General features: G+C 50.3%; 100 protein-coding genes, 1 tRNA gene, 3 rRNA genes and 1 pseudogene (2 of these 105 running past the window's edge). 24 read left to right on the forward strand and 81 right to left on the reverse strand.

Annotated features, from left to right (window positions below; all coding sequences use genetic code 11):
- Nucleotides 1-184, reverse strand: the start of a protein-coding gene (locus tag NST69_RS31005; protein WP_036723007.1) for a sigma-70 family RNA polymerase sigma factor. Its footprint begins 401 nt before the window's first position; the window shows 184 of its 585 coding nt (coding positions 1-184); the start codon lies at nt 182-184; its stop codon lies beyond the left edge, outside the window.
- A 31-nt stretch (nt 185-215) separates the two neighbouring features.
- On the opposite strand from NST69_RS31005, the gene NST69_RS31010 reads away from it, so the two are divergent.
- On the forward strand, nt 216-854 hold the full coding sequence (locus tag NST69_RS31010; protein WP_162174665.1) for a serine hydrolase domain-containing protein: 639 nt from the start codon (nt 216-218) through the stop codon (nt 852-854).
- Between the two features lie 391 nt (nt 855-1,245).
- Here NST69_RS31010 and NST69_RS31015 read toward each other — a convergent pair whose 3' ends face one another.
- The 7 genes from NST69_RS31015 to NST69_RS31045 all read right to left on the reverse strand — a co-directional run bounded on the left by NST69_RS31015 (nt 1,246) and on the right by NST69_RS31045 (nt 6,783).
- Nucleotides 1,246-1,554, reverse strand: coding sequence for a putative quinol monooxygenase (locus NST69_RS31015; RefSeq protein WP_036723008.1), 309 nt, complete (start codon nt 1,552-1,554; stop codon nt 1,246-1,248).
- A gap of 9 nt (nt 1,555-1,563) precedes the next feature.
- Nucleotides 1,564-2,559: a WYL domain-containing protein gene (locus NST69_RS31020; RefSeq protein WP_342548005.1), complete on the reverse strand. Its 996-nt coding sequence runs from the start codon at nt 2,557-2,559 to the stop codon at nt 1,564-1,566.
- Nucleotides 2,560-2,603: 44 nt separating this feature from the next.
- Nucleotides 2,604-3,101: a DinB family protein gene (locus NST69_RS31025; RefSeq protein WP_340957005.1), complete on the reverse strand. Its 498-nt coding sequence runs from the start codon at nt 3,099-3,101 to the stop codon at nt 2,604-2,606.
- A 216-nt stretch (nt 3,102-3,317) separates the two neighbouring features.
- On the reverse strand, nt 3,318-3,758 hold the full coding sequence (locus NST69_RS31030; RefSeq protein WP_036723012.1) for a hypothetical protein: 441 nt from the start codon (nt 3,756-3,758) through the stop codon (nt 3,318-3,320).
- A 21-nt stretch (nt 3,759-3,779) separates the two neighbouring features.
- Nucleotides 3,780-4,577 (reverse strand): APH(3') family aminoglycoside O-phosphotransferase, encoded by a 798-nt coding sequence (locus NST69_RS31035; protein WP_036723013.1) that lies wholly within the window; start codon nt 4,575-4,577, stop codon nt 3,780-3,782.
- Nucleotides 4,578-4,842: 265 nt separating this feature from the next.
- Nucleotides 4,843-5,622, reverse strand: coding sequence for a hypothetical protein (locus NST69_RS31040; protein ID WP_036723014.1), 780 nt, complete (start codon nt 5,620-5,622; stop codon nt 4,843-4,845).
- 216 nt (nt 5,623-5,838) lie between these two features.
- A complete protein-coding gene (locus tag NST69_RS31045; protein ID WP_342548006.1) occupies nt 5,839-6,783 on the reverse strand; it encodes an MBL fold metallo-hydrolase in 945 nt (314 codons plus the stop codon).
- Nucleotides 6,784-6,971: 188 nt separating this feature from the next.
- Here NST69_RS31045 and NST69_RS31050 point away from each other — a divergent pair, with 188 nt between their 5' ends.
- Nucleotides 6,972-7,385, forward strand: coding sequence for a MerR family transcriptional regulator (locus tag NST69_RS31050; protein WP_036723017.1), 414 nt, complete (start codon nt 6,972-6,974; stop codon nt 7,383-7,385).
- 138 nt (nt 7,386-7,523) lie between these two features.
- On the opposite strand, the gene NST69_RS31055 is transcribed toward NST69_RS31050, so the two are convergent.
- The 7 genes from NST69_RS31055 to NST69_RS31085 all read right to left on the reverse strand — a co-directional run bounded on the left by NST69_RS31055 (nt 7,524) and on the right by NST69_RS31085 (nt 16,505).
- Nucleotides 7,524-9,767, reverse strand: coding sequence for a U32 family peptidase (locus NST69_RS31055; RefSeq protein WP_342548007.1), 2,244 nt, complete (start codon nt 9,765-9,767; stop codon nt 7,524-7,526).
- A gap of 167 nt (nt 9,768-9,934) precedes the next feature.
- On the reverse strand, nt 9,935-10,306 hold the full coding sequence (locus NST69_RS31060) for a hypothetical protein (protein ID WP_036723020.1): 372 nt from the start codon (nt 10,304-10,306) through the stop codon (nt 9,935-9,937).
- A 171-nt stretch (nt 10,307-10,477) separates the two neighbouring features.
- Nucleotides 10,478-13,069 (reverse strand): FtsX-like permease family protein, encoded by a 2,592-nt coding sequence (locus tag NST69_RS31065; protein ID WP_342548008.1) that lies wholly within the window; start codon nt 13,067-13,069, stop codon nt 10,478-10,480.
- The gene (locus NST69_RS31070; protein ID WP_340945924.1) at nt 13,066-13,749 is read right to left on the reverse strand and encodes an ABC transporter ATP-binding protein; all 684 of its coding nucleotides are present in this window, start codon (nt 13,747-13,749) and stop codon (nt 13,066-13,068) included. Before NST69_RS31070 ends, NST69_RS31065 begins: the two co-directional genes overlap by 4 nt.
- A gap of 24 nt (nt 13,750-13,773) precedes the next feature.
- The gene (locus NST69_RS31075) at nt 13,774-14,712 is read right to left on the reverse strand and encodes a VanZ family protein (protein ID WP_342550241.1); all 939 of its coding nucleotides are present in this window, start codon (nt 14,710-14,712) and stop codon (nt 13,774-13,776) included.
- A gap of 107 nt (nt 14,713-14,819) precedes the next feature.
- Nucleotides 14,820-15,821: a HAMP domain-containing sensor histidine kinase gene (locus NST69_RS31080; protein ID WP_342548009.1), complete on the reverse strand. Its 1,002-nt coding sequence runs from the start codon at nt 15,819-15,821 to the stop codon at nt 14,820-14,822.
- Nucleotides 15,822-16,505: a response regulator transcription factor gene (locus NST69_RS31085; protein ID WP_209869142.1), complete on the reverse strand. Its 684-nt coding sequence runs from the start codon at nt 16,503-16,505 to the stop codon at nt 15,822-15,824.
- A gap of 222 nt (nt 16,506-16,727) precedes the next feature.
- Between NST69_RS31085 and NST69_RS31090 the strand changes: the two genes are divergently transcribed.
- The gene (locus tag NST69_RS31090) at nt 16,728-17,570 is read left to right on the forward strand and encodes a sialate O-acetylesterase (RefSeq protein WP_342548010.1); all 843 of its coding nucleotides are present in this window, start codon (nt 16,728-16,730) and stop codon (nt 17,568-17,570) included.
- Nucleotides 17,571-18,148: 578 nt separating this feature from the next.
- Here NST69_RS31090 and NST69_RS31095 read toward each other — a convergent pair.
- The 7 genes and pseudogenes from NST69_RS31095 to NST69_RS31125 form a co-directional block, all read right to left on the reverse strand.
- A pseudogene (locus NST69_RS31095) lies at nt 18,149-18,406 on the reverse strand (CD3324 family protein); the annotation flags it as partial.
- Nucleotides 18,407-18,417: 11 nt separating this feature from the next.
- Complete coding sequence (locus NST69_RS31100; RefSeq protein WP_342548011.1) at nt 18,418-19,122, reverse strand: hypothetical protein; 705 nt, start codon at nt 19,120-19,122, stop codon at nt 18,418-18,420.
- Between the two features lie 205 nt (nt 19,123-19,327).
- Nucleotides 19,328-19,738: a hypothetical protein gene (locus tag NST69_RS31105; RefSeq protein ID WP_342548012.1), complete on the reverse strand. Its 411-nt coding sequence runs from the start codon at nt 19,736-19,738 to the stop codon at nt 19,328-19,330.
- 345 nt (nt 19,739-20,083) lie between these two features.
- The gene (locus tag NST69_RS31110) at nt 20,084-20,950 is read right to left on the reverse strand and encodes an SDR family oxidoreductase (protein ID WP_342548013.1); all 867 of its coding nucleotides are present in this window, start codon (nt 20,948-20,950) and stop codon (nt 20,084-20,086) included.
- Nucleotides 20,947-21,456, reverse strand: coding sequence for a hypothetical protein (locus NST69_RS31115; RefSeq protein WP_342548014.1), 510 nt, complete (start codon nt 21,454-21,456; stop codon nt 20,947-20,949). Before NST69_RS31115 ends, NST69_RS31110 begins: the two co-directional genes overlap by 4 nt.
- Before the next feature lie 127 nt (nt 21,457-21,583).
- Nucleotides 21,584-22,129, reverse strand: a complete 546-nt coding sequence (locus tag NST69_RS31120; protein ID WP_342548015.1) for a MarR family transcriptional regulator — start codon at nt 22,127-22,129, stop codon at nt 21,584-21,586.
- Nucleotides 22,130-22,284: 155 nt separating this feature from the next.
- Complete coding sequence (locus NST69_RS31125) at nt 22,285-23,190, reverse strand: YafY family protein (protein WP_342548016.1); 906 nt, start codon at nt 23,188-23,190, stop codon at nt 22,285-22,287.
- Nucleotides 23,191-23,263: 73 nt separating this feature from the next.
- On the opposite strand from NST69_RS31125, the gene NST69_RS31130 reads away from it, so the two are divergent.
- Nucleotides 23,264-23,797: a dihydrofolate reductase family protein gene (locus NST69_RS31130; protein WP_342548017.1), complete on the forward strand. Its 534-nt coding sequence runs from the start codon at nt 23,264-23,266 to the stop codon at nt 23,795-23,797.
- A 126-nt stretch (nt 23,798-23,923) separates the two neighbouring features.
- On the opposite strand, the gene NST69_RS31135 is transcribed toward NST69_RS31130, so the two are convergent.
- From NST69_RS31135 to NST69_RS31185, 11 genes are all read right to left on the reverse strand, one after another.
- A complete protein-coding gene (locus NST69_RS31135; RefSeq protein ID WP_342548018.1) occupies nt 23,924-25,540 on the reverse strand; it encodes a copper amine oxidase N-terminal domain-containing protein in 1,617 nt (538 codons plus the stop codon).
- Between the two features lie 271 nt (nt 25,541-25,811).
- Entirely contained in the window at nt 25,812-27,002 is a 1,191-nt protein-coding gene (locus tag NST69_RS31140; protein ID WP_342548019.1) for a DUF262 domain-containing protein, read from the reverse strand.
- Between the two features lies 1 nt (nt 27,003).
- Entirely contained in the window at nt 27,004-27,861 is an 858-nt protein-coding gene (locus tag NST69_RS31145) for an FRG domain-containing protein (RefSeq protein ID WP_342548020.1), read from the reverse strand.
- Nucleotides 27,862-28,010: 149 nt separating this feature from the next.
- Complete coding sequence (gene rlmH / locus NST69_RS31150; protein ID WP_340956972.1) at nt 28,011-28,490, reverse strand: 23S rRNA (pseudouridine(1915)-N(3))-methyltransferase RlmH; 480 nt, start codon at nt 28,488-28,490, stop codon at nt 28,011-28,013.
- 159 nt (nt 28,491-28,649) lie between these two features.
- A complete protein-coding gene (locus NST69_RS31155) occupies nt 28,650-29,855 on the reverse strand; it encodes a DUF4179 domain-containing protein (RefSeq protein WP_342548021.1) in 1,206 nt (401 codons plus the stop codon).
- 42 nt (nt 29,856-29,897) lie between these two features.
- The gene (locus NST69_RS31160) at nt 29,898-31,985 is read right to left on the reverse strand and encodes a M56 family metallopeptidase (RefSeq protein WP_342548022.1); all 2,088 of its coding nucleotides are present in this window, start codon (nt 31,983-31,985) and stop codon (nt 29,898-29,900) included.
- A gap of 2 nt (nt 31,986-31,987) precedes the next feature.
- Nucleotides 31,988-32,395 (reverse strand): BlaI/MecI/CopY family transcriptional regulator, encoded by a 408-nt coding sequence (locus NST69_RS31165; RefSeq protein ID WP_339225569.1) that lies wholly within the window; start codon nt 32,393-32,395, stop codon nt 31,988-31,990.
- A 66-nt stretch (nt 32,396-32,461) separates the two neighbouring features.
- On the reverse strand, nt 32,462-33,664 hold the full coding sequence (locus NST69_RS31170; protein WP_342548023.1) for a DUF4179 domain-containing protein: 1,203 nt from the start codon (nt 33,662-33,664) through the stop codon (nt 32,462-32,464).
- 42 nt (nt 33,665-33,706) lie between these two features.
- The gene (locus NST69_RS31175) at nt 33,707-35,794 is read right to left on the reverse strand and encodes a M56 family metallopeptidase (RefSeq protein ID WP_342548024.1); all 2,088 of its coding nucleotides are present in this window, start codon (nt 35,792-35,794) and stop codon (nt 33,707-33,709) included.
- Nucleotides 35,791-36,198 carry a BlaI/MecI/CopY family transcriptional regulator gene (locus tag NST69_RS31180; RefSeq protein WP_342550242.1) on the reverse strand — a complete coding sequence of 136 codons (408 nt, stop codon included), beginning with the start codon at nt 36,196-36,198 and terminating at the stop codon, nt 35,791-35,793. Before NST69_RS31180 ends, NST69_RS31175 begins: the two co-directional genes overlap by 4 nt.
- Before the next feature lie 271 nt (nt 36,199-36,469).
- Nucleotides 36,470-38,983 (reverse strand): S-layer homology domain-containing protein, encoded by a 2,514-nt coding sequence (locus NST69_RS31185; protein ID WP_342550243.1) that lies wholly within the window; start codon nt 38,981-38,983, stop codon nt 36,470-36,472.
- A 274-nt stretch (nt 38,984-39,257) separates the two neighbouring features.
- On the opposite strand from NST69_RS31185, the gene NST69_RS31190 reads away from it, so the two are divergent.
- Together NST69_RS31190 and NST69_RS31195 are read left to right on the forward strand one after the other, a co-directional pair.
- Nucleotides 39,258-41,618 carry an AraC family transcriptional regulator gene (locus NST69_RS31190; protein ID WP_342548025.1) on the forward strand — a complete coding sequence of 787 codons (2,361 nt, stop codon included), beginning with the start codon at nt 39,258-39,260 and terminating at the stop codon, nt 41,616-41,618.
- An 18-nt stretch (nt 41,619-41,636) separates the two neighbouring features.
- Nucleotides 41,637-43,283 (forward strand): ABC transporter substrate-binding protein, encoded by a 1,647-nt coding sequence (locus tag NST69_RS31195; RefSeq protein ID WP_342548026.1) that lies wholly within the window; start codon nt 41,637-41,639, stop codon nt 43,281-43,283.
- 159 nt (nt 43,284-43,442) lie between these two features.
- Here NST69_RS31195 and NST69_RS31200 read toward each other — a convergent pair whose 3' ends face one another.
- Nucleotides 43,443-43,802, reverse strand: coding sequence for a helix-turn-helix transcriptional regulator (locus NST69_RS31200; protein ID WP_036728009.1), 360 nt, complete (start codon nt 43,800-43,802; stop codon nt 43,443-43,445).
- A 141-nt stretch (nt 43,803-43,943) separates the two neighbouring features.
- Between NST69_RS31200 and NST69_RS31205 the strand changes: the two genes are divergently transcribed.
- On the forward strand, nt 43,944-45,356 hold the full coding sequence (locus NST69_RS31205; protein ID WP_342548027.1) for an MFS transporter: 1,413 nt from the start codon (nt 43,944-43,946) through the stop codon (nt 45,354-45,356).
- A gap of 89 nt (nt 45,357-45,445) precedes the next feature.
- On the opposite strand, the gene NST69_RS31210 is transcribed toward NST69_RS31205, so the two are convergent.
- The 9 genes from NST69_RS31210 to NST69_RS31250 all read right to left on the reverse strand — a co-directional run bounded on the left by NST69_RS31210 (nt 45,446) and on the right by NST69_RS31250 (nt 56,533).
- A complete protein-coding gene (locus NST69_RS31210; RefSeq protein WP_063829067.1) occupies nt 45,446-45,613 on the reverse strand; it encodes a CxxH/CxxC protein in 168 nt (55 codons plus the stop codon).
- Nucleotides 45,614-45,715: 102 nt separating this feature from the next.
- On the reverse strand, nt 45,716-47,512 hold the full coding sequence (locus NST69_RS31215) for a M3 family oligoendopeptidase (RefSeq protein ID WP_342548028.1): 1,797 nt from the start codon (nt 47,510-47,512) through the stop codon (nt 45,716-45,718).
- Between the two features lie 658 nt (nt 47,513-48,170).
- Nucleotides 48,171-49,973, reverse strand: a complete 1,803-nt coding sequence (cydC, locus tag NST69_RS31220) for a thiol reductant ABC exporter subunit CydC (RefSeq protein WP_342548029.1) — start codon at nt 49,971-49,973, stop codon at nt 48,171-48,173.
- A complete protein-coding gene (gene cydD, locus NST69_RS31225; protein ID WP_342548030.1) occupies nt 49,970-51,739 on the reverse strand; it encodes a thiol reductant ABC exporter subunit CydD in 1,770 nt (589 codons plus the stop codon). The genes cydC and cydD overlap by 4 nt, the downstream gene beginning before the upstream one ends.
- Nucleotides 51,739-52,752 carry a cytochrome d ubiquinol oxidase subunit II gene (cydB, locus tag NST69_RS31230; RefSeq protein ID WP_036728016.1) on the reverse strand — a complete coding sequence of 338 codons (1,014 nt, stop codon included), beginning with the start codon at nt 52,750-52,752 and terminating at the stop codon, nt 51,739-51,741. Before cydB ends, cydD begins: the two co-directional genes overlap by 1 nt.
- 3 nt (nt 52,753-52,755) lie before the next feature.
- Nucleotides 52,756-54,144 (reverse strand): cytochrome ubiquinol oxidase subunit I, encoded by a 1,389-nt coding sequence (locus NST69_RS31235; protein ID WP_209879254.1) that lies wholly within the window; start codon nt 54,142-54,144, stop codon nt 52,756-52,758.
- Between the two features lie 224 nt (nt 54,145-54,368).
- Nucleotides 54,369-54,599: a cold-shock protein gene (locus tag NST69_RS31240; RefSeq protein WP_036699797.1), complete on the reverse strand. Its 231-nt coding sequence runs from the start codon at nt 54,597-54,599 to the stop codon at nt 54,369-54,371.
- A 91-nt stretch (nt 54,600-54,690) separates the two neighbouring features.
- On the reverse strand, nt 54,691-54,891 hold the full coding sequence (locus NST69_RS31245; RefSeq protein ID WP_019914582.1) for a cold-shock protein: 201 nt from the start codon (nt 54,889-54,891) through the stop codon (nt 54,691-54,693).
- A gap of 394 nt (nt 54,892-55,285) precedes the next feature.
- Nucleotides 55,286-56,533, reverse strand: a complete 1,248-nt coding sequence (locus NST69_RS31250; protein WP_036728019.1) for a trypsin-like peptidase domain-containing protein — start codon at nt 56,531-56,533, stop codon at nt 55,286-55,288.
- Nucleotides 56,534-56,889: 356 nt separating this feature from the next.
- Here NST69_RS31250 and NST69_RS31255 point away from each other — a divergent pair, with 356 nt between their 5' ends.
- Nucleotides 56,890-57,096 (forward strand): hypothetical protein, encoded by a 207-nt coding sequence (locus NST69_RS31255; protein ID WP_209879260.1) that lies wholly within the window; start codon nt 56,890-56,892, stop codon nt 57,094-57,096.
- Here NST69_RS31255 and NST69_RS31260 read toward each other — a convergent pair.
- From NST69_RS31260 to rpsF, 20 genes are all read right to left on the reverse strand, one after another.
- Entirely contained in the window at nt 57,065-57,871 is an 807-nt protein-coding gene (locus NST69_RS31260) for an MBL fold metallo-hydrolase (protein WP_036699804.1), read from the reverse strand. The two genes, NST69_RS31255 and NST69_RS31260, sit on opposite strands and share 32 nt — an antisense overlap.
- Before the next feature lie 16 nt (nt 57,872-57,887).
- Nucleotides 57,888-58,628 carry a two-component system regulatory protein YycI gene (gene yycI / locus NST69_RS31265; protein WP_342548031.1) on the reverse strand — a complete coding sequence of 247 codons (741 nt, stop codon included), beginning with the start codon at nt 58,626-58,628 and terminating at the stop codon, nt 57,888-57,890.
- Between the two features lie 48 nt (nt 58,629-58,676).
- A complete protein-coding gene (gene yycH, locus NST69_RS31270; RefSeq protein WP_342548032.1) occupies nt 58,677-59,969 on the reverse strand; it encodes a two-component system activity regulator YycH in 1,293 nt (430 codons plus the stop codon).
- Nucleotides 59,966-61,798, reverse strand: a complete 1,833-nt coding sequence (walK, locus tag NST69_RS31275) for a cell wall metabolism sensor histidine kinase WalK (RefSeq protein ID WP_342548033.1) — start codon at nt 61,796-61,798, stop codon at nt 59,966-59,968. Before walK ends, yycH begins: the two co-directional genes overlap by 4 nt.
- A complete protein-coding gene (gene yycF / locus NST69_RS31280) occupies nt 61,798-62,529 on the reverse strand; it encodes a response regulator YycF (protein ID WP_036728027.1) in 732 nt (243 codons plus the stop codon). The genes walK and yycF overlap by 1 nt, the downstream gene beginning before the upstream one ends.
- 171 nt (nt 62,530-62,700) lie before the next feature.
- Complete coding sequence (locus NST69_RS31285) at nt 62,701-64,251, reverse strand: M23 family metallopeptidase (RefSeq protein ID WP_342548034.1); 1,551 nt, start codon at nt 64,249-64,251, stop codon at nt 62,701-62,703.
- Between the two features lie 254 nt (nt 64,252-64,505).
- Entirely contained in the window at nt 64,506-65,183 is a 678-nt protein-coding gene (locus tag NST69_RS31290) for a hypothetical protein (RefSeq protein WP_342548035.1), read from the reverse strand.
- A 214-nt stretch (nt 65,184-65,397) separates the two neighbouring features.
- Nucleotides 65,398-66,684: an adenylosuccinate synthase gene (locus NST69_RS31295; protein ID WP_076081902.1), complete on the reverse strand. Its 1,287-nt coding sequence runs from the start codon at nt 66,682-66,684 to the stop codon at nt 65,398-65,400.
- Nucleotides 66,685-66,900: 216 nt separating this feature from the next.
- Nucleotides 66,901-68,262 (reverse strand): replicative DNA helicase, encoded by a 1,362-nt coding sequence (dnaB, locus tag NST69_RS31300; protein WP_036699821.1) that lies wholly within the window; start codon nt 68,260-68,262, stop codon nt 66,901-66,903.
- A gap of 1 nt (nt 68,263) precedes the next feature.
- The gene (rplI, locus tag NST69_RS31305) at nt 68,264-68,710 is read right to left on the reverse strand and encodes a 50S ribosomal protein L9 (RefSeq protein ID WP_036728030.1); all 447 of its coding nucleotides are present in this window, start codon (nt 68,708-68,710) and stop codon (nt 68,264-68,266) included.
- Complete coding sequence (locus tag NST69_RS31310) at nt 68,707-70,710, reverse strand: DHH family phosphoesterase (protein WP_342548036.1); 2,004 nt, start codon at nt 70,708-70,710, stop codon at nt 68,707-68,709. Before NST69_RS31310 ends, rplI begins: the two co-directional genes overlap by 4 nt.
- Nucleotides 70,711-70,721: 11 nt before the next feature.
- Nucleotides 70,722-71,639, reverse strand: a complete 918-nt coding sequence (locus tag NST69_RS31315) for a DUF2232 domain-containing protein (protein WP_036728034.1) — start codon at nt 71,637-71,639, stop codon at nt 70,722-70,724.
- 6 nt (nt 71,640-71,645) lie between these two features.
- A complete protein-coding gene (locus NST69_RS31320) occupies nt 71,646-71,948 on the reverse strand; it encodes a MazG-like family protein (RefSeq protein ID WP_179090524.1) in 303 nt (100 codons plus the stop codon).
- Nucleotides 71,949-72,106: 158 nt separating this feature from the next.
- Nucleotides 72,107-72,532, reverse strand: coding sequence for a CBS domain-containing protein (locus NST69_RS31325; RefSeq protein ID WP_036728036.1), 426 nt, complete (start codon nt 72,530-72,532; stop codon nt 72,107-72,109).
- A gap of 190 nt (nt 72,533-72,722) precedes the next feature.
- Nucleotides 72,723-73,775 carry an LCP family protein gene (locus NST69_RS31330; protein ID WP_342548037.1) on the reverse strand — a complete coding sequence of 351 codons (1,053 nt, stop codon included), beginning with the start codon at nt 73,773-73,775 and terminating at the stop codon, nt 72,723-72,725.
- A gap of 395 nt (nt 73,776-74,170) precedes the next feature.
- Nucleotides 74,171-75,892, reverse strand: a complete 1,722-nt coding sequence (gene opp4A / locus NST69_RS31335) for an oligopeptide ABC transporter substrate-binding protein (protein ID WP_342548038.1) — start codon at nt 75,890-75,892, stop codon at nt 74,171-74,173.
- A gap of 230 nt (nt 75,893-76,122) precedes the next feature.
- A complete protein-coding gene (locus NST69_RS31340; RefSeq protein ID WP_342548039.1) occupies nt 76,123-78,084 on the reverse strand; it encodes a DNA mismatch repair protein MutS in 1,962 nt (653 codons plus the stop codon).
- 526 nt (nt 78,085-78,610) lie between these two features.
- Nucleotides 78,611-78,883 (reverse strand): 30S ribosomal protein S18, encoded by a 273-nt coding sequence (gene rpsR / locus NST69_RS31345; protein WP_036699837.1) that lies wholly within the window; start codon nt 78,881-78,883, stop codon nt 78,611-78,613.
- Between the two features lie 21 nt (nt 78,884-78,904).
- Nucleotides 78,905-79,420: a single-stranded DNA-binding protein gene (ssb, locus tag NST69_RS31350; protein ID WP_342548040.1), complete on the reverse strand. Its 516-nt coding sequence runs from the start codon at nt 79,418-79,420 to the stop codon at nt 78,905-78,907.
- 49 nt (nt 79,421-79,469) lie between these two features.
- A complete protein-coding gene (rpsF, locus tag NST69_RS31355) occupies nt 79,470-79,754 on the reverse strand; it encodes a 30S ribosomal protein S6 (RefSeq protein ID WP_036728042.1) in 285 nt (94 codons plus the stop codon).
- 244 nt (nt 79,755-79,998) lie between these two features.
- On the opposite strand from rpsF, the gene NST69_RS31360 reads away from it, so the two are divergent.
- Nucleotides 79,999-80,196 carry a YjzC family protein gene (locus NST69_RS31360; RefSeq protein ID WP_036728044.1) on the forward strand — a complete coding sequence of 66 codons (198 nt, stop codon included), beginning with the start codon at nt 79,999-80,001 and terminating at the stop codon, nt 80,194-80,196.
- 344 nt (nt 80,197-80,540) lie between these two features.
- Here the strand turns inward: NST69_RS31360 and NST69_RS31365 are convergent.
- From NST69_RS31365 to NST69_RS31380, 4 genes are all read right to left on the reverse strand, one after another.
- A tRNA-Ser gene (locus NST69_RS31365) sits at nt 80,541-80,631 on the reverse strand.
- 76 nt (nt 80,632-80,707) lie between these two features.
- Complete coding sequence (locus tag NST69_RS31370; RefSeq protein WP_076081909.1) at nt 80,708-80,920, reverse strand: DUF951 domain-containing protein; 213 nt, start codon at nt 80,918-80,920, stop codon at nt 80,708-80,710.
- Entirely contained in the window at nt 80,920-81,957 is a 1,038-nt protein-coding gene (locus NST69_RS31375) for a mechanosensitive ion channel domain-containing protein (RefSeq protein ID WP_340956933.1), read from the reverse strand. The genes NST69_RS31370 and NST69_RS31375 overlap by 1 nt, the downstream gene beginning before the upstream one ends.
- Nucleotides 81,950-82,225 (reverse strand): DUF3343 domain-containing protein, encoded by a 276-nt coding sequence (locus tag NST69_RS31380; protein ID WP_036728049.1) that lies wholly within the window; start codon nt 82,223-82,225, stop codon nt 81,950-81,952. The genes NST69_RS31375 and NST69_RS31380 overlap by 8 nt, the downstream gene beginning before the upstream one ends.
- A gap of 197 nt (nt 82,226-82,422) precedes the next feature.
- Here NST69_RS31380 and yyaC point away from each other — a divergent pair, with 197 nt between their 5' ends.
- The gene (yyaC, locus tag NST69_RS31385; protein ID WP_036728050.1) at nt 82,423-83,031 is read left to right on the forward strand and encodes a spore protease YyaC; all 609 of its coding nucleotides are present in this window, start codon (nt 82,423-82,425) and stop codon (nt 83,029-83,031) included.
- Here the strand turns inward: yyaC and NST69_RS31390 are convergent.
- The 12 genes from NST69_RS31390 to rpmH form a co-directional block, all read right to left on the reverse strand.
- On the reverse strand, nt 83,003-83,503 hold the full coding sequence (locus NST69_RS31390) for a DUF4446 family protein (protein ID WP_209879288.1): 501 nt from the start codon (nt 83,501-83,503) through the stop codon (nt 83,003-83,005). The genes yyaC and NST69_RS31390 overlap by 29 nt on opposite strands.
- Nucleotides 83,504-83,589: 86 nt before the next feature.
- Nucleotides 83,590-84,753: an aminotransferase class V-fold PLP-dependent enzyme gene (locus tag NST69_RS31395; RefSeq protein ID WP_340956929.1), complete on the reverse strand. Its 1,164-nt coding sequence runs from the start codon at nt 84,751-84,753 to the stop codon at nt 83,590-83,592.
- A 93-nt stretch (nt 84,754-84,846) separates the two neighbouring features.
- Complete coding sequence (locus NST69_RS31400) at nt 84,847-85,689, reverse strand: ParB/RepB/Spo0J family partition protein (RefSeq protein ID WP_036728055.1); 843 nt, start codon at nt 85,687-85,689, stop codon at nt 84,847-84,849.
- On the reverse strand, nt 85,682-86,443 hold the full coding sequence (locus NST69_RS31405; RefSeq protein ID WP_036728056.1) for an AAA family ATPase: 762 nt from the start codon (nt 86,441-86,443) through the stop codon (nt 85,682-85,684). Before NST69_RS31405 ends, NST69_RS31400 begins: the two co-directional genes overlap by 8 nt.
- Before the next feature lie 214 nt (nt 86,444-86,657).
- Nucleotides 86,658-87,473, reverse strand: coding sequence for a nucleoid occlusion protein (gene noc, locus NST69_RS31410; RefSeq protein WP_036728058.1), 816 nt, complete (start codon nt 87,471-87,473; stop codon nt 86,658-86,660).
- Between the two features lie 518 nt (nt 87,474-87,991).
- Complete coding sequence (rsmG, locus tag NST69_RS31415) at nt 87,992-88,714, reverse strand: 16S rRNA (guanine(527)-N(7))-methyltransferase RsmG (protein ID WP_342548041.1); 723 nt, start codon at nt 88,712-88,714, stop codon at nt 87,992-87,994.
- 3 nt (nt 88,715-88,717) lie between these two features.
- Nucleotides 88,718-90,604, reverse strand: a complete 1,887-nt coding sequence (gene mnmG / locus NST69_RS31420) for a tRNA uridine-5-carboxymethylaminomethyl(34) synthesis enzyme MnmG (RefSeq protein ID WP_342548042.1) — start codon at nt 90,602-90,604, stop codon at nt 88,718-88,720.
- A gap of 15 nt (nt 90,605-90,619) precedes the next feature.
- Nucleotides 90,620-91,996 (reverse strand): tRNA uridine-5-carboxymethylaminomethyl(34) synthesis GTPase MnmE, encoded by a 1,377-nt coding sequence (mnmE, locus tag NST69_RS31425; RefSeq protein ID WP_036728062.1) that lies wholly within the window; start codon nt 91,994-91,996, stop codon nt 90,620-90,622.
- An 84-nt stretch (nt 91,997-92,080) separates the two neighbouring features.
- Complete coding sequence (gene jag / locus NST69_RS31430) at nt 92,081-92,815, reverse strand: RNA-binding cell elongation regulator Jag/EloR (RefSeq protein WP_036699874.1); 735 nt, start codon at nt 92,813-92,815, stop codon at nt 92,081-92,083.
- On the reverse strand, nt 92,812-93,750 hold the full coding sequence (locus NST69_RS31435; RefSeq protein WP_036728064.1) for a YidC/Oxa1 family membrane protein insertase: 939 nt from the start codon (nt 93,748-93,750) through the stop codon (nt 92,812-92,814). Before NST69_RS31435 ends, jag begins: the two co-directional genes overlap by 4 nt.
- 87 nt (nt 93,751-93,837) lie before the next feature.
- Entirely contained in the window at nt 93,838-94,188 is a 351-nt protein-coding gene (gene rnpA, locus NST69_RS31440) for a ribonuclease P protein component (RefSeq protein WP_036699878.1), read from the reverse strand.
- 481 nt (nt 94,189-94,669) lie between these two features.
- Nucleotides 94,670-94,804: a 50S ribosomal protein L34 gene (gene rpmH / locus NST69_RS31445; RefSeq protein WP_039295761.1), complete on the reverse strand. Its 135-nt coding sequence runs from the start codon at nt 94,802-94,804 to the stop codon at nt 94,670-94,672.
- A gap of 759 nt (nt 94,805-95,563) precedes the next feature.
- On the opposite strand from rpmH, the gene dnaA reads away from it, so the two are divergent.
- The 6 genes from dnaA to gyrB all read left to right on the forward strand — a co-directional run bounded on the left by dnaA (nt 95,564) and on the right by gyrB (nt 101,887).
- Nucleotides 95,564-96,910, forward strand: a complete 1,347-nt coding sequence (dnaA, locus tag NST69_RS31450) for a chromosomal replication initiator protein DnaA (RefSeq protein WP_036699882.1) — start codon at nt 95,564-95,566, stop codon at nt 96,908-96,910.
- 196 nt (nt 96,911-97,106) lie between these two features.
- The gene (dnaN, locus tag NST69_RS31455; RefSeq protein ID WP_036728067.1) at nt 97,107-98,249 is read left to right on the forward strand and encodes a DNA polymerase III subunit beta; all 1,143 of its coding nucleotides are present in this window, start codon (nt 97,107-97,109) and stop codon (nt 98,247-98,249) included.
- Between the two features lie 47 nt (nt 98,250-98,296).
- Complete coding sequence (gene yaaA / locus NST69_RS31460; RefSeq protein ID WP_036699885.1) at nt 98,297-98,527, forward strand: S4 domain-containing protein YaaA; 231 nt, start codon at nt 98,297-98,299, stop codon at nt 98,525-98,527.
- Nucleotides 98,528-98,547: 20 nt separating this feature from the next.
- Nucleotides 98,548-99,666, forward strand: a complete 1,119-nt coding sequence (gene recF, locus NST69_RS31465) for a DNA replication/repair protein RecF (RefSeq protein WP_036728069.1) — start codon at nt 98,548-98,550, stop codon at nt 99,664-99,666.
- A gap of 16 nt (nt 99,667-99,682) precedes the next feature.
- Complete coding sequence (locus tag NST69_RS31470; protein ID WP_036728071.1) at nt 99,683-99,931, forward strand: extracellular matrix/biofilm biosynthesis regulator RemA family protein; 249 nt, start codon at nt 99,683-99,685, stop codon at nt 99,929-99,931.
- A 45-nt stretch (nt 99,932-99,976) separates the two neighbouring features.
- Nucleotides 99,977-101,887: a DNA topoisomerase (ATP-hydrolyzing) subunit B gene (gyrB, locus tag NST69_RS31475; RefSeq protein WP_209879303.1), complete on the forward strand. Its 1,911-nt coding sequence runs from the start codon at nt 99,977-99,979 to the stop codon at nt 101,885-101,887.
- Nucleotides 101,888-101,985: 98 nt separating this feature from the next.
- Here gyrB and NST69_RS31480 read toward each other — a convergent pair whose 3' ends face one another.
- Nucleotides 101,986-102,873: a YheC/YheD family protein gene (locus NST69_RS31480; protein WP_339312194.1), complete on the reverse strand. Its 888-nt coding sequence runs from the start codon at nt 102,871-102,873 to the stop codon at nt 101,986-101,988.
- A gap of 295 nt (nt 102,874-103,168) precedes the next feature.
- Between NST69_RS31480 and gyrA the strand changes: the two genes are divergently transcribed.
- The 6 genes from gyrA to NST69_RS31510 all read left to right on the forward strand — a co-directional run bounded on the left by gyrA (nt 103,169) and on the right by NST69_RS31510 (nt 113,033).
- The gene (gyrA, locus tag NST69_RS31485; protein ID WP_339312196.1) at nt 103,169-105,715 is read left to right on the forward strand and encodes a DNA gyrase subunit A; all 2,547 of its coding nucleotides are present in this window, start codon (nt 103,169-103,171) and stop codon (nt 105,713-105,715) included.
- 161 nt (nt 105,716-105,876) lie between these two features.
- The gene (locus tag NST69_RS31490) at nt 105,877-106,977 is read left to right on the forward strand and encodes an HD-GYP domain-containing protein (protein ID WP_036728078.1); all 1,101 of its coding nucleotides are present in this window, start codon (nt 105,877-105,879) and stop codon (nt 106,975-106,977) included.
- 374 nt (nt 106,978-107,351) lie between these two features.
- Nucleotides 107,352-108,912 (forward strand): 16S ribosomal RNA (locus tag NST69_RS31495).
- A gap of 250 nt (nt 108,913-109,162) precedes the next feature.
- Nucleotides 109,163-112,088: ribosomal RNA gene (locus NST69_RS31500) — 23S ribosomal RNA — on the forward strand.
- A gap of 145 nt (nt 112,089-112,233) precedes the next feature.
- Nucleotides 112,234-112,350, forward strand: a 5S ribosomal RNA gene (gene rrf / locus NST69_RS31505).
- The 16S, 23S and 5S rRNA genes sit together here, the layout of an rRNA operon.
- Before the next feature lie 263 nt (nt 112,351-112,613).
- Nucleotides 112,614-113,033 carry a hypothetical protein gene (locus tag NST69_RS31510; protein ID WP_036723990.1) on the forward strand — a complete coding sequence of 140 codons (420 nt, stop codon included), beginning with the start codon at nt 112,614-112,616 and terminating at the stop codon, nt 113,031-113,033.
- Between the two features lie 86 nt (nt 113,034-113,119).
- Here the strand turns inward: NST69_RS31510 and NST69_RS31515 are convergent, their stop codons facing one another.
- Nucleotides 113,120-113,644, reverse strand: coding sequence for a hypothetical protein (locus NST69_RS31515; RefSeq protein WP_036723988.1), 525 nt, complete (start codon nt 113,642-113,644; stop codon nt 113,120-113,122).
- A 210-nt stretch (nt 113,645-113,854) separates the two neighbouring features.
- On the opposite strand from NST69_RS31515, the gene NST69_RS31520 reads away from it, so the two are divergent.
- Together NST69_RS31520 and NST69_RS31525 are read left to right on the forward strand one after the other, a co-directional pair.
- Entirely contained in the window at nt 113,855-114,040 is a 186-nt protein-coding gene (locus NST69_RS31520) for a sigma factor G inhibitor Gin (RefSeq protein ID WP_076082751.1), read from the forward strand.
- A gap of 215 nt (nt 114,041-114,255) precedes the next feature.
- Nucleotides 114,256-115,343 carry the 5' portion of an aminotransferase class I/II-fold pyridoxal phosphate-dependent enzyme gene (locus NST69_RS31525; RefSeq protein ID WP_342548043.1) on the forward strand. The gene runs 778 nt beyond the window's last position, so 1,088 of the gene's 1,866 nt are visible here — the first part of the coding sequence; the start codon lies at nt 114,256-114,258; its stop codon lies beyond the right edge, outside the window.

Here is a 115,343-nt window from a genome sequence, read left to right on the forward strand (position 1 = left end):
GGGATCTGCGCATTTGAATATAAATCTCCTGAACAATATCATCCACCTCGGATTTTTGGCGAACGAGGAAATGCACGGTTTGATATACATCCTTGATCGTAGCCTCATATAGCTCATTGAAAGCTTCACTACTTCCGGCTAGCGTAAGTATAATGAGCTGAGAGTAATCTTTTGGATGCTCCATCCTTCCCCCTCCTTCGGACTTACACTATATATTGGTCAATAGAGAATATTTCGTTCGATTTTTTTCAGCCGCTACATTTATCATCCATAATGACAGTATTGTTAATGAAAGCTACTTTGGCTCATATGAGTATCATTCAAAGATACAATCTGTAATGCCGTCAACCCGGTTTAATGTTGCTTCAGTAAGAAAGTCATATATTGGCTTTGCGATCAGCTTGGCCTTATACCAAAATAAGCTCTCAAGCATTGATGATTATATTTCAGATTACTTAGAGGATCTAAACCTAGCTGCTGTAAAGGGGGTGAGAGTAAGACATTTATTAACGCATACTCACGGGCTCAAAAATAACCATGAAAAACTTTTTCCGCCGGGAACGAATTGGAAATATAACAATATAGGGATCAATATGCTCATTAGATTAATACGAAAGTTATTTGAAGCGCCCCTGTCAGAGGTCCTTCAACAATATGTTTTTAAACCTTGCAAATTCATTGAGACAGGCTGGTGTAAGAATAGAGAAGCCAATTTAGTATGGTTAAATGAAGAATATGCTGATGACCAAGGGGGAGACGCCAATCTTTTTGTAAGTGCCCGTGAATTGGCTTTTTGGGGTTACCTTCACCTGAACCGTGGACTCGTTAATGGACAACAAATTGTTCCGAAATAGGTTATAGAACAAGCTACAACTAATCAGAGCCCAGCAAATCTTGATGATACATTGCCTAGGAATGGCTTCGCTTGGTGGATTCAGGATAAGCCTAGAGCTATTTCTGAAATAGGAAACACCGTCCCACCCGGATCTTACCAAATGCTAGGCCTAACTGGCTGTGCCTGTTTGATTATTCCTGAACATCGGATAGTCGCGGTTAGAATGTATAACCAAGTAGGCCCAAATCCGCCAGGGTACGACTACTTGGAGGATATTAAGGCATTTGGAGACAAAGTCTTATCGTGTACTTTGAATTAATGATAAATTCCACTAGTCGTTTTACCACTACTTATGATACGGTTCACCGCGCTGTCTGTAACGGCAAGGGTTGAGGCTGAATTCAGCCTCTTTATACGTCTAACCCCTTGCCGCCAACGGGGCGAAGTCGAACCGGTTCTACGCCTGCGATTAAAGGACGGGCGCGTTGAATGACGGCCAGCACGTCTTCGTTCTTAAGAGAGTCGGCATGAGCCTCGGCATTGCTCCACAGCTCAGTAACCCAGATCGTATCGGGGTCGTCTTCGGATTCATTGATAATATAGAGCTCACAGCCCACCATATCCTTCAAGCTACGAGAAGCTTCCAGCAGTAATGAAACGAGTTCATCCCGTTTCCCGGGGCTGGCCGTCAATTTTCCGTACATCGCAAATTTGTTCATATCTACTCCTCATCCCTTCTTATCCTCTGATTTTATTTGCATCGCTTCGTAGTATTTAAACATTTCGAGGCTGACCCCAGCCATTCGGTCGATTAGTATTTGCGGCTCAAGTATCTTGAGAGACTTCCCGTACGGAAGAAGAAAGTATGGAACATATGTCCGCAGCGACGGTTCTCCTAGCTTAAAAAGAGCTTCGCCGGGCTGCCTGCGTTCGATCAGCGCATGACCAAACAGCCAATGCTTACACAGCTCGTTAAGCGCGTGTTCGTGTCCCTGAATCCTTACGATGACTAGCGTCTCGGCTTCGAGCGAATCCGGAAATAAAGAATGCAAGAGGAAATCCCTCGCGGAAAAGGCAGCCGGACGTTCGAAGCGGGTATCCCCCGCCGCCAAGCGGACGATGCGATCCACCCGGAAGCTTCGGATCTCTTGCCGCAGCCGGCAAAACCCTGCAACGTACCATATCCCTTTCCAATGCACGATGCCGTAGGGGTCGAGGACCCGATGGCTGGGAGTAAGCTCCGGTCCTTTGGCATAGTCCATGTTCAGCGACTCTCCCCGGGCTGTGGCCTCCTCTAACCGTTTGAGCAATTCAAGTTCTCTCGCGTCCGTGGGTGTCTGGATGACGGCAAGCCCGCTGCTATGTCTATTAATCCACTCAAGTTGCTCTTCATTCGTGTATCGCTTCAGCTTATCGACCGCTCGAGAGAGCGCATCCGTGAACGGATAGCCCGCTTCCCGTGCGAAGACGGATGCATGTACGAGTGCCTTCTGCTCTTCGGAATCGAAGAGCAGCGGAGCATCGACGAAATCACCGAGAAGCCAGTAACCGCCGTTCGGACCGGAATCGGCAATAATCGGGGCTCCGCTCGCACACAGTGAATCAATGCACCGGTATACGGTGCGAACATGAATCTCCAATTCGTCTGCAAGCTGCTCTGCCGTCACCCGCTTTCCCGAACGAAGCAACCATAGGATGGACAGCATATTATCTGCTTTTGACAAACCGTTCTTCACTCCCTAGACCATTTATTTCATTGTAAAGGAACTTAGATTAAAGGCGCTATCCCTTTCTCGACCCAAGTATCGTAATTCGGACCGTAAACATCAGGTATTCGAAGTCCGGCCTGGCGCATGAGAACGGTCATCTGTCCGCGATGATGCGCTTGGTGCATGATCGTATAACGAAGGGAACCTCCGTTCTGCCAAGCTTCCTCGTGAATCATGACCGACTCGCGCAAAGATTCGTCACTCCACTGCGTTCGAACCGCATCCAGCAAATTCTTGCTGATCCGCCGATACTCCGAAGCTATAAATGCAGCAGAATCCGGAGCCTCTTCGCCTCTCGAGGGACCTTCGAACGTGAGCCCCAAAGCTGTCATGTAGTGCGGCGATTGAACCAGATGCCAGGCAATTTGTCCAAGCGTTCGTCGGCCTTCGATAACCTCCTGTCCAAGAGAATCATGCGTAAGTGCATCCAGTAAGGTAGCGGTTAATTCCGCCTCGCTAGTCCATTCCGCAGCAAAGTCTTCAATTCTTATAAACATTTTCTATTCCTCCAGTCCATTATTGGCTTACACACGACAAGCATACAAAAAAAACACTGACAGTTACGGTCAGTGTTTTTGACTCAACACGAATTTTTTTTTTGAAGTAACTGATATACAACAGTTTGCCATGTCCATATCCGTCTCTACCATCCTCGCTAATAACTTGTCTTTATTAACGTTACGGTTCAGCTTACCGAGTCTATCGGCGAAAATTTACGGAAAATCCAGCTCGACATCGATGACACGGAATATCTCCCTACTCCGCACCGGATACCGGGCATCCAGCTCTTCCCACTGCCGCTTCGGTAAAATCAAAAATTCGTGCGTATCCGAAAAATATGAGGCCTCAAACAGCCGGATTTCGTATTTGTCCCGGATCAGCTCCTGAAAGCCGCGAATCGTGATGTAGCGATCATCTCCGCTAAAGGTAAGCGCAATCGAATGCAGTTGTCCATTGTAGGTAACATCCAGTCCTTTGTCCGTAGACATCACCTCAACCGTTTCATCTGGAAGCCGTTTACCGAATAACCGGACGATCTCCTCGTCCTCCTCTCTCCAATCTACAATGACGCTGTACGCAAAAGCAAATTGCTCAAGCTGTTGCTCATCTCCTTCGAGTAGCAATGTCAGCTCGCTGTCGCTTGGCATTCTCATCCCTGTATCCTCCTTGTGTGATCAGGCCCAAACCAGATGCTCTACAACTTGGTAGAATCTTATTTTTGCATAATCAATCTCTGATACTCCATAGGATGAAAAAAATAACTTGACCCACTGCTCGCCGAAGTTTCTGACAATGCTCTTCTCCGCTACTGCCAAATCGTAATAACGGTCCGCGATCCCGCAATTCCCCAGATCAATAAATCCACTTATAGAATCATCAGCAATGATGATGTTTGGCAGGCTGTAGTCACCGTGTGTGAATACTAAATCTTCTTTGAGTTCCCGAGCATAATTGTTGACTTCAAGCAGCAACTTTTCAACATTATCCTCACCAAATCTTCTGTGCAGCTCCGCTGGATCAAATTTAATCCCTCTACTCAACTTATAATGAATAGTGCTCATTAGCTGTTCAAATGAATAATCAAAAGGACAATCTTCAATTGACACTTCATGAATTCTCCGAAGACCTTGTGCCAATATAGAGACCATTTCTTCAGTATTTGAAGCAAATTGCTTGTTGGAAGCTTCGACGCCTGGCAATTCAAGTGTTAATAAATACTCATAATTCCCGATCACACCGAAATCAATAACCTCCGGAACAGGTAACTTATTGTATAACCACAATAACCTTTGGGCTTGTCTTTCTAAAGATTCAGCATGGCCTGCCACCTGGATTTTCAAATATTTATTTACTCCACTTTTACCCTGAATATAATAAGTCTTCGCTGTATTCATCCAAATCAATGAAGCCACGTCATCTCCAACTAACTCAAGGAATTCAAAGGGTACTGCATCTTTTTCTCCAAAACTCATAATTTCCACCTCTATCGCTCAATCAATATCGTTTCAAAATACATAGCATAGTCCTGCAAACTTAGGCAAGCATTGCAGGGTATTTCAATGATATCTGCTGTATCCTTTAATACTGTTCCACAATTGTGGGCGACAGCACAATCAAATGGATTTCTTCAAAAGCCGATAGATATGTCTTAAGAAAATCCAAAGTGCCAGTGTGTATATTCCGATCACGAAGTACTTGGAGGATATTAAAGCATTTGGAGACAAAGCTCATCCGGGTTTATCCGGCAGTAAGCTTATGAACCAGGTCTCGTATCTCTGTACTTAGTCTTGGGTTGGCCGGATAGACGGCTTCAATGAACTCTAGAATGCATAGGGCCGACCCGGGTACACGATCATATCCCTGCAGCATACCGCCAAGCTTGTCGGCAAAACTGGGATACCGCTTCTCTAAACGGCGCTCATTTCCGAAGGGATCAGGGAAGTAATCCACCTCCGGCTCCAGCAGATGAAGCACTGACAAAATCCGGTCGATCGCATGGCCCTGAATAAACCGTGCCGCAGACAGGCGCTCTCCCCTGGCATAACGGCCCAGCCCCACGTACAGATTGGTTAACGCTTCGTTCAGCGGAAAGTCTAAGGAATCACACTTTTGACTCGGCAGCGCTCTGCGCGGTTTGGCTATAGCCGTATTGCTGTACAGCGGAGCCTTCCACACCACCCGGCCCTCCGTATAAGACACATCGGCCAGCTCTCGCTCCTCAAATATCGCATATTCGCCGTAAATTCCATCCTCAAACAAGATTTTGCAGCCCATATCAGAGTTTTTAAAAGCATAGGCCAATGGATACGTCTCCTCCAGCCAATCCAGACGGTCAATATACCTCTTCTTCTGCCCTGCTTCAACAATAACAAAAAAATCCAAATCTGAATACTCATCCATCCGCTCCAGCTCCACCCCCACCGACCCCACACCCAGCAGCAGAAGCGCCCCGCCCTTACGTCCGAGCGTCCCCCCAATCTCATCCAGTCTTTGTAAAAGTAACTCTGTCCGCAGCATGCTAATACTCCTCCCTATATCGGAATGCAAAAAAGGCCCAACCCACACTTCTCAGCGAGGTTGAACCCTAAGGTTGCATTGCCTTTGATATTCTAGAGTAAAAATAGCATTGGTTGGGGCTGGGTGTCAAGTGGCATTACGTATCGCGAAATGCCCCCGGTTTTAGGTCTCTAAATCGCTGTGATCGAAACAGGAACTGTAGAGTTGCTGGTTGTCTCATCTGTTGTTCTGAACAAGCATACTGTTAAAAAGCCAGCGAAAGTTCCATCTGAAATACTGGGGCAGATGCCAATCCTCATACCCTTTGAATATCCCTTGCTCCAGCCAGTAAGACTCTGATTGCCCGCTTGTTACAGCTCCAGCAACATAAGCGATCATTTTCTCCAAAAAGTGTATGACATCTGTGATGCGATCTGAATTAGAGATATCTCCGTGCCCCGGAACGACAGTGTCGATCTTGAGATCTTGCTGCATGCGTTTAAGGATGCGTATCCAGGCGTACGGATTACCGTAGGGGATGACCGGAATGGTCTTAGCCGATACCAAATCACCTGCAATCAAAGTCCGCTCCTCTGGAACGTACACCACGGCATCACTTAAAGAATGACCGCCTCCGTAAGACAACACTTCGATGGTTCGCTTTGTTCCCCGAATCACGAGTTTATCATCAAAGGTTATCTTGGGGATCACCCTGCGCAGGGAAGGGATCGTATCATACAGCGCACGCTGCACGGAAAGATCATAGCCGATTCCAGTGAGCATATGAGGATCTCTTTCCTGTGAACGCATGTGATCTAGACTAGTTATTAACCTGCGAATGTTTTGTTGCATGACATCAATATTCACTTCACCCATATCAGCAAGCAAATCTCTTGTCCACACGGTAGATATCAATTCGCTGCTCATAAATTCCTGATTGCCGTTGACATGATCTCCATGGAAATGTGTATTCACTACATATTTGACCGGTTTGTTCGTTAATTGTTCGGCAGTATGACGTAACAAAGCAGCAGAGTGCGGCAGGTTGGTTGTATCCACTACCACGGTTAAATCCCCAAGATCAATAATGGCTGCATTCCCCAGAGAGCCGCTGCCGGGAACCGAAATAGCCCCCCAGATACCCTCCGATGCTTGCTGAATCGTGAAATATTCGTTGTTCATTGTTACACCCCTTTAGTGTTTGTTCCTGCATTCGAATGAGTAACGTTAACTTACAAGTTAGAGTCAACTGGAAGTCAAGAGTTTATTCAGTATAAGGTTGGGGCGAATGTACACATTGGCTTTGAGCTAACTAAAGGCTGTATAATATCTTTCAATATCAGCTTTCAAAAAGGAGGAACAGAAATCCGATGCTCACCATCAGTCAAGTGTCAGAACAAACAGGACTAACTCCGTATACCATTCGTTATTATGAAAAAATCGGCGTACTACATGAACCCATGCGTAGCAATGGAGGGGCACGTGTCTACCAAGAAAGCGAGGTTTCCTACATTCAATGTCTAAATAAACTAAAAAAATTGGGCTTATCGCTTGAGGAGATTACGGAATTTACTCGTGAGGGCTGTGTCATGGATAAAATTCAACAAGGGGAGAAACCTTCTACTTATAGTCCTACTTTAAAAAAGCGGATTGAAATCCTTGAGCAGCATCTGATGGAACTGGAATCCAAGCGACAAGAAATTGATTACATGATTTCTCTAGCCGAAGAGAAACTCACCCTATACCAGGAACTTACGAAAGAAGACATAGTAAATACTAGATAATCGCCAGTACAAATAAACCCGCAGAAGCCCGTTTACGCATCGTTCCGACCGGAGTGGGACTGCCCTGCTCCTATCGTCGATATGCTGTAAATGTAAGCAACTGCGAGCTTTTCTTCGAATGACCTTCTTTCAACCTACCTACACAATCTCTTTATTATAATGTCCTCTTGTGTCTGTTTCCTGATTAAAGACAGCATGATTCATGGAGCCATTTAATTTGCCTGCGGCCATATGAATGACGTCCACAACCTGCTCTTTAGATTCAACGGTGAAGTTTAATCTCAGCGCCTCGATTCCTTGGATGTTCGGCAGCTCATCTAACAGATTAAGCGTCTTCCCGTTAAGAAGAGTCGCTGTGCAATCCTCATGAGAAAGGATCGGGAACGTTCCTTGCTCATCTTTTAACTCATAGCTCTTCGTTCTGCAAATTCTGCATTGATTCATCTTTCTCATCGGACAATATTTGGTGAACATCAAAGGGGTCTTGCCATATACGATCATTTCCAGCGCGGGATAGCCGTCATTTTCTTCAACATAGGCATTCATTAAATCTTCAATTTGGCTCTTATTCAGTTCATACGATAAAGTGACCCGCTTGGCACCTAATTTATATAATTCATAGCAGCTAGTCGCATTAATAACATTTAGAGAATAGTCCGTAACAAACGGATTGGTATCTCTATAGTGATAAATTCCGCCATATCCGCCGATCAGCAGCTGCCCTTCTTTTTCCTCATAATCATTCTGATTTCGTCTAACCACATTCTCAAAATAGATCTCCTGAATTCCACAGCTAACGCAGGCATCATACTGTTCCTGATTCGTTACAGTGGCCGTAAGGTACGGCGTTACAGGGGCAAAGCTTATTTTCTCTTTTACATTCGCAGTCTTGGTTCTTCTCTGCTGGCTGTTAAGCTTCAAATCATATAAGCCCAGTACAATATCTCTTCTTGCGGCGTTTAACAGTTTAGCTGGAATAAACGCATTGCATTCCTCATAGTCGACCTGATTAAGCTCGAATATCGTATCATTTAATCTGGAGAATTGCTTGATGACCTGGTCTTTGGTTGTTGGATTATTAATGGCTTCGCCTAGTGTTTCCTCGCTTTCATAGGAATAATTACAGCCTAAGCCCTCCGCCTCTATGACAAGCTTTGAATCTGGATATGCATATACTCTAATATCCAGGTTGAACCGCTTAAATTCTTTTTCCAGTGAGGCTTCTAATTCTTTGTTATAGAAATAATCCTTCGTTTTATAGACTACATCTCCCACAGACATCTTTTCTTTGATTTTGATATAGCAGACATCATCCGCTTTGTTGATTAATTCGCCAGCTTTATCGTACAGCTTGGCAACCATTAGATTAACATCTTCATTGTTGTGACTGATTCGGATGGTATCGTTCTGGTTCAAAGGGCGGGTAAGTGTTATTTCATAGGTATCTTTAATCATCTTGCTGATGGTTCCAATCTCATAACCAAAGTTATTAGGTCTTGAGATGTTTGTAATATTTCTCCGGTCTTCGTGAAACAAATAGCCTTTAGTAAAGGTTCTATTGAAGGTTTTTTTCAGATGTTCTTTTTCTTCTGTGGTGATTTTATGATCTAAGGCCATGCGGTATTTGGATACCACATTAGCCACATACGTAGGCACTTTCATCCGGCCTTCTATTTTCAGAGAATCAATTTCTTGTAAATCATGGGTATAATCGATCGTGTTCAAGTCCTTAGTCGATAAAATATAGCTTGTCCCTAAAGAGGTGCCTGTTGTCTTATCGATGAGCTCGTAAGCCTTACGGCATGAACCCACACATCTTCCCCGATTTGCGCACCGGTACCCGGTTAATCCTGACATCAGACAGTTTCCCGAATAAGATACACATAAAGCACCGTGCACGAAAATTTCTAAAGGAATGTCAGCCACCCTTTTGATCTCTTTGACTTTTTCAATCTCAACCTCACGGGACAGAACCACTCTTTTCGCACCAAGCTCTTTAAATAATAAAGTTCCGTCTACATCGTCGATTCCCATCTGAGTGGAACAATGTGCTTCCATATCATGAAAGTTGTTAACGATATAATTGAAAGCCGTCAGGTCCTGCACGATAATGCCATCCACACCGATTTCATTTAATTTGCGGATCTGCTGTTTCATCTCTTCAACTTCGTTTTCGTACACGATGGTATTCATCGTAACATAGATTTTAACGTCCCTCAGATGCGCATACGTCACAGCCTCTTGTAACGATTCTACATCAAAATTAGAGGAGTAGGCGCGTGCACCAAATTTTTGCATGCCTAAGTATACTGCATCACAACCATTAGATATCGCAGCCTTCAAAGCTTCCATATTCCCTGCCGGCGCTAATAATTCAGTCATAAATGATCCTTACCTCCTGCTTCAATAACTGCTCAAACTTAGCACCATTGATCATAGAATAAGAACTGCACTTAAGCTGCGGCAAAAAGCACAAGCCAATGGTTTGCAGCTTGTTACGGATATATGGTGCGGAATCGGGATGGCCATATGATCGCTCTCTACAATAGTTACGGTGTAGGATAAATCTCAGTAAGCTTCGCTTTTTTCAACTTCTCCATGAGTGTATCTACGGCCTTCATTACCTCTTCTGGCTGATGGTGCGGAATCATATGCGCCGCTGTGGGCAGTACCTTAAGCTCAGCATGAGGTAGTGCGCGGTTAAGCTTAAAGCTACATAAGGCATAGACCTCGTCCTCGTAATCCGCCGGAACGGGCTCCGGCGCAAAGGTGGCCTTCATTATGCTCCGCACCATGATTTTGCCCACCAAGGGGAGCAAAATGTTCATCATCCCATGTCCCACAACAGGCATCATCACCAACCGGGAGAGGAGATCTCCCTTTTCAGCCGGATACCCTTCCTTATACATCCCGCCCGCCACCGTGACCACCCCTGCCACTTGATTGGGATATAAGGACGCATACGTCAACACCAATAGTGCGCAGTAACATCACCAACGCGATGATAACGATCATTGTCCTCACGCATAGTCCTGCAAACTTAGGCAAGCATTGCAGGGTATTTTTAAGATGGTTGCTGTATCCCAAGTAAATCATATATTCTCTTGCTTTAATGCATCAATAATATTCTCCTTTTTTATTTTAGCTCCGGAATAAACAACCGCAGAGCTGACAATGACAAATACACACACAATGACAGACAGAATGCTCATCCAGGGCAGGGTGAACCCATAGCTGAATTTGTTCGCAAATGCTTTATAGATCAGAACCATCACGGCGAAACTGACAGGAAGCCCATACAAGAGCGACTTGACCCCATAATAAACACTCTCATAGTTCAGCATTTTGGCAAACCCCTTTGGCGTCGCGCCTACGGATTTCAGCATCGCAAATTCCCGTTTGCGAAGAGCCAGCCCTGTTGAGATCGTATTAAAGATGTTCGCAACGGAAATCACAGAGATTAATACGATAAATCCGTAAGAAAAGACGTTCATCAGCAGAATCTGTTGTTCTTCTCTTATTCTGAATTGATATGCATTGTAGACATTCAGATGGGTCTCGTTCATCGCTTCAATTTCCTGCTGCGTTTTCACCGGTTCCGTGCTCTTCAAATGGAGGTACATCGGAGCGTTAGCCAGCTCCTCGCCGTCTGCCAGCCGCTTCATGACGCGTTCCGACACGATCATATTTAACCCGCCTACGCCTAACGGGCTCATCCCCATCGGTGCCTTATCCGTCAATGCGGCAATTATCACTTGATTTGTCTTCGCTTCTTCCCCGCTCGCTTTAAAAAAACTCGTTAGCTCGATAGGTTGTCCGATATTCGCATATATGGACTTCGTCTGAATATATTTCCCCGTATCTATATCTTTGTAATGAATCGTATCCATCACGATTGCGGCGGGATGATCCAGATCCGTAAGCTGTTCGTAATCTGCGTGAGCCGCTCTGGCATAGGCTTGCAGGCTCGAATCATTCAGTGCATAGAGCTTAATTTCGTAAGGGTATTTCCCGTCTTGCAGCATACTCCTATCCTGCTTAACCTTCTCCTGCAATTCGTCGGCGATGCTTGCTGCATCGACCCAAGCGTTCCTGACTAACTCATGACTGACGCTGTATTCCGTGACGCCATCCAGAGATACAAGCGATTGCATCAACCGGTCATCTAGTCTTTCGCCATTACTGGACGACACTTCAATATCGTAATCGATGCCTTGCAGCGACAATGCCAGAGATTGTGTCAGGCCAGCCGTGAAAAACGATATCGTCAAAAACAAAACGATGCTGATGACAAGCGAAAAAAGAATAACATGATGTCTTCGTTTGTTCCTTTTTAAGTTTTTCAGCCCGATTTCGGCTTCGATTCCGAAGAGCTTACGAATGATCTTCGACGTCTTCACTGCTTTGGCCGTAAGCTTTACGTCAGTGGTTTGGCGAATCGCGTCCATGGGAGATACCCTGGAGGCTTTAACCGCCGGGAGATACGCCGAAACGAAAATCGTCAGCATCGAAACAAGACAAGTCATCAAGAGCAATAACGGCGTGACGATCAGCCTCAGCTTTTCACTGGTCCATAATGCCCCTTCAATCATTGTGTTCATGAACGAAAAGGTGATTCCGATGCCGGCAAGACCGCATAAGATGCCAATAGGAATGCTGATCAAACCAATGACGATCCCTTCAAAGAATACGGAATTTCGCTTCTGCCTTTTCGTCGCCCCCACGCTCGCGAGCATCCCTAAATAGCGGGAACGTTCCGAGACGGATATCGCAAAGGCGTTATAGATGAGTCCAACCGAGCCAATGATAATGGTCCCGATAAGGATTGCCGATAATGAGAACATCATGCTGGATGAGGCTCCGCTGCTGGACAAGCCATAATAATGAAGCAAATCGTTATTATATTGGACAGTGTGAATTTGGTTTGTCTCAGCCAGCTTCTCCGCATGTGCGAACAAGAACGGATTGACCTGCTTCAAGACCACCGACGCATCGACCCGATCCTCTCCCCCGATGATTTGATCATCGACATAGCTAATGATCGTATAAGCCGGGGCCCAAGCCGTTTCCGACACCGGACGTTTAATGAAACCTACCACCGTATAATCCCTAATTACGCTATGCTGTAATGTCTCGGTCAATGTGCCGTCTTTCCTGCGCAGCGGTGCCGTCTGATCCAGGGGATGATCGCCCCCTTGTTCGAATCGGTCGCCGACGTGAAGCGTTAGACGGTCGCCGATTTCGTACTTCACTTTGCCATCTGTTGCAACTGACTCGGAGATCACAACCTCCTTATCCGTGTGCGGAAGACGTCCCTTGCTTATTTCAATCTGAAATTGCTTGAACCCTTGCTTATCATATTCCTTAATGAACAAGTACGGCTTATTGGAATTTTGTCCACCTTCTAATGGGGCATACCCAAGGTCTCTTGTGATGGCAACCGTTTTGGTTGCATCATCGCCCTGTATCGCCGCAAGCTGTTTCTTGGTTATATCCTGATACTGAATATGCCACTCCCCTGTATCTGAGATCGTTTGTCTAATCATTAAATCCGCAAAGGAAAAAATAAGCGTAATAACAGCGGTCATCATGGATACCGAAATAATTACGCCAAAAATAGTCACAAGTGTTCGTCTCTTGTTCTGCTTCATATGCCGGATGGTTAATGTATTGACAATATTCATCGCCTGATCACCTCGTTTTTGGCAATCCTCCCATCTTCAATCGAAATGATTCTATCGGCTTGCAGGGCAATCCGTTCGTCATGCGTGATTACGATCAGTGTCTGATGATAGGTCTTATTTAGCATTTTCAATAAAACGACGATCTCGTTGCTATTCCTGCTGTCCAGATTCCCGGTGGGTTCGTCGGCCAGCATGATCGCAGGATTGCCGATAATCGCCCTGCCAATCGAGACACGCTGCTGCTGTCCACCGGATAGCTGATTCGGCAGATGGTTTAATCGATGCTGCAAATTCAACGTATTCACAAGATCAGCCAATTGCTTTTGATCTACCTTTTGTTGATCCAGCAAGAGCGGCAGCGTAATATTCTCTTCCACCGTCAGGACGGGAATCAGATTGAAAAACTGGTAGATCAGCCCGATTTGCCTGCGTCTGAAGATGGCCAGCTGCGTTTCGTCCAAGGTATACATATCCGTATCCTGAACATACACTTTCCCGCCAGTCGGTCGATCCACACCGCCCAGCATATGAAGGAGTGTCGATTTCCCCGATCCGGAAGGTCCGATAATGGCGACGAATTCACCTTTTTGGACCGAAAAGGAAACATCATCAAGCGCCTTCACCGCCGATTCGCCCGTGCCGTATATTTTGGACAAATTTTCAATGGTTAAAATCTCCATTCCCATCCCTCCTTCCCCAGATGCTCAATTCCAGGAATATACCATCTCTTTATATCCAACATCCCAAAGGGTTTCATTCCCCTCAATGGTTATCTTAAGCTCATTAGCCCCGGTGAGATGAAGGATCCTATTATCCGGCTCATGGAGCTGATCTTCTGCAGATACAGACAGGAGCTCATTCCCGTCAACGGTGACCTTAAGGCTGCCCTGAAAATCCTTATGATCAGGAATTCCATAATTCAAGCTAAGATACAGCTCTCCCTTATTGCCTAGCGAATACGTATAGGTTTCCTTCTTTTTACCTTCGGTGCCATACACATTATACTTGGGTGTCACGTCTTGACCGCCAATCTTAAGACTGTCCTGTTTGGTTCCCGTTACTCGATTTCCGGTACTATCTTCCCATTCGTTTATCGCTACAAAAGGGGCCAACTCTTTGGTGAACACTTGATCAACTACTCCGAAGACCCCCCATACGCCGAGCATTAACACAGCACTGGCAATTCCTGTAGCAGCGATATTTCTCCAGTAGTTTTTTGTACGGAAGCCAATCTTGTAGCCCCCGAATCCAATAGCAGCGCCCACTGAGTTCGTTATGACGTCGTTCATGTCAAAGCTGCCGAGGAATGTTAGTGCCTGGATGGTCTCCACCACAAGAATGGACAGGATAAACCCTGTCATGAAGCGAACAAAGCTGGTGCGGTATAACAGCGGAAACAGTATGCCAAAAGGTATGAAGGCTGCAATATTTCCAATACCCACCAAGTCCATCAGTGTCGGATGCAGGAGATCGGAAAGACCCGGCACCCTAAAAAAATCGTCCGGCAAAAAAATAAAGGTGTACTGACTGGTTTGATCTACAGTATCCGCTCTGCCGAAAGCAAAAAACATAAAATAAAGAATAATCAGGGTGTAGCCTATCGTGATAAAAAAAGTAATCTTGCGCTGCTGCTTCATTTGCATTTGCATGGTTGTACCTCCATCGTTCATCTGATGAATATCATTTTATCTGTCTAAAATGACTTTACAGTGACTTTGGAGGTGACAGTTCAGTCACTTACGGAGTGCTGTTAAATGACATGCTTATAAAATTTGATCCGAAACTCTGTACCGGTCCCGCTGTCGCTCGTTACATCAATCACGCCATTCTGGCTTGCAATGATGCTGTGGGCCATCGCAAGCCCTATACCGATGCTTCCTTCATTAGCATTCTTTCCTTTATAAAAACGTTTGAATATATAAGGCAAATCCTCTTTCGGAATGCCCACTCCGTTGTCAGCAATAACGATTTCCGTAAATAGCATGTTGTCGGAAAATGTGATGGTAATCGCACCGCCCTCAGGTGTATGCTCCACTCCATTCTTCAAAATATTGATAACCGCTTCAGCAGTCCAATGGAAATCGCCGTTAAAAGAGACGTTGTCATCCCCTGTGATGGAAACGGTCTGCCCTTTAATATCCATCGGAATCATAACCGGCTCCAGTGCCTTTTGGATTAGGGTTTTCATGTGTATTCGATCTTTTTTGAACGGGATCGTTCCCGCATCCATTTTCGCTAGCTTTAATAAGGATGAAACAAGCCAATCAATCCGTTCAAGCTGAATGCGAATATGATGGGTGAACTCCGTTCTTTTGAGTGGAGGCAGATCAGGGGCGCTTAACAGATCTGCCATGACTGTCATAGAGGTGATCGGTGTTTTGAGTTGATGTGAAATATCGGAGATGGCATCGGTCAGTTGAAGCTTATCCTGCTGCAATAGCGAACGATGCTCGGAGAGCATGCGTGTCACCTTGTAAATATCATTCTTTAAGATGCTAAGCTCCCCTTCTTGATTATCGCGAGGGTCAAGGGAGGCCTGGCCGCTGCTAATCTCCCGCAAATAGACGGACAGCTTCTCTAGCTCGTAATATCTCCGTTTTGTGAATAATACAGCTGTGCCGGTAAGCAGCACGGAAACAATAATAACCAGGGCTGCCGCGGCAGACGAAATGAAAGCAGCAATGACGATCGCCGATACGCTGATCGAGCCCATGACGAGCAATAATATTAGATTTTCCCGATTGCGCAGCATCTAATCACCAACCTTATAGCCTAAACCGCGTACCGTTTTGATCAGAGCCGGCTGCTCCGGATTATCCTCCAGCTTTTCCCTTAGCCTTTTGATATAGACCGTTAACGTGTTGTCATTCACGAAGTCGCCCGCCACGTCCCAGATTTGCTCCAAGAGCTGATTCCTGGTGAGGACCTGTCCAACGTGGTTGCCAAAGATCAGCAATAAGCGGTATTCCAGGGCGGTTAGCGAAATTTCGGCACCGTTTTTATATACTTTGCCTTCCAGTGTATGGATGCGCACATTGTCAATGTCGATAACCGCTCCGGCGTGGGACAGCTTCTGATATCTCCGCAAGACGGATTTGATCCTGGAGAGAAGCTCGCGAACCCGAAAAGGCTTGGTAATGTAATCATCGGCTCCCATATCGAGCCCCATCACGACATTGACCTCATCATCAATCACCGTTAAGAAAATGACCGGAATATCCCGCCGTTCCTTCACCATCTTGCATAATTCATAGCCAGTTCCGTCTGGAAGCTGTAAATCGAACAGGCACAAGGTGAACTGATCGATGTCTTCGGCGAGCACCTTTCGGGCTGAAGCGACATTATGGCAGAGAACAGTCGAATAACCCTCTTGCTGCAGTGAATATTCCAGTCCCGACGCGATCGTCTTATCATCTTCAACTAATAATATTTTCATCTGAAGGTCATCCTTATGATTTATTTTAGAACATTTAATGAATTCCACCGATTCGTTTCTTTATAGTGATAAATGCCGCCATATCCTCCGATTAGCAGCTGCCCTTCTTGCTCATTATAATCATAATGATTTCTTCTAACCACATTCTCAAAATAGATTTCCTTAATTCCACAGCAATGATCCAATTAGTCTATAATAGTTAGGTAAAGGAATGAGGATTAAATGATAAAATCATTTTTAATGTTAGGTCAGTCTAATATGGCAGGCCGTGGATTCTTGCATGAAGTCGACCCTATATATAATGAAAAAATCAAAATGCTGCGTAATGGACAGTGGCAGATGATGACAGAGCCGATTAATTATGACCGTCCGGTCTCCGGTGTAAGCCTGGCGGCGTCTTTCGCCGCTGCCTGGTCGAACGCCAATCCTAATGAAGAAATTGGTTTGATTCCTTGTGCAGAAGGTGGCAGTTCTTTGAAAGATTGGCATCCGGAGGGCATCCTTTTTCAGCATGCTTTGTCCGAAGCCCGTTTCGCCTTGCGGTCCAGTCAAATCTGCGGAGTTCTGTGGCACCAGGGTGAGAGCGACAGTTATCAATCGCTGCATGAAACTTATTACGAGAAATTAACCCTTATCATCACGACCCTAAGAAACGAATTGAAGCTTGATGAGGTGCCGTTGATCATTGGCGGACTTGGTGATTTCCTTGGGAAGACTGGTTTTGGACAGCAAGCGACAGAGTATTTGCAGGTAAATGAACAATTGCAGCGCTTCGCTAACGAACAGCCAAATTGTTATTTTGTAACAGCGGCAGAGTTAACCGCGAATCCTGATGGAATTCATATAAACGCGGTATCGCAACGCAAATTCAACTACCGCTATTTCGAAGCTTTTTCGAACAAGTGTCATGTCTTGGAGCCCCTCCGGGGAGAGGAGCAATCGCTGAAAGTGGAGCACGACTATTCAAAAACAGAACAGATCTACCTTCATAGCATGGATTTGGCTTTGGGTAAAATTACTTACGCCGAATTCGAGGCGCAGATGGTGAAGGTTATGCAGCCCTGATCCCTTTCGCTTAAAGGGTCTATCGGCGAAAACAAAGGGCGGCCTGGAAGGCCGCCACTGTTGTTTATACTATGAATAGATAGGCTTGATTCATAATGATTCTTTATAGTAATTCCTTCAGTCCTTGGCGGGATGACCCATTTCATGCTTTATTTGACGAAAAATAATACAGTTCCAAAATGATTTGTAAACCTCTTATAATTGGTAACCTCCCGCAACACGATAATGGTCGGGTACGAATTAACCTTGCGTTGGATTAGTCCAGCCAATATCTCCTTCTGTTCGGTACAGTAAAACTTCCCTTGATGATACTCAATGATAAGAGGCGGTAGAGCGGAATGATCTTCGGTTACATTCACATGGGAGTTACTGATATGGAATTCATCCCTTTGAATAAGACGCAATGGAAACTTTACGACCCCAAAATAGATTCGGTCTACAATAGCATTTTCTGTATGGACAGATGCGTTTTTAGAAAGCTGCCAGTAGCAGTACATCCACTCTTCAAGTATCCCGCCATTCGCATATTCCACAGCTGACTCAATAGTCGGGGCATATGCTGCGTAGTCAGCCTGTTTCTTCGAGTAAAGGATTTTTTTAATTGAATCCAAAGATAAGAAGTATTCGTCAGCAAGCTCCGACACGGTACGTCCATGGGCGTACTTGTTGCGAATCATACGATTTCTTCTCTGCAACTGCTCCCGGTAACCGGAGGCTGCACCCCAAGCTTTCTTTTCCTCTCCAGCGGGGATGTAAATAAGTTTACCTGAGGCGTACTTTTGAACTTCTCTCAATAGTTCCTCTGGAAGGATGTCACTGCCATTCTCATATTTCATGTTATCACCGTCTACAAAGCGTAAATTCGATCTTTTAGTTCGCTGATAGATTTCATCATACTTGTACACGATTCTGTATCGTCGATCGATGCGTGCCAGCGCAATCCATCTATCCCTTTATAATACGCCATACATAAGAACCTTTCCTTGAAGTCGGGAATGATGATTTTCCGATTCTTGCAGTACTCCATGAGAAGCTCTGGTATTCGCAGATAAGGCTTGTTTAAGTCCATGATTGCAAAATCGATCAGGCAGTCTCCAATGCCAGAGTAGCTCCAGTCGGGAAACCCCACCGTGGTTTTCCCATCCGTAATCATGTTGATGAAAAACGTAAAGTTATTTACTAAATAACGTCTGCCCTCGCAATAAGGAATTCGAGCCTCCATCTCTTTGTAGTACTGCTCAAAGAAATCCCGTTGCAAAACCGTCGTTCCGAACATCTCCCTCCAATTATACCAATACCCTTCTTTGTCTTCAGCAAACGTGTCGGTCAGAAAAGCTCTGCCACTCTCATATTCCGGTGTGCCATCCTCGTTGAACCGTCCGTAGCCCTCTATTCCCGATATGTCAGAACTATGAATTTCAAATAGAGTGTCAAATATCAGCTCGTGACAATCCTTGAATTGTTCGGGGCTTAATTGATCGGCCACGAACCCATTCGGGGTCATGTTGACCTTATCGGATAGCATGGACCGCAAAAAATCATCTTTACTCATCTTCTCATCTCCTTAACTTGATTCACAACTCACTGCCATCAGGTGCGCATCTGATATGTAAAATCATAGCATTGGATAGATTTAGGGAATAGGCAATCAATGGCTTAAAGCGACTTTACACAGGTTAAAAAACTTGCCCCTACTTATAATATGTACTGAAGGCCACCGAAGTAAATCGGCAGCCTTTGCAATTATGCATTCAGCTTCAGTTCTGCTTGCTCCTAAAATACTCTGCTGTTTCAAGAATTTCATCATTTTCTGATAATAATCCTCGATCAATAAATACTTTTAATAATTCTGGAGCTACCTCTCGTGTCACTTCTAGTAATCTAATATATTGCCATTCGTCCGCCCAATCAATACTTCTATTAACAACTTCAGGATAGTATTGTGTCAACCACTTGAGTGGTATTTTCTTAATAGCATCTCTTGCTAAAGTAATTACAGTTATGTTCTGACTCTCGCAAGCATAATTAACAAGAACCCCAAGCACTTTCATTCCAATTTCAATTGGCATTTGGTCGAGGGTTTTTAGACTTTCATAGGCATCCGGGAGTACTTTGTCAAGCGCTTTGCGTAACTGTAACTCGTAGGGATCAACTAATTGGCTGTCCATTATATTCACCTCCTGACGTTAAAGAAATACCGAACATTTTAAACGGATTCGTTTAACCATGTTTCCGTTCCCACCTTTGATGTTATTTTAGAATGTTTTTCTCCAAGTGTATATGAAACCAAAAAAGATAACACTCCATAAAAACACTTCATTTATAACCCTCCATTATTTTGTAATTCCAAAAAGCTCGCAAAAGTCCGTTTGCTCCATCTTCGCTGCTACGCGTGACCCCGCCTCAACCCATGTCCTTCAAGGCTCCGTTCCAAGCCTGCTGCGGGATTTTCCGAAAAACTTGCCCCTACTTATGATACGGTTCACCGGAATGTTCCTTAAACTAAGATACCTCTACCGGAAATTGTCTACACTCTCATGCAGAAAGGCTTCCAGCTTACGCGGCTCTCTGCCGAGCAGGCGACTCACCGTGTCATTTGGACGTTCTGGAACCACCCTGGACATGGATTGAATCTCCACAACATGGTTCGCAAGCCAAGGAGGCATATTCCCGTGTTCAATAAGATTACGGAGTAGTTCTTCGGGTTCCATATTGATGTAACTTATTGGCCGATTGAGCAAGGCGGATAGTCGTTCCGCGATCTGAGGATAGCTGAAAAGCTCTGCACCCGTAAGCGTATATATTTGGCCTGAGACCTCAGGGTTAGTTAGAGCTTCTGCGGCAACATCTGCGATATCACGGCAGTCAATGAAGTTACACGGTGAATGGCCCATGGAGCCGAAGAAAACATTTTGAGTTGTAATCGTTGGTGCAAAGCGCATTAGATTTTGCATGAATGCATATGGGCGCAACACGGTGGAGGTAAGACCTGATTCCCTTAGCACTTTCTCAATTTCTTGATGCCAGCCCGCCACTGCTACTGGAGAGCTCTGCTCAAAGGCAGGGCTGGATATTTTCACGATGTGTTTGATTCCAGATTCGCCTGCAATCTGAATGATTGAAGTTTCCAATTCGATTTGTCTTGGACTGTTGGACATAGCGAGGAAGAGCTGGCTGGCACCTGTAAAGGCGCGGCGCAGCGATTCGGGGTCAGCAGCATCTGCCAATACGACCTCGATAGCCCACGACCCCTTTTCTCCGATCTGCTTACGCAACTTCTCTGGCTCTCTGCTCAGAGCCCTGACGGGCACGCCAAGATCAGCCAAACGTTCCACCAGCGCACTGCCTATCGTACCTGTTGCTCCCATAATAACTATCATTTTTTTCTTCCCCTTTTGGATAAAAAATTATTTGTGACGGCGAGACGCCACCGCCAGGTCACTATCGTGCTTGCTATGAATCCAGACAACGGGAAATCGATCCAGGCGCGATCAACCCAGGCCAAGTGATGGTCCGGCATCATAAGTTCTAGTACACCAGATGTCACCCATGCCACGCATAGGCCAAACAAGGACCCGGCTATTGCGAACCCTCCTACCACAACCAAGCGAGGTGCACCTGTGACCCATCGCATATGGCCCACTCGGCTGCGCAACAAAAGGCCAATCATCAAGGCCATCAAGGCCGATGCAACGCCGATTGTGGTCAAGGCCCCTATTTGAAGCCCTCTATCAGCAGTAACCAATCCCCCAATACCTGCCATGATGGCAGGAGCAGCATAGGCCATTACAACTTCACGCCATAGTGCAAAGGGCTTTCTTCTGGAACCAATAGTCTTGGTACCGTAAGCATCATCTGTCGGATTCGGGTATTTCATCTGATTCATTTCGTTGCCCCTTCCTTCTCTGAGATCATTCAGTCGAGTGCTTTCAGTGAGATATAATTAGGAACCTAACTATATAGGAGTAAAAATAGGCTAGCATGACTAGCCCATTCTACTCATTACTGATGTTTCACTTTGGTTTCGTGCCTGGTTCGTCCGTAAGTGCAGAGATGCCTTGTGTAACCCGGCCTAGCAAGTCGAGGAATACGCTGCGCTCGTCTATACTGAGTAAGCCCACCGTGGCCTCCAGCCAAGCGAAATGCTCAGGAGCCATTTCACGTAGCTTCTTCGCTCCTTCTTCCGTCAAAATAACCGATCTCTGGCGGCCATCCTTTGAGCTTAACCGCCTAGATACTAGGCCATCTCGTTCAAGAATGTCGATCAGACCAGTCACTGTAGCACGTGTAACGCCTAGATGCTCTGCTAATTGCGAAGGCAGCTCTTCTCCTTCGTAATCCTCGAGATCTGCCAATACACGATATCGACCTGTTGATAAGCCGAATCTGGAGAAATGAATCTCCGAGGCCTGACCAAGCTGGGCTCCCGCTGCCATTAGCCTAGATGCGACGAGTATAGCCTGTGCGTCTATGTCTAGGTTATAGCGATCAATCTGACGCTGAGATTGTACAAGGGAGGGAATAGCCTCCATGTCATTTATTTTTCTATTGTTGTTCATAAATATAGTATGGCACCTAATTACTTTTGTGTCAACCAGCTATCTTTAATTCATGTCGTCTGCAATCCGCTCATGCGCTTTTTGACCACTGATCCCGACAGGAATGATCGCATCAGCATCACTGTCAACACCCCAGGAAAATGGATATTGAGTATTTATGAATACTGACTTATAGTCTTCTCTAGTAACTCTCTGACGGATTCCTGCAATTCCCTTGGAGAGACCACCTTTACTTCCGGTCCGTATGCAAGCAGCTTCTGCGCCGTGAACGGGAACTCTTCCACAGGAATATAGCCGCGCCATTCCCTGTCCAGAACTGATGCGAATAACCGGTCCGACTCCGCTAGCCTTACGCCCATATCCGTAAAATGTAATATGACTTCGGTGCTATCCCTGGTCTCCCCGGCCTTCATCCATGCTGCTAGCGTCGGAAGTGAATCCTCTATTCGGTGAGGCCCTTCCTCCAGCTGCTCCATCCGATCAACCCGATACAGGCGAATCTCACCCTGCTTGCTGGCGGGCATATACCAATACCCTTGTTCATAATAAATCCCGAGCGGATAGACCTGCACATTCTTCTTGCCGCTGCGGGAATGATAAGCAAATGTAATCTCTCTCTTCTCCACGGCTGCACCTAACACCTGGGTCGTTAACGGCGCTGGGCGTATCGAAGAGTGCTGAAGAACGGCAAGATGCTGCTTCGAACGCCTAATCAGATCCCGCACATCATCCGGCAATCCGGAATAATACTGATCTGCCAGTTGAGCCCGGATGATTCCATAGGGAAAGTCCGGAATATGCTCCAAATATTCAATCATCAGGAACAATCCCAACGCCTCGTGCTGTGTTAATTGAAGGGGCGGCAAAATCCGGTTCGGCAGCACCCGGTACCCCCCGTGTATGCCTACCTCCGAATACAGAGGAAGCCCCATCTGCTGCAGATAATCCAGATCACGTTGGATCGTCCTTAGCGATACTCCGAATCGTTCCGCCAGCTGGCGGGCCGTAAATTTGGTCCTTGAATCCAATGTCCGCATAATTTCCAGTCTTCGATTAATCAATGGCTTCACCTAACTACGTCATATTTTGTCATAGTTCTAGTGTATCATTAAATCTAGAAGGGAGCGATTAACAATGTCAAAACATAAAGTTGTGCTGTACATCGCTATGAGTCTGGATGGTTACATTGCAAGACCCGATGGCTCTGTCGATTGGCTGTATGAGATCGAAGGAAATGGAGGGGATAACGGGTATAGTGAATTCTATGGAACTGTGGGAAGCGTAGTGATGGGGCGAAATACTTATGAAGAGGTGCTGAAGCTAGCCGATGAATTCCCCTATGCAGATAAACCGGCTTTTGTCCTTACGCGTTCCGAGCAACCGCCTGCGCCACATGTAGTTTTTACAGGAGAATCCATTGACCGGCTTATCCCCCGGTTACAGCAAACCTCAGAAGGCAAGGTCTGGATTGTAGGCGGTGGATTGCTTGTCCAGAGCGTCCTGAAGCTGCAATTGCTGGATGAGCTCCAAATTGCGCTTATTCCCACCCTTCTGGGAGAAGGCATCCCCTTATTCCCTGCCGGAACAGCGCCAGAGAATCTAACTTTAACCCATTCCGAGCGAATGGGTCAGATCGTGATGCTTCATTATCAAACACTTCGGTCATAATCTCCATGATCGAGGGGTAGTTATGATACGGTTCAACTTAACGGATCTATCGGCTAAAACAAAGGGCGGCCTTGAAGGCCGCCACTGTTGTTATAATTTCATTTGTGCATCCCATTTATAATTATACTACGAATAGATTTGTGTCACGATTCCGTTGGTGAAGACTACATATTGATAACCATACCTCCACACATCTACTTTAATTTCGCTGTAGACCGCCTGAGACGTGTAGGATGGTTTGCCCCATGATAAATCCACCTGCGCCTTGCTCATACCTATTGTTATTTGGGATGCTTTAATCGTATTCCAAGTGGATGAAGACCAGTTATATTTCTTAAAAGGATCATACGATAGGAAAGTATATGGATCGCCTAAAATGAGCGTCACGAAACCTCTCGAAGTCACTTCCGACTTTAACGTCTTGCCTTTAACCGTGGCGAAAACAATCTCAAAGTTATCTCCGCCTACCGGCAGAATATCAGTGACCGTTACCTTAGAGAATCGTTCCCAGTTGCTATAATTATTGACCCAATACGATTTACCGATTAGTCCGGCAAGATTGCCCTGCGCGACCTTCTTTTTAATCTGCGGTGTGTCGGCCGATTCAACAACCAGCGTCCCTGCACCGATCGACACCTTCATCACTTTAAGTTTCGAATCCCATAGCGTCACCGCGCCGAGATTCTTCTTGAGGAAGTCCGCAGGGAAAACCGCTTCACTCTTATTTAAGCTAACAGCACTACTCAGCGTGACCTCTTTTCCATTCACAGTCGCCGTATTCCGCCCATTCGTTAAGCGTATAGCAGTTAAACCCATTTGGACATTATAACTTTGGTTTGCGGAATCATACGTAACTGAGCCACCCAACGATTTAAAAACACTTTTAATAGGTAGCATGACGATTCCATTAGTATTCGCCGCTCCAGTTAGATTAGCGCCCAGACTGGCCGATACCGTAATCGTTTTGCTATTCCCTGCCGCCGTTGCGGTTATCTTCGAGTCGCCAACCCCTAACACCTTATAGCTGCCTTCATTCTGTTCCTGCAGAAGATAGGGCTTGTCAACCTGAAGGGAGCCTTCCTTGCCTGACAAAGTTTCCTTATAGCCGTTGTTGTACGTTTGTACAATTTTAAATTGAATTGTGTTTCCTACCGCCGGTTTGGAGTTGGAGGCTGTGAGCGTAAGTCCTGACACCGCTGGCGGTTCGACTTGCGTAACACTTCCATCACCATAGATATTCCAACTTCCATTCGTCTGCAGAACCAGCCACTTCTGGCCGCCTACTGAGGAGACTATAGATTTATACTTTTCATCGCGAGGCTTGTCTGCTAGTGAACCCTCATAAGGTGTAACCTTTACGGCATTTGTGATACCTGATATTTGTGTGACTAACTGGAAAGACTTGCTTGTACCACTCCAGGTAGGTTCGCATAGCCATGCCGTTCCGTCTTTCTTGGTAACAAGAAGCTGATCTTCGCCGGCGCTTTCAATATAGGCTGCATCGGACGTAACAACTTGAGGGAAGTACTTCACATCCCCATTGTTGTAGTCAAAGTTCAACAAATCGACGAAAACAACTTTTCCTGTATTATCCATATATGCAAGTGAACGATCGCTTACCAATTTCAATGCCACGATCGAAGAGGAATCAGCGACTTTGTCCGCCACATATTTAACGTAAGAGTGGTGAATCTCTCCGCTATTTGTCACATAAGCTGTTGATCGAAAACCTGTTGCAAGCAAGGAGATGTCGGTTAAACTCTCTATTTGCTTATGGCACAGCCCAGATTACTCTTAATTTTTTCCATAAACCGCTTGGTATATCCTATTTCAAAGCCTCTCAACCTTAACTCTCAGTGAATTATCTTTCAACACACCAGCTATGAACAGGGCGGATATATGACGAGAAGAACTTTCCATTAATTTTTATGCCGTTACTTATGAAAAGGCCCCACCTAATAATAAGACAAAAAAAGCACTCCTTTAAAGTCCTTAAAGAAGTGCATTAATAACCTCATTTTAAAAAAGTAAATTGATTAAAACTTAAATCTTCAAATACATTTACTATGAGTTTTAATATCTCTCTAGAGTTTGTTGATGAAGCATTATACTCTGGATCTTCAAGAAATGACTCACTTAAATCAGTTCTGATTACTCTTAAAAATGCATCCCTAGCTTCATCATACTGGAATATTTGATTAAGCATTAGTTCGTTTGTTACTAATTTATTAAAAATACCAGCTAAAATCATAGCAATTGATATTTGAAATTTATAGTTTCTGCTTGAAACACCATATAATTCTCTAGAAAACGGAAATTCGCAAACTTCATAGAGCCTAACGATAAAATGATTAAATTTATCGAATAATTTTTTTACTTCTTTAAAATTTTCTTCAATCATATCTGGATCAAGTTTGAATAAATTCGCTTTTTCCTCCATATACTTTTCGGCATATGTAGAAGATTTATTAAATGTTTCATTTATACCGTTCTCCAAAATACTTAATATTACAAAAAGCCCCTCTTGCACCGATTTCTTTTGTATCCTATCTTTTGTAATATTATAAGAGTAAAAAAGTTCACGATCCACCAGACCCTTATCATTATAAAGCCCCACTGTAAACTTATTCACAAATTCATTAAATGGAGAATTATAAACCGCATGTCGGATTTCTTGAGGTGTCAAAGGTTTTGTCCCTTTATTGTATCTATTAAAAATTTCCAGTTCAAACTCCGTACCTGGAAAATCCTTGAAAATTGTAACCAGCAAGGTTACCTCAGTAAACTCGGATTTTGTATCTATATGAACATCATTAAAATTCTTGCCTTCAAAATTATTGAGTAGTGTTAACCCCTTTAATTTAAACTGATTTGTAAAGAATCGATACAATGCTCGTAGTCTGTGCTGGCCATCAACAACATTTGTTACGCGTGCATTCTTAAGCTTATCAGTCGCTAAAAAAATGGGCGGAATTGGAATTCCAACTAGAACAGATTCAATAAGCTTGGACTCATCCTCAATGCTAAATCTATACTCCCTTTGATAATCTGGAGCTAGTATTATCGAACCATTATAATATAAGATTTCTTCGTAATTCTCCAAATCATATTTTAATTCTTGCAACGCATACCCCTTTTTAATGCGCTCCAACAATACACCTATGGAAAGGGTCTCATGTTCTGGATTAATTCTATATGAATTCATATTAATTTTCCTCCCCTTCCATCCCATAACTAATGTGCTGATTAATTCTATAACGCATAAGTATGTCTTTACTCACGTAAGGTAATTCAGGATATACTTGAGTAAATCCAATCCCCATTGAGTAAAGAGAACTTATAATTTCTTTTTTATGTCGACCACTAATTATTACTTTTTTTAAAAACTCTCCTGACTGTCTATGTACTTCTAATGGCTGTTCGATGTCCTGAAAGTATAAAAAAACACCGTTTTGTGCATTAATACGATTATTAAGCTTCCTTCCTTGGATAATGACAGGGCCATTACATTCGTCGAGCCTATTGTCTCTATCATTAGAAAGGGTGAACATCTCGGTGCTGTGGCTATGTATTAAGTTTATTTTTTGGGGGTCTAAAAACCAAACAACAGCATCTGTAGGTTCTTGTTCAGAAAAAGCATCCTCTACTGCAAACATTAATGAGATAATATGCGAATGAGTGAAATCTAATAATCTAGTAGGAATACCATAATGTTGTGCATAAATCATCCACTCATAGTCATTTTTAATATCCCATGGAGATTCCATATAATAGTGGCTGTTTATTTTAAATTGACCTAAAAAGTGAGCAGCAACTCGACGAGAAAATATCCTAACCCCCCTAGAATCCTTTCTTAGAGCACTTGGGAGCAAAGGGTAATCACCTGTTTGACCTCTCGATAAAATATAACCATTGGGTAGAGCTTCAACCAGTGTCATATAATCACTAAGCTTCCTTATTACACCGTCATCTTCTGAAGCCTCTTCTGTGTGAGTAGCCCCCTCTTGAATTACTTCTACAGGAGTTCCAACAACAGCTGAGCTCATAATTTCATTGCCGTTCATTTAAACACTCTCCTAAAATAAGTTAATGCTTATATTATATTACGGTATTATGACTAGGTAAACAGTAGTAAAGAATTATTTGAAATCCTTACGAAATTCCTCTTAATTTAACCCCTTCAATGGATTACACCTCAAGTCCAAATTTCGCCCTACTTATGATACGGTTCCCCCCGATTTATCTTCACCGCCCGGTACACCTGCTCCACCAGCACCAGCCGCATGAGCTGGTGGGGCAGCGTCATGCGGCCGAAGCTCATGCGCTGCTGGGCGCGGCGCATCACCTCATCGGAGAGGCCGTGGCTGCCTCCGATGACGAAGACGACATGGCTCGTCCCGTAGGTGCCGAGCCGGTCGATCTCGGCGGCAAGCTCCTCGGAGCTCCAGAGCTTGCCGTCAATCGCGAGCGCAATGACATGCGCCTCGCTCTTAATCTGCGCGAGGATACGCTCGCCCTCACGCACCTTCACCTGAATAATCTCTGCGTCGCTGAGGTTATCAGGGGCTTTCTCATCCGCCACCTCAATCATCTGGAACTTGAGGTAGGGCGTGAGCCGTTTGGCATATTCCGCGATGCCGAGCGTCAGATACTTTTCCTTCAATTTGCCTACGCTTATCAGTTGAATTAACATAATTCCTCCATCGGTCTGATCTTGTCATGTCCCTGTATTTTATCACATCCCTGCCCTTAACATGCCCTGCTTAGAAGACATTCCCCGCACACCCTGTACCCGACAAAAGAAGAGCCACCCTTCACGGATGGCCCTAAGATACTTCAGATAGCCTGTAATTTACTGCTTAGACATATCAACAATCAGCTGCTGTGTAATCTTACGGTCTTTCATATTGGTGAAATCCAGGCGAAGCGACTGCGGTTTATTCAAGAAGAAATAGCTCTCTGACACGATTTTCATCTCATGGTCTGCATAGGTATAGACAGAAGCTCCCTCTTCCGATTTATAATCACCGGTTCCGTTCTTGACCAATAGCGATGGATTATATTCCATATAGAAGGTCTCCATAAACTCTCTGTTTTTAAACAAAGCTTCGTCTGAGGATAGTGTGGTTACTGTCGTGAACGGTGTCAATTCCAGCTTCACTTTGATCTTATGCCCTGCCACATCAATGGTTTCCTCCGGCATCAGCGTCCGGGTCTCCTGCTTCCAGACCTTGGGATTGATATCAAAAGCCACCTTCAGCACAGTGCTATACTTCACGTTGGACTTGAGCGCATCATACTTCTTCAGCAGTTCAGGACTGTAGCTGAACGATGAGGTCTGGTCCGGGTCGTCCGCATGGGCCTTTTCGGTCGCAGCGAGCATTTCGGCATCCAGCGCCTTTAACTGATTCAGCTCAATGGCGGTTAAGGTGCCTAGCTGAAACTCAGCAGCTACTTTTTTGGGAGGCGTGGTCAATGGACTGCTTAACCGGATTTTAGCAATTCCATATAGAATATGATCTTTCTTTGCCGGACTTGCGCCTATGACTAGAGCATCATTGAATTTCTTGCCACTGATGACCTTGCCTGTAATCGCATCGGACAATTGGAGACTATGACCCTTTGGCGGCATGAACACGAATGCTCTCTTACTGTCGGCTTGGGCTGTAAAAAGGATGATCAGCTCATATTTGTCTGCGATGAAGCCGTTCACCGTCAACTGGTAACCGTCTTTTTTGACGACTGTGTTCAGCGGCTGCACCAGATTGTGTTTGATGGCATACTCAACCTGTCGATAACCCTGAATCTCGGGATTTACAAAGGGGGCAAGCGCTGCCGACGGTTTCGCGGCGGTTGCCGAGGCGGCCAAAGCTTGACCTGTCACGGCAAAAGGGCTAAGCACCAGCGCTGCGGTTGTCATGACTGCGACGATGGCGGTAGATAGCCGGTTCCTGGAGGACCGCCGTTTATTTGGCGCTGACCCTTGCTTTTGTTCCTGTTTAGGCTGCATCTGCGCCGTATGTGAGATCCCCAGTTCATTCCACTTCATTCTAAACATTGTTGCACTCTCCTTCAATACAAGTTGGTTGTTTCATCCGGATCAGCTCTGATCCTGTCCGGGGACATCAAAGGTCATCTGGTATGTATGCTCAAGATCCTTCATTCCAGTAAGTTTCGCCGGACTCTTCATGAATTCCAGCCGCAGAGATTGCAGCTTATCCAACAAATAATAGCTTTCTGTAACCATCTTCATTTCATAGTCTGTGAACGTAATTGATGAAGTGCCTGGCTGCTGCCTATAGTCTCCCGTTCCAGTCTTGCTCCACCACAGGAATGGAGAACCGTACTTCTCATGGAATGATTTAATAAATTCCTTATTCTTAAACAAAGGTTCATCTGAATAAAAAGTGGCGATGGTTGTTAACGGTGTCAATTGTAATTTCACTCTGATCTTGTGTCCCGCTACATTAAGCGTTTCTGGCGATGTGATTGTATGCGTCTCTTGCTTCCAGTAATTTGCCCTCACATCAAAGGTTGTCTGGAGTGCCGGAGACTCCTGCATGTTGGACTCGTTGGCTGCCAGTGTGCGCAAATGGAACTCCACCTTAATCTTTGAGGGCAGGTCCGTCAAAGGAGTCGCGAACTTAAGTCTGGCAACCGCATCTTTAATATGCGGCTCCGGGCTGCTGCTGCTGACCAGCGCGTGGGTCCGGCCGTTAATCACCTTGCCGGTAATACCATCCGTAATGATGCATTCTACAAAACGAGGATCACTGGAGAATAGTGACCTACCGCCGTCCACTTTCGCAGTATAGAAGATAAGGAATTGGTTCTTGTCTGCCATGAAGCCTGTCACTGTGACCTGGTAACCATCTTGCTCAATCTCCACATTCATCGGCACCAGAAGATTATGCCTGATGGCATACTCCGTCTGTTGTTCATCTATGCTCGTTAACGGCACCAGAGTCTCCCCTTGCTCCGTTGCCGGTTCTGCACGTTCCTCTCCCGGGACACTTTCAGCAAGCGTGCCAGCGGGATTGGCCTTAGTACCCGTGGCAGCAGATTTAACAGGCTCCCTAGAGGCACCCGTAAGCGTCACGATGCTAAGCAGGGCGACCAGAATTACAGCTGCTGCGGAGATGCGGTAGGAGCCTTTTTTGAAGGATTGAATCATACTGATTCTTCTTCTGATCTGTTGCCGCTGCTGCGGGTTAGAGAAATAAAGATGCCCCCTCCGCTCCCGGACTCGTGAGAAGCGCTTCAGGAACTCTACCAGAGTAAGCCCGTAATCGATGGCCTCCTCTTCTCCCAACACCTCCAGCACATAGGCGTCGCACGCAACCTCCCGATCGATCTTCATCCGCCGGATCGCCAGCCACATCAGGGGATTGAACCAATGTATCGTTGCGGCTAGGCTCCCTAGCAAGTTCCATAGCATATCCTGCCGCTTGCAGTGGGCAAGCTCATGCGCGAGGATATGCCTCAGCCGGGAAGCATCCAGCTCCCGCAGAGCTTGCTCCGGGACAAAGATCCATGGACGCATTAATCCTGATAGATATGGGTTGTTAGCCGAACCTCCGGTATAGATAGGTATCGCTCTCCTGATTCCAAACTGGCGTCTGGTAGCAAGAACCACCTTAAGAATCTCTGGGACACTCACCCGTCTAAGCCGTCTGCGTTCACGGTGCATCCGCCGGATATACAGGAGTCCATTCAACAGCATAAACGCAGCGCCCAGTAACCAGATCACGGTGCCTATCTTCATCCAGAGCGGGTAGCCTGCGGCCCCCGCAGAGCTGCGGTTAACGGCTACCGATTTATCGTTCTGTTCGATTGGGCCTGTCTGTGCCACTTCATTCAAGACGGTGCTATTTGCCGGATATGTAGTCTTAGCTCCCTCTCCCGGCGGAAGCTCCTGATACTCACCCGTAGAAGCCCCGATGTCCGGCCCCTTGTCCAGGATAGTTGTTAAGAGATGCTTACTATTGCCCAGAATATGCAACATGCTGACAGGGCTGTCCGGTACAGCAGGCAATAACAGCCGGGCGATAACAAGCAGCCACAGGAGGTAACGAACCCGGGCGTTGATGAATCGCCGCAGAACATATTGAATGAACAACACAGCCAGAATCACCATGCTTGCCGCCAGTGTCTGTTCTGCGATACCGGCAAACCATCCGTAGACCATATTCATTCCTGCTTACCTGAGTTGCCGCTGGTACCCTGCGACTTCTTCTCCTTGAGCAGCTGTTCGAGTTGTTCAATCTCCTGCTTGGACAGCTCGACATCCTCCAGGAAGCTGGTCACCATTAACTGCGTAGCCCCGCCAAATACGCGCTTCAGGAAAGAGCGGCTCTCGGCCCGGACACACTCATTCTCTGACACCAGCGGATAATAGAGATAGCTCCGGCCGGATTTCTCATACGCTATCGCCTTCTTCTTAAGCAGCCGGGTGACGAAGGTGCGCACCGTCTGCTCGCTCCATTCCACAGATGCAGGCAGGAGCCGGGTGATTTGTTCCGAGGTGAGCGGATGATGCTCCCAGATAATCTTCATAATTTCCCATTCGGCTTCCGAAATCTTCGGCGTTGTACTCATCATAACAGCTCCATTCCATCGCGGCGGCATTCAATATACAAGTGTAGATTCAAGGATAACCGGCACTTACTGGTTAGACAAATCCACAACCACCTGCTGAGATACTGTCTTCTTCATCACATTCATGAAGTCTATACGAATGGATTTCGGTTGATCCAATTGGAAATGGCTTTCTGTCACGATTTTCATCTCTTTATCCGTATTGGAATAATCATTTCTACCGAGTTGTTCTGTATACTTGCCGTTCCCGCTCTCCACCATGAGGGCCGGGTAATGGTCCGGATTGAAGGTCTTCAGAAATTCTTTGTCTTTAAACAAGCCTTCATCGGAAGATAACGTTATTATTGTGGTGAGTGGCGTCAATTCCAGGTTAATCTTAATCTTATGCCCCGCTACATCAAGCGTTTCTTCCGGCGACAGCATTTGGCTCTTCTGCTCCCAGACCTTAGGGTTGATCTCAAAAGCAACCTTCAACGGCGGACTCTTCTTGATCTTCCCCTTCAACGCATCATATTTCTTCTGCAGCGCTGGACTGGTCTTGAAGCTTGTGGTTTTAGGATTAGCGGCAAAGGCCTTTTGGGCCTCCGCAGACATCTGCGCCTCCACCGCCTCTAGCTGCTTCAGTTCACTGCTCAATAGTGAGGTTAGCACAAACTCGCCAGCTACCTTTTTAGGAGCCGTGGTTAACGGGGTCGTTAGCCGGATGACAGCCGCTCCGTGCATGATGTTATTTTGCTTAGCCGGGCTTACGCCCTGAACAATCGCATCATTCATCTTCCTGCCGCTGATGACCTTCCCGGTGACGGCGTCTGTCAATTGCAGGTCATGCCATTGCGGACCCGAATCCGTGAATGCCCGCTTGCTGTCGGTTTGCGCTGTAAAAAGAATGATCAGCTCATATTTGTCGGCAATTAAGCCCTTCAACGTCAACTGATAGCCATCTTTTTTGACGACTGTATTCAGGGGCTGCACCAGATTATGCTTGATGGCGTATTCGATCTGCTCATAATTCTGAATCTTCGGGTTCACAAAGGGGGCCAGCGCTGATGCCTGATTCGCCGCTGATGCTGAGGCGGTTAAAGCTTGACCAGTCCCGGCAAAAGGGCTAAGCACCAGTGCTGCGGCTGTCATGACTGCGACGATGGCGGTAGATATCCGGGTTCTGGAGGACTGCCGTTTATCTGGCGCTGACCCTTGCTTCGGCCCCTGTCTAGGCAGCGTGTGCGCCGCATGTGAGTTTTCCATTTCGTTCCGCTTCATTCTACTCATTGTTACACTCTCCTTCAATATAAGTTGGCAGTTTATCCGAATTCAGCTTTGATTCAGCCCAGTAGTATCAAAAGTCATTTGATATGAACTCTCAGGCTCTGTCGTTCCCATCAGTACTGGTGCCTTCTTGACGAAATCGAGCCGTAGAGATTGCGGTTTATCCATCAAGAAATAGGTCTCTGCAAGCATCTTCATCTCATAATCTGTATACGTAATAGATGTGCTGCGTGTTTGCTGCGTATAGTCTCCCGTTTCTGTCTTGCTCCACCACAGCATTGGAGAACCATACTTCTCATTGAAAGCTTTTTTGAATTCAGTGTTTTTAAAAACCGGTTCATCGGAATAAAAAGTGACTATCGTTGTGAGCGGTGTCAATTGTAATTTCACTCTGATCTTGTGTCCGCCTGCATCAAGTGTCTCCTTCGACTGGATCGTATATTTCTCTTGCTTCCAGTAGCTTGCGCTCACATCGAAGGTGGTCTGAAGTATCGGGGACTCCTGTAACTTGGTTTCGCCTGCTGCCTGTGAGCGCAACCGGAATTCGACCTTGATCTTTGAGGGCGGGTCTGTCAAAGGCGTATCGAACCGGAGTCTGGCAGCCACATTTTCAACATTCTTCTCCTGGCGGTCAGTAATGGTCATCGGGTGAGTCCGTCCATTAATCACCTTACCCGTCACCCCATCCGTAATGATGCATTCTACGAAACGAGGATCATCGGAGAATAGTGCCCTGCCGCCGTCCACCTTCGCAGTATAGAAGATAACCAATTGATTCTCGTCTGCCATGAAGCCCGTCACGTTGACCTGGTAACCGTCTTTAGCAACCTTTACATTCATCGGTTTGAACAGATGATGGCGGCTCACATACTGCTGCACATCCAGATTCAATAGTGGCACCTCGGTCTCCCCTTGCTCCATTCCCGGTTCTGCACGTTCCTCTCCCGGGACACTTTCAGCAAGCGTGCCAGCGGGATTGGCCTTAGTACCCGTGGCAGCAGATTTAACAGGCTCCCTAGAGGCACCCGTAAGCGTCACGATGCTAAGCAGGGCGACCAGAATTACAGCTGCTGCGGAGATGCGGTAGGAGCCTTTTTGGAAGGATTGAATCATACTGATTCTTCTCCTGATCTGTTGCCGCTGCTGCGGGTTAGAGAAATAAAGATGCCCCCTCCGCTCCCGGACTCGTGAGAAGCGCTTCAGGAACTCTACCAGAGTAAGCCCGTAATCGATAGCTTCCTCTTCACCCAATACCTCCAGCGCATAGGCGTCGCAGGCGACCTCCCTGTCAATCTTCATGCGCCGGATCGCCAGCCACACTAGGGGATTGAACCAGTGTATCGTTGCGGCTATGCTCCCTAACAGGTTCCACAGCATATCCAGCCGTTTGTAATGGGCAAGCTCATGCGCGAGGATGTGCCGCAGCCGGGAAGCATCCAGTTCCCGCAGAGCTTGCTCCGGAACAAAGATCCATGGACGCAGGAGTCCTGACAGATATGGGTTGTTAGCAGAACCTCCGGTATAGATAGGTATCGCTCTCCTGATTCCAAACTGGCGTCTGGTAGCAAGAACCACCTGAAGAATCTCTGGAGCACTCACCCGTCTAAGCCGTCTGCGTTCACGGTGCATCCGCCGGATATACAGGAGTCCATTCAACAGCATAAACGCAGCGCCCAGTAACCAGATCACGGTGCCGATCTTCATCCAGAGCGGATAGCCTACGGCTTGCGCAGAGCTGCGGTTATCCGTTGCCGCTCCATCCTCCTGCCGGGCTGTGTCTGTCTGCCCCTGTACATTCAGAGCGGTGTTATTAGCCGGATATGTAACCTGATCTCCCCCTCCCGGCGGAAGCTCCTGATACTCACCCTGAGAAGCCCCGATGTCCGGCCCCTTGTCCAGGATAGTTGTTAACAAATGCTTACTATTGCCGAGAATATGCAACATGCTGACAGGGCTGTCCGGTACAGCAGGCAATAACAGTCGGGCGATAACAAGCAGCCACAGGAGGTAACGCACCCGGGCGTTGATGAATCGCCGCAGAACATATTGAATGAACAACACAGCCAGAATCACCATGCTTGCCGCCAGTGTCTGTTCTGCGATACCGGCAAACCATCCGTAGACTATATTCATTCCTGCTTACCTGAGTTGCCGCTGGTACCCTGCGACTTCTTCTCCTTGAGCAGCTGTTCGAGTTGTTCAATCTCCTGCTTGGACAGCTCCACATCCTCCAGGAAGCTGGTCACCATTAACTGCGTAGCCCCGCCAAATACGCGCTTCAGGAAGGAGCGGCTCTCGGCCCGGACACACTCATTCTCTGGCACCAGCGGATAATAGAGATAGCTCCGGCCGGATTTCTCATACGCTATCGCGTTCTTCTTAAGCAGCCGCGTGACGAAGGTGCGCACCGTCTGCTCGCTCCATTCCACAGATGCAGGCAGGAGCCGGGTGATTTGTTCCGAGGTCAGCGGATGATGCTCCCAGATAATCTTCATAATTTCCCATTCGGCTTCCGAAATCTTCGGTGTTGTACTCATCATAACAGCTCCATTCCGTGGTGGCGGCATTAGATCTACAAGTGTAGATACAATCTCTGTTCTATACATTACACTTGTAGATTGAATTTGTCAAATATGCCCTTATTGTCCCGCATTGTGATGAATGCACGCAAAACGACACCCAAAGTGGCTAAGTGACTGTAACATAGCAAAAAGCACAAGCCAACGGCTTGTACTTCCTGCTTTCTATCCATAAGAATTCTTACTTACAGCCTACCTCTCACTCACTTGCAGTTAACAACCCCGCTGCCTACAAGCCCGCAATCAAAGCCTTAACCGAGCTGTCGCTCTCCAGCGCGCGGATAATCACAGCCACCGCTTCGGCGCGGGTAGCCTGACTCTTTGGCGCGAACGCAGAAGCAGAGATGCCCTTCACCAGATTAGCCGAAGCGGCCTGGCGGATGGCGTCAGCTGCCCAGTAGCTGCTGCTGACATCGGTGAAGCTCGCCGGGGTGCCAGTCTGAAGCGCACCGAGATTCAGCACACGGCCGATAATCGTGACCATCTCAGCTCGGGTAATGGTCGCCCCTGGCTTGAAGCTGCCGTCTGCGTAGCCGGTTACGATGCCTTTGTCCGCCAAGGCACCGATATAGCCAGCCGCCCAATTGGAGGCTGTATCCCCAAATTTAGAGGCCGCCGATGTAGTGCCTATCCCGAAGGAGCGGGCGATCATCGCTGCGAATTCAGCTCTGGTCACCGGTGCGTCCGGACGGAAGGTGCCGTCCGCATAGCCGCTGATGATCTGCAGCTTCACCGCTGTAGCGATGGTGCTGCTGCCCCAGTGGCCTGCGGTATCCTTGAAGCTGATGCTCTCATTCTTCGAAGCCGCAATAGCTTCAGTCACGGTCTTGTATACTGTCTCGCGGCTCACCACTCCGGATTGGAACGGATTAACTCCGCCCTGTGGCTGTTTCTCTGGCTCAGTAGGAGTGCTGCCGTTCCCTGGTGTTGTGCCGGTGGTCCCTGGTACCGTTCCGGTATTTCCAGCCGGAGTACCCGGCGTTCCGCCCGGATTGCCGCCGCCAGTTCCGCCGCTTGTCGTATCTGTAATACTAAGCGCAATCTGATCGCTCAGGTAGACGACCTGGGCGTTAAATTTGCTTGGCAATCCTTCAACCTGCACGGAAGCAAACTGCCCGCTGCGCTGGCTGACGCCATGCGTAATGAGCGGAATCAGGCCGCTGCCTGGAACGTAGCTGTTCGCGAAGTTCACCTTCAGCTTCCCGTCAGCCCTCACCGCGCCCTCAACCTCAAGGATATCGTTTGCTCCAGTAAGGCCCAGTACAAGCGTACCTTCGGAGGCCTGGGTGAAGCTGCCGCCAATTACCATTTTACCGTAGACGTTCTCAACTACAGAACCGCCGGTATTCGTCACATTCCCTTTGCCGAAGGCTGTTGCCGAGTCTCCTTCCAGAACACCCGCGTTCACTTCAGTACCACCGGAATACGTGTTGCTGCCCGCCAGCTTAAGCGTGCCTGTACCCTCCTTGGTCAGTCCGCCCGTCCCGGAGATATCATTGCGCCAGCGGTCTGCGGCGTGGAAGCCGCCCTTCGCAGCGTCCATAGCTACCGTTACATGCTCAGCAAATGCACCGTACCCGTCGGCAGCGGCGAACAGGTTCAATCGTCCCCAGCCTTCGGGATCATCCAACAGTGGATAACCGGATGGAAGTGCAGTTGTTACGAGAACTGCTCTACGCTGGTCCGCACTCAGGTAAGGCAGGCGGGTCTCCAGCAAGACCTCTGCTCCCTTAGGAGCAACAGCAGGCTCAGTCGTGGAGTGAATCTGCGGGAAGCCGTAGGTCAGCCGCTGGGTATACTGGGCCTTATTCTTCGCATAATCCGTGAACCGGTCTTCTGCGGTACCCGTCTGTGTAAGCAGCACTTCATGAGCCTGAGTATAGGCCGCCTGCTTCAATGCCGCATTGTCCGGGTCTGTCAGCGCACCTGCTGCGAAGGCCATGGCCGTCACTCGTCCGCCCATAACATCCAGCGGTGAGTGCATCCCGGCGACGACACGGTTGTTGCCCATCTCCGAGGCCCGGGTCATCAGCTCCTGGAAACGCTCAGGTACGGAGTACGCCAGAGCCAGGGCTGCCAGATAGGAAGCGTTGGTATGTCCGCTCGGGAAGCCGCCGTCTGTGGCAGGCGTACTGCTTCTCGCCGGCACCAGCGTCGGCACGATAACGGAGGTATCCTTCCAGCGGAATGGACGCATGTAGCTGTAGAATTTCTTGGCCTGGCTAGTAGAAGCATAATCGCCGCGGACTTTTCCGACCAGGTCTACCATTTTACCAAGCTGGGAATTGGAATCACCCGCCTTGTTACTGTCATTGCCATCATTGTATTTCACGGAAGTCGCATCATCTGGGATGCTGTTAATGGTCGTGTAAGTTCCTGACATCGAACGGTACAACTCAGACAAAGGTCCAAGGCCGTCAGCCGCTCCATAAGTCTGGTTCCGCCGGTCATCGTAATACGCTGCCTCCTCCTCTGCCGGAGTACGGGTCTTAGACAGATCCGCCACATATTGAATGTTGTAATCCAACACACTGCTATTCAGCTTCGTCCCGGTATCCCAAGTGGCGCCAGGTGTCCAGAGATCCAGGAAGCCGGAGAGAACACCGATCGAGGGGTTGGAATACACCGCCATATTCACAGGTGTGTTATTCTTATAAGTATCTACGAAATGTCCCCAAGCCGGAGCAGCTGGCAGCTCAGTTAATGAATTACCCGTGGCCGCCTCTGCAGGATGTACCGCGATAGAATTCGTGAGGAGTACCAGACCTGCCGTAACAGACAACAGCTTTCTTTTCGACTTCAAGTTCAATGTGTCAGCCCCTATCTTGTTATTTTGATTGCCTGAATCGGACTCAATATAGCACCTGCCTCCACCGCCGCTCAATAACACAATTTCGCAATTCTATGATTTTGGGAACAATTCAGCTTTTTTCCGGCCATTTTACATGGATTTAACATGAATCCCGAACAGTTTGGTGAGGGGCTAGTGTATAATCCGCCTGGGAGGAGAATACATCTTGCGAAAATGGAACTCTGCCTTTGCCGCCCTTGCCGCTTCATACATCTCTGTTGTGTTAGTCATTGTCCTCCTACTCTGCTCTGCCTTCTATCTGTATTTCTCGAACCATTATAAGGAAGAGCTTCAGGGCCGCAACCGGCTCATCCTTGACAATACCGCCCGTACCCTTGAAGCCTCCGTGCTTCAGCGGGTCCAGCAGATCTATCTGGAAGTCTCTCTGAACCAGCGGGCTGCGCTCCGTATGCTGCCAGATGCTTCACTTCCAGCGAATCTCAGCAAGGTGAGCAATCTCCAGGAGTCGCTGAACATGCAGGTATCCAATCATTCGGACCTGATACAAGCCGTACATCTATATGCTCCCAGGCAGCATCTCCTGCTGTCCTCGCTGTATGGGCTGAAATTCCGTGCGGACCAGCAGGCGGGTGCCGCCTACTGGATGGATTGGGTGAACGGCATGAACCTTAATTCCCGTAACAGCCTCTGGACGGAGGCCCGGTTCGTGCCGGACGATATCGTCTCCAGCATCCCCGGCGGCAGCGGCAGCCAGCTGATCACCTATGTGCACAGCTATCCGTTCCAGTCCCCCGGGGCAGCCAGTGAGCTGCTGATTGCCATTGATCTGAAGGAGAGTGCGCTGCGTGCCATTCTGCAGAATATGATGCCTGCCCGCTATCAGAGCAGCTTCATTGCTACACCCTCTGGCGGGATTGTAGCCGGATCGAATCCGGATGCTGCAGCTCAGGCTGACACCTATGCTGCCAGTATCTCGAATGCACTAGCCTCTCCTGAGACATCCGGGAACATGAGCCAGGAGATCGGGGGCAGCACCTACGTCATCTCCTATCAGGACCTGCCGACCACCGGGTGGAAGCTCTTCAGTGCGGCTCCGGCGAACCTGTTCTATGAGAAATGGCTCGTTGTCCAGAGGGTCATCCTCTCCCTGTGTCTGCTTGCTCTATTGGTAGGAATCTGTCTGTCCGGCATTCTGGCCAAATTGAATTACAGTCCGCTTAAGCGGCTGCTTCGCACTATTAAGGACCTCTACGGCCCGGGGCCTGAGGTGCCAGGAGTGCGGGGACAAGCCCTTAACGAATTCGGAATTATCGATTCCGCCTTCAACCGTCTGAACGACAAAGTGACCACACTGGAGGGGACGCTTGAGGCCAGCAGTCCGCATATCCGGCAGAACATGATCCTGAATCTCCTGCAGGACAGCCCTGCCCAAGGCAGCGTAACCATAGATCCGCAATTCCTGGGACTCTCTCCGGAGCACCGTCATTACTGCTGCCTGCTCCTCAACACCCGTGGAGCCTACGCCCGCATGAGTCTAAGCGGCTTGCAGGCAGCCATGAGCGGGATGACCGGGACGCTTGAGGCGATCCGGCTTCACGGAATCCGTATTCTGGCCGAGGAGCTGCCGGACAAGCAGACGGTTGTCATTATCAGCGCGCGCGAAGCCTCCGGGACGCTGCTCGAACAGCTCTCGGACCGGATTACAGCAGCGGCAGAGCAGCATTTCCAGCTGAATATTCAGCTCTCGCAGGGCTGCTGGGTGGATGCCATCAGCCTTCTTCACACCAGCTACGCTGAAGCGCAGACCTTAATGAAATATGCTTATTTTCTGCCGGAGAGCAGGGTCTTGAAGGACCGGGAGCTGCTGAAGAGGGAGCAGAGTCTTGACGAGATTCCGCAGCCTGTGCTGATGAGATTCAAGGACAAGCTGCAGAACCGGCAGCTGGATGAGACTCTGGCCGCGCTGGAGCAGCTGATAGCCGTCATGCGGGAAGGCAGCTACCCGGCGGATTATTGCCACTTCGTGCTGGCGAACACCGTATTTATGTACTCGGATTATCTGAAAAGCATCCGCTACACCCCTTCCGCACACGGGCCTCTGGATCTGTATAACGAATATATCGCCCTGCCGGATATCCGGCATTTGCAGGAGTGGTTCGCCGCTTCCATCGGCATCTTCATTATGGAGACGCAGAAGCGGAACAGTGACCGCGCACTCTCGACCATTGAAGCGGCCAAAGCCTATATCGGGGCGCATCTGTCCGGGGATCTATCGCTGGATGCCGTATCCGCCAAGGTCTTCATCAGTCCCAAGTATCTAAGTAAGCTGTTCAAGGAAGAGCTGGGGATCACCTACACCGACTATATTACCGGCATACGGATGGAAGAGGCCCGGCGGCTGATTGAGAACAACAACATGTCGATCGAACAGATTGCCGGTACGGTCGGTTATGGAACGACTCCCTACTTCATCAAGCGCTTCAAGGAGATCTACGGCTGTACACCGGGGAATTATCTGCGAACCGTGAATACACTGCCGCCGCAGGCGGAGATTAGCCTGGGATAAGGAGGGTGCCTTATGTATATGTATAAAAGAATAATGCTCTTGCCCCTCCTGGGGCTGATCTGCGGCTGCAGCGGGCAGCCAGCTTCCCTCTCGTCTGCGCCTGGACAAGAGCTGCTGGATCCATCCTTTTCCGCTTCTGATTCTGCTGATTCTGTTGTTCCCGCTTCCTCTGCTGCGAAGCTCAAAATCTCCTGGACCATGCATCAGAATCTGCCGGTTGCGGAGGATGCCGTAATGGTGTGGGAGCTGGAGCAGAAGTTCAAGGTAGATCTGGAATTCTGGAATCTGCCGAATAACAAATATGAATCCCTGCTCGACCAGAGGCTGGTGCAAGGCAGCATTCCCGACCTGTTCCGGGTCCGGCAGACCCAGGATCTGCTGAAGTACCAGCAGCAAGGCGTGCTCGCCCCTATTCCTGAGGAACTGCTGAACACCTACGCTCCCAATATTCTTAAGGCCATCCGCGAGAATGCACCCGCCTATCAGCAATATGGCCGCATTAACGGGGCCTATTATGGCATTCCGGTCATTAATCCTACCAACATCTATCGGGTCCCAGTGGTCTACCGGCAGGATTGGCTGGACAAGCTCGGCCTTAAGGTGCCGGATACCTTGGCCGATTTCGAGAAATTCATCTATGCGGCTACGAACGAAGACCCCGACGGCAACGGTATCCGGGACACCTACGGCTTGTCGCAGGAGGGCATGAATGTTGTCTTCGGCGCGTTCGGGCAGATGGTCTTCACGGATCAGCTCTACTTCAGCCGGAAGGATCAGGGACTGGTTATTGGCGCTCTGGAGCCGGATATGCAGGAAGCGCTGCGTTATCTCCGCAAATGGTACCGGGACGGGGTCATTGATCCCGAGTTCATCACCGGCGAGAATAGCGGAGGCTACAAGCATCTGTCGCACGCCTTCATTAACGGACGGATCGGCATGACCTCCATGGGCAATTATTATCACTGGACACAGGCAGGGGATTATACAGACTGGAGACTGGATGACCAGAAGGCAGCCAGGCTGGTTCCGGTAGAAGCAATGTTTAACGTCAAGGAGTTAACCGCGAAGCATCCGCAGGCCAAGATCGCTTTCGGGCGGCCGGTTAGCGGTCCGGACGGCAGACGCGGCTCCAAGGCCTACGATATGCTGATGAGCTTCACCGCCATTGGCGCGGATGCTGCCCGGGAGCCGGGCAAGCTGGAGAAGATCCTCCAGCTGCTGGACTACGTCAGCGCAAATCCTGACCCCGATGAGGCGGCATCTCTGCAGTATGGTATTCAGGGGACACACTGGGACTGGGCCGGAACGGACAAGAAGGACATCATCCTGCTGCCGCCGTATAACCATAAGTTCAGCTACCAGAATACGATCGGCGCGGGGATCGGCATGACCCTGCCTATCCTTCCTGCCGGACGGAGCGAGCAATGGGCGGCAACCCTGGGGCTGGATCACGACGGCATCTATAATGCTTTGGAGGTGGCTACGCCCTCTCTGATCAGGAACAGCCCTGGGCTAATTAACCTAAGAGACCAGGCGTATATTGCCTTCATCACCGGGGAGCGTCCGCTTGAGGAATTCGGGGAGTTCGTCGAGGAGTTCCTGGCGGCGGGCGGAGCGGAGGTACTGGCGGAAGCAAATGAGTCCTATAAGAAGCTTGATCCATAAAATAACCCCACAAGGTGGGGCCCCAAAACATATAAAGTGAGAACGGCACCGTCCTCTTAAAGGACGGTGCCGTTTCGGCGAGAGCGTAGTCTCGTCTATCGTTGCTTGCAGTTGTTATATTAAACGATGTGAGGATGATGGCAAACGTTATATCATTGATTATCCCTGCTCTTGCCCTTCCTCTTCCGGCTCCCCGAATCCCTCATCCGGCCCGGGTCTGACGTAAGCCTGCAATACGGAATCCAGCAGTCCGGGGAACCGCTCGTCCAGATCTTCCGTCCGCAGGGACAGAATGCGCTGGGTACCCTGCACCCGGGTATGAATGACACCCGCTTCGCGCAGCGTCCGGGCATGGTGGGTCAGCGTGGACTTGGCAATCGGCACCTTGAAGCTGTTGCAGGACTGCGGGCCGTGGTTACAGATCTCCGACACTACATATAGACGGATCGGGTCGCTAAGCGCATAGAGCACCGAGGCGAGCTGAATGTCCTTGCGGTCCGGATGATGGAGCTGCTTCATGAATAAGACTCCTTCAGAGTATATAATAGTACTTCTTTTCACGATGATTTCCTAATTGCATTTTACATTAGCGCATGCTATATTTCAATAGTTCGTAAGTAATCGAACAATACAATAAAAGAATGAAGGAGTGGCTTTCTCATGACCTCATCACCTGCTTCTGAGGGCGATCAAGAGCATTCAATGGCTGCTCCGCAAGCGGCTCTTCCACGGGAAGGACTGTTAACTCTGCTATTCAGCGTTGCTGTCGTCCTCGTTATTATGAACACAGCGATGTTCAATCTGGCCCTGCCTGATGTAACCGAGACCTTCGGCATCACCGCAGCGTCCGCCTCCTGGATTGTAACCGGGTATTCCATCATGTTCTCTATTGCCTCAATCACATACAGCCGGCTCTCGGACTTCCTGCCGATCCGCCGGCTGCTGGTTATCGGGCTGCTCACCTTAGGGCTTGCTGCTGTGGCCGGATTCTTCAGCACCAGCTTCATTTTCCTGCTGATTGTGCGTATTCTGCAAGCCTCGGGGGCAGGCGCCGTGATGTCGCTGTCCCTTGTCCTGTTCACCCGCTACATTCCGCAGGCCCGGCGCGGCAAAGCCATGGCGACGATTATGTCGGCCGTCTCCCTGGGACTGGGTCTGGGTCCGGTAGCCGGCGGCTCCATTGTGGAATACCTCGGCTGGACCTGGCTGTTCGCAGTCACTGCAGCTATTCTGCTGCTGGTGCCGCTGTTCCTGATCCTGCTGCCCAAGGAAGTTCCGGCTCGCGGCTCATTCGACGTTCTGGGCGGGATCTTCCTCGGCGTGGGTACCACCGGTCTGCTCCTGTTCCTGACCAGCGGACTGTGGATCGCGCTGATCGCCGGCATCGCCGCGATTGCCTTATTTGTAGGGCGTATCCGTACGACCCCTGATCCATTCGTGCTGCCAGCGCTGTTCAGCAACCGGCCATATCTGGTACTGACGCTGATCGGGGTTGCCTCCTACCTGTGCAGCTTCGCTACCCTATTCCTGCTGCCGCAGATTCTGACTCACCGCTTCGGCTTCAGCGCCAGCCATGCCGGGCTTGTCATCTTCCCGGGCTCACTGCTGGCCATCTTCGTCTCCCGCCTGGTCGGACGGATGATTGACCGCTACGGCAACACCGGAATTCTGCGCTTCGCACCGCTGCTCGTTCTGGCCGCCACCGTATTGTTCGCCCTATTCGCCGGACAATCCTGGATCGCCGTTATGCTCGTCTATATGATTATGAGCCTGTCATTCACTGTACTGTCGAGCAGTGTATCGAATGAAATCTCGCGTATCCTGCCTGCTTCGCAGATCGGCTCCGGGATGGGGCTCTTCCAGCTGCTGCAGTTCTTCAGCGGTGCCTTCAGCGTCGCGATGGCCGCCAGCGCCCTGGAATGGCAGCGCAGACTGCCGCTTCAGGCCGCTTACTCCAACATCTACTGGGGATTGTCAGTTGCAGCAATCGTGGCGATCGGCTCCGCCTTCATCTACCTGCGGAGCAGTCAGCGCAGCCCGCTGGCCGAGATGGCGAAAGCCGCAGACTGCTAAATCCGCAACTGCACCATTCGCGCATACGCCGCACGCCAAAACACCCTGCAGCCTTCACGGCCACAGGGTGTTTCTTATTCCAACCGTCCTCAGACGACCAGATATTCCGCATTTCGTTCACATTCCGCACATTTCGCCGGCGGGTCCCAGTCCGAGAACTCCGTCTCCTTCAGATCGACTACATCTGGTGCATCCTCGTACTCGTCCACAAATTTGTCGATGGCCAGCTCTACGTGTTCCTTACAGACTACATACATTCAATCAAGCATCCCTTTCTGTGCCGCTGCGGCGTAGACTTATACTACTGTTCTACCACACTTCCCTGCAAAAAGGAACCTCACGCAGCGCAAAATACACTCTTATTCCCGCCCCGCAAACTTCCGGACATCCCCGGCAATGAATCCGAGCGCCTCCTGCCAGAAATCCAGAGAATGCACATCAATATCCATCAGCTTCGCAGCGTCTGCGATACTCCGGGTACTGGTCGCTGAGAGGAACTGTTCATAGCGGCTCACGAACGCCTGCCCCTGCTTTTGGTACTGGGCATATAGCCCCTTAGAGAACAGCAGCCCGAAGGAATACGGGAAGTTCAGGAACTCATTGCCTGCCATATAATACCCTGCCTTGCTAATCCACTGGTAAGGGTGAATGGACCCGGGCAGCACACTATCCCCGTAAGCGGCAGCCATCGACTCCAGCATCAATGCGTTCAGCTCCTCTAATGGGAGGGGACCGGATAACCGGCGGGCATAGAGCGCGCTCTCGAAGCAGTACCTGGCATAGAAATCGACAATATAATACCCCGCATCCGAGAGACTACGTTCCAGGATCGCATCCGCTTCCTCCGCAGGCAGCGAGTTCAGGAGTTCAACATGAATCAGACTCTCGCAAAAAATCGACGCCGTCTCCGCAATCGGCACCGGATAATCCATGTTAACCATCGTATGTCCCGCGAGGCGGCTGGTATGATATGCATGCCCAATCTCGTGAGCCAGCACACTCACATCTATATATTGACCGTGGAAGCTTGTTATGATCCGGCTCTCTCCAATCGGAACGATATCGACACACATCCCGAAATTGCCTTTCCCGCTGCGCGGCTCGGCATCAATCCAGCGCTCCCCGAACACCTTGCGGGCGAACCCGCCCAGCTCGGGGCTGAATCTGCTGAACCCCGCGATAATCATCGCCTGGGCCTCAGCATAGGTGACGCGGATTGAAGACTCCGTGCCAATGGGCGCAAAAACATCCCAGAACGGCAGCTGTCCCCCCGAATGCCCCAGCCGCCCAGCCTTCTCGGCATAATACTCCCGGAAGACCGGCAGGCTCTCCCGGATGGCCTGAAGCATCACCTCCAGCGTCTCCTCATCCATCCGCGCTGCTTCCAGCACCTTATGCAGCGGGGAAGCATAGCCCCTCAGCTCATAGATGGCTGCCGCCTCACCGGAGACAGCATTGATACAGGCGGCACTCTGCTCCGCTACGCTGCGGCAAGCCTCATGCTCTGCTTCAGCCGCCGCCCGCCGTACCGCAGGATCGGGGTCGTAGACCAGATTCCGCAGCTCCGCCAGTGTCACACTGCGGGTCACCCCGGCCAGCTCCAGATCGGTCCGCAGTGTAGACAGCGTCTGCATGTACAGCCGTTCCCACGCCTTCGAGCCGGTGTTCTGCATCCGGGCAATCACCGCTTCGCCTTCCGCGCTAAGCATATGCTGCGATTTCCCCTGTAATCCGCGCAGATAGAAGCTATGCTGTTCCAGATAAGCGTTGGAACGCAGACTCCGCTCCAGTTCATCCGCGCTTACCACTGCCAGCCATTTGCTGAAGCGGACCAGGGCTTCTCCCGCCCCTCTGGTTACCTCTTCCAGCTCGTCCATCAGATTGACGGCCTCCTCACACTGGCTGTCCGCACTGAATCGCAGCTCCGCGTAGCTGAACAGACGCAAATATAGCTGTTGATACGCATTATATTGTTTAAGGAACTCTTCCATCAGGTCTGCAGCGTCCTGCCCGCTAACGGGCTGCGAGGCCGACCATGCATTCAGCTCCCCGGCAAGTCTCTCCACCAGCTTGCGATCCTGCTGAAATCCCTCCGACTCGAACGAGGGATAGATCCGGTCCAGATTCCATGTTAATTCGCACGTTGTTGATACCATTGATTAATCTCTCCTTATTTATAATCGCAGGAGCCCTCCGTTATCACATGCTTCCACCCCGTTCTAATTGAACCTGACAGGATCATCCAGTTAAGTGTACCTTAATTTCCCGGGTTTGTCCTATTCACCGGACATGGACACGATTACATCCGGCCCGAACACCCAGCACTTTCGCCCAATGTGATCGGTTTTCCGATTACATCCGACCCGCACACCCCAGCACTCGCCCAATGTGATCGGTTTTCCGATTACATCCCGCCCGAACACCCAGCACTCGCCCAATGTGATCGGTTTTCCGATTACATCCCGCCCGAACACCCAGCACTCGCCCAATGTGATCGGTTTTCCGATTACATCCGACCCGCACACCCCAGCACTCGCCCAATGTGATCGGTTTTCCGATTACATCCGACCCGCACACCCCAGCACTCGCCCAATGTGATCGGTTTTCCGATTACATCCCGCCCGAACACCCAGCACTCGCCCAATGTGATCGGTTTTCCGATTACATCCCGCCCGAACACCCAGCACTCGCCCAATGTGATCGGTTTTCCGATTACATTGGGCGCACGTGCAAAAAAGCTCTTCCTGCCCCCAGCGGGACAGGAAGAGCTTTTACCTTTGTACTCACACCTTACCTCGGCTCTAATCCTAGCCTCTACACACCATCTGCCCCATTCAGATATTGACCCGGCCGGTCCAGCTCATAAAGCTTGCGGTAACGCGGCTGCCGCTCCATCAGCTCGGCATGGGTGCCGCGCATCTCCACTTGGCCGTTCTCCATGAAGATGACCTCGTCCATCTGCTCGGCGCCCACCAGATGATGCGTGACCCAGATCAGCGTCTTGCCGGCCATTGCCTCGAACATCGTGGCCAGCAGCTCGCGCTCCGTGCGCGGGTCGAGGCCAACGGTTGGCTCATCCAGCACAACCACCGGCGTATTCTGCAGCAGAATACGGGCCAAGGCCATTCGCTGACGCTCTCCGCCGGAGAAGCGCTGCCCCGCCTCGCGTACCGGAGTATCATAGCCCTCCGGCAGCGAAGAGATCAGCGTATCCAGCTTCGCCAGGGCTGCCGCCTGCTGGACCGCTGCCTCCGAAGCCCCCGGGTCCCCGAGCCGGATATTGTTCGCCACCGTGGTGTCGAACAGATGCGGGCTCTGGTTCAGCACCGCGATGAGCTGCGGAATCCGCTCACCGTAAGCCGCAGCATCGATCCCGTTAATCGTCACGGAGCCGATGGTGGGCGCAATCACGCCCTGCACCAGCTTGAGCAGTGTCGATTTACCGGCTCCGCTGCGGCCGATCACTGCAACCTTCCGCCCCTGCGGCAGCGCAAGATCCAATTGCTGAACAGAGAAGTCGTCACCTGCCGCATAGCGGTAGCCCGCCGACTTCAGTTCAATCTGAACCTGTCCGCTGGCCTTAGCCGCCTGCAGCGCAGCGGCAGCCTGAGCTTCCGCTCCGGCACTCCCAGCAGCAGTTCCCGCGCTAAGCGGGGTATCTCCCGCTGCGGCTTCCACGCCCTCCAGCCGCTCCAGTGAATTCCGGTATTGCGGAATTTTCTCCACAGCCTCGGATACGGGCAGGAAGGCATCTGCCACCGGGAAGACCACCAGCACGAACGCCGCAATCAGCGTTCCGGCAATCGCCCCTTCAGCATACTGTCCAGCCGCCCAGTATAACAAAGACAACACAGCCAGGCCGACAACGGCCTGCCCGATGAACATACGCAGCCGTGCCCAGCGCCGCAGCGAACCGTCTATGCGGGCAACCGCCTGCTCGTCCGCTTCGTACGTATCGACGAATTGGCTCTGCCGCCCGCTGATGACCCAGTCACTTAAGCCCAGCACAGCATCGGTCAGCTTTTGATACAGCCGGTTGCGCTCCTGCTTCACCTGACGCTGACGCTTCTGGGTCAACAAGAGGGAGATCAGGGGTAATATGACTACCAGCACCAGCATATAGAGTCCCATAAGCAGAGCAAAGGCCACATCGAACGTCCCGAGCGCAATCATTGCCGCTGCATAGATCAATAGCGCGATAATGCTCGGAAAGACCGTACGCAGATACACATTCTGCAAATATTCGATATCATCGGCAAGCATACCGAGAATATCCCCGGTACGGAAGCGCGAAGACAGGAACAGCGCCTGCGGCTCCAGCATATGGTACAGCCGGACCCGCATCTTCGACAGAATGCGCAGAATCGTGTCATGTCCCACCAGCCGCTCCACATAGTGAATAACAGCCCGGCTGGTCCCGAAGGTACGCACACCAACAATGGGGACATAGATCATCAGTATATTTTCCGGCGGAATCGAGGCCTTCGAGATCAGGAAGCCGGAGGTGTACATCAGCGAAGACGCTGAGAAGATCGTCAACGCGCCCAGCAAGATAATTAACACGAACCGCCAGAAGTAGGCAGAATAATAGGGAGCAAACCATCCTTCACGTTTCAATGGATTCCCTCCAATTGACTTTGAATAAGCTCATAATAAGCACCCCTCCGCGCAGTCAGCTCGTCGTGTGTGCCTATTTCAGCCACCCGTCCCTGCTGCATAACGACAATCAGATCCATGTCGATCATCCAATGCAGGCGGTGTGTAGCCAGGAATACCAGCTTGCCTTCGAACAGGGGCAGCATCGTCTCCTTCAGCTCATATTCCGTCTCAATGTCCAGATGGGCCGTCGGCTCATCCAGCAGCATGATGGGGCGGCTGCTCAGCAGAGCGCGGGCCAGAGCCACTCGCTGCTCCTGTCCGCCGCTGAGCGAACGGCCGCCGCCGCCGATCATTTCGTTCAATCCCTCCGGCAGCGAGGACACCAGCTTCGATAAACCTGCCGACTCCAGCGCGGCAGCTACCGCTTCCTGCGAAGCCTCAGGATAATAGAACCAGACATTATCAGCCAGAGTGCCGCTGAAGATATACGGGCGCTGCGGAATATAAGCCGTCTGCTTCCGCCACCCCTCATCGGTCAGCGCACTGACCAGGCTTCCATTGATCGTAAGGCTTCCGGAGGTTGGATGAAGGAAGCCGCCCAGAATATCTACAAGCGTAGACTTGCCTGCCCCGCTCTCCCCGATAATACCGATTCTGGCATATCCCCTGAAGTCGAGATTCACCCCTTCGAGCGAGGATACACCGTCAGCTTCATATTGTACGCCCACCGCATGAAGCCGAAGTTCACTATCATTGTTCCACGTGAAAACGCCTCCCGGCAGCTCTCCTCCATCGCCCTTCACCGCTCCCTGCCCACCCGGCTCCAGCAGCTTCGCCTGGACCGTCTCACGGTCAATAATGCTCTTCATCGCTTCTCCGGCTTCCTTGCCGTCCAGTGTGGCATGGAAATCTGCACCCACCAGCCGCACCGGCAGGAAATATTCCGGCGCGAGAATCAGGATCGTCAGTCCGGTAACCAGCGTCATCTGCTCATTGACCAGACGCAGACCGAGACTTACCGCTACCGAAGCGACAGACAGCATGGTGAAGAAGTCCAGTGCGAACGATGACAGGAAGGCGACTCGCAGCGTACGCATGGTTGCTGAACGGTAGCGGTCACTGACCTTAGCAATACTCTCACTGTGGCTGCGGCTGCGTCCAAGATATTTCAGCGTCTCCAGACCGCGCAGCGAATCCACGAAGTGATTCGATAAGGTACGGTAGGACTTCAGCTGACGGTCCATCTGCTTGCGGGCCGTCATCCCGATCAGGATCATGAATACAATAATGATCGGCATCGTTAAGGTAAGAATGACACCGCTGGACGTATCCAGGGTGAATACATAGATAAGCAGCAGAGCGGGTGTTACCGCCATACCGACCATCCGCGGAATAATCAGCTCCAGGTATGTGCGGAACTTCGTTACTCCTTCAAGCACTAATGTGACCATATTTCCGGTCCCCCGGTCGCCAGCCAGCCTTGGTCCCAGCTGGAACAGCTTGTCCATCATCTGTCTCCGCATGCTGCTGCCGGTCGCTTCCGCGAAGCGGTACGCCGCCCGGCTCATCAGCATAGCGCAGGCATGACGCACAAGAAACGCAAGAAGGAACAAGAGCGCTCTAGCCCCTTGTTCCTTCAGCGGTTCTCCCGCAAACAGCGCAGAGACAGCTTCTGCCAGCGACTTCGCCAGCAGAAGAATGGAGAAGCTTTGCACCAGGGTCAGGAAGCCAACCAGCAGAAAGACAGGCTTAACTCCTTTGTACCCAAGCAAATTTTTATCCATTAGTATTCAAGATGCTCCTTCTCATGAACCCGTTTGTGGAAGATGAAATAACTCCAGATCTGATAGCCCAGCACGAACGGCAGCAGGGTCAGCGCTACAATCGTCATCACCTTCAGCGAATATTGGCCGGAGGCCGCATTCGTAATCGTCAGGTTGAATGCCTGATCCAGCGAGCTGATCATCACCCGCGGGAACAGTCCGATGAAGATCGATGCAACAGACAGCGCCATCACAGCACCAGTCATCCCGAAGGCATAGCCGTCCTTCTTCTTAGTCATGAAATACCCGGCCAGCAGATAAGCGGCTACAGCGAGAACGACTACAATCCACAGCAGCGTTCCGCGTTTATCGAAGATATCCGTCATAGTATATGTCATTACAACGAAGGCTACCAAGAGCGCCGCCAGTGGAATCAGCAGCTTCTGGGCCAGCTTACGCGCCCGTTCCTGCAGATCTCCAAGCGTGCGGAGCGTAGTGAACATCAACCCGTGCACCAGACACAGCAGGACAACCGTAATCCCTGCAACCACTGTATAAGCATTGACGATATCGAAGAATCCGGCATACATCTGCATATCCTTGTCGATCGGCAAGCCCTTGATGAAGCTGGCGAATACCACGGCGAGCAGGAACGGCGGTAGGAAGCTGCCGAAGAAGATGCAGACATCCCATGTTTTCTGCCACGCCTTGGAATCGCGCTTGCCTCTGAATTCGAAGGCGACACCACGGGCGATTAGCGCCAGCAGAGCAAATACAAACGGAATATAGAAACCGCTGAACAGCGTAGCATACCAATGCGGGAAGGCCGCGAACATGGCACCGGCACCCGTAATCAGCCATACCTCATTCGCATCCCAGAACGGCCCGATCGAATTGATCAGTATCCGTCGCTCCGTATCATTCTTGGCCAGAATCTGCGTCTCCATCCCTACACCGAAGTCGAAGCCTTCCAGGAAGAAGAACCCGACGAACAGCACCGCAATCAGCAGAAACCATAATTCATTAAGTGACATAGGTTAGCCCTCCTTGTTATACGGATCGTGGGATTCACCGTGTTCGTTATCCATAGCATAAGGACCTTTTTTGATCACTTTGACGAACAGGCCGACTAGCACTGCACCCAATATGGCATAGATCGCGGTAAAAGAAATCACCGAGAACAGTACCTGTCCGCTGGTAATATTAGGTGATACACTGTCTTCTGTAGTCATAAGTCCGAATACAGTCCATGGCTGACGCCCGATCTCTGTCATAATCCAGCCGGCCGTGTTGGCAATCGGCGGAAGCAGCAGTCCCCAGAACATGAAGCGCATGAACCAGGTATTGGGTCTGTCCATCTTTTTACGCCACATCAGGTAGATCGCGTATACCCCAAACAGTATCATCAGCGAGCCTGCAGCCACCATGATCCGGAAGCTCCAGAAGGTTGTTTTGACCGGCGGAATATAATCTCCTGGCCCATAGGCCACTTCATACTCCTGCTGCAGCTCCAGCATCCCCTTCACTTCACCGGAGAATTTACTGTAGGACAGGAAGCTCAGCAGATACGGAACCTGAACTTCATTGCTGTTGGTCTGGTTCTTCACATCGATATTGGCAAACACCGTCCAAGGTGCCGGGTCGCCGCTCTCGCCCCACAGCGCTTCGGATGCGGCCATCTTCATTGGCTGTGTCTCTACCAGATATTGAGCCTGTGCATGTCCTGCAACCGCAACGCCGAAGGAAGAGATAACCCCTACAATTGCTGCAATCTCGAATGATTTTCGGAAAAAGGCAACGTCCTGCTTCTTAAGCAATTTGTATGCACTGATCCCTGTTACCAGGAAGGCGCCTGTAGCGTAAGCGGCAAGCACTGTATGCGGAAATTCCACCAGCAGCTGGCCGTTTGTAATCAGTGCGAAGATGTCATTCATCTCAGCACGGCCATTGTTAATCTGGAAGCCGACCGGATGCTGCATGAACGAGTTAGCCAGCAGAATCCAGAATGCCGACAGCATCGTTCCGAAGGCGACCAGCCAGATGGATAACAGATGAATCCGCTTGGATACCTTATCCCAGCCGAAGATCCAGATTCCGATGAACGTGGACTCCAGGAAGAAGGCCAACAAGGCTTCAATCGCAAGCGGAGCCCCGAACACATCACCGACGAAGCGCGAATAATCCGACCAGTTCATCCCGAACTGGAACTCCTGCAAGATCCCTGTTACTACACCTACTGCGAAGTTAATCAGGAATAGCTTCCCCCAGAATTGCGCCATTCTTTTGTACTCTTCATTGCCCTTTCTTACGTACATGGTCTCCATAATGGCAATTATGAGCGCAAGTCCGATCGATACTGGCACAAAGAAATAATGAAAAATTGTCGTCGACGCAAATTGTATACGCGACAGCAGTACTGTATCCATGTTTCTCCCCTTCCTTCTCCCCATTTCGTTATGTCTATTTTGTCAAATTCCCATCACTCAAAGTGTGATAATTATCACATTATACGCCCCGTTTAGGCATAAAAAAACAATAAATTTGTGACAAATATCACAATTTTGCATTTAAAAGCAAAAAAAATAAGACGGTTTCACCGTCTTGAAGATGTCCTGCATATATAGTTGTCTTGACTCATAAAGGTATTGGTCTAGGTAATGGAAATACCTTTCTTAAGCGATTTGAGATCGCCATTTGAATTAAGCAATTGCGGCAGCATCTTCATGCTACGAACCATTGGGGAATGACAGAGACGGCAGGAAGGCGCATGTTCAAATGCGAAATTATCCCTCATCCATCCATTGCAATCCTCATTGGTACAGGCCCAAATTGCGGTATTTTCTTCCGGTACTTCCTCCAAAGGCTTTTTCCGGTAGTTCATTGCCGTTCCTCCCTTCCTTTATGTTGCAAGCAAGTGATGATAAAAAAAGACCGTCCCAACTTTCACAAGCGGGGACGGTACCTTCTATTAATTACAGTTTTACAACGTTTTCGGCTTGTGGTCCGCGGTTGCCTTGAACAACGTTGAATTCAACGCGTTGGCCTTCGTCCAAAGTTTTGAAGCCGTCGCCAGTGATTGCGCTGAAGTGAACGAATACGTCGCTTCCGCCTTCAACTTCGATGAAACCGAATCCTTTTTCTGCGTTGAACCATTTAACTGTACCTGTTTGCATGTGTGTTACCTCCACAAATTTAAATTAATATGTTCTTTTTATCTTCAGACAAAGAAAAAATTCACACATTGAGAAAGGTTGTAGCTTTGGTTGACAGCCCTTTTCAATGCGAGAATAAGGTATCAATGTAAGAACAATTTCATGTTACCACACCTTAATAACAAAGGCAAGCTGTTCTATCCTAATTCCTCCGTTTTTTCCCTTATAAGGACTACTTCCCAATGTAAGGGCTACCAGTCATAATAAATTGTAATATTTATACCCATTGCTACCAATTACCCCATTTATTTATTCTTGAAACAGCCCCGCCCTCTTCTTTTTTTCCTGAAAAGGACGGCTTGAACTGTTTCCGTAATCGTGACTGCCTCATTATTATATACGGCCATTTCCAATTTTATTCCTCTGGCTTCTCAAGAAGCTGGACTGTGGTCTGCTTCACTTCACCATTGCGGTAGAAGGTAATCTTCAGCTTATCGCCGATCTTGGTATGATCGTACAGATATTTGCGCAGCGACAGCGTGGAGGTAATCGGCTTATCGTTGAACTTGGTAATCACATCGTTAAGCTGCAGACCCGCTTCCTTCGCCGGTCCCACAGCATCCAGAACCACAACCCCATCGGTCACTAGAGACGGAAGATTGAGCTCCTTACGCTGGTCATCGGCCAGCGGTACATAAGGATTATTCAGATCCACTGAATAGACGCCCAGGTATGACCGGGCTATCCGGCCTTTGGAGGTAAGCTCATTGGCTGTATCCACCACATGATTGGAGGGAATCGCAAAGCCCAGTCCCTCTACCCCCGTATCGGAGATCTTCATCGTATTGATACCAATCACCTTGCCGTCCAGATCCACTAGTGCGCCCCCGCTGTTGCCCTCGTTAATGGCCGCATCCGTCTGGATCACTTCCTGCTCCCAATCGTACACGCCGTCCTGGTTCAGTGACACCGGTATCGTCCGCTCTGTGTAGCTGACAATGCCGGAAGTCAGTGTATCTCCAAGCCCCAGCGGGTTGCCGATGGCAATGACAGTCTCACCCAGACGCAGCTTGGAGGAATCCCCGATCTCAGCAATCCGGTCGATTCCCTTGCCGTCAATGGAGAGCACAGCAATATCGCTCACCTTGTCGGCACCTACCAGCTCCGCCTTGTGTGTCACGCCGTCTACTGTAACCACTTCCAGCTTGCCGGCACCCTCAATGACATGATTATTCGTGATGATAAATGCCTTATTGTCATCCTTCTTATAGATAACTCCCGAGCCTAGCGCGGATTCATCGAGAATATTAAGTTCCTTATTATCTTGTTTATGATTAATGATGCTCACTACCGCGGGGCGGATATGTGCAGCAGCCTGAATAATCCGGTCATACGGATCTGCGCTGCTCGCAGCCACCTTATCAATAACCACCGGAGCCTGAGCTCTCTCAGCGGCGAACTGTCCCGTTACCAGACTGAACAGCAGCACAGCCGCTACAGCACTGCAGACAGAGCTGATCAGCGAGATCTGCCAGGTTGCCAGCGACCGCTTCGATTTGCGGACAGCCCACTTGCCGTCAGCATATCCGCCGGTTGATTTAGATTTGCCGCTTTTGCGCCGTGACACCTTGGTTGAATAGAAATCATCATCAAATAATCCCATGTTACACTCTCTCCCCTCTATTGCCACCGCATTCACGACCTGAACGCCAAGCAACCACGCCCGAGCTTAACCGCTATATCTCTTAGACTTCACGAAGTACTAAAAGGTTTCACTTGATTTATTCACCACATTCCAGTGGGTTCTAAGCGCAAGGGATGTCTATTATTCTAATAAGCTACTAAAAAGTTTAACAGCTTGTATCCGGAATATTTTGCAACTTAAAAGACTACAATAGGATTAGAACGCTCTATATGATTGTATCACAGGCAGCCGCGCTGCCCACATGTTTTCTATGTTAAATAAATGTAAATTATTCACAGCTTCATTACTATCCATTTCACAAGGAGGGCCGGACTATGGAGTCTTTTTCAACAAGTAAGGATCTGGTGCAATTCATTGGCAAGCTGGGGGACCTGAAGGATGAGCATTATCAGCTGATTCTTGTCCAGCATGCAATGATTGAGCTGTTAATTGATAAAGGGCTATTCTCCCGCCAGGAGCTGGAGCACAAGATTACCGAGGTTGACCGTCTTATGACTGGCTCACCTTATCCCATGGCGTAGGCCGGTCATAGTAGGTGTCGCAGAGCCTGAACTCACTGTCTTTGTAAAAGCAGCCCCGGTCTTCCATCGCCCCGCGCACGGACATCTTCGCCAGATCCATCATATTATGGTCTCTGCTCAGATGTGCCAGATAGGCGCGCTTGGTCCGCCCGCTCAGAATCTCGCTGAGCGCTGCGCCTGCCGCCTCATTGGACAGATGCCCCAGATCGCCGAGAATCCGCCGCTTCGTATTCCAGGGATAACGCCCCATCCGCAGCATTTCGATATCATGATTCGACTCCAGCACCAGCACATCGGCATCCGATATGGCCGTTCTCACCTTGTCGCTGACATAGCCGAGGTCTGTAGCAACACACAGCTTCTCCTTGCCGTCATAGAAATTGTAAGCTACCGGCTCTGCGGCATCGTGGGAGATGGCGAAGGATTCCACCCGCATACTGCCGAAATCCCGGTGCTGCCCGGTCTCCATAATGACCCGGTTATGCTCCTCAATCTTGCCAATCCCCTTCTCAATCGCTCCCCAGGTGTTCGAATTCGCATAGATCGGAAGATTATATTTGCGGGCCATCGCGCCCAGCCCCTTAATATGATCCGAATGCTCGTGGGTCACAAGAATTCCGTCCAGCTCCGCTCCCGTCAGTTCGCGCATGGCCAGCAGCTCGTCAATCCGCTTCGCGCTCAGACCCGCGTCGATCATAAGTGTGGTCTCGCCGTTACGCACCACTGTCACATTCCCGGTAGAACCGCTGGACAGTACTGTAAATGAAATCCCCATATCTCTCCTGCTCCTTCTACTCTGTTGTCTTCGGACTGATAATGTCCGCACTGATCGCATCCATATAATAAGCGCTGCCGTCCTCCAGCATGAACCGCCACATCGGTGAAGCCACCTGGCTCTCGGAGTTGAACAGCTCGCCGTAATAGCCCAGCTCAATCTCCTTCACTGCAGAACCCGCAGGAAAATACTTCTCGATCAGACTGCTAAGCGCCTGCGAAGCCGGGAGCACCTTCTGCAGATCCTCGCTCCGGCTTGCTGCGATCTCAATCTTCGGCCAGCGGTAGGCCACAATCTTCTGGTCACTGTTAATCAGCTCCAGCCGCACTCTGAACAGAGACCACTTGTTATCCACCAGCGGATGGAGGACGAACTTGCCGACCTCACTCTCCTGTGAATCGAACCGGTAATTGGCAATGTCGGGAATCTGGCTCTTCAGCAGATTGCTAAGCTCCGAGAACGAGGAGTACATCAGCTTGCTGTCGATCGGCGCCTTAAGCTTCACAGGCAGTTCATTCTGCTCTTCGGCCGAATAACGGTATGTGATATCAGGCAGCTGCGGAGTGGCAGCCGGAATCGGGCACAGCAGCCGGATGTTCTTCTCCTCCATCACCGCCTGAGTCTCTGCGGACAGGGAAGTGAAGTCAAGTCCCGCACTGACCTGATCGCGCACATCGATCCATAGCTGATAGCACAGCAGCAGATTCAGCACCAGAAAGGCATATATCAATACACTCTTGGCCCTTCCCCAGTCCATAACGTCCCTCCTCGAATCGGTATTCTGTCCGCTTGGCTTAACTCCGCCCTAATTCAATGTAAGCTCACTGCCATCGCTAAGCGTAACCCGCCAGACGGGATGAAGCTGCAGCTTCTCCCCGGCCAGCGCAGGCATATAGGCAGGCGTAAGCTCAATGATCCGCAAGGAGCTGCCGAGCTGCGCCAGCCGCTGCTTCAGCAGTTCGCCGCCGGGCAGCTCGACAATGGTCTTCTCAGACTTCTCCTCATTCGTATACATCAGGGAGCGCTCATAGGAGGAGACCGTTCCCTGCTGGAGCTCCAGATGAATTACGCCATACTGAAGCTGCGGATTGCTCATGATCGGATAGGAGCCGGACGGATAAGCGCCATAATATTGTTGAAAAGAAACCTTGCGGTCCTGCCGGCCCTCCTCCGTAGCAGCCAGCCTGTAGGTTCCGTTCCAGCCGCCATGGTTATTGACGAATTCCACCGCCTCCAGCGCATCCTTTGCCGGTGTGCTGTCGCCATCCGGCAGTGCAGCCGGGTCGCTATAACTCATCCAGTTCTGCTCCTGGTCCACCTGCAGGCTGCGTTTGCTGTCCGTGTAAATTTTGGAACCGTCCTTCTCAGGAATGTATCTTGTATTGCCTGCATCGAAGAACAAATTGCTTTGCATTTGCTCAATGGTATACATACCCGCTGGCATCACGACTTTAACCAGCGGAACATCCGCCTCAGGGACATAATACTCACCGTTCACGGCTGTATACAGAGTCAGATTCTTGCCGAAGTCCACATGCTGCTGCACATCCTGAACCGTAAGATCGGCCTTAGCCGCCTCGTACACAATATCCCCGCGTGTGCTGAAGAAGATGACATGGGCTTTGGAGTCATTTTTGATATTGTAGATCCAGATCCGGTCAATGCTCTCCCCCTCGAACAGCGAATCCGGCGAGATCTGCATGACCCGCTGCAGCAGCGTTACCGGAATGCCTGCCCCGAACGACAGCTCAATGCCCGGATTCTCGCTGCGGATCTTGTCCCAGTCGAAATCCTGTACGGACCGCCGCTGGAAGCTCTCGAAGCTGCGGCCCTTCAGGCGGTTCATAATCAGATTATAGAAGGTGGAGCTGGGGTAGAACAGCGTATGCTTGTCCCCGCCCATATGAATAATCATTTTATCGGGGTAGAGCAGGTTCTCCACCTTTTCCTTCAGTCCCATATTATCCGTCTTCACATATAAGGTCTTCGACAACACTGCCGAATCACTGCCGGGCAGCCTGTAGATCAGGTAATAGCTCTCCACGAGACTTCCGAGTATAAGCAGGACCAGCATCCATGACTTGATTCTCTCCTTCACGCCTCACTCCCCCTTTGCTTCATCAAAGGCAGTGTGAACGTGACCAGCGAGCCCTCATTCAGCTCTGATTGCAGGGAGATGGAGCCGCCGTGGGCTTTGACAATTTCCCGGGCAATGGACAGCCCCAGACCTGTTCCGCCCATGTTCCGCGAGCGTGCCTTATCCACCCGGTAGAAGCGTTCAAAGATGCGCTCAATATCCTTCTTCGGAATCCCTATACCGGAGTCGCGGACAGACACGGCCAGCATGCCGTCCTCGCTCTTATGCGCCTCCAGCTGGATTGTCCCGCCCTCTGGCGTATACTTGAGGGCATTGGAGACCAGATTGCCCAGCACCTGATCAATCTGGTCGCGGTCCAGCCAGGCTGTAGCGACATCCTTACGCACCCTGGTGCTGATGTAAATCCGCTTCTGGCGGATCTGGAAGGAGAAGCGGTCCGCCACATCCTCCAGCATCTCGGTGATATCCGTCTGCTGAATGCGCAGGCTGGATTCCTTAGAATCAAGCCGCGACAGATGCAGCAGATCCGTAACCAGCCGGATCATGCGCTCCGTCTCATTACGGATAACGCCGACGAACCGCACGGCAAGCTGCGGATCTTCAAGTGCGCCGTCATCCAGCGCCTCCGCATAGCTCTTGATCGTCGTAAGCGGCGTCCGCAGCTCATGCGACACATTCGCCACGAACTCCCGGCGGGACTCCTCCAGATTCTCCTGCTCCGTAACATCCTGCAGCACCGCAATCGTCCCGGCGATCCGTCCGCCTTCGCGGCGGTGAATCGGGGTGAAGGTCACCCGCACAATATTGGGATCCTCGCCGACTATAGGAGACAGATGGAGCATAGCAGACTGGGGAACGCCCTGGGTCACCGAGACAGACTGCTCAGGCTCCAGACCCAACAGCCCGCCAAGCGAGGCTCCTGCCGGAAGCGGTCCTTCCGCACCCAGCATCAGGGCAGCGCGCGTATTCATCAGAATCACCGCGCCGCTCTCGTCTGTGGCTACGACACCGTCACTCATGTTGGCGAGAATGGACGACAGCTTCTCCTTCTCCTCTTCGTTCTGCAGCAGCGCCTCGCGCAGCCGGTCCGTCATATAGTTGAAGGCCTGGCTCAGCTGGCCAATCTCATCATTGCCGAACACAGGAACCTTCCGGTTGAAGCGCCCTTCGGCCACAGCCGTGGCATGCTTGGTCATCTCCTTAATCGGATGTGTGATCGTATGGGCCAGAATGACACCCAGTACGGCCGTCAACGCCAGCGCCAGCAGCAGCCCCGAGAGGAACACACTGTTAATCCGGCTCATGGTGGCATATAAGTCTTTCATATCGGCAGCTATATAGATGGCGCCTACCACCTTATCACCGGAAATCACCGGCTTCGCCACTACCTTCTTGCGCACATTATCATCAGCGATGATATATTCCTCATTATCGCTGATGCCCTGCAAGGCGCGGCTGACCACGGTCTGCGTGTTCCGCTGGCCGACATAGTCATTCTGCGAAGGGATTGAGGTGGTAATAATCTTGCCGCTCGCATCCAGCACCTGAATTTCTGCACCATTGATATACAGATTGTTCACCATGCCGCGCAGGCTCTCTACCGCCGATTCCTCATCGGCTGTTCCCGTCTCACTGCCGAATTTGTCAGCGGTGAGGATCGAGAGCATCTCGGCCCGGGCCTTCAGGTCCTTGGTGAAGTTATCCGTCAGCGAGTTCTTCATCGAGCTGACAAAGTATACGCCGATCAGCTGCATCGCAATCAGAATCAGCAGCACGTAGATTACGATAAGCCTGGCCTGAATCGTCCGGAAAAAGGACAGTGCCTTCATTACAACCCTCCGTTTTTGGGGCTATGCATCAAATAACCGAGTCCGCGCCGGGTATGAATATACTCCGGCTTGCTGGGATTCTCCTCAATTTTTTCTCTGAGCCGGCGGATGGTCACATCCACCGTCCGCACATCGCCGAAATATTCGAAGCCCCACACCGCCTGCAGCAGATGCTCCCGGGTCATTACCTTGCCCGCATGGCGGATCATATAATAGAGCAGCTCATATTCACGATGTGTCAGATCCAGCGGCTCACTATCCTTGTAGACCATGTACATATCCGTATCAATGAATAATCCGAAATGATAGACACCCTGCTTGCTCTCCACTGTCTCACTCGGCGCTTCCGACGGGGACGGCTTATGCTGGCGCCGCATTTGGGCCTTAACCCTGGCCAGCAGCTCACGTGTACTGAACGGCTTGGTCACATAATCATCCGCACCAAGCTCCAGACCCAGCACTTTATCAATCTCCCCATCCTTGGCGGTAAGCATAATGATAGGAATATCCAGATGGGCAGAGCGCACCTCACGGCAGACATCCATTCCGTCCTTGCCGGGCAGCATCAGATCCAGCAGCATCAGATCGGGGCGTTTGGATAGAGCCAGCTCCACCGCACTGTTGCCGTCGAAGGCGCAGATGACCTCGTAGCCCTCTTTTTCCAGATTGAATTTCAATATATCAGCAATAGGTTGTTCATCATCCACTACAAGAATCGTTCCCATTTGCATATGCTCAGCTTCACCTTTCTAACGATACTCGAAACCCTGATTCCTTTATTTTAACATACCTGCCTTAGCGTCACATCTATATAAGATGCCAGTTCAAAGAGAAATAAAAACCGCCCGAAATGATCCGGACGGCAGAGAAGAATTATAGAATGGTGGTCTAGCTCTTATCCATTACTTCAGGTATTTCATTGGATTGATGGCCGTCCCGTTCTTGCGGATCTCGAAATGCAGATGCGTCCCCGTCGAGCGCCCGGTGCTGCCCATGATTCCGATGGGGCTGCCCTGTCCCAGCTTCTGTCCGGTAGAGACCGAAATACTGCTTAAATGCCCATAGTACGTAACGTATCCGTTGTTATGGTTAACGATCACCACATTTCCGTACCCGTTCTGCACACCAGCGAAGCTGACCGTCCCAGCGTCCGCAGCCTTGATCGTGCGGTTGCCCGATACCAGATCGACTCCCTTGTGTGTGCGTCCCCAACGCTCGCCGTAGCTGCTGGAGATCATCGCTCCGCTAACCGGCCAGGCGAACATTCCTGTTCCTTCACCTACAACCTTGGTGCCGGAATAGACCACTTCAGGCAGAGAAGCCTTCACTACGCTCTGGCCCAGCCACTCCTCCTGAACCACCTGTCCGTTCTCTTTGGTCAGCCTGTACTTCATCGTTTTGAGCCCGGTTTGTCCGGGGCGGACTACCTTCCGCTTGCCTGCCGGCAGCTGGTCACTCTTGCGGATAATAACCTCAGGCTCCGTGACCACCTCTTCAGTTACCTGTTCTACGGTCACGACCGTTAGGTCAGGCTGTGGCACTGTTAGCTGCAATTCATCCCCAATCTGCAGACTAAGCTCCTTCACCTCGGGATTATTGCGGAAAATCTCCGCCTGAGTGATATTGAACCGGGAAGCAATAGCGGAGACTGTGTCGCCTTCTTGAACCGCATAGCGCAGCGGCGCCTCCCTGCCTTCGGTCAGCACCTTCACTGCCTCTTCTACACTAAGCACCTTATTGGGATCTGCCTTCACCGGAACAATATTAACTTCCTCCCGGATCTTGACTGACTCCACCTGATCATTGGCGGCTGAACCAGCCGCTCCCGCCTTGGCCGCTGTCTTCTTCAGCTTCGCACCCGTAGCTGCCGCCTTCTGCGGAGCGTAATGCGACTTAACGGCCTGAAGCACCGCCGCCGCCGTCTCCTGATCCTTCACAATCCCGAGTGGTTCACCGTCCACAGCCAGTTGTACGCCTACGGCATAAGCCTTGAGCATACCATCCAGCTTGTCCAGTGTAGCCTCGCTGTTAATCTCCGGCTTGTAAGCCCGCTGGGCCTCGGTCGTAATACCGCCGGTCTGTAGCACCATCACAGAGTCAGGATACTTGAGCTGATATTCCCGTCTCTTCTCCTCGAACAGCTTGTTCAAATCCGCCTGCTGGTTCAGCGCTCCAATCTCCTCACCGTTCACCAGCACTTTGTAATAGGTTACTGTATTCGCTGCTACCTGCTTCTTCTGTGCCCCCACCAGGAAGGTGGTCAGCAGAACCAGACCGGCAGAAGCCAGTATCCATGAACGCCGGCGGCGGGATTTCATCTCCGGCTGAAAGACACGGGATTCACCCGAAGTCATTGCATCCTTACCTTGTTCACCTGCTGCACCAGATCCTGCGGATGCTTCTGCACGGTTCCGCAGGTTCCCCATCCGGCGTATAAACTTAAATCCTTTCATGAAACTCTCCCTTTCGGCTGTAAAAACAAGAATGTATATGCTTCGCGCATCCGATTTGCATGAGTACGAATATGACTGTATGACGCATACGAAAAAGGTTACAAAATATTAACCCTTATTAGTCCTTTTTTACTGTACCATAGCCTGAAGAAAAATTTCAACTTTGCTCCCATAGCAAAACCCGCCAATTTCGCGGGTTTATTCCCAAAATATGCGTTTTAAACGGCGAATTCGTGTCCAAAAAATGACAATTTTTAATTCTGATTCGTCCCTCCGCTATCTGGTGTAAGCATTTTCATCAGCGCCTTATATTCATCCTCATCTACGTACTTCGCAATGATACCCTGCAGTTCCGTTACTTCGCTCTCTGTCAAGCCGCCCTCCAGGGCAGCAGAGATCTTGATCATCTCCTCCTGGGGAAGCTTATTCATCAGAATATTGAAGATATTGGATTTCGCATTAGCGGGCAGGTTCTCCTTTAGATCATTCATAGCCTCCGGCGTCATCACCAGATTCTGGTCCAGCCCCTGCTCACTCTGTTCTTCTCCCGAAGCGGCTTGTCCCATCACAGGCAGTGCATTATCGGGCACCGTCTCGTCTACCGATTTCTCTTGAAGATTCCCGGCTTTTCCGCCACTGCTGTCCTTCTTCTCTACCTCCGTCTTGCTTGAATCAGCCTCCTTAGTGGAGTTTTTACTCTCGTTTGAGGCCGCTTTGGAATTCTCCTTGGGGGCAGCCCCGCTGCCTCCCATACCGGTCAGACTCTTCACGAAGCCGCCGATTCCCGGCCCCGGCCCGTCCAGCTTGATATCGAAGCTGGCCAGCACCGACTGGATATACGTATTCACCACATAGGCCGTTGTCAGCATGGACAGGCCGCTCGCCAGCACCACAATCAGGCAGATGCTCAGCGCACGCTTCACTATTTTCACCAACATCACTCCCTTACACCCTGCTCTATTCAACCTCAGAAGAATCGGTTCGCTATGATCCCATTCTCACAGTATTGACTAGAACAACGTCCGGGAAACGTCCCCGAAGCACATTAAAGCTGATTACCTGCTGAACAATAATCCTGACAAAACAAAAACAGGAGCCTCACCGAGGCCCCTGCTCCTATACGTATCTATTTAGTTCTGCTTCAGTCTAGATATAGATTGGCAGTACTTGATTAGTCTGTTCACGGTTACGGCCCACAGAGAAGATCGAGATCGGAATCCCCGTTAGCTCCGATACACGTTCCACGTATTTGCGTGTGTTGGCCGGCAGATCCTCCAGCGTCTTCGCCCCAGTGATGTCTTCGCTCCAGCCTGGAAGCTCCTCGTAGACCGCTTCACACTCTGCCAGCATTTTCAGGCTTGCCGGGTAATGTGTGATAATATCTCCACGGTACTTGTAGCCGGTGCAGATCTTCACAGTCTCAAGACCGCTCAGGACATCCAGCGAGTTCAGCGACAGGCCGGTGATTCCGCTAACGCGGCGGGCGTGACGCACAACCACACTGTCGAACCAGCCCACGCGGCGGGCGCGTCCGGTTACGGTTCCGTACTCATGCCCGGTCTCGCGGATATAATCACCGGTCGCATCGTTCAGCTCTGTAGGGAACGGGCCATCTCCTACGCGGGTAGTATAAGACTTCGCCACACCGATAACCTGCTTGATCTTGGACGGGCCCACGCCCGAGCCGATGCAGACGCCGCCAGCCGAAGGATTCGATGAAGTAACGAACGGATAAGTTCCCTGGTCGATATCGAGCATCACGCCCTGCGCGCCTTCGAACAGCACCCGGGAATCCGCATCAATCGCATCATTCAGTACCACCGAAGTATCGGTTACATAGCCGCGCAGCACTTCTGCATACTCCAGATATTTGGTCAGAATCTCTTCCACATTCAGCGGCTCAGCACCGTATACCTGAGTGATCACCTGATTCTTCTCTTCCATCAATGGACGAAGTCTCAGCTCGAATTCCTCAGCGTCCATCAGATCGGCAATCCGGATGCCGTTACGGGCAGCCTTATCCATGTAGCACGGGCCGATCCCCTTGCGTGTTGTACCGATTTTGTTCGGGCCTTTGCGGTCTTCCTCAAGCGCATCCAGCACCATATGATAAGGCATAATAACATGCGCACGATCACTGATTACCAGGTTCTTCGTATCGAAGCCATTGTCATGAATATAATTAATTTCTTGGATCAGCGCTTCCGGGTTAATGACCATTCCGTTGCCGATAACACAAGTCTTCTCTTTATAAAATACACCAGATGGAATCAAGCTCAGCTTGAACTTCTTTCCGTCAATCAGAATCGTGTGACCGGCATTGTTACCCCCTTGATACCGGGCGACCACATCTGCACTTTCCGCCAGAAAATCCGTGATCTTGCCTTTGCCTTCGTCTCCCCATTGTGTTCCCACGACGACTACCGTTGACATGTACATTCCTCCGTAGGTGCTAGCAAGCACCATTATTTTTCCGCTTATCATAGGGGCTCTGTACGCGCTTCATCTTGTACGCAGCCCTCCGGACACCAGGCGGGCAGGCCGCCAAAGCACAATAATCAGTGTAACAGCGGCACTTTTTAAAGTCAAATAAAAACGAACGATCACAGACTGAAATGTGCGATCGTTCGTGTATTGTGCGAAGTTTGCCTAACCTGCAAATGGTTCTGCATGCGCCCGCTCGTAGTTGACGAACTTGTTGAAGTTCTTGAGGAACACAAGCTCCACCGTCCCTACCGGACCGTTACGCTGCTTGGCAATAATAATTTCGATAATGTTCTTCTTCTCGGTATCCTGATTGTAATAATCATCACGGTACAGGAAGGCTACGATATCGGCATCCTGCTCGATAGAGCCTGATTCACGAAGGTCACTCATCATCGGCCGTTTGTCCTGGCGCTGCTCCACACCGCGGCTGAGCTGGGACAAGGCAATAACCGGAACGTCAAGCTCACGGGCGATCTGCTTCAGGGTACGGGAGATTTCCGATACCTCCTGCTGGCGGTTCTCGCCGGCCTTGCCCCGGCCCTGGATCAGCTGCAGGTAGTCGATGACAATCATTCCGAGTCCCTTTTCCTTCTTGAGCCGGCGGCATTTCGCCCGGATATCGGTAACTGTGATGCCCGGAGTGTCGTCGATGTAGATTTCGGACTCGGACAGCGACTGGATGCCCATCGTGAGCTTGGACCAGTCATCATCGCTCTTGAAATCACCGGTACGCATAATGTTGGCGTCCAGATTGGCCTCTGCGCAGATCATACGCTGAACCAGCTGGGGCGCCGACATTTCCAGACTGAAGATGGCTACCGTCTCCTTCGCCCGCACCGCCACATTCTGCGCGATATTCAGAGCGAAGGCCGTCTTCCCGACGGAAGGACGGGCCGCCACAATAATCAAGTCATTGCGCTGAAAGCCGTTCGTCATATGGTCCAGGTCAACGAACCCGGTTGGAATCCCCGAGGTTCCGCCTTTATTCTGATGGAGCAGCTCGACCCGGTCGAATACCTGCATGAGCACATCGCGGATGGCAATGAACCCGCTGCCGCTGCGGCGGTTCGAGATCTCCAGGATTCGCCGCTCGGCGTCACTCAGCATAATGCCTACGTCTTCGCCGCCGGTATAGCCTTCGCTGACAATCTGCGTGGCTGTGCGGATCAGCCGCCGCAGCATCGCCTTCTCCTCAATAATCTGGGCGTAATAATCGACGTTGGCCGCAGTCGGCACCGCATGCGCCAGCTTCGCCAGATAGCTGACACCGCCGATATCCTCAAGCTCCCCCTTATCCTGGAGCCGGGATGTCAATGTAATCAGGTCAATCGGCTGGCTCTCTTCTCCGAGCTGCACCATCGCCTCAAATATCATCTGATGCGGTTTGTCGTAGAAGTCTTCGGTATTCACCCGCTCCATCGCGGTAATTAGCGCCTCATCCGACAGTAGAACTGCACCCAGTACGGCCTGTTCTGCCTCCAGATTCTGCGGGGGAACCCGATCGAAAAAGAGATCTCCACCCATCCTACTCCTCCGTTACCTGAACCGTGAGGTTAGCCTTTACTTCAGTATGCAGCTTAACTGTTGCCTGGAACGTGCCTACATGGCGGATCGAATCGCTCAGCTCAATTTTGCGCTTGTCGATGACGATGCCCTGAGTAGCTGCCAGTGTCTCGCCGATCTGCTTGCTGGTAATAGCGCCGAAGAGACGGCCGCCTTCGCCTGCTTTGGCCTTTAGAGTCAGGGTCAGCTCATCCAGCTTCTTGCCCAGCTGTACCGCTTCCTCCTTCTCCTGGTCCTTGCGGCGCTGTTCGGCTGCCGCCTGGTTCTCCAGTGTCTTCACATTACCGTCTGTAGCCGGACGAACCAGCCCGCGCGGCAGCAGGAAATTGGCTGCATAGCCCTCCGACACCTCTTTAACCTGCCCCTTCTTGCCTTGCCCCTTAACATCCTTCAAGAATATGACCTTCATTCAAATAACCCCTCTTTCGCTTCAATTTCGGCCAGCACTGCGAGCAGTCTGGCTTCCGCTTCTTTGGTTGTTCCTTCAAGCTGTACAGCCGCGTTGGACAGATGTCCGCCGCCGCCCAGCTTCTCCATAACTACCTGCACATTCATCCGACCCAGAGAACGGGCGCTGATGCCGATCAGGCCGTCAGGACGTTCACTGATGACGAAGGACGCCACCACATTCGTCATCCCCAGCAGCGTATCCGCCGTCTGGGCGATCAGCAGCTGCGGGATCTTCATCCCGGGCTGTGTGACCACCAGTGCTATCTGGTCATACACCATACGCGCATGCTTGATGATCTCCGCCTTCGAGATGTACTCCTGCAGATCCTCCTTCAGCATGCGCTGAATGAGAATCGTATCCGCCCCGACCCGGCGCAGGAACCCGGCGGCCTCGAAGGTCCGCGAGCCTGTATGCAGCGCGAAATGCTTCGTATCGACCGTGATCCCGGCCAGCAGCATCGTGGCCTCCAGCGGGCTGAGCTTAATCTTGTCATGAATGTACTGCAGCAGCTCCGTCACCAGCTCACAGGTCGATGACGCATACGGCTCCAGATACACGAGCACAGCGTCATTGATGAACTCCTCACCCCGGCGGTGATGGTCAACCACCACAATCCGGCTGGCAACCTGCACCAGCCTCGGCTCCATAGTCATGGAAGCCTTGTGTGTATCCACAACAATGAGCAGCGTATGCTCCGTCATCATCTGGAGAGCCTGCTCTGGCGTGATGAAGGTCTTGTAGAGCGCCTCATCCTTGCGGATCTCCTCCATCATCCGGGTAATCGAAGGATTCGGTGTCTCCATCACAATGCTGGCTTCCACATTGTACATCTGTGCCGCCTTAAGCAGGCCAATCGCCGCTCCCACCGCGTCAATATCCGGTATCCGGTGCCCCATAATCAGCACCCGGTCGCTCTCCTGCATCAGATCCCGCAGGGCGTGGGCGATTACCCGCGCCCGGACGCGGGTGCGTTTCTCGGCGGCATTGGTCTTGCCGCCGTAGAAGGAGAGCCGCTGGCCCGCCTTCACAGCGGCCTGGTCCCCGCCTCTGCCGAGCGCCATGTCCAGACTCGACTGGGCAAGCGCTCCCAGCTCACTGGCCGATTCCGAGCCGTAGGCAAGGCCTATGCTCAGCGTCATCGGCACCTTGAGGTCTGCCGTCATCTCACGGACCTCATCCAGCACCACGAACCTGCTCTCCTCCAGGGCCTGAAGGCTGCGGTGATTCAGCAGCATCAAGTACCGCTCGGAAGACAACCTGCGCAGATATACCTCGAATTGCTTGCTCCACTCGGTAATCTCACTGGCAACCTTGGCGATTAGCGAAGTACGCTGCTGATCATCCATCCCCTGGGCGGCCTCATCCAGATTATCCATCATGACAATTCCAATCGCCAGCTTCTCTTCCTCATACCGCTCACGCAGCACCACAAGCTCGGTAATATCGAATAAATACAGCAGCCGTTCGCTTGGAATCACTACAACCTCATAATAACGGTCATCCACCGTAAGCTCATGGCGCTGCTCCTTCAATACCCCTTCCTTAACCGGTTCCCGCTTGGACGGCAGATTCTGCAGAGAAGCCATAACCTCCGGCATCAGCTCCTGCATATCTTCACCCACAAGCGACTTGCGGGAGAAGATATGGCCGGCATTCCGGTTATGCCATTCCACCGCCCGGCTCTCACTGTACAGGATAATCCCGAGCGGAAGCATGCTTACAGCCTCCCCCTCCACCCGCTTGATGCGGAAGGACAGGCCGTTGATATAATCTACAAGGTTGCGGCGGAACGACAGCTCGGCCTGCAGCATGGTGAAACACAATGTGCCGGCCAGGAAGAGGCTGGCAACACCGAGGACCCAGTTATAGATACTGACAACTATAATCAGGACCAGCAGCAGTAAGAACGCCCACACGGTATGATAGCCGTGCCAGCGTCTTTGCAGAAATTTTGGCATGAGCCCTCACCCTATCGTTTCGATTTCTTCACAAGCTCCCGCAGCGGAAACGCCAGGTCCACCACACCAATAATCCAGAATCCCGGCAGAGCAATAACAGGGATTGCCAGCAGAAGAGCGATGATCTTGCTCCACTTCCGTTCATGCACCAGGAAGAAGAGGAAGCCGATGGTCTGAATCTTGAACGCAATCTGCAGCAGCGGCAGCAGATTGGCCGAGACCATTAGCATGAAGCCGCTGTCGGCACCGCCGAACAGCAGGCTGATTACGACGCCAAGCAGATAATACCAGATGAACGATCTGGCCAGTCTCCATTCCCGCGCCGGCTTCAGCTTGGGCACCGCATATTCCATACTGTTCAGAATAGGGCGGACAATGGAATGGGTAATGACCGCAATCACGAACGCACTGAGGATCAGCGTCATCGGTATCGCCTGGATCGTCAGCCAGCTCATCTGGCCAATCTGATCGGAGGAGAGGGCGATCTCGGACAGCAGCGGATTGCTTGCCCCCATACTTGCCAGCCAGTCTGCATAGGTCTTCAGAACATCATAGACGTAGTCGTACAAATTGAACTTAAGGAACGTCGTACTGATCAGCAGGATCAGCAGGAATTCAGCTAGTATAGCGACCATACCGGCAATCAGTGTAGAAATCGCTGAAGCACGCTTCTTGTACCATCGTCCCATCACAAGGGCCGGGATTAAGAAATAAGCCGCAATCAGGATATACATCGGGGTAATCAGGCCCACAATCAGCAGAACCGGTAACAGATGCAGAATGAACTGCTTGGTGTTAAGGGTCGTAAAGAGCACTATGGCCGGAATAATCATAAAGAATGTTGTAATAATTAGCAGCGGGGTTGACAGGGATAACAGCAGCAACAGATAAGCTACGCTCCAAGCCACAGATGTCCAGCGAAATTTCAACAGTATTCACCTCTTACGCATATGTTCTTCTAATGCAGATATATCCTGGTACCATTCTTCGAGCTGATGGCCCTCCTGCCTATGCTTTCGCAGCTTCTCCAGCAGTAAATCATCCAGCTCGCGATAAGGAATACCGAGTCTGCGCCCCAAGATGTACGAGCTCATAATCAGGCTGGCCAGACTGTCGCCGACACGCGTGGTACTGCCTTCCCACAGCGCTTTGAATAACCTTGAGACTTGATCAATAACTTCCGTCTTTAACCACTCAATTACCTTGGCGCGTTTGGCCACATCCAGATCCTTCGGCACATTGGGCACTGTCTCTCTACCTCCGGCAAAAAGCATTATTCTCCATTATAGCATAAAAATTTCCGAGCCACACGGACGCCTGCCGCCCCTGAATACCGCCTTCCATCTTTCAAAAAAGGCCCGCATTCCGCTTCGCCGGAAATACAGGCCTTGGTACCTTATAACGATTCGAGCGATTGCCGTGAGACAAATTTCTCGCAGTATTCAATAATCTGGCTCCGGCGTACAATGCCGATGAACCGCTTCATGTCGTCGACCACCGGTACGAAGTTCTGGACCTTGGCCAAATTAATCAGATCTTCCATATCCGCATCAATCGAGACCGCCAGATTGTTCATCCGCAGCGGGACATCCTTAAGCAGAAATTTGGAAGCATTCTCAAAAGTGACCGCGCCGCCCGACTCCTTCATATACCAGAGCAAATCACCTTCAGTAACCGTTCCGGCATATTCACCGTTGCGGTTCAGGATCGGCACTGCTGTATAGCGGTGAAACTCCATCCGTTCCAGGGTCTGCCGCAGCGTCGAATCCATGGTAACACATGCGACCTCCTGCTTCGGAAGTAAAAAAAACGCAATGTTCATCTCTTGATCCTCCTCAAAGAATTCCGAAGGAATGCTACTTTACCTTCCTTGCACTAAAGCCCACCGTAGTAATACGTCTGCCCTCAGCAATAAGTTCCATTCCATTATAGCATGAAGACAGTAAACAGCAGCCATTAACCTTGAGGGAATGGCTGCTGTTATTACACGGACAACAATGGCCGTTCTAATCCTATTGTACTGCAGGTGTGGCCGAAGGCTCAAGCGCATTGCCGGCCTTGCCCGGCTCAATCAGCTGGTCAACCGGTGTGCTTGGGTTCATCCAATTGTCGATCAGCGCCTTGGCTTTATTCAGATCCTCTTCGTTCACTACATCGTAGTAGACCCCGTCCATCCGTTTGCCTTCCCCCATCACCGTGAAGCTGGAGATATCCATGTCCTTGCCGCCCATGAACTTCTTGGCGAGACTGATGATCATCGAGGGCTGAATATCCGTTTTGAAGTTGTCGCCCATGATATCCAGCAGCTCAGGAATATTGCCGATCTGGCTGATCGATAACATTTTATTCGCTACGACATCAATAAAGACCTGTTGACGTTTGGTCCGGTTGAAGTCGCTATCCTCACGGTAGCGGGTATAATTAAGTGCCTCTTCGCCGCTATAATTCGACTTATTGGCCTTAATGGTGAATTTCTCATGGTCTTTGCCTTTGTTGACAATATCCTTCTTGATCGGGAGCGGCACACCGCCAATGGCATCGACAGCATCCTTCAGCCCCTGAAAGTTGATGGTGGCATAATATTGAATATCATGGCCGAGGAGCGCTTCCAGTGTGTCCTTGGACATTTGCTGCCCGCCGAACGCATAAGCATGTGTAATTTTATCCTTCTTATTGTCCTTGTATCCGATAATTTCCGTGTAGGTATCCCGGGGAACGGAGATCAGCAGAATTTTATAATCCTCCGGCCGGATCACCGCATACATCATGGTATCTGAGCGTGCGGTTTCATTCTTCCGCTGATCTGTACCCAGAAGCATCAGAGAGAACGGATCGCTTTTGAGTGCCACGGGTTCAGCCTTAACGGAAGTCGGTGTCTTGCTGGTGTTATTATCCAGAGGCACATAAGATTCGTTTGCCAGCTTGGTCTCTACCTGATCGGACAAAAAGAGGTCGAAGGCCAGCACAGCCAGCGGCTTCTGGAACAGAAACCCTCCGGCTGCAATCACCAGTACCAGAATGAGCGCAATGTATCTTTTTTTTATTTTTTTAAGCTTATTCATCATTTTTGATTCCTTCTTTATGGTGGAATGTACATATTATGAACGTAATCTATTTACAATGGCCGCCTGGGCTTCCAAGGCAGTCATGAGTGGGCTGTTCTAGCTGCTGTACGCCGCCCTGCTTCAGATGGTATTATTCCCCCTTTCCGGGATTCGGGTCGTTCTAATTGTAGAATAAACCTGGAAAACGGCTTTGACACATAAACAATATTTCTATTGTAATCACTTCACCACTAAAAAGAAACAACAAATAACGACAACTTTGACACTTAGGCCGCTTATATTCCATAAAGTATATGACGCAGCAAACGGCGTTTTGATTCTTTTTCAGCCAAAAAAAATAAAAAAAGACAGTCTGTTCAGCCACTTAACACAGCAGATCAGACCGTCCTCTTAGCCTATTCAGTATCCTTAATCCACCAGCTCTGCGGATTGATGATATTGCTTAAAGCGTTCATTGTTACCCCCTGCAGGCGCTTATTCACCGCAGTAATATCCGAGCGTTCAGCGAAAAAGATCATTGGAACCTCATCATTGATCAGCTTCTGCCATTCATAATAGATTTCCTTCCGGAAGTCCTTATCATACGCCTTCAGGCTGACTCCTTCCCGGATCAGGTCCTCACTGCGCTTCGATGTCCACCGGGGGTAATTCCACGAATCGGTAGCGCGCCATAAGCCCGAAGGATCAGGGTCGCTGGCCAGTCCCCACACGCCGTTGAACAGCTCCACTGCCGGATCATCCGACTCCACAGCTTCATAAAAGGTATTCAGCTCCTTGAGGCTTCCTCCGCTGAGCCGCACATCCAGCCCGACATCACGCCAATTCTGGAGAATGGCTGCCGTCCGGGCCTCAGCTGTCTTGCTGCCGCTCATCGCATCATAGTGAATAACGAGCTTCTTGCCGCCGGGATCTTCGCGGAGTCCATCCCCGTCTAGATCCAGATACCCGGCCTCATCCAGCAGCTGCCCAGCCTTTTCCGGAGAATAGGGATAGGTGTCGATCTCCTCATCCGCAATCTTGGCCCAACTGGAGCTGGGGATAGGTGTCTCGATAAGCGTCCCAAGGCCATAGGAATATTTATCTAGAATCCCTTGCCGGTCAAGTGCATAATACATTGCCTTACGCAGTCGTTTATCCTTGAACTTGGGATTATCCATTACCACCTGACCGTCTGTCTCATCCCAGTGTCCAAACTTGAACCCGATATATTCAAACGACATTCCTGGTGTGACCCTAATCTCTACGTTATCCAATTGCCCTGCGGCCTCATAGGCATCACGCGGCAAAGCCGCCATATCGACAGTTCCTGCTTCAAGCAGAGAGGTAATATCCTTGCTGTCGATCGCCTTATAAGTAATCCCGTCCAAAAGCGCTCCGCCCTTGTAATAATTATCGAACCGTTTCATTTCCACCGTCTGGCCCGGCACAATGCTGGTTACCATGAACGGACCCGTGCCAATTGGCCGTTTGCGCACCTGATCGCTGTCCAGCATGTCCTTAACTGCCACTCCCGCGAAGTACCGCTTGTTCATCGGGTAGGCCCACAGATTATCAATCACGTTCACACGTGCTGAATTCATTGTAATGCGCAGCGTATACGGGTCCATCACCTTAAGCCCTGTAATTTCCTTAGCCTGGCCCTGGTGGTACGCTTCTGCGCCCTTGATCATCTCAACGCTATAATATCTGGAACCCGTATACTCCGGGCTGGCGATAGTCTCCAGAGCAAACTTCCAATCCTCCACGGTCAGCTCATCCCCGTTATGCCAGCGGACCCCGGGCTTAATGGTGAATGTGAACACCGTATGATCCTCGGACTCCTGCCAGCTGGCGATATTAGGAGCGGTGGACAAATCATCCTTCACAGTGAACATCGCCTCAGTGGTGAACTCCAGCACATTGGAATCATCTTCTCCTTCGAAGAATGCCGGTTCAAAAATACCTTGAAAAGCGGACGGGTAGCCGAAGGTCACAGTCCCGCCTGTAATGGGTTCATCGGCTGTTTGGCTAAGGCGCGCCACAACATTCTTGACGGCCGGGCTTGGCCCATTGCATGCCGACAATGCCACCAAGAGCGCAAGCGGTAGCATCAGTCTGCCGATGAGTCGGTTTGACATATATTTCTTCCCTCCCGGGTTGGATCACACAGTAATGTAAGCGGTTTCTACACTAGATTTTACTGTAATGCCTATTATGCAGATTATGGACAAATAATTATTCCACATTATAGAGGATATACAATATTCACTGTAAAGTGAAGTCTTTAATTTATTTCGGGGCAGCCCAGAACCCTTCCGGTGTTGAAAAAAGCCTGCCCTGACGGGCAGACTTCAGCTATAGCAGCGCCTTAATTTTCCTCTCCCGGATGGATGATGCTCAGGCCCTCTACATGCTTTTTCCGCATCAGCTTACGCTTCTTCCGGGTCTCCTTGCTCTCAAAAATAATATCAAAATCATAATCCTCAGGATACAGCTCCTCCTTGGACAGATAAGGCTTCAGCCGCTTATGGTTAATGCTCATCTTCTGCTTCTGAATCATCACTCCGACCCTCCCCCGGCTGTCCTTCTTCTCATAGACAATTCCAGTGCGCCCCAGAGAGCTGACATAGACAGCATCCCCTACCGCAAATTCAGGTACCGGTGTGTGTGCCTCCTGTGGTGCACCGTTTCCCTTCAGTCCTTCAGCCGTTCTATCCGCTTTTGCAGTTATTACATTCTGCGCTGCTTTAGCTCTCTCAGCAGCTCTGATAGCGTCCTTCCACGGGCTGTGGCCGCCTCTGTGTCCCTGCTGCTCTGTCACAAGCTGTTTGGCCCGCTCGATAACGGAATGGACAATACCCAGCTTCTCGGCGATCTGCAGCGCGTAGCTCTCGCCAGCTTCGCCAATCGTTAGCTTATACAGCGGCTGCAGCGTGTTCTTATCGAACTCCATCCGTGCATTCTCGAAGCCTGCCGTTGCCGCCGCGAAGGCCTTCAGCTCATTGAAGTGGGTCGTTACCACGATATTAGCCCCCTTCCGGTTCAACTCCTCCAGAATCGCGATGGACAGCGCGAACCCTTCACCGGGGTCTGTGCCGGCAGCCAGCTCATCAATCAGCAGCAGCACGCCTCTGCCGGCATCATAGAGCATTCCTTCAATACTCTTCATCTGTGCCGAGAAGGTGCTTAGGGACTGTGTCAGGCTCTGTCCGTCTCCGATAACGCTCATTACATTGGTGAAGACCGCGAAGTCACTGCCGGGATCAACCGGTACCAGCAGGCCGGACTGTGCCATTAATACGAGCAGACCCAGGGTTTTGAGCACAACCGTCTTGCCGCCTGTATTCGGCCCGGTCACGATCAGCGATTTATACCCCTGACCCAGCTCCAGACTGACTGGCACCATATCCTTCAGCAGGGGGTGACGGCCTCCATTCATCCTTACATAACCGCGTTCGTTCAGAGCAACCGGCCCCGCATCCATTACCCGGGCAACCTTCCCTTTGGCGAAAATAAAGTCATACATGCCCGTCACCTCAATATTAAGCCGGATAGCGGCCTGCTCCTGCTCTATCAGCCCTGTCAGCATACTCAGGATTATTCCTTCCTCGCGGGCCTCCTCAGCAGTCAGGAGCTCGATCTCTCCCTGTAACGAGGCCACCTCATCCGGCTCCACGAATACCGTCTGCCCGCTGGTGGACTGGTCCAGCACCGAGCCCTTAATTTGCTTGTGATACTCCCGTTTCACCGGAATGACATACCGCCCGCCGCGCATACTGACCAGACTTTCCTGTAAAATGGATTTGTGGCGATTCATGATACTCTCCAGCTTCCGGTGCAGGCGCTCCTTGGCGACTGCCAGCCGTTTGCGGACCCGTTCCAGTCCTTTGCTGGCATGGTCATCAATGACGCCCAGCCGGATACACCGTTCTATCTCGTCCCGAACCCCATTCAGCTCCTGAAGGGATGCCCCGTAAGCGGCGATGCGCGGCGCTATCTGCTCCTTGGCGGCCATGTATTTCCTGAGCTGTCCGCAGCTGTTCAGAAACAGCGAGACTGCGGTGAAATCCTGCTCATTGTACATATAGCCGGTCCCGAGCAGTGACAGCACCCATTCAATGCCCTCCAGCGAGGGAATCGGCACACTGGCTCCGCGCTCCAGCAGTTCCTTCGCTTCTTGCGCCTCCTCAAGCGCCCGGTGTATCGCCGGCAGATAGATCATCGGCTGAAGCTCTTTGACAACCCTTCTTCCCTCATAAGATACCGCATGACGCAGCAATTCCTGCTTAATCGTCTCATATTCCAATGTGTGCAGACTTTGCAGATTCAATCTGAATTCCTCCTTGTATACAAGTACATTTCTTATCCCAATCCACCGCGCATAACGCAAAAAGAGGGCAAAGAACCGCCACTACGGCAGTCTTCGCCCTCTTTTTGCTGCTGCTTCTCTTTGGCCTCAGAGTCCCGGCTCTTTCGGGAGGACACCTGAAAACAGAAAAAACCGTGCTGCAAGAGCACGGTTAATCACAAAGAGAACAATAGCCGGATCAAGAGGCCATCATGACGCTTCGCGTGTGTTCTTAACTAAATCATTCATTCCAGCAGCCCGCAGTCTACTCAGTCAGAGATGTCATCAGGACAGACTCCAACAAGACATGCCCCCGGCAAAATCAGAGCATGCGGCGGCTAACAGCCGGAACGATATGAAATTGCTTAGTTAAGAACGCTCACCAACATCAAAATTTCCCCTTTAGTTTTAGGATACCTGTAATTTACTACACCTGGAATCCGTTTGTCAATTATGGGTTATCCCATACAAAAAGCAGCCGGCTAAGCCAGCTGCTTCATAAAACGTCCTATTCTGTTGTGTAAGGCAGCAGCGCGATTTGACGCGAGCGCTTTACAGCAATAGTCAGAGCGCGTTGGTATTTTGCACTTGTACCCGTTACACGACGCGGCAAGATCTTTCCGCGTTCGCTGATGAACTTCTTAAGAAGCTCAGTGTCTTTATAATCAATGTGAGTAATCTTGTTCACAGTGAAATAGCACACTTTTTTACGCTTGTTGCGTCCACCACGACGTGCCGGTCTTTTGTCGTTGTCCGCACCTTCTCTTGGTTTGAAAGCCATGTTCAGTTCAGTCCTTCCTTATTAAAATGGCAAATCATCGTCCGATATATCGATCGGTTTTCCATCGCCCGAAAAAGGATCTTGGGTATTGTTGTTACGCGAGAAATTATTGTTGTTGCTATTTCCGCGAGCACTGTTCCCGCCGTTACCGCCGCCACCGAAGGCTGGCTCTTCAGGCATACTTCCGCCACTTGATGCATTTCCGCCTTCACGGCTCTGCGCGGATTCCAGGAAACGGACATTATCGGCAATAACTTCAGTAACGTATACACGTTTGCCTTCGTTATTCTCGTAATTCCGTACTTGGATGCGTCCTTCCACGGCTGCCAGTCTTCCTTTGCGCAAATAATTGGCACAGGTCTCAGCCAGCTGTCTCCAGGTTACTACCGGGATAAAGTCCGCCTCGCGTTCACCATTCTGGCCCGTAAAGTTACGGTCTACGGCAAGCGTAAACTGTGTTACGGCAACACCAGCAGGAGTATAACGAAGTTCCGGGTCACGGGTCAACCGACCGATCAGAATGATACGGTTCAACAATTAGGTCCCCTCCTTAATAGCGCGATTCGTTACAAAGCTTGTCAATATCTTAGGCAACGTCGTTCGTAATGAGATAACGAATTACTTCGTCAGAAATCTTCATGATACGCTCAAGCTCAGTAACTACTGCAGGTTCTGCATTGAAGTTAACCAAAACAAAAACGCCATCACGATGTTTCTTGATCTCATACGCAAGACGGCGTTTACCTTGCACATCGTGCTTTGTAATTTCTCCGCCGTTGGAGATGATGCCTTGGAATTTTTCGACTGCTGCTTGAACGGCTTCTTGTTCAATGTCAGGACGAATAATGTACATGACTTCATATTTGCGCATAATTTTCACCTCCTTATGGTCTGCGGCCCCTGATCAGGTCAGGAGCAAGGAACGAGCACAAACATAGACTCGCACCAAATTAATATACCAAACCCAGCAGAGGATTGCAAGTTTTATTAATACGTACCAGATGCTGGACCCCCAAAAAATGTTGGCGGATTCCGAAAGAACCTCTGAGTAATCCCTCATCGTCAAGGCCACAATATAACAGCTTCATCATTCGATAACAGGAGGTTATTCACCAATGGGCGAACAGACGGAGTATGAAAAGGGCGACAAAGCCCCCAACCCGGGCGTTTACACCGAGGTAGGCGAAGCGCGGAGCTTCCACACGGAGATTCAGAATCCGAAGCGGATTACAATGGAGAAAGGCGACACCTTCCCGGAGACCAGCAACCAGAACCGCAAGTGGAAAAAAGTCGAGAAGGCCCGTGTCCATTAATTTCAGCAGCCAGGTATAAAACCTTGAAGGCTGCGCATACTAGACCCAGGCAGTACAAAAGAGAGGTGTGGTTCCGTTGAACGTCGCAGACGAACACGATCACAGGGATTCTGAATTCAGCAGCTATCGTACCCGGGGAGAGTGAAGCTGGCTCTGTAAAAAGGAGTAACAGCTTTGGCATTACCCAATCACAGTAGTAGCTATAGACAGAGATTTCCGAACGTCATTGATGTACTGCCTCTGGAAGAGAGACCTGCGAAGGTCTCTCTTTTTGCGTATACAGACACAAAAAAGCCCCCGTATCAGAACGGAGGTCTCATAAATTAAGAATATAATTGCTGAAGTGGCGGAGAGGGTGGGATTCGAACCCACGCACGCTTTGACACGCCTAACTGATTTCGAGTCAGCCCCCTTGGGCCTCTTGGGTACCTCTCCGCAGCAAGAATTATCATATCATGCCAATCGCACAATTGCAAGCGTTATTCATTTGCGTTTCGCTTCCTGCGCCAGCTTAATTATTCTCCGCTCCACTATCCGCTGAATGCAGGACCTTCTTCAGATTCTTTTCGAATTTGGCGCGGGGAATGAGGACACTGTGCTGACAGCCGGTGCACTTAATCCGGATATCCATCCCCATACGGATAATCTCCATCTCGTTCGTTCCGCAGGGATGCTGCTTCTTCATCTGCACAATATCACCCAGCCCGAATACCTTGCGTTCCATTACTCTTCCCCCTCCTCTGCCTCTTGCGCAGCAGCTACCTGCCTTCTTGGGCTGGCCTCTTGCTCCTCACGCGCTCTACGGGCTTCCTCTGTGCGTTCCTGCTCACGGGCCGCCTCAGCCTCTCTTGCCTCCCTCTCCGCCTGCTCACGCGCCTCCTGCTCGGCCTTAGCAGCCTCCAGGGCGCTCTGCTTCTCCAGAGCATGCTTGATATCATTCTGAATCTGCCGCTCGGCAGCGTCTCTGGCATTAGGCAGGCAATTCGCCGCTATGCGGATGACATACTCTGAGGTGCTCATCGACTGGATTCCCAGAATATTAGGGTAGGCAATGACACTGGAGCTGCGTTCCTCGATGCCCTGAAGCGCCTCGCCGATCAGTGCCAGGGTGGCTTCGAGCCCGCGTTCGATTTTAACCGGAACATCTACTACAGCCAGTGCATTCGCCAGCGAATAATTCGTCACATTAACAATCGTGCCGTTAGGAATGATGTGTACCTCGCCCGTAGCACTTAGCAGTCTGGTCGTCCTCAGGCCAATCATCTCTACCGTTCCCTTATAGGTTCCGCTCTGGATAACATCCCCGACTGCAAACTGGTCCTCAAAAATAATAAAGAAGCCCGTAATCACATCTTTGACCAAACTTTGTGCGCCGAACCCTATAGCCAGCCCGACTACCCCTGCTCCGGCGAGCAGCGGCTTCAGATCGAAGTTGAACTCCGACAGAACCAGCAGAATCATGGTGAAGTTACAGAAGAAGGTAACCACATTCTTCATCAGTCCGCCGACCGTGGAGAAGCGCCGGTTATTGACTAATGCCCTCCCCCTCGTCTCCCGCTCAAGAGACCGGTCAATCACATTGGAGACCACCTTGATAATCACCCGGGTCAGAATGAAAATTATGAGAATTCTGATTCCCGAAAACAGGACCGCGGCCCACATATCAGTATTGGTGAACCAGTCCCATAATTTATCTTTGAAGCGGACGGCATCATTAACAACACCGTCAACGCCGTCGGCCGCCAGTAAGCTGTTAATCATCGAACCCCTCCTTCTCCGTTATTTCCACATACCCTGCACCCTCAACGGCCTTGGCGAAGATCCCCCGGATCTCTACGTTCTGCTCTTCGACCAGGACCCTTACCTCATCCAGCGCACTCCGGTAGAATTGGATCGACATCGCACAGCCGGCGGTGATCTCCTTGGGCGTAGGGAAGATATCGATTTCAATCTCCGCATATTCAAGCAGCATCTCGGCGCGCAGCGCCTGCTGGGTCGAATCAAACGCTAGCAGCAGTTCCTCCTCCACACTCCACGCCTCCTCTGGGCTATTGGTCCTATCTATTGCCGCCATAGTATAAAAAACCACTTCCATCCATATACTAGGATCATCAGAACACGCTCCCGCGGACGTAAGCCTTGCATAATCAGCAGCCTGGCAGCCTGACTGCTTTTTTAGCTGATTTTCCCGTGATTTGCAGTCGCCGCCTCAGAAAGGACGATTATATGAATTTCTCTTCCAAAGCTCCACCGCTGCAAGAACCATCCTGTTTAAAAATATCACATGCCGACCCCAATATCTATTCTGCCATTACCCACCGTCTGCTGTTCCACTTTTCGCGCACCCGTCCGGATACGCCCATTGTCATTATCTGCGTGGGCACGGACCGCTCGACCGGCGATTCTCTTGGCCCCCTGGTCGGCACGACACTGGCCCGCTTTCACAGCCCGCTGTTCCATCTCTACGGAACGCTGGAGGAGCCGGTACATGCCATTAACTTGGAAGAGACAGTTAGCCTTGTGTACCAAAAGCATGCCAACCCGTTCATCATCGCCATTGACGCCTGCCTCGGCCAGTCCACCAGCGTCGGCTGCATTCAGGTGGTTGAAGGTCCGCTGCGTCCTGGCGCAGGGGTCAACAAGCAGCTTCCCCCCGTTGGCGATATCCATTTGACCGGCATCGTTAATGTGGGAGGATTCATGGAATATTTCGTATTGCAGAACACCAGATTAAGCCTGGTGATGCGCTTGTCGGATATTATTTCATCCAGCCTCTACTCTGCCTTGAAGCAGTGGAACCTGCATGCTAGATCTGCTGCAACGCGAGAGCAATAACTTCCTTCTCCTCCGGTGACAGAGCATACGGGGTCTCTCCCTGTTCAATCGGCTTAGCATAGATATATGAGTTCTCGCGGTTGTGCAGACTGCTCAGCACAATCCCGCTGTGGTTGTCATCCAGAATGGCAAGCGAGAAACTCAGGTCATTACCGCGTTCTCCAAAAGCATTATAGCGCTTCATGGCCACCTTCGACTTCATGCCGCGCATTTTGGTATGTGCCGCTTCAAGCAGCGTCTTCTGCTCCAACTGGACCTCCTCCAGCATATCCCCCTGATTCTTCAGATTGACCAGCAGATTCTCCAGATCCTCTATGCCATTCCCGCCCATCATGGCTTCGTACCGGCTCCGCATTCTGCGAAGCCTGGCACCCTGGACGATCATCATAATGGCCATCAGTATGATTACCCCGGCAAAGCCCATGATGAACGCCGATAAATACTCGCTTATGATTTCATTTAACTCCGACATGTTGAATCATCCTTTATACAAAAATAAGAATTCCCACGCTGTAACGACACCGACCTGTATAATCCACCTGAATCCTTATCCACTTATTAGCTTGAACGCGATACGCCGTACATTTCGTCCATGGCTAACAGCAGCCGCTGAACATCCGCTTCCGTGGAACTCACTCCCACACTCGCCCTTACCGCTCCGCTAGCCAGAGTGTCCGCTGCTTGATGGGCCAGCGGTGTACAGTGCATTCCTGCCCGTACAGCAATCTGGTATTCGCGGTCCAGCCGGTGGGCAATATGCGCCGACTCCTGCCCCTCTACGACAAAAGCCACAATTCCGCTGCGCGGAGCGCCCGGTGCCGGACCCAGAATCCGCATGCCCGGAATAGCAGCCAAGCCCTCCATCAACAGCTGTGTCAACTTCCATTCCTGCATATGAATCTGTTCCACTCCCAGCGCCTTAACCGCCTTCACGCCAGCCAGCAGACCAGCTATTCCGACGGCATTCTGTGTCCCTGCCTCATAACGGTCCGGGCGAACACTTGGCTGCTCGCTGTTCTCCGACTGACTGCCAGTCCCTCCATGCATCAGCGGTTCCAGATCCAGCCCAGGAGAGATATACAGCCCCCCGGTCCCTTGCGGACCGAGCAGCCCTTTATGTCCCGGAAATGCCAGCAGATCAATATTCATAGCCGCCACATTAATATTAAGCGCCCCTGCACTTTGAGCGGCATCTACCAGGAACACAGCCCCATGCGATTTCACTATGTCACCGATATCCCCAATCGGCAGAATACTTCCCAGCAGATTGGAACTATGATTGCAGATCACCATCCGGGTGTTAGGACGCAGAGAACGCTGAAGCTCGTGAAGATTGATTTGGCCCTCGCGGTCCGCCTGTATATAATCCACTTCAATCCCGATGCTCCGGCGCAAATACTCCAAGGGTCTGCGCACTGAGTTATGCTCTGTCATCGTCGAAACGACATGATCCCCTGGTTGAAGTGTACCCTTAATAGCCATATTTAGCCCCATAGTTGTGTTATGGGTGAACGCAATATCCTGAGCATTCGCTATACCAAACAACTCTGCCAGCAGCATTCGTGCACGAACTAATACCCGCCCCGTCCCGATAGCCAGTGAGTGGTTGCCCCGCCCGGCATTGGCCCCTGACTGTTCCAAGGCCTCCACCATAGCTGCAGCCACCTCCGGCGGCTTGGGCCACGAAGTAGCTGCGTGATCGAGATATACCAGCCTCTCCATCTTCCACCCTCCCTCTTTTCGATTTAAAAAACATACCCCTCCATATCCGTATTAAGGATATCTCAGGATATGTCTTCGGTACAAATATCCAAATCAGTTCCCCAGCAGCTCCAGCAATCTTTCCAGGTCTTGGGCACTGTAATAGTTTAATTCGATTTTCCCTTTTTCCTTGCCTTGTTTAATTTTGACTGTTGTCTTGAATCGCTCCCGTAATACTTCCTCTACATTATCAATATAAGGATCACGTTTCACAACCTTGGCCTTAATTCCATTAGCCGGTTTGCGGTCGAGATTCTTCACTACCTCTTCCAGTTCTCTAACACTCCACTGAAGCTCCACACACTGGGCAGCCAATTGCTTGATGACCTCCGGATCTTTCAGAGCCACAATTGCCCGGGCATGCCCCATCGAAATTGTTCCACGTGAAACATAATCCTTCACTTCTTCCGGCAAGCTAAGCAGCCGCAAAAAGTTGGCGATATGCGATCTGGACTTTCCGACTTTAAGAGAAAGCTCTTCCTGAGTTAGTGAGAATTGATCCATCAGTCCTTGATAAGCAACCGCTATTTCCATCGCGTTAAGATTCTCACGCTGTAGGTTCTCGATCAGGGCAATCTCCATCACCTGCTGATCACTGAGGCTGCGGACCACTGCCGGAATTGTAGCTTTGCCGCAATATTGCGAGGCCCTGAATCTGCGTTCCCCGGCAATAATCTCATACCCTTTCAAAACACTACGAACAATGATCGGCTGGATCACACCATGCTGTCTTATGGATTCTGCAAGCTCCTGAATGGCCTCTTCATTGAAATCCTTGCGCGGCTGATAAGGATTGGCTCTAAGCTGCGTCAACGGAATCTCTACTACCTTATCGTCTTCATTGATCGACAGAGAAGGTATTAATGCATCCAAGCCTTTCCCCAAACGCTTACTCATAAGAGATCACTTCCTTTGCCAACTCTAAATATACTTCCGCTCCCTTGGAACGGGAATCGTAGGTAATAATTGACTGTCCATGTGAAGGGGCTTCGCTTAGGCGTACATTACGCGGGATAATCGTTCTGTATACCTTTTCCTGGAAATATTTTTTCACTTCTTCGATAACCTGAATCCCGAGATTCGTCCGGGCATCCAGCATCGTGAGCAATACTCCCTCTATTTTGAGATGCGGATTAAGATTCTTCTGAACCAGTCTTACAGTGTTGAGCAGCTGGCTTAATCCTTCAAGCGCATAATATTCGCATTGTATAGGGATAATCACTGAGTCAGCAGCCGTTAGAGAGTTAATGGTAAGAATCCCTAATGATGGCGGGCAATCTATGATGATGTAATCATAATTCGCCTTCACTGCATTCAGTGCCTTCTTCAGCTTCAGTTCCCGCGATATCGTGGAGACCAGCTCGATCTCTGCTCCTGCCAGCTGAATGGTTGCCGGAATAATATGAAGGCCCTCAATCCGGGTCTCCTGTATTGTATCCTGCGGATCCACTTCATTAATAAGAATATCGTAAATGCAATTTTCTACATCCGCTTTGTTGACGCCAACGCCGCTCGTAGTGTTGCCTTGCGGATCAATATCAACAAGCAGCACTCTCTTCCCCAGAGTAGCCATGCTGGCACCCAGGTTCACAGAGGTTGTTGTTTTACCTACCCCGCCTTTTTGATTTGCTATGGCAATAATCTTGGACACTTATTTCACCTCGAATTGTTTAGAAAGAATCATCTTGTAGTTCTTAGCTGTTAACGGCATAATAATCTGGATCTACGGCATCACGTTTGCGGAGATGTAGGTAAATAAGCAAATAGACAACAACTTATCCTTAGAGTGTATATGTGATAACGTTCGGAGCTAGTCATAGAAAAGGCGGCCAACACCTCAGGGCCGCCTTCAGCTTTTGTTGCCATTATCGTTTTGGAATTTGGATCACAATCTCATAATGATCTCCGCGGTCATTCTCGGAGGTCTTAATCTCCATTCCTGAGCCGGTCACCATGTCTATAGATTGACGAATTGTATTAAGAGCGAGACGGACATCTTTAGTATAGGAGGTCCGTTTTGATTTTTTGGTCTGGGTAACGGCCTTGTAGAAGGCGATACGTGCTTCTGTTTGTTTTACATTCAATTCCTTGGAAATAACCTCAGCCAGAACCTTAAGCTGCATCTCCTCAGTGTCCAGCGACAAGAGCGAGCGTGCATGACGCTCGGTGATTTTTCTTTCCATTAAAGCAGTTTTGACCTGTTCAGGCAAATTCAGCAAACGGATTTTGTTGGCAATGGTGGATTGGCTTTTGCCAAGCCGCTGAGCCAGACTCTCCTGGGTCAATTGATGCAAGTCAATCAGCTTCTGATACGCGATCGCCTCTTCAATAGAGGTTAAGCCCTCACGCTGCAAGTTCTCTATCAGTGCGATCGATGCAGCCTGTGAATCATTGAATTCGCGGACAAGTGCCGGAATGGTGTCCATGCCCAGCTTTTTAACTGCCCGCCAGCGTCTTTCGCCTGCAATAATCTCATACTGGGAATCACGCATACGCACAACGATCGGCTGGATCACGCCATGAGTTTTGATAGTCTGACACAACTCGTCGATCTTCTCATCATCGAAAATAGTCCGTGGCTGATACGGACTGCTGATGACCTCATGAACCGGGATTTGTTTGATCTCTTCTCCGCTGCTCCGCTCGGTAAATCCAAAAAGCTTGGTGAATTGTTCTTTCATTCCGTTCATAACCACCTAATTTCGTTATAGTACGATCATCTTAACCTTTCATGCGAAAAGCTTATCGTACAGCGTAAGAAAAGTAACCCTAAGTCATTCTAAGCCACTTCTCTTAAAAGACGGCCTGGCATTTATTCTGATCTTATCTATTAAAAGTCTTACTATATTATTCTATCACTTTTCTGCTAATAATCCTATTCTCCATAATGACCTATTTTTCCTGCACAGCAGCCTGAACAGACCCTGCTTTCCATAAAAATAACCCCACAAAGTGGGGCTTTGGCTTCGAAGATAACTCAGGTGCTTTGTAAGGGCCCAAAAAATATAAATTCTTATCTTACAAGTGGAAACGGCTTTACCGTCCTTTTAAAGGACGGTACCGTTTCAGCGAGAAATAGAAGGATAATGGATAGCGTGAAACCTATACATTCTTATATTTAAAAAAAGACCAAGCTCATTAAAGATGAGCTTGATCCACTATAACAGAAGACTGTCAAATGTTGTTTCACGTGAAACAATTAGATGAGCGGCGACTTCGCAGGTACGCCGGGCTTGCGCGGATACTTGGACGGTGTGGCCCCAGTCTTACGTACAAGAATGATATGCCGGGAAGATTCTTCCACCGGCAGACTGAAGGATTCTACCTTGTGCAGTTCAGCACGCAGCTCCTTGAAGCTGCGCTTGGCTTCTTGCAGTTCCTCCGTCGGATCGCTCCCCTTCATGGCAGCGAAGATGCCGTCCTTGCGGGTGAATGGCAGACAGAATTCATTCAGAAGCGATAAACGAGCCACCGCACGGGCAGTAACTACATCATAAGCATCCCGGTGAACAAACTGTCTGGCCACATCCTCTGCCCGGCCGTGAATGAGCTGTACACCCTTCAACCCCAGGGTATCACAGACATGCTGCAGGAAGGTGATCCGTTTGCTAAGTGAATCCACAATCGTCAGCTTAAGATCCGGGAAGCATATTTTTAGCGGAATACCAGGGAACCCTGCCCCTGAACCAATATCAGCAAGACTCTTCGTCTCCTGCATATTCACGTAGAAGGCTAAAGATAAAGAATCATAGAAGTGCTTGGTATATACCTGGCTCCGCTCTGTGATCCCGGTTAGATTCATCTTCTCATTCCAGAAGACCAGCTCCTGATAATAGAGTTCAAATTGTTCAAGCTGCTTCATTGAGAGTTCCAGGCCATGCTCCTTGAGCAGGTCGGTGAACTCAGCTACCGTTGTATCCATAGGTTATCCTTTCGCCGCTGTTACACGGTTATAGTGCTCCAGATAGACCAGCAGAATCGAGATATCTGCCGGGGTAACGCCTCCGATACGCGAAGCCTGCCCAATGGAGATTGGAGCGATTTTGGTCAGCTTTTGCCGGGCCTCCATTGCCAGTCCATGAATCTCATTATAGTTGATGTCGTCTGGAATCTTCTTCTTCTCCATCTTCTGAAGCTTCTCCACATGCAGAAGCTGTTTCTCAATATAGCCGGCATACTTAATCTGAATCTCCACCTGCTCCTTCATCTCTTCATCCAGCTCTTCTGGAGAAGGAGAGATCAGATCCACGAAGCTGTAAGCCAGCTCAGGGCGGCGCATTAAGGTCAGCAGATTGCTTCCGTCAACAATCGGTGCAGATCCATAACTGGCTAGTGCTTCATTCACTTGAACCGGTTTGACCTTCGTCTCCTGCAGACGGATAATCTCACGGTCGACCCGGCCCTTCTTATCAAGGAAGGCTGCATAGCGCTGCTCTGTAATCAGCCCAATATCATAACCGATTGGTGTCAGGCGGAGATCCGCATTATCATGACGGAGCAGCAGCCGGTATTCCGCACGGGAAGTCAGCAGGCGATAAGGCTCATTCGTTCCCTTAGTGACAAGATCATCGATCAGAACGCCAATATAACCTTGTGAACGATCCAGCACGACCGGCTCTTTCTCCTGTACTTTACGCGCTGCATTGATACCGGCAATAACCCCCTGCCCTGCCGCTTCTTCATAACCGGAGGTACCGTTGATTTGTCCCGCAGTGAATAGTCCCGGCAGACGTTTGGTTTCCAGTGACGGCCAGAGCTGCGTCGGAACCATGGCATCATATTCAATGGCATAGCCGTTGCGCATCATCTCTACCTTCTCCATACCGGGAATAGACCGCAGGACCGCCAGCTGCACATCCTCAGGAAGGCTTGTCGACAGACCCTGTACATAGTATTCCGATGTGTTTTTACCTTCCGGCTCCAGGAAGATCTGATGCTGTGATTTATCACTGAACCGGACAACCTTATCTTCAATGGAAGGGCAATAACGCGGACCCGTTCCTTCAATAATACCCGTGAACATCGGCGCCCGGTGCAGATTGTCATTAATGATCTGGTGAGTAACCGGGGAGGTGTAGGTCAGCCAGCAAGGCAACTGCTCATTATCCGAGGATTTGGTTTCAAAAGAGAAGAATTTCAGCTTCTCATCGCCCGGCTGGATTTCTGTCTTGGAGAAATCAATCGAATCCTTGTGGACACGCGGCGGCGTTCCGGTCTTGAAGCGGACCAAATCGAACCCCAGTTCGCGCAGATTCTCGGACAGGCGTACGGACGGCTGCTGATTATTTGGTCCGCTCTCATATGTCAGCTCACCCATGATCACTTTGCCGCGCAGGTAGGTTCCCGTTGTCAGAATAACGGTCTTGCTGTGATACACCGTCCCTGTCTTCGTCACCACTCCGGCGCAGCGTCCGTCTTCGACGATCAGCTCCTCCACCATCCCCTGGCGCAGAGTCAGGTTAGGAGTCTTTTCCATCGTTTCTTTCATTGCGTGCTGATAGAGGAACTTGTCGGCTTGTGCACGCAGAGCATGAACCGCAGGCCCCTTGCCTGTATTAAGCATTCGCAGTTGAATGAAGGTCTTGTCTATATTGCGGCCCATTTCTCCGCCGAGTGCATCAATTTCACGCACCACATGGCCCTTGGCGGGTCCGCCAATCGATGGATTACATGGCATGAAGGCCACCATATCCAGGTTAATTGTGATCATCAGTGTGCGGCAGCCCATCCGTGCAGCAGCCAGAGCTGCTTCGCAGCCGGCATGACCGGCGCCGATGACGATAACATCATAGCTGCCTCCATCATAATTCATAACGGTTCCTCCTTCTTATTTGCCCAAACAGAATTGCGAGAAGATCTGGTCCAGCAGCGAATCAGCCGCCGTATCTCCAATAATCTCCCCGAGCTGCTCCCAGGCTAGACGTACATCAATCTGTATCATATCTATAGGAATCAGCATCTCCGCTGCTTCATAGGCATCCTGTAGTGATTTATGTGCCTTCTTAAGCAAGGCTATATGCCTTACATTGCTTACATAAGTCAGATCGCCAGATTCCAGCTTGCCTCCGAAGAATAGTGCGGAGATCGCCTCTTCCAATCTATCGAGTCCTTCCTCTTCCAGCACCGACATCGGTACAATACTCGCTTCAGCGAAAAAGGAGCGCAGCTTCTCCGTGTCCAGACGGGACGGTAAGTCCATTTTATTCATGATGACCAGCGCTTGTCTACCGTGGATTTGTTCCATCAGTGCCAGTTCATCCTCATGAAGCTCCTCATTGGCATTCAGCACCAGCAGAATCAGATCCGCATCGCTGAAAGCCGCCTTCGAGCGTTCCACACCGATTCTCTCCACCACATCCATCGTCTCACGGATACCGGCAGTATCCAGCAGCTTCAGCGGGATATTATTAATCGTTACATACTCTTCTATCACATCACGCGTTGTTCCCGGAATGTCGGTCACAATCGCCTTGTTGTCGCGGGCAAGCGCGTTCAGCAGTGAGGACTTCCCGACATTGGGCCTGCCCACAATAGCTGTCGTAATCCCTTCGCGCAGAATCTTTCCTTCATTGGCGGTTCGAAGCAGCTTATCTATGCCTTGCATAACCTCTTGACTCTTATCCTTGATGAAATCGGCAGTTAAGGATTCCACATCATGCTCGGGGTAATCAATATTCACTTCTATATGGGCCAGTGTCTCAATTAGCGTGTGCCGAAGCTCATGAATACGTGCGGATAACGAGCCGCTAACCTGCTTGAGGGCAACCGAGAAGGCCCGGTCCGACTTCGAACGAATCAGATCAATTACGGCCTCGGCCTGCGAGAGATCAATCCGTCCGCCCAAAAAGGCACGCTTTGTGAACTCTCCCGGCTCGGCCAGCCGGATGTCCTGCTGCAGCAGCAGATCCATTACTCTTCTTACAGAGATTACACCGCCATGGGCGCTGATCTCCACCACATCCTCCGTGGTAAAGGAGCGTGGTCCCTTCATGACGGTTACCAGTACCTCTTCCAGCTGTTCCCCGTCCTGCAGACTTACGATATGTCCATAATGCACCGTATGAGAATCAGCTTCCGTAAGGGGGATACGGCTTTTGAACAAAGGGGCCACTTGGGGGATTGCCTGCGGTCCGCTAACCCGGATGATGGCAATACCGCCCTCGCCCAAGGCTGTCGATACAGCGGCAATAGTATCACTAAGCATGTTTGTAATTCACCTCTGGTTTTGGTCTCTTCAAAAAAACAATGACTCCTCGCATAGGTCAAGGAGTCATTGCGGCATATGGTTCTACTTCAAAGTTATAACGACGCGGCGGTTCGGCTCTTCACCCTTACTGAGGGTGTTCACCTGCTTGTGATCCTGTAATCTGGAATGGATGATCTTGCGTTCCTGCGGGGACATGGGCTCAAGGACCACCTCTTTGCGGGTCCTCACCACACGCCCGGCCAGACGGTCAGCCAGCTCCTCCAGTGTCTTCTTGCGGCGCTCCCGGAAGTTCTCCGCATCCAGCACGAGCCGGATGAAGCTGTCAGAATACCGGTTGGCCACAATATTAGCCAAATACTGCAAAGCATCGAGAGTTTGTCCTCTTCTGCCAATCAGCAGCCCAAGCTCCGGACCGGAAATTTGCAGAACAGTTGATTCCTTGGCATGAACGATTTCAACTTCCACCTCAAGCCCCATGCTCTTGGCGACATCTACAATGAAATGAACGGCCTGACCGTATGCTTCTTCTACCGGGTGTCCGGAATCCTGGCGCGGTACACCGCTGATCGCCTCTGTATTGCTCTCTCTTGTTGTCTGCTGAGACAGTAGCGGAGCACTCGCCGCTGATGCCGGTGCGGCTTCCGGGATCAAGGTCAATTCCACCTTGGCACCCTTCGCACCGATCAATCCAAGGAATCCTTTTGACGGCTGTTCAAGTACGTTGACCGTTACCCGGTCCTTGTGAACTCCAAGCTGATTAAGTCCCCGTTCTACAGCTTCTTCAATGGTTTTCCCTGTCGCGACGACTTTGCTCATTTTGACTTTTTGACCCCCTTCTTCCCATTGCTTCCGTTTCCTTTAGCAGCAGGAGTTACATCTTTGCGGGCGTTAGAGTTGCTGTTCTTGCTTTTCGTCAGGTTAACATCCTTGGCCTTGCTGTTTCCTGCATTGGCCGTAGCATTGGCAGCAACAAGTGCTGCTTTGTGCTTATCATTGTTGCGGTACAGGAAGTAGTTCTGGACAATGGTGTAAATATTGCTGTATACCCAGTACAGAGGCAGAGCAGCCGGGAAGTTGTAGGACATGATGAAGATCAGAACCGGATAGACCATCATCATGAACTGCATTGGACCCTGCTGTTGGACCGGGTTCATCTTGGTCATCATGCGGGTCTGAATGAAGGTGGTTGCGGCAGCGAGAACCGGCAGAATGAACAGGTGGTCGGGCTTGCCAAGCTGCAGCCACAAGAAGTCATGCAATCTGAGATCCGGGTTGTAGTAGATGGAATTGTATAGGGCAATAAAGATTGGCATTTGCACGATCAGCGGCAGACAGCCCGCCATTGGATTAACCTTGTTCTCCTGGAACAGCCGCATCGTTTCCTGCTGTACCTTTTCGGGCTCATCTTTATATTTCTTCTTAATCTTCTCAAGTTCCGGCTGAATCGCCTGCATGGCGCGCGAGCTCTTCACCTGCTTAATCGTAAGCGGGAGAATCAGCGTGCGGACAATAATCACCATCACGAGAACGGCAAAGCCGTATTGGCCGTTGAACCACTTGGCGAAAGTATCCAGGGCTAAGGCGAAATAATAGACAACATTACTCTGCCAGAAGCCTCCATTTTTCAAATCCTCCGTAGTGTGCGTCACTGTTGTCGCAGACGGAGAGCATCCCGACAGAACAGCGATCATTAGAACCATTAACCCGAGGAGAAGAAACATTTTTCCTCGCTTAGTCTTCATTAGAGACACTTCAAAACCCCTCTCATAAACATTCCATTGCACCGTAAATCATAACATAATTATGGATACAAATAAACAAGCCCTCTTCAGGCTCTTTTACTTGCGTAAAGCCTTGAGCAGCTTGGCTTTGCGCAGCACATGCAGCACGCTTTTCTCCAGCTCGGCGTAATCCTTGGAGAGCGCTCCTTTTCTGACAATGAAAACGATATCCAGATTGCCGGCAATTTCCGCCTCGTGGTGACGGACAATCTCCTTGACCAGCCTTCTCATCCGGTTGCGGACTACGGCATTCCCGACCTTCTTGCTGACGGATATGCCCACCCGGAATCGTTCCACTTCTCTTCTGGGGAACCAATACACCACATACTGATGATTCGCAAATGACTTCCCATGGCGGTATACGCGGCTGAAGTCGGCACGGTTTCGTAATCGTAAACTTTTGTGCACGGAAATCTCCTATTCAAATACCGGAATTGCTCCAGGCTCCGGAATTTCATCTTCTAATTAGTATTGTCATTCAAGGGAGACCATAAACAGTTACTGCGGCGGCCCTGGAGATCCCCTGCCAACAAACATAGACAGCTTGTGGAAGCTACAATCTAGTGAAATTGAATTCTTATATCTTCAAGTGGAAACGGCTTCGCCGTCCTTTTAAATGAGGGTACCGTTTCAGCGAGAAATAGAAAGGATAGGTTATCGTGTGCAACCTATAAATTCTTATATCTTTAAAAAAAGCCCCGCAGTAGCGTTAATATCCCCTGCAGAGCCTATCGTTTATTGTTGCAGCAGCAGAAGTAATGCGTGGGTTTCTGCTCACTGAGCATCATCCCATTCTGCGCTATATATAGAAGAGAAATAAAAACAGCTGATGCATTCTGCAAATAAAGCGTAAAAAAGGACCACAGCAGTGGTCCCAAAGTGGCCTATCTTACGCACTCAAAACTTTTCTGCCTTTCAAGCGGCGGGCTGCCAGCACTTTGCGGCCGTTTTTCGTGCTCATTCTTTTGCGGAAACCATGCACCTTTTTGCGTTTACTCACATTTGGTCTGAACGTCGGTCTCATGTATTGCACCTCCCTTACAGGAACATAATTACTGTCATATAAGCAGAAACGGACTAAGCCGTCCTTAAAGTAGGGACAGTATCTACAAGTATTATCAATTTAATTTGGAGACATATCCTCACAGAAAACACCTTTATATATTTAAACACATTAATGCGCCAAAAGTCAACCATGTCTCTTTCTCCCTCTTTTTCCGGCTGCTCCACTTGTGCCCCCGTTTTTTGGGACCAGCCGGAATCCGGAATCTTATCCCCAGCGTGTCCCGCCTCTTCACTAATCCTAACCCCAACCGCTTATCCACAAAGGAACACATCCAAAAAAATAATCCACAGGCTTGTCCAGTTATCCACCTGTGATTAATTCCGGGCGGATTTTGCTCACAGGTGAGCACAACCTGTGTATAAAAAAATTGCCGCAGTCGCGGAAATTGTCGAACGGTAAACAAATTATCAACAATATGTAGTGGTGTGCCTAAAAATTATACACAAGTGATTGAATTTGTGGATAAAATGGCGTCGCTCATTGAAAAATAAGGGGCGTTTTGCTATGATAGTATTACTTTTGAATGTGAATAGATTTGTTTGTTCAATAAATTATCAACAAGCTGTGGATAAAGTTGTGAACAATTCAAATTTATCCATATTTTTTTGTCTCTTGAAGTTGCATACTGGGGATAAGATTAATCGCCAACCCATTTTCTTCGACATTTCCACTTCATGGCTGATGCCACATTTGGAAGATTTAAAGGAGTGACAGTCTGTGGACAGCCATACTTCCGAATTATGGCAGCAAATATTATCGATTATTCAAACCAAACTAAGCAAGCCGAGCTTCGATACCTGGTTCAAGGCCACCAAGGCCATGACATTCAATTCCCAGGCTCTTATCATCTCGGCGCCTACAACCTTTGCCGTAGAATGGCTGGAAAGTCGCTATACCAAACTGGTAGGAGCAACGGTATATGAAGTTACCGGACAGCAAGTGGAAGTCAAATTTGTCATTGAGGAGAACAAGCCCTCTGAGCCTGTGGTTCAGCAAAGTGCGCCCACTCCCGTTGTTTCGCGCGAAGAGGCACAGACACATTTGCTCAATCCCAAATACACCTTCGACACATTCGTGATCGGCTCAGGCAACCGTTTTGCGCATGCAGCCTCCCTTGCTGTAGCCGAAGCGCCGGCCAAAGCCTATAACCCTCTGTTTCTGTATGGAGGCGTAGGTCTCGGAAAGACTCACCTTATGCATGCGATCGGCCATTATGTGCTGGAGCATAACCCCAACAACAAGGTGATTTACATCTCCTCCGAGAAATTCACGAATGAATTCATCAACTCCATCCGTGATAACCGCGGCGAAAGCTTCCGCAACAAGTACCGCAATGTTGACATTTTGCTGATTGACGACATCCAATTCCTGGCCGGCAAGGAGTCCACGCAGGAGGAATTTTTCCATACGTTCAATGCTCTTCACGAAGAACGCAAGCAAATTATCATCTCTAGCGACCGGCCTCCCAAGGAAATTCCTACTCTGGAAGAACGGCTGCGTTCCCGGTTCGAATGGGGACTGATCACAGATATCCAGCCCCCCGATCTTGAGACGCGGATTGCCATTCTACGCAAGAAGGCCAAGGCGGAGAACCTGGATATCCCGAACGAAGCCATGATGTACATTGCCAACCAGATCGACACGAATATCCGGGAGCTTGAAGGCGCGCTGATCCGTGTAGTGGCTTATTCTTCCCTGACGAACCAGGATGTGACGACACATCTGGCAGCCGAAGCGCTGAAGGATATCATCCCTTCGAGCCGTCCGAAGATGATCACCATTAACGATATTCAGCAAAAAGTCGGTGAATACTACAATTTGCGCATGGAGGACTTCAAAGCGCGGAAACGCACGAAGGCTGTGGCTTTTCCAAGGCAGATTGCCATGTATCTCTCCCGCGAGCTGACGGATTATTCGCTTCCTAAGATCGGCGAGGCCTTCGGAGGACGCGATCATACGACCGTTATCCATGCCCATGAGAAGATTACGCAGCAATTAAAGGTGGACCAGGAGCTCTATAAAGTGGTAAATAATCTTTCGGAGAAAATTAAAAATCCTTCCTAAGAGGAACAAAGAGCCTATACACAATCTATACACATGTGGGTAGGCTTAATTTTATGCTGTTTAGCCACTTATCCACATAAACGGAGCCCCTACTACTAATACTATTAAATAACTATAATAATTCATCTTCTAAGAGCAGGTTTCAAAGAGCATTTACGTACACCCATTTCCCAATTTTTCAGCTAGGAGTGAAATCATGAAAATCAGCATTCTCAAAAACGAGCTTAACGAATCCATCGGCCATGTCTCCAAGGCAATCTCCAGCAGAACAACTATCCCTATTCTGACCGGTATTAAGTTTGAGGTTAGCCATCAGGGCGTTACACTGACTGCAAGTGATACGGATATTTCCATTCAGTCCTTCATCCCTGCCGAGAATGACAGCCAGACGATCGTCAAGGTAGAGCAGCCGGGCAGCGTAGTGCTTCCCGCCAAATTTTTCGTAGAGATTATCAAGAAGCTTCCCTCCAAAGAAATTCACATGGAAGTCAAGGAAGGCTTCCAGACCTACATCTCCTCCGGCTCTACGGAGATTCAGATTGTGGGCCTCGATCCTGAAGAATTCCCTGTTCTGCCAAGCATTGAAGAGAATGAAACCATCTCCATGCCCGGTGATTTGCTGAAGAATATGATCAAGCAGACTGCCTTCTCCATCTCCACCCAAGAGACCACACCGATCCTGACAGGCATTCTGTGGAATCTGGCCGACAATGAATTCAAGTTCACGGCTACCGACCGCCACCGGCTCGCAACCAGAGCTGCACACCTGGAAGGCACAGAGAATATCCAGTTCGCGAATATTGTCATTGCTGGCAAAACGCTGAACGAGCTGAGCAAAATTATCCCTGATCAGAATATGCTGGTGGATATTGTCGTCGCCGATAACCAGGTGCTGTTCAAAATCGACAAAGTGCTGTTCTATTCGCGGATTCTGGATGGCATTTATCCGGATACTTCTAGAATTATTCCAACCACCTACAAAACAGAACTAACTTTGGACACAAAAAAATTAAGCGAATCGATTGACCGTGCTTATTTGCTGTCCCGCGAAGAGAAAACGAACATCGTCCGGATGCAGACCCTGGAAAACGGTGATGTAGAGATCTCTTCCAGCTCCTCCGAACTGGGGAAGGTCCGTGAAGAGCTGGAAGTTATCGATTTCAAAGGCGAGCCGCTGCGTATCTCCTTCAACTCCAAATATATGCTCGATGTGCTAAAGGTGGTGGAGAGTGAGCAGCTCGTGATCGCCTTCACCGGCATGATGAGCCCGATTATTCTCAGACCGCTCGATGAGAGCCGCAGCCTGTATGTGATTCTGCCGTACCGGACAACTAATTAACGCCCTGTTCATGAACATGTGGATAAGTGGCTGAGAGGATCAAAAACATGAAAAAAATAGTTATCCACAGTGGATATATTAAGCTCGACCAGTTCCTGAAGCTCTCCGATTGTGTATCCACAGGGGGGATGGCTAAGGCACTGCTGCAGGAAGGGCATGTGCAGGTGAACGGTGAGGTGGAAGAACGGCGTGGCCGGAAGCTCTACCCGGGTGATACAATCGAGGTACAGGATAACGGCGTCTTTGAAGTTGAGGGCGGCGGCGTCAAGGAGGAGTAACCCTAAGGAGGAACAGGCTCTTGTTTGTCAAAAATATCGGACTGCAGGATTACCGCAACTATGGGCTGCTGCGTCTTGAGCATCTGGGCGATGTGAATCTCATTCTCGGACAGAACGCTCAGGGCAAAACCAATCTCATGGAGGCTTTGTTTGTCCTTGCGATGACAAAAAGCCACCGGACCTCCAAGGACAAGGAGCTGATCTCCTTCGATGCCCCGGCGGGCTCCGCACAGATTGTTGCTGAAGTAGAGCGCAAATACGGGGATCTTAAGCTGGAGCTGACCCTGTCCCCGCAGGGCAAGAAGGCCAGAATTAACGGACTGGAGCAACGGCGGCTCAGTGAATTCGTAGGCTCGCTGAACGTTGTAATGTTTGCTCCGGAGGATCTGGAGATTGTTAAAGGCACCCCGGGCATCCGGCGCCGGTTCCTTGACATGGAGATTGGCCAGGTTCAGCCGAGCTACCTGTTTCATCTGCAGCAGTACCAGAAAATCCTCCTCCAGCGGGGCAATTTGCTGAAGCAGTTATGGGGCAAGGAGGCTGGCGGCCGGGAGCTTCTGGATATCTGGGATGCCCAACTTGTAGAACATGGTGTTAAAATCGTCAAAAAAAGGAAACAATTCATAAAGAAGCTGCAGATATGGGCAGAAAGCATCCACCGGGGCATCACAAACGGCGGAGAAGAGCTCAAGCTGCTCTATGTCCCCTCCTTTGGTGAGCGTGAAGAGGAAGATGAAGCTGTCTTATTGGACAAATTTATGTTAAAGTTATCACAAACAAGAGATCAGGAAATCAGGCGCGGCATGACGCTGACGGGTCCCCATCGGGATGACCTGTCCTTTTTTATCAACGGAAGAGAAGCTCAGGTCTACGGTTCCCAAGGGCAGCAACGTACGGCAGCTTTATCGCTCAAGCTGGCGGAAATTGAACTGATCCATGAGGAGATCGGAGAATACCCTGTGCTGCTTCTTGATGATGTTTTGTCCGAACTTGATCCCTATCGTCAGACCCAGCTTATCGAAACCTTTCAGAGCAAGGTGCAGACCTTCATCACTGCCACCGGTGTTGAGGGACTGAACGCTGATAAACTAAAGGGTGCAATCCTGTATCATGTTCATGGCGGCAAAGTGGGGTTATAAAGAGCGGAGGAAGACCATGTATATTCATTTGGGCGGAGAAAAAATTATTCGATCCTCAGAGCTGATTGCTATATTTGATATATCGATTGAGAAGTCCTCCAAGGTATCGAAGCAGTTTATGACTCATTCCCAGCAGGATAAGAAGCTGGAACGCATTGGTGAAGAGGAAGCGAAGTCTATTGTCGTGACCAGGAATACTGTCTACTACTCCCCGATCTCCTCCTCCACTCTCAAAAAAAGAGCCAAGATCTTGTTAGAAATATAGGTTTCGTAAGTTACAAGAGATAATCTGAAAGAAGTAGGTGAAGGCATGTCAATGAATCAACCGACATATGATGAGAGCCAGATTCAGGTACTGGAAGGGCTGGAAGCAGTTCGGAAACGTCCCGGCATGTACATTGGCTCCACCAGCTCAAAAGGTCTGCATCATTTGGTCTGGGAAGTTGTCGATAATAGTATCGATGAGGCGCTGGCAGGTTTTTGCGACCGGATTCAAGTCATAATTACTGAGAATAACAGTGTGACTGTTATTGACAACGGGCGGGGAATTCCTGTCGGTGAGAACGTCAAGCTGAAGAAGTCCACGCTTGAAGTGGTCATGACTGTCCTGCATGCAGGCGGTAAGTTCGGCGGCGGGGGCTACAAGGTGTCCGGCGGTCTTCACGGCGTGGGGATCTCTGTGGTTAACGCTTTGTCCGAGAAGGTAGTAGTGACCGTCAAGCGTGACGGGCATGTCTATCAGCAGGAGTACAACCGCGGCGTGCCGCAATATGACATCAGAGTGATCGGGGATACAGAGGAGACGGGGACCACCACCACCTTCCACCCGGACCCGGATATTTTTACCGAAACCACTACTTTTGAATACTCCACGCTCCTTACCCGTATCCGAGAGCTGGCCTTCCTGAACAAGGGCATTGAGCTGTCACTGCTGGATGAACGGACCGGAGTCAACAATACGTTCAAGTATGAAGGCGGTATTGTGGAGTATGTGAAATACCTTAACGAGAAAAAAGAAGCTCTTCATGAGGATCCGATCTACGTGGAAGGCTCACGGGATATGATCGCGGTTGAAGTAGCTCTCCAATATAACGATTCATATACAGAGAATATCTATTCATTCGCCAACAATATCAATACCCACGAGGGCGGAACGCATGAATCCGGCTTCAAGAGCGCTTTGACGCGGATCATTAATGATTACGCACGCAAGGCCGGTGTGATCAAGGATAGCAGCCAGAATCTGACCGGTGATGATGTCCGTGAAGGTCTGACGGCGATTATTTCCGTCAAAATCCCTGAGCCGCAGTTCGAAGGCCAAACCAAGACCAAGCTCGGCAACAGTGAAGTCCGCGGGATTGTAGAATCACTGTTCGGCGAGAAGCTGCAGGAGTTCCTGGAAGAGAATCCTGCCGTCTCACGCAAGGTGCTGGAGAAGTCATTGCAGGCTTCCCGTGCCCGTGAAGCGGCCAAAAAGGCCCGTGAGCTGACCCGCCGCAAAAGTGCGCTTGAAGTCAGCGCCCTGCCGGGTAAGCTGGCGGACTGCTCCTCCAAGGATGCGTCGATCAGTGAGCTGTACATCGTCGAAGGTGACTCGGCGGGTGGATCAGCCAAGCAAGGCCGGGACCGTCATTTTCAGGCGATCCTGCCGCTGCGCGGTAAGATTCTGAACGTCGAGAAGGCCCGGCTGGACCGGATCTTGTCCAATGCGGAAATCCGGGCGATTATCACCGCACTCGGAACCGGGATTAGCGATGATTTCGACCTCTCGAAGGCGCGTTACCACAAGGTTGTCATTATGACGGATGCGGACGTCGACGGCGCCCATATCCGAACACTACTGCTGACCTTCTTCTACCGCTACATGCGGAAGATTGTTGACGCAGGGTATATCTATATCGCCCAGCCGCCGCTCTTCAAGATCGAGCGCAACAAGGTTGTGCGCTATGCACAGACCGAGAAGGAGCGCGATGAGATCATTGCTGCCTTCGGTGAGAACGTGAAGGTTAATGTTCAGCGCTACAAAGGTCTGGGTGAGATGAACGCCGCTCAGCTGTGGGACACGACGATGGACCCTGAGAGCCGTACCATGCTGCAGGTGACCATTGAGGATGCCATGCTGGCGGACAGCATCTTTGATACCCTGATGGGTGACAATGTCGAACCGCGCCGTGAATTCATTCAGGAGCATGCGCAATCGGTTAAGAACCTGGATATTTAAGCCGCACATAGCGAACCTCCGGATTATCCCTTGCGGATGAAGCCGGAGGTTTTTTAGTAATACAGAGGGTATATAGTCTGCCGTTTGAATACATAGAGCTATAAGTTCGATATTCGCTTGCGGCGGCTGGTCACGGACTTCCGGTTAGGCTTCAACCGTCCATAGGCCACAGCGTAACGGTGGATTTTGCGGTAAATTGCTTTGTTCGGGAACAATTTGAAGACAATGATGGAGGGTAAGGTGTTTACTTCAAGCAGCCATAGATCGTGATGCTGGTCTATGGCGACATCAAGCCCCAGCTCCTTAAGGCCTGGATAAGCCGTTTCGAGCTGCGCGCCGATTCGGACGCCCAGCGATTTGAGCTGCTGGGTAGTTGCAGACATTTCGTCAGAGGTCATATGCTCCTTGAACAGGGCACCTACCGGAAAAACACTGCCCCCGCTGTGATAATTCGTGATCACCTTCTGCGGTGCGGCGACCCGGCCAAGCATGCCTGTAGTCTCCCAGCTGCCCTGGGGATTCTTTTGGGTAAGCACCCGCAGGTCGAAGGGGCGCTCCTGATGCTGCAGCAGATCAATGCCCTGCTGGACCAGATAGCTGCGGTCTTTAATCCGGGGCACCAGTGCGGCATGAAGCTCTTCAGGGCTATTAAAGACCTCGGCGTCCTTCGCATACCTTAGAATATACATCAGCTTCGGCTCTGCCGGTACTTCTGCTTCAATGCCTGCAGCTGCTGTCTCCGGTTCACGGTTCTCCGGCTGCTGCCCGCTGGGACTTAAGTGTACAACCCTCTGCTCGGCTCTCATCACTCCGCTGCCATAGGTGCCGCGGTCGGGCTTTATATATACCGTGCCATGCAGATGCAGCATTTCTTTCAGATCCTCCAGGCCGTATTTGCGCGTTTCCGGAATATAGACCGAGAGCTGACGGTTTTGCAGAATGACTTTCGTTTTTGCCCATTTGCTGGACACGCGTTGAATCTTCATGTTCTGCCTCCGTTTCTTTACGCATAGCGAATTTTCAGGACAAGAAAGCAAAATAATGTTATAATATAAGGATATGAGATTATGCTTTTTGGGACGAAAACATGGGCATGAAGCCAATTCTCTTGTCTCTACAGTCTATGTACTGAAGACAGCAGCGGAGAGGGCGTATACCCTTATCCGTACTAAAAGAAAATCAATATAGACGATAACAGGCTATCATGTTTAATTGTGCTGGTTTTGTGAAAGTAATATAATATAGGGTAGCGGTTTTTAACTGAAGGAGGTCCACCAACTCATGGCTGAACAAAATAACCCGCAAGTCAAAGATCGGGACATTGGCGTGGAAATGCGCGAATCCTTTATGGATTACGCAATGAGCATCATTGTAAGCCGGGCTTTGCCGGATGTGCGGGATGGACTTAAGCCTGTTCACCGACGCATTTTGTTTGCGATGTCGGAACTTGGTATGTCCTCGGATAAGCCACATAAGAAGTCAGCGAGAATCGTCGGTGAGGTTATCGGTAAGTATCACCCGCACGGTGACTCTGCAGTCTATGAAACAATGGTACGTATGGCACAGGACTTCTCCATGCGCTATATGCTTGTAGACGGTCATGGTAACTTCGGTTCCATAGACGGAGACATGGCGGCTGCAATGCGTTATACAGAAGCACGTTTGTCCAAAATTGCCGGAGAAATGCTACGTGACCTGAACAAGGAGACCGTTGACTTCGCGCCCAACTATGACGGTGAAGAGAACGAGCCTGTAGTCTTGCCGGCGCGTTATCCCAATCTGCTGGTCAATGGTGTAGGCGGGATTGCGGTGGGGATGGCAACCAACATTCCTCCACATAACCTCGGTGAGGTTATTGACGGTGTGCAGGCGATGATTAAGAATCCTGATATTACGCCTATGGAGCTTATGGAATATATTCAAGGCCCGGATTTCCCGACGGCCGGATATATTCTGGGCCGTGAAGGCATCCGTCAGGCCTACCGCACTGGACGCGGATCGGTTACCATGCGTGCCAAAGCGGTCATTGAAGAGAATAACGGCAAGGCCCGGATTATTGTGCATGAGCTTCCTTACCAGGTCAACAAAGCCCGGCTCGTGGAGAAGATTGCGGAGCTGGTGCGTGAGAAGCGCATCGAGGGCATAACAGATCTGCGTGATGAGTCTGACCGTAACGGAATGCGCGTAGTGGTTGAAATGAGACGGGATGTGAATCCGAGTGTGGTACTCAACAATCTCTACAAGCATACTTCTATGCAGTCCACCTTCGGGATCAACATGCTGGCTATTGTCAACAATGAACCCAAGATTCTGAATCTGCGCGATGTGCTGTATCACTATCTGCAGCATCAGATCGAAGTCATCCGCCGCCGGACGATCTTCGACCTTAAGAAGGCGGAAGCACGGGCGCATATTCTGGAAGGTCTGCGTATTGCCCTGGACCATCTGGATGAGGTCATTGCCCTGATCCGCGCCTCACGCACTACCGATATTGCCCGGGAAGGTCTGATGGAGACTTTCAGTCTAAGCGTAGAGCAGGCCCAGGCGATCCTCGATATGCGGATGCAGCGCCTGACCGGTCTGGAACGCGAGAAGATCGAGAACGAATATAACGAGCTTTTGGCCAAAATTGCCGAATACCGTGAGATTCTGGCCAATGAGCATCTTGTGCTGGATATTATCAGCAATGAGCTGCAGGAGATCCGGGATAAGTACTCCGATGACCGCCGTACAGAAATTACGGTTGGGGAAGAAAGCATCCTTGACGAGGATCTGATTCCGCGTGAAGAGGTTGTTATCACGATTACCCACACCGGTTACATCAAACGTCTTCCGGTCAACACCTACCGCAGCCAGAAGCGCGGCGGACGCGGTGTCATCGGGATGGACACCAAGGACCAGGACTTTGTGGAGCATCTCTTCGTGAGTAACTCCCATAACTACCTGATGTTCTTCACTGATAAGGGTAAGGTGTACCGGATTAAGGCTTATGAGATTCCGGAGCTTGGACGGACTGCCCGGGGAACGCCGATTATCAACCTGATTCAAATTGAGCAGGGCGAGAAGATCAGCGCGGTCATCCAGGTAGAGGAAGCGGACAGTGACAAGTACCTGTTCTTCGCGACCCGCGAGGGAATTGTGAAGAAGACGCCTCTGGAAGATTACAACAACATCCGTAAGGGTGGTTTGATTGCAATCAATCTCCGTGAGGAGGATTCACTGATTGAGGTGAAGCTGACAGACGGTGAGCAGAATCTGATTATCGGTACTGCACGCGGAATGTCGATTACCTTCTCGGAGAATGATGTGCGTTCCATGGGCCGCAGCGCTACCGGGGTTAAGGGAATCACGCTTGATTCCAATGACCATGTTATTGGCATGGACTGCGTAGACCAGGAGCTTGAGGTGCTGATCGTAACCACCAAGGGCTATGGTAAGCGGACACCTGCTGCTGACTACCGGTCCCAGACCCGCGGCGGTAAAGGCATCAAGACCATTAACCTTACGGATAAGAACGGGCCGGTTGTCGGGCTGAAGGTCGTCAAGCAGGACGAGGATCTGATGATTATTACGACCAGCGGTACCCTGATCCGTACCAGCATGGACGGAATATCCACCATGGGCCGTTATGCGCAGGGCGTTAAGCTGATTAATATCCGTGAGGATGATGCTGTAGCTACACTGTGCAGAGCGGACAAAGAGGATGAAGAGCTGTCTGAGCATGAGGATGGCGAAGACATTCAAGGAGCTCCTGTGGAAGGCGACGGCGATATTGAAGCTAGCCAGCCTGAAGCGGATGCCGTGAACGAAGACGACAGCCTCGAATAAGGATTGCAGAAGAGCATGGGTTTCTGATGTATAGAAATCCATGCTCTTTTTTTTATATCCTATCAACTGATGGACGGGGAATTCTCTATCTAGCCGCTTCCCGGGTTCCATACTATAATTAGAGCATCATAGGTGTCACCGACATAAAGGGGCTTGGGCTAATGCCAAACATATCCGTTGGAGAGATTAAAGCGGGTTCAAAGATTATAAAGGATGTAATTACTCCTTTAGGAGGAGTATTGTTCGGGAAGGGCAAAATCATTCTCCCCCGGGATATTGAGATTTTGCAGGCTTTTTTGATCGGACAGGTTGAGATTGAAGGGGCACAAGGGGAAGACAAATCGGCAGAGAGCGCTAAACCGGCAGTGAAGCAGCAAGCGGCTAAGGCGGGTGCTCTGATTAATGAGTCGGTGCTGGCCAAGAGTAATTCTCCGCTTCACGATGAGTATGAGAAAATGCTGGTGCTTATCAAGCAAAGCTACCGTGCAGCGGCCGCAGCGGCTCTTCCGATCTTCGAACTGCGGAGTCAACTGGAGCTGCTGATTACCCATTTGAAGGATTATCATGTCTTAAAGTTTGCGCCGCGTGTGCTGATTGACCAGGAATATAACTATCATAATGCGGTCTTGTCTGCCCTGACCTCCTATCGAATTGCCCAGTGGTGCGGATATCCGCAGAAGGACTGGATGCAGGCTGCTTTTGCCGGCTTGCTGCACGATATAGGTAACATTAAGGTAGACGAAGCGCTGCTGCAGAAGCCAACCCCTCTAAGCGGTGCAGAGATTGACGAGGTACGCAGGCACACTACATACGGTTATCAGCTGCTGCGCAATGTTACAGCCATTAACGAAGGGGTTAGACTCGCCGCCTTGCAGCACCATGAGAAGATAGATGGTTCAGGGTATCCACTTAGGCTGGATGGCAGCCAGATTCATTTCTACGCCAAGATAGTGGCAGTCGCCGATATCTTCCATGCCATGACGCTGGGAAAAGCCTACAGAAAGGCACAGTCGCCTTATCTGGTATTGGAGCAGCTGCAGAAGGAGAGCTTCGGGAAGCTCGATCCGGTAATCGTACAGACCTTCATTCAAAAGACGACAGACCTATATAACGGTACACGGATACGGCTCAGCGATGGGCGTCATGGGGAAATCATCTTTACCGATCGTAACAACCCGACAAGACCCATGGTTCAGGTTGAAGGAAATATCGTTAATCTGATCAATGAACGCGAGCTTCATATTCAAGAAATTATTGCTTAAGCACGCGGACAGAGGAGTAGAGCTATGCTAACTTGCTTGCCGGGTTAGGGGCCGGTTAGGGGAAGCGTAGCTTTAGATAATGATTTAGAAATAATGCTTGCATTGAATCTCTATACGTGATATATTCTATTTCTGGCCGCGAAACATCAAGTCCTGGCTCGAACAAGAAGTTAAAAAAGAGCTTGCATTGATCGGTTGGATGTGATATATTATAAGAGTTGCTGGTGACGACAACATCGACACTAACAACGAGCTTGATCTTTGAAAACTGAACAACGAGTGAGTATCTGGAAATCACTTCGGTGAGATCCAAAAATGAGAATGTAAATTCTCGTCAGATGTTTCAAAATGAGCAATCGCTCTTTCTAAATACCAATTTGGAGAGTTTGATCCTGGCTCAGGACGAACGCTGGCGGCATGCCTAATACATGCAAGTCGAGCGGAGTTTGAGAGGAAGCTTGCTTCCTTTCAGACTTAGCGGCGGACGGGTGAGTAACACGTAGGCAACCTGCCCTCAAGCCTGGGATAACTACCGGAAACGGTAGCTAATACCGGATAATTTCTTTTTTCTCCTGAGAGAAGAATGAAAGGCGGAGCAATCTGCTGCTTGGGGATGGGCCTGCGGCGCATTAGCTAGTTGGTGGGGTAACGGCCCACCAAGGCGACGATGCGTAGCCGACCTGAGAGGGTGAACGGCCACACTGGGACTGAGACACGGCCCAGACTCCTACGGGAGGCAGCAGTAGGGAATCTTCCGCAATGGGCGCAAGCCTGACGGAGCAATGCCGCGTGAGTGATGAAGGTTTTCGGATCGTAAAGCTCTGTTGCCAGGGAAGAACGTCCGGTAGAGTAACTGCTACCGGAGTGACGGTACCTGAGAAGAAAGCCCCGGCTAACTACGTGCCAGCAGCCGCGGTAATACGTAGGGGGCAAGCGTTGTCCGGAATTATTGGGCGTAAAGCGCGCGCAGGCGGTTATTTAAGTCTGGTGTTTAAACCTTGGGCTCAACCTGAGGTCGCACTGGAAACTGGGTGACTTGAGTACAGAAGAGGAAAGTGGAATTCCACGTGTAGCGGTGAAATGCGTAGATATGTGGAGGAACACCAGTGGCGAAGGCGACTTTCTGGGCTGTAACTGACGCTGAGGCGCGAAAGCGTGGGGAGCAAACAGGATTAGATACCCTGGTAGTCCACGCCGTAAACGATGAGTGCTAGGTGTTAGGGGTTTCGATACCCTTGGTGCCGAAGTTAACACAGTAAGCACTCCGCCTGGGGAGTACGGTCGCAAGACTGAAACTCAAAGGAATTGACGGGGACCCGCACAAGCAGTGGAGTATGTGGTTTAATTCGAAGCAACGCGAAGAACCTTACCAGGTCTTGACATCCAACTAACGAAGCAGAGATGCATCAGGTGCCCTTCGGGGAAAGTTGAGACAGGTGGTGCATGGTTGTCGTCAGCTCGTGTCGTGAGATGTTGGGTTAAGTCCCGCAACGAGCGCAACCCTTGACTTTAGTTGCCAGCAGGTGAAGCTGGGCACTCTAGAGTGACTGCCGGTGACAAACCGGAGGAAGGTGGGGATGACGTCAAATCATCATGCCCCTTATGACCTGGGCTACACACGTACTACAATGGCCGGTACAACGGGAAGCGAAGCCGCGAGGTGGAGCCAATCCCAGCAAAGCCGGTCTCAGTTCGGATTGCAGGCTGCAACTCGCCTGCATGAAGTCGGAATTGCTAGTAATCGCGGATCAGCATGCCGCGGTGAATACGTTCCCGGGTCTTGTACACACCGCCCGTCACACCACGAGAGTTTACAACACCCGAAGTCGGTGGGGTAACCCGCAAGGGAGCCAGCCGCCGAAGGTGGGGTAGATGATTGGGGTGAAGTCGTAACAAGGTAGCCGTATCGGAAGGTGCGGCTGGATCACCTCCTTTCTATGGAGAATCGTCTTCTGCAATGAAGACATTCAAATCGGAAGCTTTGCTTCCACTAATAGAACCCTTGGGTTCGAATACTCACTCGTTGGTCAGTTTTGAGAGTTTAAGCTCTCATCTTTAAACTTGATCCTTGAAAACTGGATACCGAAACGAATTTGCGTTTTAGAACATTCCTTTAAGCTGAACTTGTGTAAACAAGTTTCATATTAATGGCGATACTAGCGATTTTCCTTAGGGAAAACGCATTGGTTAAGCTACTAAGAGCACACGGAGGATGCCTAGGCGCCAGGAGCCGACGAAGGACGTGGCGAACAACGAAACTGCCTCGGGGAGCTGTAAGCAAGCTTTGATCCGGGGGTGTCCGAATGGGGAAACCCAGCTGTGGTAATTCGCAGTTACTCATTTCTGAATACATAGGAAATGCAGAGGCAGACCAGGGGAACTGAAACATCTAAGTACCCTGAGGAAGAGAAAACAATAGTGATTCCGTCAGTAGCGGCGAGCGAACGCGGAACAGCCTAAACCAAGGGGCTTGCCTCTTGGGGTTGTGGGACGTCTCACATGGAGTTACAAAGGAATAGAGTAGGCGAAGAGGTCTGGAAAGGCCCGCGATAGAGGTAAAAGCCCTGTAGCCTAAACTGTGTTCTCTCCGAGACGGATCCCGAGTAGTGCGGGGCACGTGAAACCCCGTATGAATCCAGCAGGACCATCTGCTAAGGCTAAATACTACCTGGCGACCGATAGTGAAACAGTACCGTGAGGGAAAGGTGAAAAGCACCCCGGAAGGGGAGTGAAATAGAACCTGAAACCGTGTGCTTACAAAAAGTCAGAGCCCTCTTTATGGGTGATGGCGTGCCTTTTGTAGAATGAACCGGCGAGTTACGTTTAACATGCAAGGTTAAGGTGAGAAGCCGGAGCCGCAGCGAAAGCGAGTCTGAATAGGGCGACTAAGTATGTGGACGTAGACCCGAAACCGTGTGATCTACCCCTGTCCAGGGTGAAGGTGCGGTAACACGCACTGGAGGCCCGAACCCACGCATGTTGAAAAATGCGGGGATGAGGTGGGGGTAGCGGAGAAATTCCAATCGAACTCGGAGATAGCTGGTTCTCCCCGAAATAGCTTTAGGGCTAGCCTCGGTGAATGGAGTGGTGGAGGTAGAGCACTGATTGGGTGCGGGGCCCGCAAGGGTTACCAAGCTCAGTCAAACTCCGAATGCCATTTACTTCTTGCCGGGAGTCAGACAGTGAGTGCTAAGATCCATTGTCAAAAGGGAAACAGCCCAGACCATCAGCTAAGGTCCCCAAGTGTGTGTTAAGTGGGAAAGGATGTGGAGTTGCACAGACAACCAGGATGTTGGCTTAGAAGCAGCCACCATTGAAAGAGTGCGTAATAGCTCACTGGTCGAGTGACTCTGCGCCGAAAATGTAACGGGGCTAAACACACCACCGAAGCTATGGCTAGATGCTTTGCATCTGGGGTAGGGGAGCGTTGTATGTAGGTTGAAGGTGTACCGTAAGGAGCGCTGGACAGCATACAAGTGAGAATGCCGGTATGAGTAACGAAAAGATCAGTGAGAATCTGATCCGCCGAAAGCCCAAGGTTTCCTGAGGAAGGCTCGTCCGCTCAGGGTAAGTCGGGACCTAAGGCGAGGCCGACAGGCGTAGTCGAAGGACAACAGTTTGAAATTACTGTACCACCGTAATCCGCTATGAGCGATGGGGTGACGCAGGAGGGTAGTGACGCGGACTGATGGATGTCCGTCTAAGCAGTGAGGCTGGTGTGCAGGCAAATCCGCACATCGTAAGGCTGGGCTGTGATGGGGAGCGAAAATTATAGTAGCGAAGGTCATGATCTCACACTGCCAAGAAAAGCCTCTAGTCAGGAGAAGGTGCCCGTACCGCAAACCGACACAGGTAGGCGAGAAGAGAATTCTAAGGCGCGCGGAAGAACTCTCGTTAAGGAACTCGGCAAAATGACCCCGTAACTTCGGGAGAAGGGGTGCCTCGGTAGGGTGAATAGCCCGAGGGGGCCGCAGTGAAAAGGCCCAAGCGACTGTTTAGCAAAAACACAGGTCTGTGCGAAGCCGCAAGGCGAAGTATACGGGCTGACGCCTGCCCGGTGCTGGAAGGTTAAGGGGAGCGGTTAGGAGCAATCCGAAGCTGTGAACCGAAGCCCCAGTAAACGGCGGCCGTAACTATAACGGTCCTAAGGTAGCGAAATTCCTTGTCAGGTAAATTCTGACCCGCACGAATGGCGTAACGACTTGGGCGCTGTCTCAACGAGAGATCCGGTGAAATTTTAATACCTGTGAAGATGCAGGTTACCCGCGACAAGACGGAAAGACCCCATGGAGCTTTACTGCAGCTTGATATTGAATTTGGGTACGATCTGTACAGGATAGGTGGGAGCCGTGGAGGCAGGAGCGCAAGCTTCTGCGGAGGCGCCGTTGGGATACCACCCTGATCGTATCTAGGTTCTAACCTAGTGCCCTCATCGGGTACGGGGACCGTGTCAGGCGGGCAGTTTGACTGGGGCGGTCGCCTCCTAAAGAGTAACGGAGGCGTTCAAAGGTTCCCTCAGAATGGTTGGAAATCATTCGCAGAGTGCAAAGGCATAAGGGAGCTTGACTGCGAGACCTACAAGTCGAGCAGGGACGAAAGTCGGACTTAGTGATCCGGTGGTACCGCATGGAAGGGCCATCGCTCAACGGATAAAAGCTACCCTGGGGATAACAGGCTTATCTCCCCCAAGAGTCCACATCGACGGGGAGGTTTGGCACCTCGATGTCGGCTCATCGCATCCTGGGGCTGAAGTAGGTCCCAAGGGTTGGGCTGTTCGCCCATTAAAGCGGTACGCGAGCTGGGTTCAGAACGTCGTGAGACAGTTCGGTCCCTATCTGTCGTGGGCGCAGGAAATTTGAGAGGAGCTGTCCTTAGTACGAGAGGACCGGGATGGACGTACCGCTGGTGCATCAGTTGTTCCGCCAGGAGCATGGCTGAGTAGCTACGTACGGACGGGATAAGCGCTGAAAGCATCTAAGCGTGAAGCCCCCCTCAAGATGAGATTTCCCAATTAGTAAGACCCCTTGAAGACGACGAGGTAGATAGGTTGGAGGTGGAAGTGCAGTAATGCATGGAGCTGACCAATACTAATCGGTCGAGGGCTTATCCAAAAGCTACCCCAAAAAGTGAAGATGACGCTGACGAAGCGGATTCCGAATACTTTCCGGGGGCCCCGTAAGAAGGGCAAACGCAGATTCGTTTCGGATTCAGTTTTCAGGAATCAATTTCCTGAAGCATTTACGCTGTAAATGCCCGTTTGGTGGCGATAGCGGAGGGGTTCCACACGTACCCATCCCGAACACGACCGTTAAGCCCTCCAGCGCCGATGGTACTTGGACCGAAGGGTCCTGGGAGAGTAGGACGTTGCCAAGCACACATGAGCCATTGTCGAATTGTCGACAATGGCTTTTTTGTATACCCGCATATATAAAAAGCGGGAAGGAGTGCGGTATTTTATTATAAAAACGCTTACAAACGAGTGACATTTTTGTTACCGACGAGGCGATGGTTCCAAGTATAATGGAAAAGTGCAATAAATAAGCAAAAGCCTTAATACGAATGAACTACGTATAAATTCTATCTTGGAATTTTCTTGCGTCTTTAGATGCATGGTAGAGGTAAGGAGGATTTAAGGTATGAAGCGAACTCAACCTTTGTGGATATTAGTTATTCTTTGTATAGTCGGAGTAATGCTGGCGGGTTGCGGAACGAAGGAGCCGGCTTGGGATACTTTTAACGGTGCACTTAATGAGGAAGACTTCCCCGTTCCCAAAGAGGCAAGCTCACCCGACAGAACAACTACAAATGTAGCCATGGACTATGTACGGTATTCCTTGCCGGGGTTGAAGGAGAAGAAAGGCGTGCCGGAGCCTTATCTTGCAGCCATTAAAGCGTGGGGCTGGGAAGAGCAGGAACAGAAAGCAGACGATTCCGGGAGCTCCCGTGTTTTTCAGAAAGAAGGACTTATTGTACACCTGACCGTGCATGATGACTATTTTATCGTGATGATTCCGAAGGAAAAGAAGGTTACAACCAAAGGCTTGAAGAACAGATAAAAAATCGCCGTCCGGTTATGGATGGCGATTTTTTGTGTGAGCATGCTTGGCCGCTTAAATACAGCGCTATGTATATCTGGTTGGGATTACTGGGCGTAATAAGAGGCGTCTGCCGCATTGAACTTGAGCATCCCGTCTTTGCCTACACTTGTTAACCGCAGCAGCGCATACAGACGGGGTAGCAGCAGCCACAGGTGGCATACCGCAAGCGAAACCGTGAAGGCTGGCGGAGCCCAGACGATGAAGAGTGCGGCTATACAAAGACCGATCCAGAGGTTATGCAGCTGTACGGTACGGAAGATGCCGTAATTGATATATTGATCGGGCATGTAACCGGGCCAGGGCAGGCGCAGGGATAATCTCCAGCGTTTGGCGATAGGGTGTCCGCTAATCAGCAGCACAGAGCGTGAGATGACATACTGAATCCACAGCATGACAGGTCCGGCTATAATCATGAACAGAACACTAAGCCAGGAGAGAAAGACACTTTCGAGCACAAGGCATATAAAGGGCAGGGTGATATAGACCCGCAGCAGGAATGCTGTAATAGTAATTTTTTTGATAAGCTTGTATTGATAGAATGTAGCGGCACCTTTGGTGTTTGGTTCCATACCTGGAATTCGGACCTCCTCGCAAGTTCTCTTGTTATTATTATCGGCCTGCTCCTGCGTTTTATTAAACAACGGGCTCAGATTCACCGAATGGGCAGCGGGCGAATATATATATTTTAGGCTATGAAGGATTAGGAAAAAACTATGAAAAGGTTTAAAATGATAGAAGGTGTAGCATACTGTTCTTAAAAGAGTCAAGGTGGGATGAAAATGGAACAGCAAACCGGGCAGGCCTGCATTATCTGCGGGCAGCAAAAGGAAGAAGGCATTGTGATTGTCTCGCACTTCATCTGTGAGGACTGTGAGAGTGAGATGGTGCGTACGGAGGCTGAGGATGTGAAGTACAACTTTTTCATTAACCGGATGAAGAAGATCAATCTGCGTATGCATGCTTAATGTTCGAATTGCAGTACCTGTAACAAGCAACATATAAAGAGCGGGCGGTGAATCTGTGTCGCGTTGGCTGCAAATACAAGGTTCTTCTTAACGGCTTCTCCGCCCTGACCGGGTGAGGGAAGCCGTTTTATTGCGTGCAATCCTTTGCGGAAGTGATAGGCGTTTGGGTGCATTTGCGTTAAAATAGAAGGTAACCCCCAGGGGAGGAAGAATCTATGGACAAGCTACAGCCTGGCAGGGCACCTGTATACGAAATGCTGGAACAATATAGACATAAGGGTAATATATCTTATCATGTGCCGGGTCACAAGAACGGGGAGGCTTACCGGAGTACTGTCAGTGCAGAGAGTGCGGGGTATCTCACGGAAGTGATGCGTTACGATGTGACGGAGATTACCGGAACGGATGACCTTCATCATCCGGGAGGGGTAATAAGGGAAGCCCAGGAGCTGGCAGCCGATTGTTACGGCGCGGAGGAGAGTTATATGCTGGTGGGCGGAAGCACCGCGGGTAATCTGGCTCTGATCCTGACGGTCTGTTCTGAGCCCGGAAGTTTGCTTATTCTGCAGCGCAACGTCCACAAGTCCGTGATCCATGGACTGATGCTGGCGGGAGCACGTGCAGTCTTCCTGGAGCCGCAGATCGACCCGGGCAGCGGCCTTGCGGTGGCACCGTCTGCTGAGACGGTGCAGGCGGCGCTGGCCGCTTACCCGGAGGCTGCCGGGGTCCTAGTCACCATGCCGAATTACTACGGCATGGGCAGTGACCTAGCGCCCCTCGCGCAGGCTTGTCATACCAGCGGCGTTCCGCTGCTGGTTGATGAGGCGCACGGGGCGCATTACGGGCAGCACCCGGCGCTTCCGGCCGGGGCGCTTGCCGGGGGCGCGGACGGCGTGGTGCAGTCCACGCATAAGATGCTGACGGCGCTGACGATGGGCGCCATGCTGCATGTGCAAGGGCCATGGCTGGACCGCGCGCTGCTGCGGCAGCGCCTGGCCATGGTGCAGAGCTCCAGCCCATCCTACCCCGTGATGGCTTCGCTCGATCTGGCCCGGCGCCTGCTGCACAGCCAGGGCGCCGGTGCCTTCACGGCGGGGCTCGCCGCCGTGGATGTCCTGCGGCGCGGCCTGGCGGCGCTGCCGCGCTTCGGGCTGCTGCAACCAGCGCAGCCGCAGCAGGCTGTCTGCGGCGAGGCGGGCGCCGCAGGAGTGAATACGCCGCCGCTGCGCGGGGCGGCGTACGTGACCCAGGACCCCTTCAAGGCGGTCATATATGACGCCGCGGGGGTCCTGGGGGGCTTCGA

The sequence above is a fragment of the Paenibacillus sp. FSL P2-0089 genome, from assembly GCF_038595095.1.
In the GTDB taxonomy this organism is placed as follows: domain Bacteria; phylum Bacillota; class Bacilli; order Paenibacillales; family Paenibacillaceae; genus Paenibacillus_AQ; species Paenibacillus_AQ silagei.

What these genes read in the sequence shown, in the direction of transcription:
- NST69_RS31015 (WP_036723008.1), bottom strand. Translation starts at nt 1,554, where the DNA reads ATGAACAAATTTGCGATGTACGGAAAATTGACGGCCAGCCCCGGGAAA.
- NST69_RS31025 (WP_340957005.1), bottom strand. Translation starts at nt 3,101, where the DNA reads ATGTTTATAAGAATTGAAGACTTTGCTGCGGAATGGACTAGCGAGGCG.
- NST69_RS31030 (WP_036723012.1), bottom strand. Translation starts at nt 3,758, where the DNA reads ATGAGAATGCCAAGCGACAGCGAGCTGACATTGCTACTCGAAGGAGAT.
- NST69_RS31035 (WP_036723013.1), bottom strand. Translation starts at nt 4,577, where the DNA reads ATGAGTTTTGGAGAAAAAGATGCAGTACCCTTTGAATTCCTTGAGTTA.
- NST69_RS31040 (WP_036723014.1), bottom strand. Translation starts at nt 5,622, where the DNA reads ATGCTGCGGACAGAGTTACTTTTACAAAGACTGGATGAGATTGGGGGG.
- NST69_RS31045 (WP_342548006.1), bottom strand. Translation starts at nt 6,783, where the DNA reads ATGAACAACGAATATTTCACGATTCAGCAAGCATCGGAGGGTATCTGG.
- NST69_RS31050 (WP_036723017.1), top strand. Translation starts at nt 6,972, where the DNA reads ATGCTCACCATCAGTCAAGTGTCAGAACAAACAGGACTAACTCCGTAT.
- NST69_RS31055 (WP_342548007.1), bottom strand. Translation starts at nt 9,767, where the DNA reads ATGACTGAATTATTAGCGCCGGCAGGGAATATGGAAGCTTTGAAGGCT.
- NST69_RS31065 (WP_342548008.1), bottom strand. Translation starts at nt 13,069, where the DNA reads ATGAATATTGTCAATACATTAACCATCCGGCATATGAAGCAGAACAAG.
- NST69_RS31070 (WP_340945924.1), bottom strand. Translation starts at nt 13,749, where the DNA reads ATGGAGATTTTAACCATTGAAAATTTGTCCAAAATATACGGCACGGGC.
- NST69_RS31075 (WP_342550241.1), bottom strand. Translation starts at nt 14,712, where the DNA reads ATGCAAATGAAGCAGCAGCGCAAGATTACTTTTTTTATCACGATAGGC.
- NST69_RS31080 (WP_342548009.1), bottom strand. Translation starts at nt 15,821, where the DNA reads ATGCTGCGCAATCGGGAAAATCTAATATTATTGCTCGTCATGGGCTCG.
- NST69_RS31085 (WP_209869142.1), bottom strand. Translation starts at nt 16,505, where the DNA reads ATGAAAATATTATTAGTTGAAGATGATAAGACGATCGCGTCGGGACTG.
- NST69_RS31090 (WP_342548010.1), top strand. Translation starts at nt 16,728, where the DNA reads ATGATAAAATCATTTTTAATGTTAGGTCAGTCTAATATGGCAGGCCGT.
- NST69_RS31100 (WP_342548011.1), bottom strand. Translation starts at nt 19,122, where the DNA reads ATGAGTAAAGATGATTTTTTGCGGTCCATGCTATCCGATAAGGTCAAC.
- NST69_RS31105 (WP_342548012.1), bottom strand. Translation starts at nt 19,738, where the DNA reads ATGGACAGCCAATTAGTTGATCCCTACGAGTTACAGTTACGCAAAGCG.
- NST69_RS31110 (WP_342548013.1), bottom strand. Translation starts at nt 20,950, where the DNA reads ATGATAGTTATTATGGGAGCAACAGGTACGATAGGCAGTGCGCTGGTG.
- NST69_RS31115 (WP_342548014.1), bottom strand. Translation starts at nt 21,456, where the DNA reads ATGAATCAGATGAAATACCCGAATCCGACAGATGATGCTTACGGTACC.
- NST69_RS31120 (WP_342548015.1), bottom strand. Translation starts at nt 22,129, where the DNA reads ATGAACAACAATAGAAAAATAAATGACATGGAGGCTATTCCCTCCCTT.
- NST69_RS31130 (WP_342548017.1), top strand. Translation starts at nt 23,264, where the DNA reads ATGTCAAAACATAAAGTTGTGCTGTACATCGCTATGAGTCTGGATGGT.
- NST69_RS31140 (WP_342548019.1), bottom strand. Translation starts at nt 27,002, where the DNA reads ATGAATTCATATAGAATTAATCCAGAACATGAGACCCTTTCCATAGGT.
- NST69_RS31145 (WP_342548020.1), bottom strand. Translation starts at nt 27,861, where the DNA reads ATGAACGGCAATGAAATTATGAGCTCAGCTGTTGTTGGAACTCCTGTA.
- rlmH (WP_340956972.1), bottom strand. Translation starts at nt 28,490, where the DNA reads ATGTTAATTCAACTGATAAGCGTAGGCAAATTGAAGGAAAAGTATCTG.
- NST69_RS31155 (WP_342548021.1), bottom strand. Translation starts at nt 29,855, where the DNA reads ATGTTTAGAATGAAGTGGAATGAACTGGGGATCTCACATACGGCGCAG.
- NST69_RS31160 (WP_342548022.1), bottom strand. Translation starts at nt 31,985, where the DNA reads ATGGTCTACGGATGGTTTGCCGGTATCGCAGAACAGACACTGGCGGCA.
- NST69_RS31165 (WP_339225569.1), bottom strand. Translation starts at nt 32,395, where the DNA reads ATGAGTACAACGCCGAAGATTTCGGAAGCCGAATGGGAAATTATGAAG.
- NST69_RS31170 (WP_342548023.1), bottom strand. Translation starts at nt 33,664, where the DNA reads ATGAGTAGAATGAAGCGGAACGAAATGGAAAACTCACATGCGGCGCAC.
- NST69_RS31175 (WP_342548024.1), bottom strand. Translation starts at nt 35,794, where the DNA reads ATGAATATAGTCTACGGATGGTTTGCCGGTATCGCAGAACAGACACTG.
- NST69_RS31180 (WP_342550242.1), bottom strand. Translation starts at nt 36,198, where the DNA reads ATGAGTACAACACCGAAGATTTCGGAAGCCGAATGGGAAATTATGAAG.
- NST69_RS31195 (WP_342548026.1), top strand. Translation starts at nt 41,637, where the DNA reads ATGTATAAAAGAATAATGCTCTTGCCCCTCCTGGGGCTGATCTGCGGC.
- NST69_RS31200 (WP_036728009.1), bottom strand. Translation starts at nt 43,802, where the DNA reads ATGAAGCAGCTCCATCATCCGGACCGCAAGGACATTCAGCTCGCCTCG.
- NST69_RS31205 (WP_342548027.1), top strand. Translation starts at nt 43,944, where the DNA reads ATGACCTCATCACCTGCTTCTGAGGGCGATCAAGAGCATTCAATGGCT.
- NST69_RS31210 (WP_063829067.1), bottom strand. Translation starts at nt 45,613, where the DNA reads ATGTATGTAGTCTGTAAGGAACACGTAGAGCTGGCCATCGACAAATTT.
- NST69_RS31215 (WP_342548028.1), bottom strand. Translation starts at nt 47,512, where the DNA reads ATGGTATCAACAACGTGCGAATTAACATGGAATCTGGACCGGATCTAT.
- cydD (WP_342548030.1), bottom strand. Translation starts at nt 51,739, where the DNA reads ATGGATAAAAATTTGCTTGGGTACAAAGGAGTTAAGCCTGTCTTTCTG.
- cydB (WP_036728016.1), bottom strand. Translation starts at nt 52,752, where the DNA reads ATGTCACTTAATGAATTATGGTTTCTGCTGATTGCGGTGCTGTTCGTC.
- NST69_RS31235 (WP_209879254.1), bottom strand. Translation starts at nt 54,144, where the DNA reads ATGGATACAGTACTGCTGTCGCGTATACAATTTGCGTCGACGACAATT.
- NST69_RS31240 (WP_036699797.1), bottom strand. Translation starts at nt 54,599, where the DNA reads ATGAACTACCGGAAAAAGCCTTTGGAGGAAGTACCGGAAGAAAATACC.
- NST69_RS31245 (WP_019914582.1), bottom strand. Translation starts at nt 54,891, where the DNA reads ATGCAAACAGGTACAGTTAAATGGTTCAACGCAGAAAAAGGATTCGGT.
- NST69_RS31250 (WP_036728019.1), bottom strand. Translation starts at nt 56,533, where the DNA reads ATGGGATTATTTGATGATGATTTCTATTCAACCAAGGTGTCACGGCGC.
- NST69_RS31255 (WP_209879260.1), top strand. Translation starts at nt 56,890, where the DNA reads ATGGAGTCTTTTTCAACAAGTAAGGATCTGGTGCAATTCATTGGCAAG.
- NST69_RS31260 (WP_036699804.1), bottom strand. Translation starts at nt 57,871, where the DNA reads ATGGGGATTTCATTTACAGTACTGTCCAGCGGTTCTACCGGGAATGTG.
- yycI (WP_342548031.1), bottom strand. Translation starts at nt 58,628, where the DNA reads ATGGACTGGGGAAGGGCCAAGAGTGTATTGATATATGCCTTTCTGGTG.
- walK (WP_342548033.1), bottom strand. Translation starts at nt 61,798, where the DNA reads ATGAAGGCACTGTCCTTTTTCCGGACGATTCAGGCCAGGCTTATCGTA.
- yycF (WP_036728027.1), bottom strand. Translation starts at nt 62,529, where the DNA reads ATGCAAATGGGAACGATTCTTGTAGTGGATGATGAACAACCTATTGCT.
- NST69_RS31285 (WP_342548034.1), bottom strand. Translation starts at nt 64,251, where the DNA reads ATGAAAGGATTTAAGTTTATACGCCGGATGGGGAACCTGCGGAACCGT.
- NST69_RS31295 (WP_076081902.1), bottom strand. Translation starts at nt 66,684, where the DNA reads ATGTCAACGGTAGTCGTCGTGGGAACACAATGGGGAGACGAAGGCAAA.
- dnaB (WP_036699821.1), bottom strand. Translation starts at nt 68,262, where the DNA reads ATGGGTGGAGATCTCTTTTTCGATCGGGTTCCCCCGCAGAATCTGGAG.
- rplI (WP_036728030.1), bottom strand. Translation starts at nt 68,710, where the DNA reads ATGAAGGTCATATTCTTGAAGGATGTTAAGGGGCAAGGCAAGAAGGGG.
- NST69_RS31310 (WP_342548036.1), bottom strand. Translation starts at nt 70,710, where the DNA reads ATGCCAAAATTTCTGCAAAGACGCTGGCACGGCTATCATACCGTGTGG.
- NST69_RS31325 (WP_036728036.1), bottom strand. Translation starts at nt 72,532, where the DNA reads ATGAACATTGCGTTTTTTTTACTTCCGAAGCAGGAGGTCGCATGTGTT.
- NST69_RS31330 (WP_342548037.1), bottom strand. Translation starts at nt 73,775, where the DNA reads ATGATGAATAAGCTTAAAAAAATAAAAAAAAGATACATTGCGCTCATT.
- opp4A (WP_342548038.1), bottom strand. Translation starts at nt 75,892, where the DNA reads ATGTCAAACCGACTCATCGGCAGACTGATGCTACCGCTTGCGCTCTTG.
- rpsR (WP_036699837.1), bottom strand. Translation starts at nt 78,883, where the DNA reads ATGGCTTTCAAACCAAGAGAAGGTGCGGACAACGACAAAAGACCGGCA.
- rpsF (WP_036728042.1), bottom strand. Translation starts at nt 79,754, where the DNA reads ATGCGCAAATATGAAGTCATGTACATTATTCGTCCTGACATTGAACAA.
- NST69_RS31360 (WP_036728044.1), top strand. Translation starts at nt 79,999, where the DNA reads ATGGGCGAACAGACGGAGTATGAAAAGGGCGACAAAGCCCCCAACCCG.
- NST69_RS31370 (WP_076081909.1), bottom strand. Translation starts at nt 80,920, where the DNA reads ATGGAACGCAAGGTATTCGGGCTGGGTGATATTGTGCAGATGAAGAAG.
- NST69_RS31375 (WP_340956933.1), bottom strand. Translation starts at nt 81,957, where the DNA reads ATGATTAACAGCTTACTGGCGGCCGACGGCGTTGACGGTGTTGTTAAT.
- yyaC (WP_036728050.1), top strand. Translation starts at nt 82,423, where the DNA reads ATGAATTTCTCTTCCAAAGCTCCACCGCTGCAAGAACCATCCTGTTTA.
- NST69_RS31390 (WP_209879288.1), bottom strand. Translation starts at nt 83,503, where the DNA reads ATGTCGGAGTTAAATGAAATCATAAGCGAGTATTTATCGGCGTTCATC.
- NST69_RS31395 (WP_340956929.1), bottom strand. Translation starts at nt 84,753, where the DNA reads ATGGAGAGGCTGGTATATCTCGATCACGCAGCTACTTCGTGGCCCAAG.
- NST69_RS31400 (WP_036728055.1), bottom strand. Translation starts at nt 85,689, where the DNA reads ATGAGTAAGCGTTTGGGGAAAGGCTTGGATGCATTAATACCTTCTCTG.
- noc (WP_036728058.1), bottom strand. Translation starts at nt 87,473, where the DNA reads ATGAAAGAACAATTCACCAAGCTTTTTGGATTTACCGAGCGGAGCAGC.
- rsmG (WP_342548041.1), bottom strand. Translation starts at nt 88,714, where the DNA reads ATGGATACAACGGTAGCTGAGTTCACCGACCTGCTCAAGGAGCATGGC.
- mnmG (WP_342548042.1), bottom strand. Translation starts at nt 90,604, where the DNA reads ATGAATTATGATGGAGGCAGCTATGATGTTATCGTCATCGGCGCCGGT.
- mnmE (WP_036728062.1), bottom strand. Translation starts at nt 91,996, where the DNA reads ATGCTTAGTGATACTATTGCCGCTGTATCGACAGCCTTGGGCGAGGGC.
- jag (WP_036699874.1), bottom strand. Translation starts at nt 92,815, where the DNA reads ATGAGCAAAGTCGTCGCGACAGGGAAAACCATTGAAGAAGCTGTAGAA.
- rpmH (WP_039295761.1), bottom strand. Translation starts at nt 94,804, where the DNA reads ATGAGACCGACGTTCAGACCAAATGTGAGTAAACGCAAAAAGGTGCAT.
- dnaN (WP_036728067.1), top strand. Translation starts at nt 97,107, where the DNA reads ATGAAAATCAGCATTCTCAAAAACGAGCTTAACGAATCCATCGGCCAT.
- yaaA (WP_036699885.1), top strand. Translation starts at nt 98,297, where the DNA reads ATGAAAAAAATAGTTATCCACAGTGGATATATTAAGCTCGACCAGTTC.
- NST69_RS31470 (WP_036728071.1), top strand. Translation starts at nt 99,683, where the DNA reads ATGTATATTCATTTGGGCGGAGAAAAAATTATTCGATCCTCAGAGCTG.
- gyrB (WP_209879303.1), top strand. Translation starts at nt 99,977, where the DNA reads ATGTCAATGAATCAACCGACATATGATGAGAGCCAGATTCAGGTACTG.
- NST69_RS31480 (WP_339312194.1), bottom strand. Translation starts at nt 102,873, where the DNA reads ATGAAGATTCAACGCGTGTCCAGCAAATGGGCAAAAACGAAAGTCATT.
- gyrA (WP_339312196.1), top strand. Translation starts at nt 103,169, where the DNA reads ATGGCTGAACAAAATAACCCGCAAGTCAAAGATCGGGACATTGGCGTG.
- NST69_RS31490 (WP_036728078.1), top strand. Translation starts at nt 105,877, where the DNA reads ATGCCAAACATATCCGTTGGAGAGATTAAAGCGGGTTCAAAGATTATA.
- NST69_RS31510 (WP_036723990.1), top strand. Translation starts at nt 112,614, where the DNA reads ATGAAGCGAACTCAACCTTTGTGGATATTAGTTATTCTTTGTATAGTC.
- NST69_RS31515 (WP_036723988.1), bottom strand. Translation starts at nt 113,644, where the DNA reads ATGGAACCAAACACCAAAGGTGCCGCTACATTCTATCAATACAAGCTT.
- NST69_RS31520 (WP_076082751.1), top strand. Translation starts at nt 113,855, where the DNA reads ATGGAACAGCAAACCGGGCAGGCCTGCATTATCTGCGGGCAGCAAAAG.